The organism is Actinocorallia libanotica (assembly GCF_039525175.1).
In the GTDB taxonomy this organism is placed as follows: Bacteria; Actinomycetota; Actinomycetes; order Streptosporangiales; family Streptosporangiaceae; genus Actinocorallia; species Actinocorallia libanotica.
In genome coordinates this window covers 1-82,362 of sequence record NZ_BAAAHH010000035.1, presented here as the reverse complement: position 1 = coordinate 82,362, position 82,362 = coordinate 1, and the positions used below count along the sequence as shown (strand labels likewise).

Below are 82,362 nucleotides of genomic sequence, written 5' to 3'. Positions count from 1 at the left end.
CGCCCCGGGCCGGCCGGGCGCTGGCGGGGGCGCTGGAGGCCGCCGACTGCGGCTCCGGCGTGGTCGCCGTGGTGCCCGCCGCCGGTCCCGAGCGGCTGGACCTGCTGCGCGAGACCGCCGCCGCGGTGCTGGCGGGCAAGGAGGTGACGCGCTGCGTGATCGTCCAGGAGGGTCCGGGGTCCGCCGGGTTCGGCAAGACCCTGCACCTGGAGGCCCCCTGGGTCGCCACGGCCGTCATCACGGCCGACCCGGCGCAGGACGGGCAGATCGCGCGGATCGTCGCCGAGGCCGTGGCGACCGACGGGTTCCGCGAGGCCGCCTACGCCGCCGACGGCACCCGCACCGAGCCCGTCCTCCAGCAGGTCGCGCTCGCCGGAACGGACCTGCCGGTCGGCTCCGAGGACGTCATGCTGGTGGCGGGCGGCGGCAAGGGCATCACCGCCGAGTGCGCGCTGGAGCTGGCCCGCGAGAGCGGCACCGCCCTCGCTCTGCTCGGCCGCTCCGACCCCGCCTCCGACGACGAGCTCGCCGCCAACCTGGCCCGCATGACGGCCGCCGGGGTGACCGCGCGCTACTTCCGCGTCGACGTCACCGACCGCGCCGCCGTCGCCGCGACCGTCCAGGAGATCGGCGAGTCCCTCGGCAAGGTCACCGCCGTGCTGTACGGGGCGGGCGGCAACGTGCCGAAGCTGCTGGAGGAGCTCACCGACGACGACTACCGGCGGACCATCGATCCGAAGGTCACCGGCCTGGAAGCCGTCCTGAACTCCGTCGACCACGACGCGCTCAAGCTGCTCGTCACCTTCGGCAGCATCACCGGCCGCGCCGGTCTGCGCGGCGAGGCGCACTACGCCGTCGCCAACGAGTGGCAGAGCGACCTCGTCCAGGAGCTGGCGGCCCGCCTGCCGCACACCCGCTGCCGCGCCGTGGAGTGGTCGCTGTGGTCGGGCGTCGGCATGGGCGAGCGGCTCGGCTCGGTGGAGAACCTCTCGCGCGTCGGCGTCCACACCATCACCCCCGACCAGGGCGTACGCATGCTGCGCGGCCTGGTCGCCGACCCGGACGCGCCGGTCGTCTCCGTCGTCACCGGCCGGTTCGGGCAGATGCCGACCGTGCGGTTCGGCTCCGACGAGCTGCCGCTGCTGCGCTTCCTGGAGCAGCCGCGGGTGTTCTACCCCGGCATCGAGCTGGTCGCCGACTCCGAGCTCAGCTGGGCCAACGACCCCTACCTCGCCGAGCACGTCTTCAGCGGCGGCACCAACGCGGTGCTTCCGGGCACCGTGGGCATCGAGGCGATGACGCAGGCCGCGGTCGGCGTCCTGGGCACCGACGCCGTCCCGGTCCTGGAGGACGTCGAGTTCCTGCGCGCCGTGGTCCTCGGCGAGGACGAGAAGGTCACGCTGCGGGTCGCCGCCCTGGTCACCGCGCCCGGCCGCGTCACCACGGTCGTGCGCTCCAGCGCCACCCGCTTCCAGCTCGACCACTACCGGGCCGTGTGCGACTTCAACGGCACCGGGCTGCGGCCGCTCGGGTTCGCCGACCCGGCCGACGCCGACCTCCCGGCGATGGCGTTCGAACCGGCCACCGACCTGTACGGGCCGATGCTCTTCCACGGGCCGCGGTTCAAGCTGGTGCAGAGCGTGCACCGCACCGGCGCGCAGCTCGCGACGAGCCGGCTGCTGCCCGGCACCGGCGCCCCGTGGTTCGGCCGCTACCTGCCGTCCACGCTGCTGCTGGGCGACCCGGCGGCGCGCGACGCCTACATGCAGCCGATCCAGACGTGCGGCCCGACCGTCCTGGCGATCCCCGCGGGGATCAGGCGGCTGGTGCCCGGCCCGGCGACCGGCTCCGCCCCGGCCACCGTCCACGTGCGGCACCGGTTCGACGACGAGGAATGGGACGTGGAGGTCACCGGCCGCGACGGCCGGGTCATCGAGACCTGGGAGGGCTTCACCACCCAGCTCGTCAGCAAGTACGAGGTCCCCGCGGTGTGGGTGCCGATGCTGCTCGGCTCCTACCTGGAGCAGGCGCTCATCGACCAGGGCCTGGCCGGCCGGATCATGCTCGACCGCGACCCCGAGGGGATCGAGCGGCGCGCGGCCAGCGAGCTGATGCTCAAGCGGCTGCTGGGCGCGGGCACCGGCGTCTCCTGGCGGCCCGACGGCAGGCCCGAGGTGGACTCCGGCCGGACGGTCTCGGTGTCGCACCGGGCCGGGATCACCGTCGCGGCGGCCGTCCCGGGCGTCGACCTGGAGCTCGTCGAGAGCCGGGACTGGGCGAGCCTGCTCGGCCCCGACCGGCTCGCCCTCGCCGAGACGATCGCCGAGGAGGCCGACGAGAGCCTCGACACCGCCGCCACCCGCGTGTGGTCGGCCGGGGAGTGCGTGGTCAAGGCCGGGCTGCCGGTGGAGACCCCGGTCGTCTTCGACTCGGTGCACGAGGGCGGCTGGGCCGGGCTGCGCTGCGGCGAGCAGCGCGTCCTCACCTTCGCCACCCGGCTGCGGGACGTCGCCGAGCCCGTCGTGCTGGCCGTCCTCACCTCCGAGGGCCCGGCCGAAGGGCAGACCCGCTGATGGGCGACGCCTACGAGTACCGGCACATCGTCACCATCGAGGACACCGACCTCCTCGGCAACGTCAACTACGTCAACTACATCCGGTGGCAGGGCCGCGCCCGCGAGCTGTTCCTGCGGGACTACACGCCCGACGTGGTCGCCGGGTTCGCCGGCGGGGTGCGGCTGCTGACCGTCAGCTGCCACTGCGACTACCTGCGCGAGCTGCGGGTGTTCGACGAGGTCGTGGTGCGGATGCGCCAGGGCGAGCTGGGCCAGACCCAGTCGGTGATGACCTTCGAGTACTGGCGGCAGCTCCCCGGCGGCGGCGAGGAGCTCGTCGCCACCGGGGAGCAGCGGATCGCCTGCGTCACCACCGACGCCAACGGCCATCTCGTCCCCGCCCGCTTCCCCGAGTCGATGCGGCGCGTCCTTTCCCAGGTCCAGAGCCGTTAGGAGAGACCATGACGGAACGCAAGGAAGAGGCGGTCGCGGCCACCGCCCGCTGGACGGCGGCCGTGCGGGCGCACGAGTCCGGGCTGCCGGACGCGCTGTTCACCGACCCGTACGCCGCCGACCTGGCCGGTGAGGATGGCTTCCGGCTCCTGGAGCGCTACGGCAACCCGGGTGTCAAGGAGTTCATCGCGATCCGCACCCGCTACCTCGACGAGGCGGTGGCCGGGGCGTCCGGCCAGGTCGTCCTGCTGGCGGCCGGACTCGACACCCGCACGGCGCGGATGCCGTGGCGGCCCGGCACGGCCGTCTACGAGGTGGACCGGCCCGCGCTGCTGGAGGCCAAGGAGAAGGAGCTGGCCGGGCTCGGCGCCCGGCACGGCTGCGAGCGCGCGTCCGTCCCGGCGGACCTGACCGGCGACTGGCCGTCCGCGCTGCGGGCGGCCGGGTGGAACCCCGGCGCGTCCACGCTGTGGATCGCCGAGGGGCTGCTGTTCTACCTGCCGGAGGCCGAAGCCCGCGCCCTGGTGGGCAGGGTGGCCGAGCTCGCCGCGCCGGGCGACGTCCTGGCCGGGGACCTGCTGAGCCACCAGTCGATGGTCAGCGAGTTCTCCCGCGAGGGGCTGCGCAAACTCACCGAGGACGGCTGCCCCTGGCTGTTCGGCACCGACCGGCCGGAGGACTTCCTGGCCGAGTGCGGCTGGACTCCCGTCGAGGTGAAGTGCCCCGGCGAGCCCGGCGCGTCCTTCGGGCGCTGGCCGTGGGAGCCCCTCCCCCGCGAGGTGGAGGGGTTCCCGCGCAACTTCCTGTTCACCGCACGGCGGTGAAGACGCCCATCTGGGTGGGCGGGCCGACCTCCGGGTCGTCCTCGCCCACCGGCTCGTAGCGGACCTGGTAGCCGTACCGGGCGCAGACCTCCTCGGCCCACTCGCGGAACTGCGCCCGGGTCCACTCGAAGCGGTGGTCGGCGTGCCGCATCCCCGTCAGGCCCTCGTAGCGCACGTTGTGCTCCACGTTGGGCGTGGTCACCACGACCGTGCGGGGCCTGGCGTGGCCGAAGACCACGCGGGCCAGCGCGGGCAGGCGGGGGAGGTCGACGTGCTCGATGACCTCCATCAGCACGGCGGCGTCGTAGCCGCGGAACCTGTCGTCCAGGTAGGTCAGCGCGCCCTGGAACAGCTCCAGGCGCGCGGCCTGCGCGGACGGCATGCGGTCGACCTTCAGCCTGCGCCGGGCGATGGTGACGGCCGTGTGCGAGACGTCCACACCGGCGACGCGGGCGAAGGACGGGTCGCGCAGCAGGCGGGCGAGCAGCTTGCCCTGGCCGCAGCCCAGGTCCAGGACCGAGCGCGCCTCCTCCTTCTTCAGCACCGCGGTGACGGCCTCCAGCCGCCGCTCGTTCAGCGGGACCCTGCGCTCGTGCTCCTCTTCCGTCCGGTTCACCTCGGGCAGTTCGAGCGCGTCCTCGGGCAGTCCCTCGGCGTCGGCCAGCCGGCCGAGGGCGGCGCGCACCAGCCCGTGCCGGTTGCCCAGGTAGCGGCGGGTGATCCCGGCCCGCTCGGGGTGGTCGGCCAGCCAGCCGGAACCCGCGCGGATCAGCTTGTCGACCTCGTCGGGGGCGAGCCAGTAGTGCTTGGCCTGGTCGAGCACCGGCAGCAGCACGTACACCTGGTTGAGCGCGTCGGCGAGCCGCGCCGTCCCGCGCAGGGTCAGCGTGACGTACCGGGAGTCGCCCCACTGGGGGAAGCGCTCGTCCAGCGGCACGGCCTCGGCGGCGACCTCCCAGCCGAGCGGCTCGAACAGCCGCCTGGCGTAGGCGGCACCGCCCCGGCAGGGCAGCGCGGGCAGCGACAGCTCCAGCGGGACGCCCCCGTCGGCGAGGTCCTGGCGGGAGGGGCAGCGCCCGCGCATCGCGGTGCGGAACACCGCGTTCATCGCCGACGCCAGCAGTGAGGACGCCGCGTACGGGCGGTCGTTGACGTACTGGCTCAGGGAGAAGTCCGGGCTGTTCCTGCCGCGGCTGCGCTGGAGGCCGATCGGATCGACCTCCAGCAGCAGCGCGGCGGTGCAGCGCGCCGGAGACGCCTCGGGATAGAACACGTGCGCGGTGCCGAAGGACTGCTCGAACACCTGCACCCGGTCGGGATGCTTGTGCAGCAGGAAGCCCAGGTCCGTCGCGGGAACGCTCTCGTCCGAAGTCATCGTGATCGTCAGCAGCACTCCGCCAGTCTCCCCCGAATCAGAGAAATGCACGATTCGTTATTCATCTCGGGGTTCCTGGCGAGTAACAACACACACGAGAATGCCGCCTGTGATCTCCAGAAGCACAGCCGCCGCCCTCGTCGCCGTCCTGGGCCTGCCCCTGCTCAGCGTGGCGGGGTCCTCGGCCGCCGCTCCCGGCCCCTGCGGGAGCGTGTCGACGCGCCCGTGGTGCGACCGCGACCTGCCGCCGGACCGGCGCGCCGGGCTGCTGGTGAAGGCGCTGACCCTGGACGAGAAGCTCGACCTGATGGCCGGGGACGACGCCCTGGGGCCGCTGTCGACGGAGAAGAACCCCGACTCCCACGAGGGCACCGTCCGGGGCGTCCCCCGGCTCGGCGTCCCGACCGTGCTCATGGCCGGAGGCGGGCCCGCCGGGATCCGGCAGGGCCCGGGCACCGCGATGCCCGCCCCGATCGCGCTCGGCGCGGGCTTCTCCGCCGCCGACGCCGCACGGTACGGCCGGCTCGTCGGCGACGAGGGCAAACGCCGGGGCAATGACATCGTCCTCGGCCCCGCCCTGGACATCCTGCGCCTCCCCACCGCCGGACGGGGGTACGAGTCCTACGGCGAGGACCCGTACCTGACCGGAAGCCTCGGCGCCTCCTGGATCAGGGCGGCGCAGAAGCAGGGCGTCATGTCGATGGTCAAGCACTACCCGGCCAACAACCAGGAGACCGACCGCTACCAGGTGAACGCGGTCATCGACTCCCGGACGATGCGCGAGATCTACCTGCCGCCGTTCGAGGCGGCGGTCCGCGGCGGCCGCGCCGCCGCCGTCATGTGCGGCTACAACCGGGTGAACGGCAAGCCGTCCTGCTCCAGCGGCACGTTCCTGGGCGGCGTCCTGCGTGGCTCGTGGGGCTTCCAGGGGTTCGTCGCCTCCGACTGGCTGGTCGGCGCGAAGAACACCGCGGGTTCCGTGCACGCCGGAATGGACGTGGAGATGCCCGTCGGCCTCGTCTACGGCAAGAACCGGCTCAACGAGGCGCTGCGCGAGAAGAAGATCACCCGGAAGCAGATCGACAAGCGGGTGCGCGCCTACCTGCGCACCCTCTTCGCCCACGGCGCGTTCGACCGCGCCCGGTACCGCGACCGGCCGCAGACCATCGACGTCGCGGCCAACAACCGGACCGCGCAGGCCGTCGCCGAGAACGGCATCACCCTGCTGCGCAACAACGGCGTCCTGCCGCTCAAGGGCGGGGCGAGCGTCGCCGTCATCGGATCGTCGGCCGACGACTACATCAGCGGCGAGGGCTCTTCCAAGGTCACCCCGCGCAACCCCATCACCGCGCTGGAGGGCATCCGCGCCCGCGCGGGCGGCTCCGTCACCTACACCGACGGCTCCAGCCTCGCCGCGGCCTCCACCGCCGCCCGCCGCGCCGACGTGGCGGTCGTGGTGGTCTCGGACGCGCGGGAGGAGGCCGAGGACCTCAAGTGCCTCTCCCTCAAGTGCGGCGCGCCCGACCGCGAGGACCAGGACGCCCTGATCCGCAGGGTCGCCGCCGCCAACCGCAACACCGTCGTCGTCATGCAGACCGGCGGACCCGTCCTCACCCCGTGGCGGAACAGGACCGCGGGCCTGGTGCAGGCCTGGTACCCCGGCGAGCGCGGCGGCACGGCCATCGCGCGCGTCCTGTACGGCGACGCCGAGCCCGGCGGGCGCCTGCCCGTCACCTTCCCCCTCACCGGCGTGAAGACGGCCAAGGGCGGCACCGTCCGCTACACCGAGCGCCTCCAGGTCGGCTACCGCCGCTACAACGCCCGCAAGCTCCCGGTCGCCTACCCGTTCGGGCACGGGCTCTCCTACACGAAGTTCAAGTACAGCGGGCTGAAGGTGTCGGGCAACCGCGTTCAGGTGACCGTGACGAACACCGGGGGCCGCGTCGGTTCGGCCGTTCCGCAGCTGTACCTCACCTTCCCGCGCGGCGCCGGTGAGCCTCCGCGCCAGCTGAAGGGCTTCAAGAAGGTGAAGCTGCAGCCCGGCCGCTCCAAGCGGGTCACCTTCGTGCTCGACAAGCGCTCCTTCTCCGTCTGGAAGAACGGCTGGAAGACCGTCCGCGGCTGCCACACCGTCGAGGTCGGCGCCTCCAGCAGGCAGTTGCCCCTGTCCGCCAAGGCGTGCCGCTGATACGTCCGGTGCGGAACGCACAGCCCACCCGTGCATCACCCATCGCGAAAGGTGACGACTCACAACTAGGAGTATCCACAGATTTCCTGAATTCTCGTTCCCAGCGGGCGAGCGAGAGGGAAACGTGGACGGCTACGAGTTCTACTGCCAGATGGACCCGGTCTTCTACGACCGGCTCACCTCTGCGGCGCTCCGGGGCTCGGACTACGCCAGGACGACCGGCCCCGCGCCGGACGGCTGGCTGCGCCACACCACCGACACCTGGGTCTACTACGCGCCCGCCGCCGCCGACCTCCCGCCGGCCCAGGGCTGGAAGATCCACGTCTCGGCGCGGCAGGAGGACGCGGTCCGCGCGCTGGACCTCGTCTGGGACCACTGCGTCGCACGGCGGATCGCCTTCAAGCACCTGCGCGGCGCCCCCGCCCTGCTCGCGCAGAACTCCAAGACCGCCGACCGCGCCTCCAGCGGGAAGTTCATCACCGTCTACCCGCGGGACGAGGCCGAGCTCGAAGTCGCCCTGAAGGAGCTCGACGAGCTGCTCGACGGGATCGAGGGGCCCTACGTCCTCAGCGACCTGCGCTACGGGACGGGCCCGCTCCACGTCAGGTACGGGGCCTTCGCCGAGCGCCGCTGCCTGGACGAGCGCGGCGAACGCGTCCTGGCCCTGGAGAACGGCGAAGGGGAACTCGTCCCCGACGTGCGGGGCGTGGCCTTCTCCGTCCCGCCGTGGATCCGCCTGCCCGCGTTCCTCGAACCCCACCTGGAAGCCCGCAACGCCGTCACCGTCACCGGCCTCCCCTACGAGATCGAGAACGTCGTCCAGTTCTCCAACGGCGGCGGCGTCTACTTCGGCCACGACCGCGACGGGCGGCGCGTCATCCTCAAGGAGGCACGCCCCCACGCCGGTCTCGACGCCATGGGCAGGGACGCGGTCGCCCGCTCCCGGCACGAGCGCGACGTCCTGCGCCGCCTCGCCGGACTGGAGGCGGTCCCGGAGCTGGTCGACCACTTCGTCCTCGGCGGGCACGAGTTCCTCGTCACCGAGTTCATCGACGGCGAGCCGCTCCAGCGCATGCTGGTGAACCGCTACCCGCTGTCCACCGCCCGCCCCGAGCCCGCGGCCCTGGCCGAGTACACCGCCTGGGCGTGCGAGATCCTGCCGAAGGTCGAACAGGCGGTGGCCGCCCTGCACGCACGCGGCGTGGTCTTCGGCGACCTGCACCCGGAGAACGTCCTGGTGACCGCCGAGGGCCGGCCGGTCCTGATCGACTTCGAGGTCGCCTCCCTCGCCGCCGACGACGCCCGCCCCGCGCTGGCCCACCCCGCCTTCCTCGCCCCGGCCGACCGGAGCGGCGTCGAGGCCGACCGCTACGCCCTGGCCTGCCTGGTCCTGGGGCTGTTCGCCCCGCAGGTGACGATCTCCCTCCCGCTGGACCCGGGCAAGGCCGCGCGGCTGGCCGCGCTGATCATCGAGACCTTCCCCGTCCCGCCCCGCCTCATCGAGGACGCCCTGGAGGTCCTGACCGCAACGTCCGGTCGCGACGCCCTCCGCGCGGCGGCGCCCACCGCCCTGGACCGGGTGGCGCGGGAGGGCGCCGCGGCGTGGCCGGAGCTGCGCGGCGAACTGCACCGCGCGATCCTGGCCTCGGCCACCCCCGAACGCGACGACCGGCTGTTCCCCGGCGACGTCGCCCAGTTCCGGGGCGGCGGCGCGGTGAACATCGCCACCGGCGCGGCGGGCGTCCTGCTGGCCCTGTACGAGACCGGCGCGGGCCGGTTCCCCCGGTACGAGGACTGGCTGCTGGAGCGCGCGCTGCGGCCCGGCATCGGGCCGGGCCTGTACGACGGGGTGATCGGCGTCGCCCACGTGCTGGACCGCCTCGGCCGCCGGGACGACGCGCTGGAGCTGGCCGCCCGCTGCCTGGAAGGGGACTGCCGGGACCTGGGCCTGAGCCTGTACTCGGGCCTGTCCGGGCTGGCGCTGGGCCTGCTCGGGCTCGGGCTCACCGACCCGGCCCGCGAACTCGTCCGCGCCTGCGCCGAGCGGATCGGCGGACCCGCCGACGTCCCCGAAATCAGCGGCGGCGAACACCCCAGGGCCGGGCTGATGCACGGCTCCTCCGGAGTGGCGCTGCTGTTCCTGCACGCCTACGAACTCGACGGCGACACCGCGCTGCTGGACCTGGCCCGCGACGCCCTCGCCCAGGACCTGCGGCGCTGCAGGCGCGGCCCGGACGGGTCGCTGCAGGTCGACCAGGGCTGGCGCCGCCTGCCCTACCTGGAGGAGGGGTCGGCGGGCATCGTCCCCGTCCTGTCCCGCTACCTGGCGCACCGCGACGATCCGGAACTCGCCGAGTCCCTCGCCGGGCTGCGCGCCGTCGCCGGGGCGCGGTTCTTCGTCCAGCCCGGCCTGTTCAACGGCCGCGCCGGCCTCATCGCCGCGCTGCCCCCCGGCGACCCCGACCTGCCGGACCTCGTCGCCGGACTGCGCTGGCACGCGCTGGTCCACGACGGCGCGACCGCCTTCCCCGGCGACCGGCTCCTGCGGTTGTCGATGGACTTCGCGACCGGCACGGCCGGGGTCCTGTTCGCCCTGGGCCACGCGCTCGGCGCGGCACCCTGCTTCCTCCCCCTGACGCAGCCGCCCGGTACCGCGGACCGGAAGCACCCAGCGGCTCCCCCCTTCGACCCCCCGACAGGAGGCGCGGCATGACCCTCGAACGCGGCTGAACGGCCGAGACCCCCCATCCCGATGCAGAGAACACAGAAAAGGAAAAGACACATGACGCTGCTCGACCTGCAGACCCTGGAGACCCCCGGCGGCGGCGGCCACGGCGGTGGCGGCAGCACGCTCACCGTCCTGGGCTGCGCCTCGGCCAAGCCCAGCAACCTGAGCCTGCTGCTCTGCCACTGACCGACCGAGGCCGGACACGTGCCCCCCTGATGTCCGGCCGCTGAACCGGCGGTACAGGTGAGACGGCTCCGGGCGATGCCTTCGGGCACCGCCCGGAGCCCCTCTGTGCGCGCCGGAACCGAACACGAGAACCGGAGGTCGCGATGCGGTGGCGGCTCGCGTTCTTCGCGGTGGCCGGAGCCTCGCTGCAGCTCGCCCTGCCGGCCGTCCTGGGCGCGGCCTTCGACCGGACGCTCGCCGGGGATCCCGGGCTCCTGCCGGTCTGCGCGCTGCTCGTCGCCGCGGCGGTGGCCTGCGACGGCCTGGAGACCTGGGCGGCGGGCGCCACCGGCGCGATGACCTCGGCCCGGCTGCGCGAGCGGGTCGTACGGCGGGTCCTGGCGGCGGGGCCCGCGCTGCTGTGGCGGTTCCCCGCCGGAGAGCTGGCCACGCGGGCCGGGCTCAACGCCGAGGACGCCGGCCAGGCGCCCCAGGCCCGGATCGCCGTGCTCGCCTCGCTCGTCCCGACCGCGGGCGGGCTGGCGGCGCTGGTCCTCATCGACCCCCGGCTCGCGCTCGTCCTCGTCGCGGCGCTGGTCCTCATCGGCCTGGTGCTGCGCGCCTTCTACCGCGACTCCGGCGTCCTCGCCGAGCGCTACCAGCGCACCCAGGGCGAGCTCGCCTCCCGGCTGATCGACGCCCTGGCCGGGGCCCGGACGATCGCCGCGGCCGCCGCGGCGGACACCGAGACCGCCCGGGTCCTGGCGCCCCTGCCCCTCCTGCGCGCCCACGGCATGCGGCTGTGGCGCGCCAACGCCCGCGCCGGGGTCCAGGCCGGGCTGGTCGTCCCGCTCCTGGAGGTGGCGGTGCTGGCCGCGGGCGGGCTGCGCCTGGCCGCCGGGGAGCTGAGCGTCGGCGACCTGTACGCCGCGGTCCGCTACGCGGTCCTGGGCGCCGGCCTGAGCTCGGCGCTCGGCCAGATCGGCGCCCTCGCCCGGTCCCGCGCCGCCCGCGCCCGGATCCAGGAGGTGCTGGACCAGGCGCCGCCCCCGCACGGCGACCGGGAGCTCCCCGACGGGCCCGGCGCCCTGGAGCTGGACGGCCTGGCCCTGCCCGGCGGCGCCCTGGTCGCGGTCGTCGGCCGGTCCGGTTCGGGCAAGTCGCGGCTCGCCGCCTCGGTCGCCGGGCTCGCGCCCCCCGCCTTCCCCGTGCTCCTGGACGGCGTCCCGGTGCCGGACCTGTCCCGCGCCGCGCTGCGCCGCGCCGTCTCGGTGGCCTTCGACCGGCCCGTCCTGGTCGGCGCGACCCTGGGCGAGGCGATCACCCTGGGCGGGCCGCGCGCCGACCCGGTGCCCGCCGCGATGGCGGCCGAGGCCGACGTCTTCCTGCGCGCCCTCCCCCGGGGGTACGCCACCCCGCCCGAGCGCGCCCCGCTGTCCGGCGGCGAGCGCCAGCGGGTGGGGCTGGCCCGCGCGCTGGCCCGCCCCTGCCGGGTCCTGGTCCTGGACGACGCGGCCTCCTCGCTCGACCCGCTCACCCGCAACCGGGTCATGGCCGCCGTGGCCGCCCTGCCCGCGACCCGGCTGGTCGTCACCCACCGGGCCGCCACCGCCGCCTCGGCCGACCTCGTCCTGTGGCTGGAGGACGGCCGGATCCGCGGCCGCGGCGCGCACGCCGACCTGTGGCGGGACCCCGGCTACCGAAAGGTCTTCCAGTGAGGCGACGGCCCCTGCCCGTGATCGTCTGGCTGGCGCTGCGGCGGGAGCCCGGACGGCTGAGGCGCATCCTCGCCTGGTCGGTGCTGGAGAGCGCCCCCGCCCTCCTCCTGGGTTACGCCGTCGCCCAGGCCGTCGACCGGTTCGCCGGGGGGCGGCCCGCCGAGGGCCTCGTCTGGCTGGCGCTGCTCGGAGCGGTCTGGGCGGCGGCGGCGGTCGCGGCGGGACGGGTCGTGCTGGCGGTGGCCGAGGTCGTCGAGCCGTTCCGGGACCGGCTGCTGGCCCAGGTCGTCCGGCACGGGCTGACCGGGCGGCGGGCCGCCGACGCGTCGGCCTCCCGCGCCAACCAGCAGGTCGAGCTGGCCCGCGACTCCCTGGCCTCGGTCATCACGGTCCTGCGCTCCTTCGTCTTCACCGTGCTGAGCGTGGTCCTGGGACTGCTGGCCCTGATGCCGCAGATCGCGCTGCTGGTGCTGCCGCCGTTCCTGCTCGGCCTGTGCTGCTTCCTGTGCTCGCTGCCCGCCCTGGCCCGCCGCCAGCGAGCCTTCCTGCGCGCCGACGAGCGGGCCACCGGCGCGGTCGCCGAGCTGGCCGGCGGGTTGCGCGACATCACCGCCTGCGGGGCCGAGGAGCAGCTGGCCGCGCACGTCTGCGGGATCGTGGACGAGCAGGCCCGCGCGGGCCGCGCCCTGGCCCGGGTGACCGCGCTGCGGACCGTCGCCCTGGCGCTCGGCGGGCTGCTGCCCGCCCTGATCCTGCTGGCGGGCACACCCTGGCTGCTCGACCGCGGCGCGAGCGCGGGCGCGGTCGTCGGGGCGCTGGCCTACGTCACCCAGTCGCTGGCCCCGGCGCTCGGCGGGCTGGTCGAGGGCCTGGGAATGAGCGGGGTCAGGCTCGCGGCGACCCTGGACCTGCTGCTCCCGCCTCCCCCTCGGCCGCGGAAGCGGCTGCCTCCGCGCCCCCGGTCCCCTCAGGTCGAGCTGCGCCGTGTCTCCTTCGCCTACGGCCCGCACGCCGCGCCCGTGCTGCGCGGGCTGTCGCTGACCCTCGACGGCGACGACCACCTGGCGGTCGTCGGGCCGAGCGGCATCGGCAAGTCGACGCTGGCGGGGCTGATCTGCGGGCTGCTCACCCCCAGCACGGGCGAGGTCCTGGTCCGGGGCGTCCCCGCGCCGCTGCTCGACCCCGCCGCACGCACGCTGCTCCCGCAGGAGGCCTACGTCTTCCGCGGCACGCTCCGGGAGAACCTGTCCTTCCACTCCCCCTCCGCCTCCGACACCGAGCTCTGGCGGGCCGCCGGCGCGGTGGGGCTCACCGGGCTCGCCGAACGGCTCGGCGGGCTGTCCGCCGAGGTCGACCCCGCCCTCCTGTCGGCGGGCGAACGCCAGCTCGTCGCGCTCACCCGCGCCTACCTGGCCCCGCCCGGACCGACCGTGCTGGACGAGGCGACCTGCCACCTGGACCCCGCGGCCGAGGCCCGCGCGGAGCGGGCCTTCATGGCGCGCGGCGGCGTCCTCCTCGTCGTCGCCCACCGCGCCTCCTCGGCCAGGCGTGCCGGGAGGGTGCTGTTCATGGACGGGCGCACGGCCGTGCTCGGCCGGCACACCGAACTCCTGCGCTCGCTCCCGCACTACGCCGAGCTCTTCGGTTCCGAACCGCCGGTGGATCCGGCGGGACTGGTGAAAGGAAAGGCATGACGCGTGTGACCGCCTACCCGCGCGCGGAGCGCACCGACCTGGTGGAGGTCCTGCACGGGCGTCCCGTGGCCGACCCCTACCGCTGGCTGGAGGACGCCGCCGGAGAGGCGACCGTCCGGTGGTCCGCCGAGCAGGACGCGCTGTGGCGCGCCCACGCCGCGGGGCTCCCCGGCCGGGAGTCCCTGCGGCGGCGCGCCCTGGCCCTGGCCGACGCCGGGACGGTCACCGCCCCGGTCCGGCGGGCCGGGCGGGAGTTCGTGCTGCGCCGCCCGCCCGGACAGGCCCATCCCGTCCTCCACGCCGACGGGAGGGCCCTGGTCGACCCCGCCCTGCTGGATCCGGACGGGACGACCGTCCTGGACTCCTGGGACCCCTCCCCCGGCGGGACCCGCGTCGCCGTCCAGCTGTCCCGGGGCGGGACCGAGGTCGGCGCCCTCCACGTGCTGGACGTCGAGACCGGCGGCGCGCTCGGCGCGCCCGTGCCGGGATGCCGCCACGCGCCCGTCGCCTGGATCTCCGACGACGCCTTCTACTACGTGCGCGACCGCTGGATGCGGCTGCGCCGGGTCGGCGGCGAGGACGTCGCGGTCCTGGAGGTGCGCGGCGTCCCCGGCCTCGGGATCAGCCACGACGGGAACTGGCTGGTGATCTCCTCGGCCGGACCCGAGGGCACGGGGCTGCGGCTGGCCGACCTGCGGCACGGCTCCCCCGCCGCGCCGTCCCCCCGGCCCGTCCCCGGAGCCCTGGCCGCCGCCGTCGGCCGCGACGGACGCCTCTACCTGGCCGTCCCGGAGCCCGGCGGGCTCGCCCTCGCCGTCGCCGACCCGCGCAGGCCCCTGGACCGCCGGACGCTGCTGCCGCCCGACCCGGAGGCGCCGCTCGCCGACTTCACCGTCCTCGCCGAGACGCTGCTGGCCACCCGCCTCCGCGACGGGGCCTGCGAGCTCCTGCGGCACGACCGGGAGACCGGCGGGTACCTGGGCGCCGTCGCGCTGCCCGGCCGCGGCACCCTGGGGAGGCTCTCCGCCGAAGGCGACTCCGCCTGGTTCACCTACACCGACACCCTCACGCCCGCGCAGGTCTGGCGCTACGACGGCGGCGGGGAGGCCGCGGTCCTGTGGGAGGACGCGCCCGCCCGGGTCGGGCTCCCCGAGGTCCGCACCCACGTCCTCACCGCGACGTCCCCGGACGGGACTCCGGTGCGCGTCACCGTCCTGGCCCCGCCCGGCGCCGGGCCCCGTCCCCTGATCCTGCACGGCTACGGCGGGTTCGGCCTGCCGATGACGCCCTCCCACGCCCCCGACTCCCTGGCCTGGATCGAGGCGGGCGGGGCGCTGGCGATCGCCCACGTGCGCGGCGACGCGGGCAGGCACGCCCAGGGCGTGGGGGCGCACCGGCTGCGGGCGCTGGAGGACTTCCTGGCCGCCGCCCGGCTCCTCGTCGACGGCGGCTGGACCTCGCCCGACCGGCTCGGCCTGTGGGGTGAGTCCAACGGCGGCCTGCTGGCGGCCGCCGCCCTGACCCGCTGCCCCGAGCTCTTCGCCGCCGCGGTGTGCGTCGCCCCCCTGCTCGACATGGTCCGCTACGAACGCTTCGGCCTCGGCTCCTCCTGGACCGCCGAGTACGGCTCGGCCGCCGATCCCGCCGCCTTCCGCCACCTGCTGGCCTACTCCCCCTACCACCGGGTCCGCTCCGGGACGCGCTACCCCGCCGTCCTCCTCGCCTCCTTCGGCGGCGACACCCGGGTGGACCCCCTGCACGCGCGCAAGATGTGCGCCGCCCTCCAGGAGGCCACCTCCGGGGACGGCCCCGTCCTGCTGCGCCACGAGCCGGGGGTGGGCCACGGCGAACGGGCCGCGGACCGCGCCGCCGGGCTCGCCGCCGACCTGCTGGCCTTCCTCGCCGCCGGGACCGGCCTCAGCCCTTGAACCGCATCACGGGGCCGTGCCACAACCAGCCGCGCTCCCGGGCGATGGCGATCGCCTCCACCCGGGTGCGCGCTCCCGTCTTGCCGACGATCCTGGCCAGGTGGTTGCGCACCGTCCCCGGTGACAGGTGGAGCCGGCCGGCGATCTCGCCGACCGTCGCGCCCTCCGCCGCGACGTCGAGGACGTCCAGCTCCCTGGGGGTGAGCGGCGGGGGCGAGATGGCCAGCTCGGCGTACGCCAGGTCGGTGTCCACGACCCGCTCGCCGCGCGCGACGCGGCGGACGGCGTCGGCCAGCTGGACCGGTGAGCTGTCCTTGAGCACGAAGCCGAGGACTCCGGCGGCCACCGCGCGGCGCAGGTCCCCCGGCCTGCTCCGCGCGGCCAGCACGAGCACCGCGCACTCCGGCGCCGTCGCCCGCATCTCCCCGATCACGGTGAAGAGATCGAGGCCGGGCAGCTCGGAGTCGACCAGCGCGACGTCCGCCGCGCACTCCAGCGCCATCGGGGCGATCTTCCCGGCGTCGTCCGCCTCGCCGCCCAGGACGATGCCCGGCTCGCCGCCCAGCAGCGCGGCCAGCCCGCTGCGGAACAACCGCACCCGGTCGGCGATCAGCACCCGAATCACAGCCGCTCCCCCTGGCCCAGGCCGGAAATCGTTTCCCGCAACCGCGACTCAGCGTGAAGGAAAAACCACACCCGATCAAATAGGGCATTCGGCGCTTTTTATAACTAAATCCTCCAAAATCCCAAGCCGACCCTTCCTGACAAACCTAGAAGTAACCAGTCAGCTAGCAAGATTCCCTCGCGACGGCACGGGCACCGGCCGCCCCTCCCGCCCCCCGCCACCCGGGCTTCATAAGACATCAAGTACAAAACCCCAGTAGTCTGCTGAACCCTGCCAGTCTGGGGGCGACCCCCAGGCACCCGAGACGGGAGACGAACTGCTGATGCGCAAGTCACTGATCGGCGCCCTCGCCCTCGGCGTCGCCCTGCCGCTGGTCGCCGCGGCGCCCGCCCAGGCCGCCCCCGCCGTGCGCTTCTCCTTCGTGCAGTACGACGCCAAGGGCAAGGACACCCGCAAGAACGTCAACGGGGAGTACCTGGTCATCACCAACCGAGGGCGCAAGGCGGTGAGCCTGGCCGGCTGGACCGTCGGCCACACCCGGCAGCTCAAGGACTCCAAGTACATCTTCTACTTCCCGGCGCGCAACTTCACGGTCAGGCCCGGAGGCAAGGTCGTCATGCGCATGGGCGAGGGCAGGAAGACCAGGACCACCGTCTACCAGGGCATGCGCCGCCACCTGTGGCCCAACGTGAAGGGCGCGGCGTACCTGTTCGACAAGGCGAACAAGCGGATCGACTCCTGCGCCTGGAACGGCCGCAAGGGCTTCACCAAGTGCTGAGCCGCTGAACCGGAAAAAAAGGGGGGCGGGGCCGACCGGCCCCGCCCCCCTTTTCCCGTGTCCGTCAGCCCCTGACCAGGGAGGCCACGCACTCCACGTGGCTGGTGTTGGGGAACAGGTCGAACGCCCGGAGCGTCTCCAGCACCCAGCCGCGCGCCGAGAAGTACTTCAGGTCGCGGGCCAGCGTCGCCGGGTCGCAGGACACGTACGCGATCTTCCGGTTGGTGCGGCGGGCCACCTCGTCGACGACCTTCTCGCCCGCGCCCGTCCGGGGCGGGTCCAGCACCGTGATGTCGGCGCCGCGCACCCGGGAGCCGCCCCGGTGCCCGGCCGCCCCGCCGCGCTTGGCCTGCGTCCTGGCGGTGCTGCGCCCCTGGCTCTGGCCGAACTCCAGCGCCGCCAGCACCTCCTCGACCTTGCCCTGCTCGATGCTGACCTGGGGCAGGTCGCGGAGGTTGAACTTGGCGTCGCGCACCGCCTGGCCGCCGGTCTCGACACCGACCACCAGGCCGCCGCGGCCCACCCGCTCGCCCAGCACCCCGGCGAACAGGCCGACCCCGCAGTACAGGTCCAGGGCGATCTCCCCCTGCCGGGGCTGCAGCGCCTCCAGCACGGCCGCCACCAGCGTGTCGGCCGCCCCCGGGTGCACCTGCCAGAAGCCGCTGCCGGTGACCTGCCACAGGCGCCCTGCGGCCTCCTCGCGCACGAACGGCACGACCGGACGGCGCCCGCCCTCGCGCTGCGGCTGCGGCGGTCCCTTGCGCTCGGGCTTGACCAGCCGCACCGGCACGTCCAGCTGCGGGATCTGCACCGGCCTGCCGCGCCGCCCCTTGGGCTCGGAGACCACCACCAGGCGGTCGCCCGTGGCGGCGGAGGTGATGCCCTCCACCGAGGACGCGCCGGGCCAGCGGTGGCGCTCGATCCCGATCATCTCCACGCCGGGGTGGGCGATCAGGCACTCGTCCACGTACTCCAGGTCGTGCGAGCGGTGCTTGCGCAGCCCCACCGAGCCCTGGGGGTCGACGGCGAACTGCACGCGGGTGCGCCAGCCGAAGCCCGGCCCGGAGCTCAGCGGCTCGCCGTCCTCGGTGTAGACGGGCGGGACGGGCACCTCCTCCACGTGCACCGGGTGGTCGATCCCCGCCAGCCGCTTCAGCTGCTCGGCGATCACGTCGGCCTTCAGCGCCCGCTGCGCCGACGGCTTCGCGTGCTGCCAGTCGCAGCCCCCGCACCGGCCGGGACCGGCGAACGGGCAGGGCGCCTTCACCCGGTCGGGCGAGGCCTTGAGGATCTCCACCGCGTCCGCTCGCAGGTAGGTGCGGGTCTCCTCGGTCACCCGGGCCCGGACGAGCTCTCCCGGGAGGGCATGGCGCACGAACACGACCTGCCCCTCGTGCCGGGCCACGCAGAAGCCGCCGTGCCCGACGGGGCCGACTTCGAGTTCAAGGAGATCCGCATCAGTCACGTTCGGCGAGTTTAGTCTGCTCCGGCGGGTCGCCTCGCCGGACCGGGCCGGAGGCGAGGCGTTCGACGCGCGCCTTGCGGCGTGCGGAGGAGGCCAGCTGCCAGGGGACGCTGGTGACCATGACGCCGGGCTGGAAGAGCAGGCGGCCCTTCAGGCGCAGCGCGCTCTGGTTGTGCAGGACGTGCTCCCACCAGCGGCCCACCACGTACTCGGGGATGTAGACGGTCACCACGTCGCGCGGGGACTTGCGCCGGACGTTGCGCACGTAGTCCAGGACCGGGCGGGTGATCTCCCGGTAGGGCGAGTCGAGCACCTTGAGCGGGACCGGCAGGTCCAGCGCGTCCCACTCGTCCTGGAGCCGCGCCGCCTCCTGGGAGTCCACCGCGACCGTGACCGCCTCCAGGATGGAGGGGCGGGTGGCCCTGGCGTAGGCGACCGCCCGCAGCGTCGGCTTGTGGATCTTGGAGACCAGCACGATGGCGTGGTTGCGCGCGGGCAGCGCGTACTCCTCCTCGTCCGGCTCCAGCTCCACCGCGACCCGGTCGTAGTGCGTGCGGATCCCCCGCATCAGCAGGAACAGGACGGGCATCGCGATGCACACGATCCAGGCGCCGTGCGTGAACTTGGTGACCAGCACGATCACCAGCACGGTCCCGGTGATGATCAGGCCGATCGTGTTGATCAGCCGGGAGGTGCGCATCTGGCGGCGCTTCGCGGGGTCGTTCTCGGTGCGCAGCAGCCGGTTCCAGTGCCGGACCATGCCCGTCTGGCTCACCGTGAAGGACACGAAGACGCCGAGGATGTAGAGCTGGATCAGCTTGGTCACGTCCGCCTGGAAGACGTAGATCAGCAAGATCGCGGCGCCGGCCAGCATGAGGATGCCGTTGCTGAAGGCCAGCCGGTCGCCGCGGGTGTGCAGCTGCCGCGGCAGGTAGCGGTTCTGCGCCAGCACCGAGGCCAGGACGGGGAAGCCGTTGTAGGCGGTGTTGGCCGCCAGGATGAGGATCAGCGCCGTCATGACCGTCAGGAACGCGTACATCGGCGTGAAGTTGCTGAACACCGTCTCGGCGACCTGGGTGATCACCGTGTTCTGGCTCTTGGAGACGTCCTGGCCGGTCGCCGGGTCGATCAGGCGGCTGCCGTGCATGGGGTCGGCGGCCTTGGCGTGGGTGAGGTACGCCAGCGCGGTGACGCCGCCGAACATGGTGACCGCCACCAGGCCCAGCATCGCCAGCGTCTTGGCGGCGTTCTGCCCCTTGGGCTTCTTGAACGCCGGGACGCCGTTGCTGATCGCCTCGACGCCCGTGAGCGCCGCGCACCCGGAGGCGAAGGCCCGCAGCAGCAGGAACACCCCCGCCGCCCCGGCCACCCCGGTCGCGGTGCCCTGGACCTCCAGGCCGGCGGTCTCGGCGCGCAGCTCCGCGCCGGCGGCGAGCCGGGCGAAGCCCCAGATCATCATGGTGAAGACCGCGAACATGAACAGGTAGGTCGGGATCGCGAAGGCGATGCCCGACTCCTTGAGGCCGCGCAGGTTCAGCATGGTCAGCACGGCCACGATGAGGATCGCGAAGCCGACCTTGTGCTCGTGGATGAGGTGGGAGAAGGAGCCCAGGTTCTCCACCGCCGACGAGATCGACACCGCCACGGTGAGCACGTAGTCGACCAGCAGCGCGCTGGCCACCACCAGGCCCCAGTTGCCGCCCAGGTTGGTGGTGGCGACCTCGAAGTCGCCGCCGCCGCTCTGGTAGGCGCGGACGTTCTGCCGGTAGGAGGCGACCACCACCAGGAGGATCAGGATGACCGCGGCGCCCACCCAGGGGGTGAAGGCGTAGCCCGCCAGCCCGGCGATGCCAAGCGTGATCAGGATCTCCTGCGGCGCGTACGCCACCGAGGACAGCGCGTCACTGGCGAACACGGGGAGTGCGATGCGCTTGGGCAGGAGCTGCTCGTGGGCCTGGCCGCTGCGCAGCGCCCGTCCCAGCAGCAGGCGCTTGGCGACGTCGGGAACCTTCGACACGTAGAGAGACTCTAACCGGCGGCCGCATACGGTTTTCCGACGGACTCCCCCGGGACCCTCCGAAGCGGGCCCGCGGGCCGGTATCCGTGTCCGCGGCAGACCGGTCCTTGACCCGTTCAGGGGGATACTGTCGCGTACAGCCACCGACATCTTCACGATCGAGAACGGGACGGTTCGTGCATATCGTCATCATGGGATGCGGCAGGGTCGGCTCGACCCTCGCCCATATCCTGGAGGACAAGGGCCATTCGGTCGCCATCATCGACCAGAGCCCCGAGGCGTTCCGCCGGCTGCGCGGGACCTTCAAGGGCCGCCGGGTGATCGGGATGGGCTTCGACAGGGACGTCCTGATCGAGGCGCAGATCGAGAGGGCCTCGGCCTTCGTCGCGGTCAGCAGCGGCGACAACTCCAACATCATCTCCGCGCGGGTGGCGCGGGAGACCTTCGGTGTGGAGAACGTCGTCGCGCGCATCTACGACTCCCGCCGCGCCGAGGTCTACCAGCGGCTGGGCATCCCGACCGTGGCGACCGTGCGCTGGACCGCCGAGCAGATGCTGCGCCGGCTCCTGCCCGACGGGGCGATGCCGCTGTGGCGCGACCCCACCGGCGAGGTCAAGCTCGCCGAGGTGCAGACCGACGCCGCCTGGATCGGCGCCCGGGTGGCGGAGCTGGAGAGCGCCGCGCGCACCCGTGTGGCGTTCCTCAACCGGCTCGGCGAGGCCGTCGTCCCCACCGGGGACACCGTCATCCAGGACGGCGACGTGGTGCACGTGATGGCGCGCACCTCCGACATCGACCGGATCACCGACGCGCTGGCCGAGCGCGTCCAGGAGGGCGAGTGACATGCGGATAGCGATCGCCGGGGCCGGCGCGGTCGGCCGGTCCATCGCCCAGGAGCTGCTGGAGAACGGGCACGAGGTCCTGCTCATCGACAAGGACCCCAAGGCCATCAAGGTGGAGATGGTGCCGCGCGCCGAGTGGCTGCTGGCCGACGCCTGCGAGATCTCCTCGCTGGACGACGCGGCGCTGGAGCGCTGCCAGGTGGTGGTGGCCTCCAGCGGCGACGACAAGGTCAACCTCGTGGTCTCGCTGCTGGCCAAGACCGAGTACGGGGTGCCGCGGGTGGTGGCCCGGATCAACCACCCGAAGAACGAGTGGCTGTTCAACGAGTCCTGGGGCGTCGACGTCGCGGTCTCCACCCCCCGCCTGCTCAGCGCGCTGGTGGAGGAGGCGGTCAGCGTCGGCGACCTGGTGCGGCTGATGACGTTCCGCCAGGGCGACGCCAACCTGGTGGAGCTGACCCTGCCCGACGACGCCCCGCTCAACGGCCAGCGCGTCGGCACCGTCCAGTGGCCGCGCGACACCGCGCTGGTGGCGATCCTGCGCGAGGGCCGGGTGCTGGTGCCCTCCAAGGACGACACCCTGGAGGCCGGCGACGAGCTGATGTTCGTGGCCAGCCAGGACGTCGAGGACGAGCTGGGCGACCTGCTCAGCTCCCGCTGAACCGCCCGCCGAACGCCGAGAAGCCCCCGGTCCGCTCGGATCCGGGGGCTTCTCGCGTCACGCGGTCATTCCTCCAGGCCGCCGGACTGGTAGTAGGCGGCCTCCAGGGCCTCCACGTACCGCAGGACGGCCAGCTGCGCCACCGCGGAGTGCGCGCCCAGCGGACGGGCGGGCTCGGCGCCCGCGTCCGCGGCGGCCTTGGCCAGTTCGGTCTCGTCGGCGTCCAGCACGCACGGCGACAGCGCGGGCCGGTGGGATCCCATGCCGCGCAGCGACTCGGTGGCGGCGGCCAGGGCCGCCGGGTCGCCCAGCGGCGCGGCCACCACGGGGACGGCCAGCCGCGAGGCCAGCAGCACCGAGGTCACCTCGGCGCTCTCGTCGACCGCGCGGCAGGCCAGCACGACGCCGTCCGCCGCGGTCACCATGCTCATCATGCGGATGCGGTCGGCGCGGGCCAGTCCCGACTCGGCCAGCCGCATGTGCAGCGCCTCGGCCAGCAGCGGGTGCGGGCCGAGCACCTCGGAGACCAGGACGGGCAGCTCGGCCAGTCCCTGGCGCAGCGCGGTCTCGACCGCGGGGTCGGGGGTGAGCAGCAGCGGTACGACCACGGCGGCGGGGTCTCCGGCCGGCAGGCTCAGACCGGCGTCGGCTCCGGCGTGCACGGGGATTCCGGGGTGCATGGCGGTGATGATCCGCGCCATCTCGGCCATGACCTCGGGCGGCCCGCCGGCGAGCACCACGGCGGGTGAGTCGGGCGGGAGCGTGAAGGAGCCGCCGCGGTGTCGGCCGCCGCGACGACCGGCACGGCGCCGGGTCGGCAGCGCGTCGGGAGTCACATCGGGGAGTTCGGTCACGGGGTAAGGGTAGTCCCGTAACGTACTTACTTTGTGCGATATGCCCGGGGAAGCGCAGGAGATCACCCCCGTAGTAGGCTCCCGCACATCCCGCCGTTTCACCGCGCCCATTCGACGGAACCCCCACGGAGGCCTGCCGGGCATGCGACGTTCGCGCAGCCAGCCGATCAGATCCGCGATCATCTCGCTGCTGGCAGTCCCGCTCACCGCGCTCATCGTGCTCTGGGTGTTCACCGCGTCCGGCGCCCTGTCCCAGGGGGTCGACCTGGCCAGGGCCGGCACGCTGAAGGACGACCTGGTGCGGCCGGTGCAGCGGCTGGCCGTCGCGCTCCAGCACGAACGCAGGCTGTCGATGCTCGCGATGAGCGCCCCGGCGCAGGCGCGCGCGGACGAGCTGCGGACCTACCGCGAGGCCACCGACTCGGCGCGCTCGGTCTTCGACCGCAACACCTCCGGCCGCAACCTGCGCGGCTCCGTCAGCGCGGACATCCGCGACCCCATGGACCGGTTCGGCCGCGAACTGGACGAGCTCTCCCTGGCGCGCGCCCTGGTCGACGGGGGCGGCGCCCGCAACCGCGCCGAGGTCCACGCGCACTTCCAGGTCATGATCGACGGCGCCTTCGGCGTCCAGCGGGCCGTCGACCCCGTGCAGCGGGACCTGGCCCGCGACAACGCCCTGCTCGTCTCGCTGAGCCTGGCCCGGGAGCAGATCTCCCGCGCCGACGCCGTCGCCGCCGGCCGGCTGCCCGGGGCGCCGGGCGCCTGGGACCGCAAGGAGCTCGCCTCGGCCGCCGGCGCCCGCGACTTCATCTACGAGGACACCGTCCCCCTGCTGCCGGCCGCCGGACGCGACCGCTACAACGCCTTCTTCGCCACCGTCGGCTACCAGCGGCTCGTGCAGCTGGAGGACCAGATCTCCCGCGGCACCGCGACGGTCTCCCAGCAGGAGTGGGACGCCGCCGCGGGCAAGGTGCTCGGCGACCTGCAGAACCTCGAGGACGGCCTGCGCGCCGACCTCGACGAGCGGGAGCGGTCGGCCTCCCTGGGCATGCTGCTGCGCATCTGCCTGCTCGGCGGCATCGGCCTGCTGGCCGTGGTCTGCTCGCTGGTCATCGCCTGGCGGGTGGCGCGCAGGCTGATCCAGGAGAGCCGGGCGCTGGCCGAGACCGTCGGCGAGTTCACCCGCGACCAGCTCCCCCTGCTCGCCGAGATGGTGCGCCGGGGCGACAAGATCACCGATCCGGGCAACCCCTCCGGCGTCCGGTTCAGCGTCACCGAGATCGAGCGCATCTTCCGCTCGTTCGCCGCCGCGCGCGCCGCCGTCCTGGAGGCGGCCCGGCACGAGGCCGCCACCATGGGCACCGTCCGCGACGTGTTCGTCAACCTCGCCTCCCGCAACCAGGCGCTGCTGCACCGGCAGCTGTCGCTGCTGGACCAGATGGAGCGCGAGGCCGACGACCCCGACGAGCTGGCCCGGCTGTTCCAGCTCGACCACCTGGCCACCCGGATGCGGCGGCACGCCGAGGGCCTGGTCATCCTGGCGGGCAAGGCGCCCGGCCGCGGCTGGCGCTCGCCCGTCCCGCTCATGGACGTGGTGCGCGGCGCGGCCTCGGAGGTGGAGGACTACACCCGGGTCCGGGTGCTGCCCATGCCGGGGATCGCGGTGCTGGGCCCGGCCGTGGCCGACGTCATCCACCTGCTGGCCGACCTCGTCGAGAACGCCGTCCAGTACTCGCCTCCGGACGCCCCGATCGAGGTGTGCGGGCAGGGCGTCGCCGCCGGATACGTGCTGGAGGTCGAGGACCGCGGCCTGGGCCTGCCCCCCGACGTGCTGGAGGAGCTCAACGAGCGGCTGGCCGCGCCGCCGGACCTCGCCCTCACCGACAGCGCGCGGCTCGGCCTGTTCGTGGTCGCCCGGCTGGCCCGGCGGCACGACATCAAGGTCTCCCTGCGCTCCTCCCCCTACGGCGGCACCACCGCGGTGGTCCTCCTCCCCGACCGGATCCTCAGCACGGACATGCCGGAGCCGGCGCCCGCCGAGCGCGCCGAGAGCGACGCCGCGGTCCCCGCCCGCGCCGTGCTGGAGCCGGCGCCGGACCCCGGGCCGGCGCGGCCCGCGCCCGTCCGCCCCGTCCTGGTGGAGGAACCCCCCGCGGAGCCGGAGTTCCACCAGGGCCTGCCCCGGCGGCGGCGCAAGTCCCCGGCCTCCGCTCCCGCCGAGGCGGCTCCCGCGGCGCCCGCGCCGCCGGAGCCCGCCGCTCCCGACCCCGCCGGACCCCGGCTGCCGGCCGCCGGAGCCGAGCGCTCCCCCGACGACCTGCGGCTGCGCATGTCGGCGATGCAGCGCGGCTGGGAGCGCGGCCGTTCCGAATCGGCGTCCCTCGCCGACGACCCGTCCCTTCCCCCTGAGGAGCACCCATGACCGAACCCGGTGATCTCAACTGGCTGCTCGACAACCTGGTCACCCGGGTGGCCCAGGTCAGGCAGGCGATCGTCCTGTCCAGCGACGGCCTGGTCGTCGGCCAGTCCCGGGGGCTGGCCCGGGACGACGCCGAGCACCTGGCCGCGCTGGCCTCCGGCTTCCAGAGCCTGGCCCGCAGCACCGGCGAGCAGTTCCAGGGCGGCGCCGTCCGCCAGACGATCGTGGAGATGGACGAGGCGTTCCTCTTCGTCACCTCCGCGGGGCAGGGCGCCAACCTGGCGGTCCTGGCCGACGCCAAGGCCGACGTGGGCGTCATCGCCTACGAGATGGCCATGCTGGTCACCCGGGTGGGGCGGCACCTGTCCGCGCGGCCCCGGACGGCGAGCCAGGCATGATCGGTCACGAGTGGCTCGACGAGGAGGCGGGGCCGATCGTCCGCCCCTTCACCCTCACCGGGGGACGCACCTCCTCGGGGCATCCATCCGATCTCGATCTGATGACACTCGTGGTATGCGTTTCCGAACCGGTGTACGGTTCGCTGCTCCTGTCTCCGGAGCACGAGGCGATCCTGCGCCTCGCCCAGGGTCCGCTGGCGGTCGTCGACATCGCCGCCGAGCTCGACCTCGCGGTGGGCGTGGTGAAGGTGCTGCTCGGCGATCTGCTCGCGGACCGGCGCATCACGGTGCGCCGTCCCGCTCCGGTGGCACAGTTCCCCCATCCCAGAATCATCGAAGAGGTAATTCATGGACTCCAGGCCCTCTGAGGCCGAGCTCGCCGTCAAGATCCTGGTGGCGGGCGGGTTCGGCGCGGGGAAGACCACGCTGGTCGGCTCGGTCAGCGAGATGCGCCCCCTGCGCACCGAAGAACAGCTGACCGAACGCAGCGTCGGGGTGGACGACGTCGCCGGTGTGGAGCAGAAGCGCACCACCACGGTGGCCATGGACTTCGGCCGCATCACCCTGCGGACCGGGCTGGTGCTCTACCTGTTCGGCACCCCCGGCCAGGACCGCTTCTGGTTCATGTGGGACGAGCTGTCCGAGGGCGCGCTGGGCGCGGTCGTGCTGGTCGACACCCGGCGGCTGGCCGACTGCTTCGCCTCGATCGACTACTTCGAGCGGCGCGGCCTCCCGTTCATCATCGCGGTCAACACCTTCGAGGGCGGCAAGAACCACACGCCCGACGACATCCGCGTCGCCCTCGACCTCGACCCCGACATTCCCGTCATCAACTGCGACGCGCGCAGCCGCGAGTCCACCCGCCAGGTCCTCATCACCCTGATGGGCCACGTCATGACCGCGATGGCCCGCCGCTAGCCTTTGCCGGACCTTGACCGGCGTGCCTCGGGGGCACGTTAGGAGAGTCGGCACTCTTCGGATTACAACGGTTACTCTCAACCACCACGGGAGACCGTCGATGATCCACAGCTTCAGGCGCAGTACCGGCGCCGTCACGCTCGTCTCGGCCCTGGCGGTCGCGGGGCTCGCTCCAGGGCTCTGCGCATCCGCCCGCGCCGCCGACGGGCAGCCGGTGCCGGTCCAGCCCCGGTGGCAGCAGCCGAAGGACCGGCCCAAGTCACTGGTACGGCCGGCCCGTCCGGCCACGCCCGCCAAGGTGCGGAAGAAGAAGCGCAGAGCCGTCCGCCCCGTCGAGGCGCGGCGGCCGGAGATCCGGTTGGACATGGGCGGCCCCGAGGGGCCGCTCGTGCCCGGCCGCACCTACGAGTGGCCCTACTCCCTGACCAACCTGGGCACGAAGAAGGCCGAGGAGGTCGTCTTCGTCGCCCCGGTCCCCTACGACCTGGAGTTCGTCTCCGGGCAGGGGAACTGCTCGATGCAGGGCCCGAAGGTGCTCTGCTCCGTCGGCTCCCTGGGCGAGGGCAGGACCTACTCCGGCGTGATCACCACCAAGGTGGTGGAGAGCGCCAAGCCCGCCTCCACCGTCCAGGGCAAGGTCACGGTCGAGTGGAGCGGCGGCAGCACCAGCGGCGCCTTCCCCGCCCACTCCGTCTCCCCCGCCTCGGACCTGGTGGTGACGGCCAACGGCCCGGCGCAGCTGCAGGCCGGCCAGCAGATCACCTACACGTTCACCGTGGAGAACCGCGGCCCGTCCCCGGCCACCGGGGTCACCGTGAGCACCCCGGCCGCCTCGACCACGCAGACCACGGTGCAGATCGTGGGCGGCCAGGGCTGCACCGCGCAGGGCGACCAGGGCGTCACCTGCCAGCTGGGCACCCTGGAGGCGCAGCAGAGCAAGACCTTCCAGGTCGTGTTCAAGGCGACGCCCAAGGCCTCGGCCGGGCTGATCTACGTCAAGCGCTTCGAGGTCGTCTCCGGCGTGCCCGACCTCAACCCCGACGACAACCACACCGTCGTCCGCCCCACCGTCATCAGGTACCTCCCGACCCGGGACCGGGAGGAGTTCCCCCGCCCCGTGCGGCCCCGGCCGATGCCGCACCTGCCCGAGGGCGAGGCCCCGCGCCCCCGGCCCGTCGCCGAGGCGCCCGAGGGTCCGGCCGCGCCGGTCACCGCGCCCGTCCCGGCGCCGCGCACGGCGGTGGAGCTGCCCGACTCCGGCGGCGACGTCCGGTCGCGGGTGGACCTGGCACTGGCCCTCCTGGGCACGGGCCTCATCCTGGTGGGGATCGGCGCCCGCCGCAGGCGCGCCGGCTCCCGTTAGGGCGGCGGAGTCAATCGCCGGGCGCCGGACGGGCGCCCGGTTCTCCGTCCGCGGGGGCTGCGGGCTGCTCCAGCGGGGTCCTGCCCCGGGCCAGCAGCCAGATCATCGCGCCGAAGGAGGCGACCTGCAGCGGCCAGCCCAGCGCGATCTTGGCGGTGCCCAGCCAGCCCACCATCCCGGCCAGGTACAGCGGGTACTGCACCACCACCCGCAGGAGGCACGGCAGCACCAGCAGCCAGGTCAGCCGGGAGCACAGGCGCACCACCGCCGGATTGCTCCGCCAGGCGGTCGGATCGCCGGTGACCGAGCCGATGATGAACCCCACCACCGGCCAGCGCACCACGATCGAGAAGATCATCGCCGCCGCGTAGCCGGCGTTGTACAGGATGCCCGGCAGGAAGGCGTCCTCGGCCTTGCCGGTGCGCAGCGCGAAGAACGCCGCGATGCCGATGCCGAAGAGGCTGTTGAGCACGAACTGCACGGTGGAGCGCTGGGCCAGCCGGACCACCAGCAGCAGCACCGCCGAGCCGACGCCCAGCCCCACCGACAGCCGCAGGTCGTGCGTGATCAGCCAGGAGAGGGTGAAGGCGATCGTGGGGACCGCGCTCTCCACCGTCCCGCGCACCCCGCCGAGCGCCTTGCTCAGCTGGGTGCGGACCGCCGCTTCGACGGTCTGCCTGGCCTGCTCGTCGGTGGACTTTGCGAAGGCGTCGGCCTCTGTCACGTGGTTCCCCGAAGCTCGTAGCGCGGATTGAAGATGACCTTGCGCCCGTCCTGGAGGCTCACCAGCCCCTCGGCGCGCAGCCGGCGGCCCGGTTCGATCCCGGCGATGCGGCGGCGGCCCAGCCAGACGAGGTTGACCACGTCCGAGCCGTCGTAGAGCTCGGCCTCCAGGGCCGGAGCCCCGCCCCGGGGGCGCAGGGTCACGGTACGTAGCGTACCGGCCACCTGCGCGCGGCGGCGCTCCCCGCACTGGGCGATCGGCGTCGCGCCCTCAGCGCCCGTGTCCTTCTGGAGCTCCTCCGCTTCGAGCTCGGCGTTGCTGGAGGCGAGGCGGCGCAGGAACCTCCGCAGGCCGCCCCTCTCAGGCGCTTCGTCCATGCAGCAGAGGCTACGGCATCCCGTCCCCTTCCCGGCAGTCCGCGTTCGCCCCGCGATCATCGGCGCCCGTCGGCTCCGTCACACGGCCTCGGCTCCCGGACGCGCCCGCAGCCAGGACCCGCCCAGCGCGCACAGGGCGACGGCCGCCAGCCCGCCGAGCGCGGCGCCGGAGAACGCGGCGCGGTTGCCCGAGGCCTCCTGGAGCCAGCCGGCCAGCGCGGAGCCCGCCGAGGTGCCCACCGTCATGAACGCCACGATCCAGGCGAACGCCTCGGTGACGGTGCCGGCCGGCGCCAGCCCCTCGACGAGCCCGAAGACGCAGGCCAGGACGGGGGCCAGGCAGACGCCCGCCAGGTAGGACAGCAGCGCCATGACGGGCGGGGAGGGGGTGAGCGCCAGCAGGGCGTATCCGGCGGCGAGCCCGGCCAGCAGCGGCAGGACGCGCCGCTCCGGCGCGCCCGCCCAGACCCGCGCGCCGTAGACCAGGCCGCCGGTGAGCGCGCCCAGCGCGTTGACCGCCAGCAGCCAGCCCGCCGCCTTCGGCTGCCCCGCGCCCTCGGCGTAGGCGGGCATCGCCACCATGATCACGCCGAGGCTCAGCCCGACGAAGCCCAGGCAGGAGGCGAGCAGCAGCAGGCCGCGGGAGCGCAGCGCGCCGGCCCAGTGCGCGGTGTGGGGCTCGCCCCGCCACTCGCGCGACGGGCGCGAGGTGATCACCACGAGCGTCCCGGCCAGGCCCAGGAGCGCCGCGGTGTACAGGGGCGCGGTGCCCGAGGCCAGTCCGGCCAGGACGACCAGCAGCGGGCCGAAAGTGAAGAGCAGCTCCTGCGCCGCGGCGTCCATGGCGTAGGCGGCCTGCACCTGGTCGGGCCGGTGCAGCACGCGGGGCCACAGGGCGCGCAGCCCCGGCTCCAGGGGCGGGGTGAAGAAACCCGCCAGAGCCACGGTGAAGACCGCCAGCGGGAGGGAGGAGATCCCGGTCAGGGCGAAGAGCACGAACCCCAGACCGGCCAGCAGGGCGCTGGGGAGCAGGATCCTGGGCTGCCCCAGCCGGTCCATCATGCGGCCCAGGACGGGCTGCCCGGCTCCCGTCGCCAGCCCGTGGACCGCCGACAGTGCGCCCGCCAGGGCCCAGCTCCCGCCCTCGGCGCGGGTGAACAGCGTGATGGCCAGGACGCCCATGCCGTTGGGCAGCCGCCCCAGCAGGGTGCCGCCGAGCAGCCGCGCCGCCCACGGGGCGCGCAGGAGGTCCAGATAGACGCTCATTTTTCTCCTCGCTTGGGGGGATCTGCGGGGATGTGCGAAGGTAATACGTATGACGTGGCGGCCCCAGGGGCATGGGCGATGTTTCCGCCGTGCGTCCGATACGTAATACTTCGTTTTCCACCAGCCCTCACCCTAATCTCAAGGTGCCCGATGCCTGCAGACACTCCGCCCACGAGCAAGGACGTGGCAGCGGCGGCGGGAGTCTCCCAGTCCACCGTCTCGATGGTGCTCAGCGGCAAGTGGCCCGGCAGGGTCTCCGAGCGCACCGCGCAGAAGGTCCGCGCCGCCGCCGAGCGCCTCGGCTACCGCCCCAACCCCGCCGCCCGCAACCTGCGCCTGGGCCGGACCCGCACGATCATGCTCGTCATCCCGACGATCACCGCGCCGTTCTTCGCCTCCGTCCACCTCGGCGCCGCCCGGGTCGCCGCCGAGCACGGGTTCAGCCTCGTCGTCTTCACCTGGCCGCTGGAGCCGGGCGGGCCCTTCGACGGGCCGCAGGAGGCCATCGACGGCATGCTCGCCTCCTCCATGGCCGAGGCGACGCTGGCCGGCATGCGGCGGCCCGTCCCGCTGGTCATGCTCGACAGCGACCCGGCGGGCACCGCCCCCACCGTCAACTTCGACATCGACGGGGCCATGCGGGACCTGACCGGGCACCTGGCGGACCTGGGCCACCACCGGATCGGGCACGTGGCGGCCGACATCGACGTGTGGACGTTCCAGTGCCGGGCGGCGGCGCTGGCGGCCCGGGTGCCCGACGTGGTCACCGAACGGGCGGCGATCAGCTTCACCACCGGCTTCGAGGCCGCGACGCGGCTGCTGACGCGGCACGACCGGCCCACCGCGCTGGTGTGCGACGACGACACCCTGGCCGTCGGCGCCTACAAGGCGGCGCGGGCGCTCGGCCTCGACGTGCCGGGCGACGTGGCCATCACCGGCTTCGACGACATGCTCCTGGCCGAGGCGCTGGAGCTCACCACGGTCCGCCTGCCGGCCGAGCAGCTCGGCGCCCGGGCCATGCTGGGCCTGCTGGACCTGCTGAACGGGCGCACCCCGCCCCGGCCCGTACTCCCCGCCGAGCTGGTCATCCGGCGCTCGACGTCGCCCTCCGCCCCGCTCACCACCGACGGCCACACCGAGCCCGCGGCCCGTACCGCCTCCTGAGCGCCGCCCCGCGACGGCGAGGGGCGGAGACGGCGGTGCCGTCCGGGGCCCTCCTCCCGTCGGGACGGGCACGTCATGCGGGCGCGCTCAGCGCACCTCGCTGATCTCGGGGCCGCGCTGGAACGGGTCGAACCCGTCGTCCTCGGACTCCTCCTCCTGCTGGGCGAAGGCCTGCTGCGCCTCGGCGGGCAGGGTGAGCTCCAGCAGCTCGCGCGGCGGCATCGGGTGGTCGCCGCGGACCACGACCACCTGGCGGAACACGTCCTCCAGGAACTGCCACTGCTCCTCGTCCTGCACCGCGGCGCCGGTGACGACGGCGCGCAGGAACCAGCGGGAGCCGTCCACGCCGATGAAGCGCAGCGGCTGCCAGGCGTAGCCCTGGTCGATGATCTCCTGCGGGATCTGCTCGCGCATCTCGGCGGGCATCTGCTCCAGGACCTCGGGGGTCAGCGGCGCCGGGATCATCGCGTGCAGCTCGGGGCCGAACGGGCCGTCGGCGTCCTGCACCTGGCCCTGGGCGTTCTCGGTGACCTCCTCGGCGAGCTCCTTGCGCAGCTCGTCCCAGATGCCCGAGCGCTTGGGGGCGGCCAGCGCCTGCAGCTGCATGCTGCTCTCCCCGGCGACCACGGTGATCGCCACGATCCGGCCGTTGACCGGGTTGCCCTCGGCGTCGAACTCGTTGGGCTCGAGGTTGACCTGCACCTCGATGCCGGGCCCGATCGGCACCTGCAGCGCGCCGAAGTCCAGCCGCTCCATCTCGGGCACGGTGTCCACGGCGGCGTCCCAGGGACCGCCGGCGGCCTCACCCGTCTCGGGCGCCTCGGCCTCGGTCCCGGCGGGCTCCGCCGCCGGCTTCTCTTCCTGACGACGACGTCCGAAAGCCACTTTGTCCACTCCTTCGTTATGGGTGCGCCCGCTGAGCGTATCCCCCGGTGGAGCCGAAACCGCCGCTTCCACGGGCCGATCCCGGCAATTCAGCCACCTCGTGGAAGGCGGCCCGCTCCACCTTCTGGATCACCAGCTGGGCGATGCGGTCCCCGCGGGACAGCCGCACGGTCTCGCGGAGGTCCGTGTTGATCAGGGTGACCATGATCTCACCCCGGTACCCCGCGTCCACGGTGCCCGGCGCATTGACGAGTGTCACCCCCAATTTAGCCGCCAAACCCGAACGCGGATGGACAAAAGCGGCAAAGCCATCGGGCAGGGCGATCGCCAGCCCCGTGGGCACGACCTCCCGCTCCCCCGGCTCCAGCACCACGTCCCGCGCCGCGTGCAGATCGGCTCCGGCGTCCCCGGGATGCGCATAGGCCGGCACCGGCAGCTCCGGATCCAGCCGCTTGAAGAGCACCTCGACACTGCTGCGCACGTCTCTCCCCGATGTCCCCGGCCTCGAACCGCCCTCCCGGACGGCCACCAGGGGAACCCTACCGCTCCGAAACCCGTTTCCAGGTGCGTGGAGCGCGCCTCAGATCTGTTCGAAGGGCACCGCGTAGGGGACGCCGACGGCGGCTCCGGTCTCCGCGACGATCGAGCGGATCATGCCCTCGGTGTCGAGGTCGCCGTCGAGGTTGGCGAAGTAGGCCTCGTGGGCGCGCAGGGCGTGCAGCCCCGTCTCCACGTGGCCGGTGACGTCCGTGTAGTGCCCGGCCTGCGGGGAGTTGGCGAAGAGCGCGAACCGCACGCCCTGCCAGGCGGGCTCGGCCAGGTCGCGGAAGACCCACGGGTTGGCGGCGTCGCGGATCCCGTCCACGACGGCCGGGCCCAGGACCCGGTGGTCGGCCATGTTGAAGTTGCCGCCGCCGAACGTCTCGCGGAAGTTCAGGGAGATCACGACCTCCGGGCGGTGCCGCCGGATCGCCCGGGCCAGCGCGCGGCGCAGCGGCAGGCCGTACTCGAGCACCCCGTCGGGGAAGCCGAGGAACTCCACGGTGTCCACGCCCACCCGGCGCGCCGCCTCGATCTGCTCGGCCTCGCGCAGCGGCCCCACCCGCTCGGGCTCCATCGACTGGATGCCCGCCTCGCCGCTGGTCGCCAGGACCTCGACGATCTCCTTGCCCTGCGCCGTCCAGCGGGCGATCGCCATGGCCGCCCCGTACTCCAGGTCGTCGGGGTGCGCCACGATCGCCAGAGCGCGCTGCCAGTCCTCTGCCACCGGTTCCATGAACCCACACTAATCTGTCCGGGATGAGCGTACGGATCGCAAGGCGCGTCCCCCCGGCGGCCCTTTCGGCGGTGCTCCTGGCGGGAGCCGCGGCCTGCAGCGGGGGCGGCGACACGACCGCCGTGCCGGTGACCCTGCCGCAGACGGCGCACTCGTCCGCGCCTTCCCCGGGACCCGCCCGGCTCGTGCCCACGGGCCCCGCCGAGCGGGCGCCCGCGGCGGCGCCGAAGGTGGCGCCGGGCGTCTCGGCGCGGTGGGTCGTCTACGACCGGACCACCAAGAAGATCACCAGTCGGCGGTCGGCGCACAGGACCGTCCGGTCGGCCTCGGTGGTGAAGATCCTCATCGCGCTCGACTACCTGCAGCGGCGCGGCGGGAAGGTCGCCTCCGCCGACGCGGCGCGGTTCCGGGCGATGCTGCGCTCCAGCGACGACAAGGCGGCCACCCACTTCTGGAACCTGGGCGGCAAGGGCGCGCTCGTCAAGCGGATGAGCAGGAGGATCGGCCTGACCGACACCGCGCCGCCGCCCGCCGCCCAGCCGGGCTACTGGGGCTACACCGCGATCAGCGCCATGGACGTCGCCAAGACCTACCGGTACCTGCTGGAGAAGGCGTCCCCGCGCGTCCGTTCGACGATCATGGGGCATCTGCGCAGGGCCACCAGGTGCGGCACGGACGGGTTCGACCAGTCCTTCGGGCTCCCCGGCGCCACCAAGCGGGCCGGCGCGGTCAAGCAGGGCTGGTCCGGCTTCGGCCTGACCCCGCCCTATCCGTGCACGAACGGCGCGCGGTCCGCCGGCGGCGCGCGGTTCGTCCCGGCGGCCGCCCCCGACCTGGGCCTGGGCCGCCCGGTGCTGCACACCACGGGGACCGTCGGCGGGCAGGACCGCTGGATCGTCGTCGTCCTCACGCTCAACCCGGCGGGCGCGTCCTACCGCTCGTCCGTCAACCGCATCACGGCGCTCACCAGATCGTTGACCAAGGGGCTTTAGCGGGCGCTCCGGCCCCGGAACACCCGGCCCGGCGACCTGCGAGGAGCAGTACCGGGCCCCGCGAGAGGTCGGCGGACCCGTCTCGCCGTGGGCGGCGCGTCGCGGGGAACTCCGATCGAGGGCGTGGAGGAGGTTCCGGTCGGGGTAGGTGTTGATCTGCCGGGCAGCCGACCGGCGGGGCCGGAGGACGATGAGGGGGTGCGTCGTGCAGGATGCGGACGGCCCGGGCGGCCGGGGATGAGATGGGAGAGGAGAACGCAGGGGTCCCGCAGGGCGGGCTGAGCTCGGCGGAGGCCGCCGCCCGCCGCGCCTCCGGGCTCTCCAACGACGCACGGCGGCGCACCAGCCGCAGCGTCGGGGAGATCCTGCGCGCCAACGTCCTCACCCGCTTCAACGCGCTGATCGGCTCCCTGTTCGTCCTGGTGATGGTCTTCGGCCAGTGGCAGGACGGGCTGTTCGGCGTGATCGCCCTGGCCAACACCGTGATCGGCGTCTCCCAGGAGCTGCGCGCCAAACGCACCCTCGACCGCCTGGCGGTGGTCGGCGAGCAGCGGGTCCCGGTGGTGCGGGACGGGCGGCGGGTGGAGGTGCCGCAGGACGGAGTGGTGCTCGGCGACCTGATCCTGGTGGAGGCCGGGGACCGCATCGTGGTGGACGGCCCGGTGGCGGTGTCGCGCTCACTGGAGCTCGACGAGTCGCTGCTCACGGGAGAGGCGGATCCCGTCCCCAAGGAGCCGGGCGACGAGGTGCGCTCGGGCGGTTTCGTGGTGGCGGGCGGCGGCGCCTACACGGCGGCGGCGGTCGGCCGCGACGCCTACGCGGCGCGGTTGTCCGAGGAGGCGAGCCGGTTCACGCGGACGCGCTCGGAGCTGCTGGAGGGCATCGACCGGTTCCTGCGCGGCGTCACCTGGCTGCTGGTGCCGGTGGGAGTGCTGCTGGCGGTCAACCAGTTCCTTTCCGCCGACGACCTGTCCGAGGCGGTGGTCGGCGCCGTCGCGGGAGTGGTCACCATGGTGCCCGAGGGGCTGGTGCTGATGACCGGTATCGCCTTCGCGGTGGGGGTGGTGCGGCTGGGCCGGCGGCGCTGCCTGGTGCAGGAGCTCCCCGCGATCGAGGTCCTGGCCCGGGTCGACGTGCTGTGCGTCGACAAGACCGGCACGCTCACCGAGCCGGGCATGGACCTGGAGCGGATCATCCGGCTCGGGCGCGACCTGCCGGTGGACGCCGCGCTGCGCGCGCTCGTGGCCGCCGACCCCTCTCCCAACCGCACGATGCGCGCCGTCGCGGACGGGCTGGGCGGCGGGCCGGGCGGCTGGTCCGCCATGTGCGCCGTCCCCTTCTCCAGCGCCCGCAAATGGAGCGGCGCGTCCTTCGGCGAGCACGGCGACTGGCTCCTCGGCGCGCCCGACGTCCTGCTGCCCCGCGGGGAGGCGCGCGAGGAGGCCGAGCGGCTCGGCGCCACGGGGCTGCGCATGCTGGCCCTGGCCAAGGCCCCCGGCGGCGGCCTGGCGGAGCTGGAGGGCGGCGCCGAGACCGCCCTGGAGCCCGCCGCGCTGATCGTGCTGGCCCAGCGTCCGCGGCCGGAGGCGCGCGACGCCCTGCGGTACTTCGCCGAGCAGGGGGTGGCGGTGAAGGTCCTGTCCGGCGACGAACCGGCGAGCGTCGGGGCGATCGCGTCGGTGCTGGGCCTGCACGGCGCGGACCGCCCGTACGACGCGCGCGGCCTGACCGCGGCGGATCTCGGCGATGTCCTGGAGGAGCGCTCGGTGTTCGGCCGCGTCACACCGCGTCAGAAGCAGGAGATGGTGCGGGCCCTCCAGTCGCGGGGGCACACCGTGGCGATGACGGGTGACGGCGTCAACGACGTCCTGGCGCTGAAGGAAGCCGATCTGGGCGTGGCGATGGGCTCGGGCAGCGGGGCGACACGGGCGGTGGCCCAGCTCGTGCTGCTGGACGACGACTTCACCGCCATGCCGCGGGTGGTCCTGGAGGGGAGGCGGGTGCTCGGCAACATCGAACGGGTCGCCAATCTGTTCCTCACCAAAACGGTGTACGCGATCCTGTTGTCGGTGCTGGTGGGGCTGGCCGGCGTGCCGTTCCCCTTCCTTCCCCGCCACCTGACGCTGATCAGCGCGCTGACCATCGGGATACCCGCGTTCTTCCTGGCGCTGGCGCCGAACCGCGAGCGGGTCAGGCCGGGCTTCGTGCCCCGGGTGCTGAGTTTCGCGGTGCCCGCGGGACTGGCCTGCGGGGTGGCGACCTTCGCCGGTTACCGCCTGGCCGTGGACCGGCCGTACACGGTCTTCGCCGAGAACAGGACCACCGCCACACTCGCGCTGTTCCTGCTGGCCCTGTGGGTGCTGGTGCTGATCGCCCGCCCCCTCACCCGGTGGAAGGCCCTCCTGATCGCCGTGATGGGGCTGTGCTTCGCGGCGGTGGTGGCCGACCCCCCGCTGCGCCGCTTCTTCGCCCTCCACCTCGGCGATCCCCGCAACGACGCGGTGGCCGCGCTGATCGCGGTGGGGACGGGCGCCGTCCTCTGGCTGGCGCTGCGGCAGGACTGGTACGGCCGTGCCGCCGACCTGCTGGGAAGGATCCGCCGACCGTTATGCCCTGATCACTGTGGGTACGGATGGCCATATGGAAAGGGATGAGGGGTCGCCGCCCGGCTGGCGGGACCGGGTCGATCCGTCGCGTTCCCCGCGCCGCGAGCCCGGGCCGATCAACGTGCAGCGCTACCGGCAGGTCCCCGCCTACGCCGGAATCGCGACCTTCCTGGGCCTGCCCCTGTGCCTCACCCCCGAGGACCTGCGGGCGGGCGGGGTCGAGGTCGCCGTGGTGGGGGCGCCGGTCGACATGGGGACCGGGCACAGGGGGGCGGCGTTCGGACCCCGGGCGATCCGCTCCAGCGAGTGGATCATGGCGCACACGCCGTCGGCCCTGATGGAGTCCGACACCAGGATCAACCCGTTCAACGAGCTCACCGTCGTGGACTACGGCGACGCGGCCGTCGACGCGATGAGCGTGGACGCCTCCATGGAGTCCGTCCGCGGCGTCGTGCGGGAGATCGCCGAGACCGGCGCCGTTCCCGTGGTGCTGGGCGGCGACCACTCCATCCTGTAGCCGGACGCCGCGGCGCTGGCCGACGTCCACGGAGCCGGCAAGGTGGGCGTCGTGCACTTCGACGCGCACGCCGACTGCGCCGAGCACTCCTACGGCCACCTGGCCTCCCACGCCACGCCGATCCGGCGGCTGATCGAGGACGAGCACGTCCCGGGCCGCAACTTCGTCCAGGTGGGGCTGCGGTCGGTGCTCATGCCCGACGACGAGCTCCTGGCGTGGATGCGCGGGCACGGCATGCGGTCGCACTTCATGGCCGAGATCGACCGGATCGGGTTCCCGGCGGTCCTGGACAAGGCCATCTCCCAGGCCTTGGACGGTCCCGAGTACCTGCACCTGTCCATTGACATCGACGTCCTCGACCCGGCCTACGCCCCGGGTACGGGAACGCCCGAACCGCCCGGCCTGACCACGCGCGAACTGCTGCCCGCGCTGCGCCGCATCTGCCATGAGACGCCGGTGGTCGGCATCGAGGTGGTCGAGGTGGCGCCCCACCTCGACCCCGGCGACACCACCGCGATGAACGCGCGCAAGGCGATCTTCGAGTGCCTCACCGGCCTGGCCCTGCGCAAGAAGGGCGTCCCGGGTCCGTCCTACCTCGATCCGATCGCCGCCGGCCTCGACGAGCCGCCCGAAGCCCGGGATCCCCGAAGCGGGTCTTGACCGGGCGGGGCCACAGGGGGTTGCATGAAACCGAACGTGGTTCTAACGGAGGCGGCGATGACGGTGCGAACGGCTGGACTGGCGGGGCTCGGACTGTCGGACCCGATGTTCTGGACCCGGCCCCTGGCCGAGCGGGACGCGGCGTTCGCCCACCTGCGCTCGCTGCCCGCCCCGGTGCGCTTCCCGGAGATCGACGTGCCCTTCATCAAGGGCGGCGACGGCTACTGGGCGCTGGTGCGGCACGCGGACGTGGTGGAGGCCAGCCGCCGCCCGGAGGTCTTCAGCAGTGAGCCCACCACCAACAGCATCGCCGACATGCCCGGCTACCTGGCGCGGTTCTTCGGGTCGATGATCAACATGGACGACCCGCGGCACGCCAAGATCCGGCGCATCGTCTCGCGCGCCTTCACCCCGCGCATGCTCGCGCGGCTGGACGACCGGATCGACGAGACCGCGCGCGGCATCGTCGACGGGGTGCTGCGCGGCGAGGGCACCGGCGACTTCGTCACGGACGTGGCGGCCCGGCTCCCCCTGAAGATCATCTGCGACATGATGGGCATCCCCGAGGCCGACCGGGAGATGGTGCTCGAACGCTCCAACGTCATCCTGGGCATCGGCGACCCCGAGTACGGGGTCGGCTCGCAGATCAGCCCGGTCAGCGTCGGCCTGGCCCTCACCCGGCTGCTCGACGCCGGGATGGAGCTGCAGCTGCTCATCCGCCGGCTGGGGCGCGAGCGCCGCCGCCGGCCCGGCGACGACCTCGTCACCGCGCTCGTGCACGGCAACGTCGACGGCGAGCGCCTCACCGACCAGGAGCTCGGCTCGTTCTTCATCCTGCTCGTCGTCGCCGGCAACGAGACCACCCGCAACGCCATCAGCCACGCGCTGAAGCTGCTGACCGTCCACGAGGACCAGCGCGCCCTCCTGCTGGCCGACCCGGCGGCCCGGATGCCCGGCGCGATCGAGGAGGTCGTCCGGTACGCCACGCCCGTCATCCAGTTCCGCCGCACCCTCGCCCGCGACACCGTCCTGAACGGCCACCCGCTGCGCGAGGGCGAGAAGGTGCTGCTGTTCTACAACTCCGCCAACCGCGACGAGGCGGTCTTCGCCGACCCCGACCGCTTCGACATCACCCGCTCCCCCAACCCGCACGTCGGGTTCGGCGGGCCGGGTCCGCACTTCTGCCTGGGCGCGAACCTGGCCCGCCGGGAGATCGGCGTGATGCTGCGCGAGCTCTACACCCGCGTCCCCTCCGTGCGCTCCACCGCCCCGCCGGACCGCCTCCTGTCCGGCTTCATCAACGGCGTCAAGCACCTGCCCTACGAGGTCTGAGAGGGGATCTCCGCCAGGGTCACCTCGACCTCGAACGGCTCGTCGCCCGGCTCGACGACCAGGTCGGTGATGACGCCCGCCGCGCGCAGGTCGGCCTCGGCGCGGGCGGCGAAGGGCGCCTCCGTGCCGCGCAGCGCCACGCGTGCCGCCTCAGCGCGCATGGACGTGCGGGCGGCGGACTTGGCCTTGCGGATCTGGCGCAGGGCGTCGGCGGTGGCGGCCAGGACCCGGGGGTCGCCGGTGAAGGGCAGCTCCTCGGGGGCCGGCCACGGCGCCCGGTGGACCGAGCCCTCGCGCCACCAGGACCAGACCTCCTCGGTGACGTAGGGCAGGAACGGGGCGAAGAGGCGGAGCATGACGTCCAGGGCGGCGCGCAGCGCGGCGCGGGCCGCCTCGGAGCCGGGGCCCTGGCCGTAGGCGCGCTGCTTCACCAGTTCCAGGTAGTCGTCGCAGAACTGCCAGAAGAACCGCTCGACGCGTTCCAGGGCCCGCGTGTAGTCGTAGGAGTCGAAGGCGGCGGTGGCCTCGGCGGCGACGCCCCGCAGCTCGGTGAGCATCGCCCGGTCCAGCGGCTCCAGGGCGTCGTCGGCGGCCGGCCCCTCCAGGCCCAGCACGAACTTCGAGGCGTTGAGGATCTTGAGGGCGAGCCGGCGGCCGACCTTGATCTGGCCGGTGTCGAAGGCGGTGTCGGTGCCCGGACGGCCGTTGGCGGCCCAGTAGCGCACGGCGTCGGAGCCGTACTCGCGCAGCAGGCCCATCGGGGTGACGACGTTGCCGACGGACTTGGACATCTTCTTGCGGTCGGGGTCGAGGATCCAGCCCGACAGCGCGGCGTTCGTCCACGGGAGCGAACCGGACTCCAGTTCGGCGCGGACGACCGTGGAGAACAGCCAGGTGCGGATGATGTCGTGCGCCTGGGGCCGCAGGTCGTAGGGGAAGACGCGGGAGAACAGGTCGGTGTCGTGCTCCCAGCCCCCGGCGATCTGCGGGGTGAGCGAGGACGTCGCCCAGGTGTCGAGGATGTCGGGGTCGCCGGTGAACCCGCCCGGCCTCCCGCGCTGCTCCTCGGTGTACCCGGCGGGCGCGTCGGAGGACGGGTCGACCGGCAGCTCCCCCTCGTCCGGCACGATCGGGTGGTCGTACCGGGGCTCGCCCGCCTCGTCCAGCGGGTACCAGACGGGGATGGGGACGCCGAAGAACCGCTGCCGGGAGATCAGCCAGTCGCCGTTCAGGCCCTCGACCCAGTTCTCGTAGCGCGAGCGCATGTACGCCGGGTGCCAGGCGATCTGGCGGCCCCGCTCCAGGAACCGCTCGCGCAGCGCCTCGTCGCGGCCGCCGTTGCGCAGGTACCACTGCCGCGTCGTGACGATCTCCAGCGGCTTGCTGCCCTTCTCGTAGAAGGAGACCGGGCGGACGACCGGGCGCGGGTCGCCCTCCAGCTCCCCCGACTCGCGCAGCATCGCCGTGATCCGCTCCCGCGCGGTGTGGAGGGTCTTGCCCGCCAGCTCGGCGTACGGCCCGGCGGGGACGTCCGCGGGCGGCTCGGCGGCCAGCCGCCCGTCGCGTCCGACGACGGCGCGGATCGGCAGGTTCAGCTCCCGCCACCACACGACGTCGGTGGTGTCGCCGAACGTGCAGACCATGACCGCGCCCGAGCCCTTCTCCGGATCGGCCAGGCGGTGCGCCAGGACGGGGACCTCGACGCCGAACAGCGGCGTGCGGACCGTCCTGCCGAACAGGCCGCGGTACCGCTCGTCGTCCGGGTGGGCGACGAGCGCGACGCACGCGGGCAGCAGCTCCGGCCGGGTCGTCTCGACGTGGACCGGCCCGTCGGGGCCCTGGAAGGCCAGCCGGTGGAAGGCGCCCGGGTGGTCGCGGTTCTCCAGCTCGGCCTGGGCGACGGCGGTGCGGAAGGTGACGTCCCACAGGGTGGGCGCCTCCGACAGGTAGGCCTCGCCCCGCGCCAGGTTGCGCAGGAACGCGCGCTGGGAGGCGGTGCGGGCGCGGGCTCCGATGGTGGAGTACAGGTGGTTCCAGTCGACCGAGAGGCCGACCCGGCGCCACATCTCCTCGAACGCCTTCTCGTCGATCTCGGTGAGCCGCTCGCACAGCTCGATGAAGGTGCGGCGGCTGACCGGGATCTGGTTCTTGCCGGGCTTCTCCGGCGGCTGGAAGTGCGGGTCGTAGGGCAGGGACGGGTCGCAGCGGACCCCGTAGAAGTTCTGGACGCGCCGCTCGGTGGGCAGCCCGTTGTCGTCCCAGCCCATCGGGTAGAAGACGGCCTTGCCGCGCATGCGCTGGTAGCGGGCGACCGTGTCGGTGTGGGTGTAGGAGAAGACGTGCCCGACGTGGAGCGATCCGCTGACCGTCGGCGGGGGCGTGTCGACGGAGTAGACCTCCGCGCGCTCCCGCGTCCGGTCGAAGGCGTAAGTGCCCCGCTCCGCCCACAGCACCACCCACTTGTCCTCCAGACCGTCGAGGGAGACCTTCTCGGGGACGGCTGGGATGCGTGGCGTCTGTGTCATGCGCCAAGGATAGAGAGAGGTCACAGCCCCGTCGCGCTTATTTCCCGGGGGCCACGGGGATGAAGGCGAGATCGCGATACCGTCGACGCGGTCGGAAAGTGACCGGACGCTTGAGGAGGAACGACGAGCATGCGGATGCGCCAGAAGCCGGATGTCGGCTGGAAGGTCTTCGTGGGGGTCGCCGGGCTGGCGGGCGGCTTCCTGGCCCGCAAGGGCCTGGAGTACGCCTGGACGAAGGGCACCGGCAAGAAGCCGCCGGTCAGCCCCGAGTCGCCGGACGTCACGCTGGGCGAGGCGCTCGGCTGGTCGGTGCTGATCGGCGTGGGCATGGAGGTCACCCGGGTGCTGATCAGCCGCGCCGCGGTCAAGCGCTGGGAGTCCGCCACGGGCGCGCTGCCGCTGCACCTGATGACGGACAAGATCACCGATGCGAAGGACAAGCTCACCGACTAGCGGCGGGCCGATCAGTCGGCCGGAGGGGGTCCGGGCGGCGGCAGTTCCGCAGGCCGGTGTTCCGGCGGCCTGCGGGCGTCGCGGTCCAGCCCCTTCGCCCCGCCGAACCGGGCGAGGTCGTCGCGCACCTTCTCCGCGAGCTTCTTGGTGGCGGCCCGGTTGAGCGTCCCGCCCGCCACGGCGCCGGTGAGGAACGGACCCAGCGTCGTCATGTGGCGGCCCATCGTGCGCAGCAGCCTTTTGCGCAGCGCCGTCTTGGCGGCGCTGCCCAGACCGGCGCTGAGCGATCCGGTCTCCAGCGGGTTGACGCCCCGCTGCTTGGCCCAGGCGGTGACGTGCACCATCGCCCGCTGGGCCGTACCGCCCTGCACCTGCACGCCGTGCACCTCGTGCAGCTCGGCGATCAGCTTGGTCTCGATCGCCGCCACCACCAGCGTCTCGGCGACGATCTGCGCGGGCGCGGTGAGCAGCAGCGGCGGGGCGGTGAACTGCACCGCCGCCAGTGCTCCACCGGCCGCGCCCACCGCCGTGGTGGCGTTCACGGCGGTCCGCGTCAGTTCGTCGGCGAGGGCCTGGGTGGACAGGCCCGGGTGGTGCCGGCGGAGCGTCTCCAGATCCCGGATGGGGATCCGGGGGGCGATGTCGGCGAACACCTCACCGAGCCAGCGGCCGCCGCGCAGGCCACCGGTACCGGCCCGCCGCGCGTTGTCGCTCAGCAGCCGGGCCAGTCTGGCCAGCATCTTGCCGCGGGTCGCGTTGTCCAGGTCCTCCGTACCGGACAGACGACCGATCAGCTCGCCCATCTCCTCGCGCTCGGTCTGCGGAGCGGGAAGGTGTTCGCCCTCTTCCGGCATGGTCAGGCCGCGCACTCGGTGCAGATCGGCTCGCCGTTCTTCTCCTTGGCGAGCTGGCTGCGGTGGTGCACCAGGAAGCACCTGGTGCAGGTGAACTCGTCCGCCTGCTTGGGAACGACCTTGAAGGACAGTTCCTCGTTGGACAGGTCCGCGCCCGGCAGCTCGGCGACCTCGCCGGCGTCCAGGTCCTCGTCGATGATCCCGGCCGACTTGTCGGTGCGACGGGCCTGCAACTCCTGCAGGCTGTCCTCACCGAGGTCGTCGTCGGTCTTGCGTGGGCTGTCGTAGTCGGTGGCCATCTCTCTCCATCCCCCTCACACCCTCGGGGCGCCGCCCTGAGGCTCCGTTCCTCTATATGCACCCCGTCGCGCGGATGTAACGCCCGAGAGGTCTAACTTGTGCCCGATCTTGGGCGGGAAATCCTGTCACGAAGTGTGACACTCAACACACATGTCGCAGTCATGTTCTCCAGTCGCGGAAACACCCTCGGACGTCCACGGCCGGCCTTCCTGCCCGGGAAGGCGGGTCGCGCACCGTGGAAGGACCCATATGGAGCGCTACCGCGGCGGGGATCATACCCCTTGGGGACGGCGGGAGGAGTCATGACATGACCACGTGCGACAAAAAACCGCAAGACATCGCCACTCTTGTGGCGAACAACACTGCTTCGTCCCACTGTCCCCACCGGGGAGGACCGAGCCGTCCGGGACACAGGTCCCTGGGGTAGGGGCGCGGCAAAGCTCTAGAAAAGGGCAGAACCTTGTACAGCACTCGCACGTCTGAACTAACGCGATATCGTCGCCGCTTGACATTCCGCTGACCTGGGAGGGGTCGCATGCCGAAGTACGCTCCGCTGGAGCAGGGTGACCCGACCTCACTCGGCGCATACGAGGTCGTCGGCCGCCTCGGCGTCGGCGGACAGGGCGCCGTCTACCTGGGCAGGACGGCCGGGGGCGAGCATGTGGCCATCAAGCTCCTGCACGCCCAGATGAACGCCGACCCCCAGGCCCGCGCCCGCTTCGTCCGCGAGGTCGCCGCCGCCCAGAAGGTGGAGCCCTTCTGCACCGCCCGCGTCATCGAGGCGCAGGTCGACGGCGAGCAGCCCTACGTGGTCAGCGAGTACATCGACGGGCCCTCCCTGCACGAGCTCGTCGCCACGCAGGGACCGCGCCCCGCGCAGGAGCTCAACCTGCTGGCCATCGGCATGCTGACCGCGCTCGCGGCCATCCACGAGGTCGGCATCGTGCACCGCGACTTCAAGCCCAACAACGTGCTCATCGCCGCCGACGGCCCCCGCGTCGTCGACTTCGGCATCGCCCGGACCGTCAACTCCCAGGAGAGCGCGGTCACCGCGACCGGCATGGTGGTGGGCACCCCCGGCTACCTCGCCCCCGAGCAGCTCACCGGCGCCCCGCTGCAGCCGAGCGTCGACATCTTCGCCTTCGGCGCCACCATGATCTTCGCCGCGACCGGCCAGTCGCCCTTCGAGGCCGAGACCCTCCCCGTCATCATCAACCGCATCCTCAACGACGACCCCGACCTGTCGGGGCTGCCGCCGGAACTGCGTCCGCTGATCTCCGGCTGCCTGGCCAAGGACCCCGCCCGGCGCCCCTCGGCGCTGGAGGCGCTGCTGCAGCTGGTGCCCCCGGCCGGCGGCGGCGCGGCCACACCCGGCCAGCGCGAGGAACTGCTCAACGAGGGCACCCGGATCGCCGCGCAGCTGCCGGTCCCGCCTCCGCCCCGCACCCCCGCCCCGGCGCCGTTCGCCCCGCCCGGCCAGCCGCCGGCGCAGCCCTACGCGGCGGCGCCCGGCACGGTCAGCCCCCAGCCGTTCCAGCAGCCCGGCCAGCCGGGCACCCCTCCGCCGTTCCAGCAGTCCGGGTTCCAGCCCGGCATCCAGCACGGCCAGCCGGGCTTCCAGCCCGCCCCGTCGTTCCAGCCCCCCACGCCGCCGCCGTTCCAGCCGGGCGGGCCGGGCGGTCCGGGGCAGGGCTTCCCGCCCGGACCCGGCACCCACGGCGCGTTCGCCCCGCCGCCGCCCGGCCCGCCGGCCCGCCGTTCCAACGGCCCGGCGATCGCCGCGATCGGCTGCTCGGTGCTGCTCATCCTGGTCCTGCTGATAGCGATCGTGGCGGTCGTCTCCGACAAGGACGACGATCCGCTCGTCTCCCCCACCAACGGCACCACCACCGAGCCGTCGCAGCAGCGGCCGCCGCAGCAGAACGACTCCGCCGCGTGCGACCCGCAGCCGTCCGACACCACCTTCTGCTCCGACTACGCCGGCACCTGGACGGGTGTCATCACCCAGGTCAAGCCGTCCAGCGGCCGCTACCAGGTCACCATCGTCATCCAGGAGGGCTCCTCCACCGGACAGGTGACCTACGCCAACGCCCCCGGCGCCGACACGACCTGGTCGTGCACGGGCACGCTGACCTTCCTGCACCACACCCCGGACGCCACCTACAAGACGGTCGTCCGCGAGAACATCACCCAGAAGAACAACGCCAAGTGCGACAGCGTCTCCTATGACGAGCTGTTCCCCAAGTCCTCCAACAAGAACGAGATGTTCTTCACCAACTTCTTCACTCAGGAAGAAGCCGACGAAGGCGGCGACGACTACAGCGCGATCGGCACTCTGACGAGGCAGTGAGCGCCCCCGGTCCGTCCGCCGTCGGCCCCCTTTCCCCTTCCCCCGCCACCTGCACGCCAGCACAACGCAGATGGGATCCCCCGTGTACCAACCCCCTGGCAACCCCCCTCCGTACGGCGGGACCCCGCCGCCCTTCGGCACGCCGCAGCCCTTCACCCCGGGCCCGCCTCCGCGCAGGTCCAAACTGCCGGCGCTGCTCCTGGTCCTGCTCGGCGTCGTGGTGGTCTTCGTCGTCCTCTTCGCGGTCCTGATCACCGTCCTGGACGACGAGGACGACCCCGCCGTCACCATCCCGCAGCAGCAGCCCCAGCAGCAGAGCAGCGCGCCGGCCGACACCCCGGTCTCCGGCGGGTTCGACTCCACCTACGCGGGGACCTGGCGGGGCGAGGTCAACCAGATCAAGCCCACCGTCAGCACGTACGTCGTCACCGTCGTCATCCAGCAGAACTCCACCACCGGGCAGATCACCTACGAGAACGCGCCGGGCGCCGCCTCGAACTGGTCCTGCTCGGGCACCGTGGAGTTCCTGCACCACACGCCCGGCGCGGACTACAAGTCCGTCGTCCGCGAGAACATCACCAGCAAGAACAACGCCAAGTGCGACACCTACTCCTACAACGTCCTGTTCCCCAAGCCGGACAACACCGGCGCGCTCACGGACGGCATGTTCATCAAGAACTACTTCGATGAAAGCGTCGCGGACGCCGACGACGACCACAACGCGATCGGCGAGCTGATCCGGCAGAGCTGAGCGCGGCACGCCGCCCCACGCGAAGGGGCCCGGGAGGACGTCCTCCCGGGCCCCTTCTCCGTGTTCCTACTGGTGCAGCGGAAGGCTGGCGGTGATGATGAGGCCGCCGTCCTGCCGCGGGACGGCCACGACGGTCCCGCGGTGCGCGGTGACCACCGAGCGGACGATGGACAGCCCCAGGCCCGCGCCCTTGGCCGACTCGATGCGGTCGCTGTTGAGCCGCCGGAACGGCTCGAAGAGGCGCTCCACCTCGTAGGCGGGGATCGTCGGGCCGGTGTTCTCCACCTGGCAGGTGGCGAACCCGTTCAGCTCCCCGGTGCGGACGTAGACCTCGCCGTCCTCGACGTTGTGCTTGAAGGCGTTCTCCACCAGGTTGGCCACCAGGTGCTCCAGCAGGACGGGGTCGCCGGTGGTCGCCGCGGAGGTCAGCTCGGTGTGCAGGGTGAGCTCCAGGGGGTTGCCGTCGGCGCGCTTGCCCATCGACTTCAGGACGGTCTCGGTGACCTCCTTGAGGTCGACGACCGCGTGCGTGGTCAGCTCCCGCTCGCTGCGCGCCAGCAGCAGCAGGCCCTCGATCAGCCGCTCGTGCCGGGCGTTGTTGGCCAGCAGCGTCCTACCGATGGTCAGCAGGTCCGGCGAGACGTCCGGGTCGGTGAGCGCGACCTCCAGCAGCGTGCGGTTGATCGCCAGCGGGGTGCGCAGCTCGTGCGAGGCGTTGCCGACGAACCGGCGCTGGGAGTCGAAGGCGTCGCCGAGCCGCTCCAGCATCGCGTCGAACGTGTCGGCCAGCTCCTTGATCTCGTCCTCGGGGCCCTCCAGCGCGATGCGCTCGTGCAGGGTGCTCTCGGACAGGCGGCGGGCCGCGGAGGTGATGTTCTGCAGCGGCGCCAGAGCCCGGTCGGCGACGACGTAGCCCAGGAACAGGGCGAGCACGCAGACCCCGCCCAGGGCGAAGAACATGCGCTTGATCAGCTGGGCCAGCATGTCCTGGCGGAGGTCGTCGACCGGCAACTCGTAGGTGGTGCCGTAGCCGTTGTAGAAGCCGAGCTTCCCGCCCGGCGGGAGCACCGCGCTGAAGGACTGGCCGACGAAGACGTAGGTGACCAGCATCAGCAGCACGCCGGCGAAGAAGAAGAGCGACCCGTACAGCAGGGTCAGCCGCATGCGGACGCTGACCCTGCGCGGCAGCTGCCGCAGGTCCGCCAGAAGGGTGCCCGGGGTCGTCACAGCCGATACCCCACCCCGGGGATCGTCTCGATGACGGGCGGGTCGCCGAGCTTCTTGCGCAGGGTCATCATCGTCACCCGCACCACGTTGGTGAAGGGGTCGATGTGTTCGTCCCACGCCTTCTCCAGCAGCTGCTCGGAGCTGACGACCACGCCCTCGGCGGCCAGCAGCACCTGCAGGACCGCGAACTCCTTGCGGGTCAGCTCCACCGGCCTGCCGTCCCGGGTGACGGTGAACCTGTTGGGGTCGAGCTCGATGCCCGACCGCGCGAGCACGGGCGGCAGCGGCGTGGCGGCGCGGCGGCCCAGCGCCCGCACCCTGGCGATCAGCTCCTTGAAGGCGAACGGCTTGGCCAGGTAGTCGTCGGCGCCCAGGTTGAGTCCGGCGACCCGGTCGTCCAGCTCCCCGGCGGCGGTCAGCATGAGGATGCGCGCGCCGTAGCGCTCGGCGACGAGCCGGCGGCACACCTCGTCCCCGTGCACCCTGGGCAGGTCGCGGTCGAGCACGACCACGTCGTAGGCGTTCACGGAGGCGCGCTCCAGCGCGCCCGCGCCCTCGTAGGCGACGTCGACGGCCATCGCCTCCCGCCGCAGTCCGGTGGCGATCGCGTCCGCCATCACCCGCTCGTCCTCGACGACCAGAACTCGCACTTGGTCTCCCCCTGTTCTCGCAACAGCATCCGTTATGTCACACACCGGGTAAGTGACCGGTAAGAAGCCCATGCGAGAATCTCACCCCCTCCAGGATATTTTTGGTTTAGACCACTGGACCAAGGGTAAGGAGGGCCTGACCCGGAAGGACCGCCCCCATGAGCGAACTGAACGAGACCATCCAGCAGCGGCTGGCCGAGGCGTACGAGTCGCTGCAGACGGCCCAGCGCGAAGGAGACATCTACCTGGCCGACCTGCGCCAGTCCGAGATCGACGAACTGCGCAGGATCGCGGCCAACCACGACCTTCCCCCGCACGCCGGCCTGCCGGCCTAGTCCCGCAGGGGATCCAGCGGGGCCAGCAGGTCGTGCAGCGGGCCGAAGAGGTCGGCGGCCGCGGCGATCGTGAGCTCGGGTCCCGGGGCCGCCCCCCGCAGCCCGCCGATCCTGCCGCCCGCCTCGGTCACGATCAACCGGCCCGCGGCGATGTCCCAGTGCTGCACGCCCCGCTCGTAGTAGCCGTTCACCAGGCCCGAGGCCACCATGCACAGGTCGATGGCGCAGGCGCCGTTCCTGCGGATGTCGCGGACGTGCGGCAGCACCCCCGCCAGCACCTCCGCCTGCGTGGCGCGGCGCTGAGACGCGTACCCGAACCCCGTCGCGATCAGCGCCTGCGCCAGCGGCACCCCGGCGCCGCAGCGCACCTGCTCGCCGTTGCGGAACGCGCCGCCGCCCTTGACCGCGGTGAACGTCCAGCCCCGGCGCGGCACCTCGATCACCGCCGCGACGGTCTCGCCGTCCCGCTCGGCGGCGATGCTCACCGCCCAGTCCGGCAGGTCGTACAGGTAGTTGACGGTGCCGTCGATCGGGTCGATCACCCAGCGGATCCCCGAGGAGCCCGCGCTGGCCCCGCCCTCCTCGCCGAGGAAGGCGTCCCGCGGCCGCGCGGCGCCGATGCGGTCGCGGATCAGCCGCTCGGCCGCCTCGTCCATCTGGGTGACGACGTCGGTGGCGCTGGACTTGACCGCCACCACCTCGGGGCCGGTCGGAGGCCGCTTGTCGATGAGCATGCGGCCGGTCTCCCGGGCGGTCTCCACCGCCAGATCCAGCAGGGAGTGCAGTTCGGCGCGGTCGTCGGCGGTCATGCCCGGGCCCTCTCGAACAGGTCGCGGGCCAGGGGGGCCAGCGCGGCGCCGGGCGTCGAGGCGCGGACCAGGGTCATGCCCAGCTCCTCGGCGGTCTGCCGGGCCTCGACGTCGAGGTCGAACTTGACCTCCATGTGGTCGGACACGAAGCCGATCGGCACCAGCGCCACCCGCTCGACGCCCTCGGCGTGCAGGTGCCGCAGATGGTCGAGCACGTCCGGCTCCAGCCAGGGCTGGGACGGCGGTCCGCTGCGGCTCTGGTAGACGAGGTCGTAGGGCTGGTCGGACCCGCTGGCCGCGTGCACCCGGCGGGCCGCCTCCTCCAGTTCCCGCACGTAGTCCTCGCGACCCGGCTGCGCCAGCGGCACGCTGTGCGCGGTGAAGACGAGCCGCGCCCCCGGCGCCTGGGCGAGCGCCTCGCGGGTGCGGGCGGCGAACGGCTCCAGGAACCCCGGCTCCAGGCAGTAGACCGGCAGCTTGGTGATCTCGGGCGCCCCGGGGACGGCGGCGCGGGCGCGGGCGATGTCCTCCAGGTACTGGCCGCTGGAGGAGTACCCGCTGTAGGCCGAGGTGACGAACGCCGCCGCCGAGCGGACGCCGTCCTCCTTCATCTGGGCGACCGTGTCCTCCAGGTAGGGAGGCCAGTTGCGGTTGCCCCAGTAGACCGGCACGTCGACCAGCTTGCCGATGGCGTCCTTCAGCTCACGGCACAGCTCGTTGATGGGGCTGACGCCCCCGAAGAGGTGGTAGTGCTCGGCCACCTCTTCCAGTCTCTCCCGCGGCACGTTCCTGCCTCTGGTGACGTTCTCCAGGAAGGGCATGACGTCCTCGGGGCCCTCCGGCCCCCCGAACGAGATCAGCAGCAGAGCGTCCATGGGCTCAGCCTATGAGAACCGCCGGGCGTAGGCGTCGGCGAGGGACAGGACCTTGCGCACGTACCAGTCGGCGTGGTTGTAGGCGTAGACGGCCTTGTAGAGGTCGCGCTGGGCGCCCGCGGCGCACAGGTAGCGGGCGGCCGAGGGGATGGCGTCGTAGGGGTTCATGATGTCGGCCTTGCCGTCCCGGTCGCCGTCCACGCCGTAGGACTTCCAGGTGGCGGGCATGAACTGCATGGGGCCGAGGGCGCCGGCGCTGGAGGGGCCGACGTTGGTGCCGTGGTCGCTCTCGACCTGCCCGATCGCGGCCAGGACCGTCCAGGAGAGGCCGGGGCAGGTGACGGCCGCCTTCTTGTAGAGGTCGAGGTAGCTGGAACCGGTCTGCGAGCCCGCGGCGGACAGGTCCACCACGGCCGCCTTCCTCCCCAGGACGGAGCGGACCTTCTTCGCGATGTCCGCGGAGGACGCGCCGGGGGCGTTGACCATCAGGGCCACCGAGGAGACCAGGCCCAGCGCCGCCCCGGTGCGCTCGCCCACCAGCAGGTCCACCTGGGGGATGCCCAGCGGCGCGGTGCCGCCCAGGACGACGTCCGGGGCCGAGCGGGCGACGATCTGGTAGGGGCGGCCGAGCTCCAGCCTCAGCTCCCGTGCCGTGCGGCCGGCGGCCACGAACCTGTCGGCGGCCAGCGCGGCCCACAGGTCCTGGTTCCTGGCGGTCTCCGGGGAGGTCCAGGACCGGAACCGCGAGGGGTCGACGGCGAAGACGTTGACACGCCTGCCCTCCAGGGTGACCGCGCCGCCGTCCACCACGATCACGTCCCGCACCCGGCGGATGCGGCGGACGCGTTCGACCTGCGCGTCGTCCACTCCGGTGGCGACGACCGCGAGGACGTGCGGGGGCACGACGCGCTCCAGCGGCGCGACCTGCTCGGCCACCACCATGTCCGCGGTGATCCGCGATCCCGGCGCCTGCGCCTCCGTCCGGCCGTCCTCCTCCCCCAGCCGCGCGGCCAGCCAGCCCGCGCCGACCGTCAACGCCAGCACGAGGACCACGGACAGGACGGTGAGCAGCCGGTTTCTTCTCACCTCGGCAGGCTATCGGGCCGCCTCGGACCACTGCGGGGCCGCCGGTACGGTGAGGGCGGGAAGAGCAGCGCGCCGCCACCTTTTGTCACAATTACATAACGTTCCAAAATGTGAATTTTCCTCACAAATGGTGGAGCACTACTCTCCTCCCATGCCTCCTGAAACCTCCCCCGGCGTCTGGCGCAACTGGGCGGGAAACCAGCAGTCGACCCCGGTCCGGACGGTCTTCCCCCGGTCCGCCGAAGAGGTCGCCGAGCAGGTCCGCCGCGCCGCCGAGGACGGCCTGACCGTCCGCATGCCCGGTACCGGCCATTCCTTCACCGGGGCGGCGCTCACCGACGGGGTCCAGCTCAGCCCGCGGGAGCTGACCGCCGTCCGCTCCATCGACACCGCCACCGGCCTGGTCACCGCCGAGGCGGGGCTGCCGCTGTGGCGGCTCAACCGGCTGCTGGAGGAGCACGGCCTCGCCCTGGCCAACATGGGCGACATCCAGGAGCAGACGATCGCCGGCGCCTCCCAGACCGGCACCCACGGCACCGGGCGCGACCACGCCGGGCTCGCCTCCCAGGTCGTCGGCCTGGAGATGGTGCTGGCCGACGGGCAGAAGGTCACCTGCTCGCGCACCGAGCGCCCCGACCTCTTCGCCGCCGCCGTGGTCGGCATGGGCGCGCTGGGCGTCGTCACCGCCATCACCTGGCAGACCGTCCCCGCCTTCCTGCTGCGCGCGCAGGAGGAGCCGATGGCCTGGGACGAGGTGCTCTCCCGGCTGGACGAGCTGGAGGCCGACAACGAGCACTTCGAGTTCTACTGGTTCCCGCACAGCGAGGGCTGCCTGACCAAGCGCAACAACCGCGTGGACGGCCCGCGCGAGCCGCTGCCGGGCTTCAGGGCGTGGCTCGACGACGAGTTCCTGTCCAACCAGGTGTTCGGCGTCGCCCAGCGGGTGACCCGGCGCCTCCCCGGCAGCATCGGGCCCATCAACGGGATCTCGGCCAAGCTGCTCGGCGCGCGCGCCTACACCGACACCTCCTACAAGGTGTTCACCACCTCCCGCACCGTGCGCTTCAAGGAGCAGGAGTACGCGATCCCGCGCGAGCACCTGGTGCCCGCGCTGCGCGAGATCCGCGCCGCGTTCGACCGGCACGGGTGGCGGATCAGCTTCCCCATCGAGGTGCGGGTGCTCCCGGCCGAGGACGCCTGGCTGTCCATGGCCCACGGCCGCCGGACGGCGTTCATCGCGATCCACGTCTACCACCGCAACGAGCACGCCGCCTACTTCGAGGGCGTCGAGCAGATCCTCACCGCGCTCGGCGGGCGCCCCCACTGGGGCAAGATGCACACCCGCGACGCGTCCTACCTGGAGACCGCCTACCCGCGTTTCGCCGACTTCACCGCGCTCCGCGACGAACTCGACCCCGACCGCCGGTTCGCCAACCCCTACCTCCGCCAGGTCCTCGGGGACTGACCCCGGGCGCCCGCCGGAGAAGCCGCGCAAAAAAAAATTCCGGCGCGTCACTCAAAGAGTGGTGTTTCGGCTCAACCATAATGAGGTAGATAAACCTCAACCAACCACATGTTTTCCCTGCTCCAGCCACGCCGTACCGGCACCGCCCGGGAAAAGGATGCATAAGAAAAGGGCAGCCTGACCCCCTCACGGGCCTCCAGCACGGCAAGCTGAGCCAGGGAGAAGAACAGCTTTGTTCCTTAACACCGGGTGACCGCACTCACATCGCACTAGCACACCGAACGAATCCAAGCGACGATGTTCGGACATGCCGGGTACGGTGCTGGCAGTGGGTGCGTCCTTGGCGAGAGACTCCAGGGGCCCTGGATCGCTTCACCGCGATCCGGGGAATCGGGGGAAGGGACGCATGCGCCCGCTGTCGCAAGGACGGTGCTTGGATGAGGGCCGGGGACAAGGCTGGGAAGGACACGCATGCAGGAGCTGCGCCTCGTGGCGGTGAGCGAGGACGGTTCGTACCTCGTGCTGGCCTCCGCCGGCCGGGGCACCCGGTTCACCCTGCCCGTGGACGACCGGCTGCGCGCCGCGATCCGCGGGCACTTCTCCCGTCTCGGTCAGTTCGAGATCGAAGTGGAGAGTCCGTTGCGCCCCAAGGAGATCCAGGCCCGCATCCGAGCCGGGGAGACCGCCGAGGAGATCGCCGAGTCGGCCGGCATCCCGGTTGAACGCGTCCGCTGGTTCGAGGGCCCGGTCCTCCAGGAACGCGAGTACATGGCCCAGCAGGCGCAGCGCTGCGTCGTGCGCGTCCCCGGGGAGTCCACGCCCGGCCCGCCGCTGGGCGAGCTGGTCGAGGAGCGCCTCGGCCACCGCGGCGCCGACCTCGAGGAGGTCACCTGGGACGCCTGGAAGTGCGAGGACAACAGCTGGCAGGTCCGGCTGTCCTTCTACGACGGCGGCCGCCCGCACGCGGCCGAGTGGAAGTTCGACCCGCGCCGCCGCGTCGTGCGCGCGCTGGACGACGAGGCCTCCCGGCTCAGCTCGCTGACCGAGGAGGAGCCGCCCGCCCCCGACACCGTCACCCCGCTGCGCCGCCCCGCCATGAAGATCGTCTCCGACCAGCGGCGCGACTACCCCGCCGGCCGCCCCTTCGCGCCGGCCCCGCCCGCCGCCACCCCGCTCAACCCCGAGCCCTTCACGCCCGAGCGCTTCCAGCGCGAGGCCCGCGCCGCCGACTTCCCCGACCTCGAGGCGCTCAGCGCCCTGCTGGAGGGCGGCGAGCCCACCACCCTTCCCCCGCCGCCGAGCCGCGAGCCCGAGGCCGCCGGACGCTCCACCGCCATCACCTTCAACCCGTCCGACCGGCGCGAGACCGCCGGGCCGCCCGCCGCGGACCCCTCCTTCGCCGAGCCCGCCGCCGAGGCCCCCGCCACCGAGCCCGCCGAGGCCGCCGAGCCGGCGTCCTCCGCCGACCCCGCTCCGGTTCCGCACGCTCCCGCCGCGTCCCAGGCGTCCGCGCCTCCGTCCGCCGAGGTCGTGCAGGACCAGGCGCAGGACCACGGCACCCCGCAGGCGCCCGCCGCGTCCGAGCCCGCCGACGCCGTCTCCCCCGCCGAGGCCGACCAGGCCGACGCCGAGACGCCCGCCGCCGCCTCCACCGGTGGCTCCGCCCCGGAGCCCGGCGTCACCGTCCCGCCCGCACGCCTCTCCCCCGAGCAGCGGGCCGACGAGCAGAACGCCCGCCCGGCCGCCGACCACCCCACGGCCTCCACCGTCGAGCGCCCCACCGCCGGGGAGGACCTTCCCGCCGCACCGGAGCCGCCCGCGCCGCACCGGCACGCCCCCGTGGAGCCCCCCGCGGCCCAGGAGGCGCCGCCCGCCGCTCCCGAGCCCCCCGCGGCCCAGCAGTCCGCGCCCGCCCCCGAACCGCGCCGCGAGCCGTCCAAGCCCAAGCCCAAACCGGCGCCCAAGCCCGCCCCGGTCCCCGCCGCGGCCGCTCCCGCCAAGGCCGAGCCCCGGCCCCGCAAGCGCCCGGCCCGCAGCCGCCGCGCCAGCGTCCCCTCCTGGGACGAGATCATGTTCGGCGCCCGCCGCCCCGACTGACCTCACCCGACCGCCACGAGAGCCCCGGCCCCGCCGGGGCTCTCCCCTTTCCCGCCCCCGGCGGCCCCGCGCATGGGTCCGTCTTGGCCTCCCGGTCGGGTAGGGATGGCCGGGGACGTGGAAGGAACCGGGGAGGCGGCATCCGGGCCGACGGGCGCGGAGTGAGCGTTATGGGGCTCTGTGGGGGGTGGGCGGAGCGGTGATGGCCGGTCGGGGGAACGGCGGCGGTCCGGCATTCCGGAGGACCGGGCCGCCGGGCGCATAGGGTGATCGGTGTGAACTCGCGGTTGAGGCCTCCCGCGCATCGGGTGTCGGCCCGCGCGATGGCCAAGTGGGCGTTGGAACTGCTGCTCGGCGGCGCGGTGCTGACCGGTTGCGCCTTCGCGCTGAGCGGCTGGGCCGCCGGCGCCGGCTGGGCGTGGCGACCGCCGTGGCTGCCGTGGCTGCCCTGGCTGGTGGTCGCGGTGACGGCGCTGTCCGTCCTGACCGTTCCGTACTGGCGGTACCGGGTGCACCGCTGGGAGATCAGCTCCGACGTGGTCTACCTGCGGATCGGCGCGCTGCAGCGGCAGTGGCTGCTGGTGCCGGTCAGCCGCATCCAGACGGTCGACGCCCAGCAGAACTGGCTGGAGCGGCTGCTCCGACTGGCCACCCTCCGGATCAACACCGCCTCGCACGAAGGGTCATCCGAGCTCGTCGGCCTGCCGCTGCCGACCGCCACCGACCTCGCCTCCGAACTGGCGCGCCGCGCCCACGCGCTGCGCGACGACGCCACATGAGCGGCGAAGGCCGTCGGCGCCCGCCTCCGGACGCGCCGCGCAGGCTCAGCCCCCTCACCTGGATCGTCGGAGCGGTCCGCGAGACGCTCGCGCTGCTCGCGGTGGCCGTGACCGCCCTGCTCGTCAGCGAGGGCGGGACGGGGCTCTACTTCGCGGCGGCGGCCCTGGGATTCGGGCTCGTCCACCAGGTCGTCCGCTGGTGGACGTTCACCTACACCGTGACCGACGACCGGGTCGTGCTGCGCCACCAGCTCATCGGCAGGTCGGTCAAGACGATCCCCCTCGAACGCGTCCGGGGCGTCGACATCACCGCCGGCTTCCTGCACCGGCTGCTCGGCCTGGCGGTCCTGCGCATCGACGCGGCGTCCGACGGCGACGAGGGCGTCCTGAACGCGGTGACCCGGCAGGAGGCGCAGCGGCTGAGGGAACTGCTGCTGGGCCGCCGGGAGGAGCCGTCGCAGGAGCACGTCCTCGCCCGCGCCGTCCCCTCCTGGTACCGGTACGCCCCGCTCAGCGGCGCCTACCTGCTGACGCCGTTCGCGCTGATCGGCAGCCTCCTGGGCACCCTCTACAACCTCAACAACGAGTTCGGCCTGGTCTCCGAGGGCACGCTCTCCCACCTGGGCGACACGGTCGTGGGCCTTCCCCCGATGCTGGGGATCCTGGCGCTCCTGCTGCTGGCGTTGATGATGCCCGTCGCGTCCGTCCTGGTCTTCACCTGGTTCAACTGGGACTTCACGCTGCGCGCCGTGCCCGGGGAGGACGAGAAGGGCGCGCTGGCCGCCGAACGCGGCCTGGTGTCGCGGCGCAGCGTGACCCTCGAACGGCGCCGTATCCGCGGTGTCGAGCTCCGCGACAACCCCCTGGAGCGCCGCAAGGACGTGGCGCGCCTGACGGCGCTCGTCACCGGCCTCGGCGACGCCGAGCACCGCGGGCGCCTGCTGCCCACGGCGCCGCGGACGACCGTCCTGCACGTGGCGGAGGAGGTCGTCGGCAGGTTCAGGGAGCCGCTGAAGGGCCACCCGAAGGCGGCGCTGACCCGCAGGCTCACCCGCGCGGTCCTGCCTCCGCTGGCCGTCTCCGTCCTGGCGGTCGCCAGCGGGCCGCTGTGGCTGGCGATCGTGGCGGCCGTCGCCACCGTGGCCGCCGTCCCGCTCGCCCTGGACCGCTACGCCCAGCTCGGCCACGCCTCGGACGGCGACCTGCTGTCCGTGCGCTCGGGCTCCCTCGTGCGCAACCAGCAGATCATCGAACACCGCGCGGTCGTGGGCTGGCGCTTCCGCCAGTCCCTCTTCCAGCGCCGCCGCGACCTGGTCACCCTGACCATCGCCGTCGGCGCCGGCGAAGGCTCCTACGACGCCCTCGACCTCTCCGAGGCGGACGCCCTGCGCCTGGCCTCCAGCGTCGCCCCCGCCTGGATCGCCCCCTTCCTCACGGACTCTCCGGCGGAGGCACCCGAGCCCCTGGCGGACGCGGTCGGGTGACCGTCCAGCGCACCAGAACGCGCGGCGGATGCTTCCGGACCCCTGTCGCGGCGACGGCCAGGGGCTGTCCGGTGCGGTACCGGACGGCCCCTGGCCGTGCTCTTCTTCGTCGCGGAGCCCCCTCCGCCCCGGCGGACCTCCCCGGGTCCCCCGGCGGGGCGGCCCGGTCAGGCGGGGAAGGCGGTCGTTCCGTGCGGGGCGCCGCCCTTGCGCGGGGCGCGCTCCTCCGACGGCTCGACCGAGTCGGGCACGGTGAGGAACCTGCCCTGCTCGGGGTCGAGGATGTGGACCTGGGCGGTCTCCAGGTCCAGGTACATGCCGACCAGTTCCAGCTCGCCCGTCTCCACCCGGTGCTTCAGCCAGGGGTAGGTGAGCAGGTTGTCCAGCTGCTGCATGACGTTGACCTGGCAGAGCCGGTCCAGCGGCGTCCGGGCGTCCTCGGGGTCCGGCTCGTGCAGGAACCTGTCGAGGCTGTGGTTGGCGTGCTTGAGCCAGTTCGACAGCTGGGGCAGGTGCTCGATCTCGGTGCCGCCGCCCAGCACACCGGCCATCGCGCCGCACATGGAGTGGCCGCAGACCGTGATCGTCTTGATGTTCAGCACGGACGTCGCGTATTCCACGGACGCCATCACCGAGTCGTCCGACACCCGCGCGCCATTGCGGGGAACAAGATTGCCGACATTGCGCGTGATGAAAAGATCACCGGGGCCGCTGGCCGTAATGAGATTGGGCACCACTCGTGAATCAACACAGGTGATGAACAAATGGTCGGGAGTCTGCGCCATGGAGAGCTCCGCCATGATCGGCCGTACCAGCCGGGCGGTGCTTCCGTGGTACTCGCGTACGCCTGCCAGCAGGATCTCTCGGGGACTCGCCTGCTCGAGCGCCTCGGGCCGGCGCCGGCCACGGTTCGCCCAGGGCGCCCACCAGCGGGAAGAACCCGCCGTCTTACGCGGAGGCGGGGAGCTTTCTCCGGTCATCGCACTCTCATACCAGGATTCGTGGATTTCATCGATATCGACTCTACCTCCCAGCCGTTCGTGGGAAACGCGCCAGGTATGGATGGCGTCGAACGCCGCATTGTCCATGAAGTCAACATCAAGGTCGAGATCCACCGGAGCACCCGCCGGGATCCCGGCGAGCACGGCCGCGAGGCGGGGCACGACCAGGAAGGTCAGCGAGCCCTCGACCACCACGTGCCACCGGCCGTCCCGCTGCTCGGTGCGCACCGACACCCGGGTGAGCCGCCGCAGCGCCAGGCACGCGACCAGCCCCATGCCGAGCAGGACGCCCTCGCCCACGCCCAGGACGACCACACCGCCCAGCGTCACCCAGTAGATCAGGCTCTCCCGGTGCGGGCGCAGGCCGCGCAGGTGCGACCGGTCGATCAGGCGAAGGCCCAGCGTCACCACCAGGGCCGCCAGCGCGGCCAGCGGGATCTGCTCCAGCACCGCCCCGCAGGACATGGCCAGCACCAGCACCCAGATCCCGTGCAGCACCGTCGAGCCGCGGGTCAGCGCGCCCGCCCGCACATTGGTGGTGCTGCGGACGATCACTCCGGCGACCGGCAGGCCGCCCAGCAGGCCGGAGACGAAGTTGCCCGCGCCCTGGCCGGCCAGCTCCCGGTCCAGGTCGCTGCGCGCCACGCCCACCGGGCGCATCCGGTCGATCGCGACGCTGCACAGCAGGGACTCCACCCCGGCGACCAGCGCCACCGCCACGACCGCGCCGACCACGTCCGGCAGCGCCCCGTCCGGGAGCGAAGGCGGCCCCCAGTGCACGAGCAGGCTGCTCGGCAGGTCCACGCGCGGCACGTCGAACCCGCCGAACCAGGCGACCGCGGTCGCCGCGGCGACCGCCACCAGCGGGGCGGGCACCCGCCGCCACGGGGTTCGCTCCCAGACGAGCAGCACCACGATGGTCAGCACCCCGAGGCCGGTCGCCAGGGAGTGCTGGGCGAGGACCTGCCGCGGCAGGTCCACCAGGTTGTCCAGGGCGGAGTCCTGCGGGCTGCCGCCCAGGACGATGTGCAGCTGGGACAGCGCCAGCACCACGCCGACGCCCGCCAGCATCCCGTGCACCACCGCCGGGGACACCGCCAGCGCGGTGCGGGCCACCCTGCTGGCGCCCAGCACGATCTGCAGGATGCCGGCGCACATGGTGATCGCGCAGGTCGCCCGCCAGCCGTAGGTCTCGATCAGGGAGAACATGATCACGGTGAGGCTGGCGGTCGGGCCGCTGACCTGCAGCGGTGAGCCGCCGAGCAGCCCCGCGACGACGCCTCCGACGATCGCGGCGATCAGACCCGCCTCGACCGGCGCGCCCGAGGCGACCGCGACGCCGAGCGAAAGCGGCATCGCGACCAAGAAGACCACGAACGAGGCGGGCACGTCCCGACCGGGCGCGAGAAAACGTTTCACTGCGGACTGCGATTCGACCGTCACACCACGTATCGAATCACATCCGGAGGGTGATCTAAGGCCTCTTTAGTGACGGTAATCGCGATAACTGTCCCACTCCTCAGTAGAGCGTTGGCCAGGCTGGTCTCCCTGCTGGCCTCCGTAGGACTGCTGATCGCCCGTGGGGGCGCCGTAGGGGGTGTTCTGGTCGCCCGGGAAGCTGGTTCCGCTGAAATCGCCGTAGCGGCCCGCTTCACCCGTTCCCTGCCCCTGCTGGGGCGAGCCGCCGTAGGAGGAGGAGCCCTGCTGGCCGTATCCGCCGCCCAGCGGGTCGTCGTAGCGGGGGGTGCTCTCGCCGCCGTAGGCGGGGGCGGACGGGTAGCCCTGCTCCGTGCTGCCGTAGGACGACGATCCGTACGTCGGGTCGTCGTAGCGGGGCGGCGAGGAGGGCTGCCAGCCGGAGCCGTAGTCACCGTCCGTCGAGTTCAACGGGTCGTTGAGCGGGTCGTTCAGCGGGGTCGAGCCGCCGTAGGCGGGGCCGTCGTCCTTGCGCCGGTCGGCCTGGATGCGCTGGAGCAGCTCGTCGACGGTCGGCAGGCGGGTGTCGCCGGTGTCGCCGGGCGCCTGCTGCGGCTCGGGCTGGCCGCCGTAGGACGGGGCACCGCCCAGCGGCGGGGTCAGCGGCGCCGACGGGCCGGTGGACGAGGGGCTCGCCGGGGGCGGGCTCAGCGGGCCGCCGCCGAGCGGACCCGTCCCCAGGGGGTTCTGCGGGCCGGTGCCCAGCGGTCCCGTGCTCTGCGGTCCCGTGCTCAGGGGGTTGGCGCCCAGGCTCTGGGGGCCGGTGCCCAGCGGACCGGAGCCCAGGGGCGCGCCGCCGAGCGGACCGCCCAGTCCCGCGCCGCCGACCTGGTAGACCTGCGTGGCCTCCGGGTCGCGGGCGGCGGGCCGGGCGAACGGGTCGGGCAGGCCCAGCGGGTCGGGCTGGGGCGGGGTCTGCGGGCGCGGCGGGTCGTAGGCCGGCTGCTCATAGGCAGGCTGCTCGTAGGCGGCGGGCTGGTCGTAGACGGCCGGCTGGTCGAACGCGGGCTGGTCGTAGGCGGCGGGCTGGTCATAGGCCGCAGGCTGGTCGAACGCGGGCTGGTCGTAGGGCGGGTCGAAGTCGCGGACGGCCGGCTGGTCGAACCGCGTCAGCGGCTCGTCGGACCGCCAGTCGCGCGCCGCGGGCTCCTGCTCGTAGCCGCCGGGAGCCTGCTGGTCGCCCTGGGCGGCGTAGGGGCCGTCGGCGTACTGCCCGCGGCCGTACTGGTCCTCGGCGTACTGGTCGTCGCCGTACTGGTCGTCGGCGTACTGGCCCCGGGCGTACTGGTCGTCGCCGTACTGGTCGTGGGCGTACTGCTCACCGGCGTACTGCTCGTTGTAGCCCTGGTCGCCGTAGCCGTCGGCCTGGTACTGGTCGTACCCGTCCTGGTCGGCGGCGGCCGGCTCGGGCTCGGCGGCGTTCAGGGGGTCGGGCTCCGGGCCCTGCTCGGCGCCCTGGGCGCCCTCCTGCTGCCAGGGGAACTTGGGCTTGTCGAAGGTGATCGTCGCCCAGTAGTCGTCGTCGCCCATCCGGTCGGACTTGCCCTTGCCCTTGGCCTTGGCGCGGCCCGGCTCGGCGGCGGGCGCGGACAGCGGGCCTCCGGCGACCCTGCGGTCGGCGGCGCCGTCCTCGTCCTGCTCGCCCGGGCGCCGGCCCTTCGCCGGCGGCTCGTCGCTCATCCAGTCCTCGTCGTCCTGATGGCGCCCTTCGCGCATGCCCATCACGACGAAGACCACGATGAGGCCGACCAGCAGCACCAGACCGCCGACAACGACAAAGATCATTGCTCCACCCCATGCCATGGCCGGGCGGGGAGGTCCGGCCTCACTCCGAAAAGCTCTGTCCCGATGATCGTCCGGGGCGCACCGGGCGCCCCGCTCCCCATCCCTGTGCTCGACGAGACCCCCGGGCGGACGGACTGACCGTTATGGCCTCCGCCATGCCCTTCGTGAGCATCTACCATCACACGATCTCCGCTGTCTCTGCCACAGATACGCCGACTCTCATGAGTCGGCGCTCTGCCCCAGATAGCCGGTGATCCGCCCCCAGGCGACCGTCCGGTCGGCGATGGCGGGCAGGGAGTGCTTCAGCTCGGCCACCTGGTCGGCGGGCACGGGCTCCTTGAGCGCGTAGACCGTGTACCGGTACCGGTGCCGCTCCCCCGCGGGAGGACAGGGCGCCGCGTAGGACGCCTGGCCCGCCGAGTTGCGGCCCTGGACCGCGTGGTCGGGCAGCGAGGCCTCCACGAGGTCCGCGGTCGTTCCGTCCAGATTCGCGAGCACCCAGTGAATATAAGTGCCCCCGCGAGCGTCCGGGTCGTCCACGACGATCGCGAAGGACTTCGCCTCGGGGACGCCCGACCAGTGGAGCGGCAGCGTCCTGCCCTGCCCGCCCTGCGCCTCGCAGGCGTAGCGCGCCGGAATGTCCTTGAGGTCGCTGAAGGCGGGACTGCTGACGGTGAACTCCGCCACCTCTCCGCCGCCGGATCCGCTGCCGACGACGCCGCAGCCCGACATCAGGGGCGACAGCAGGGCCGCACCGAGGACGGCGGCCCGTCCCGAAGTCATTTTCATCCGATCAGCACTCCCGGCCGACGATCGTACGCGAGGGGGGCGCGTGGCGCGGTCCCGCCGGACCACCCTACGGCCTCGGGCCCGGCGGCGGTCCGGCTTCCACAGGCTCGGACGATCTCCGGCCGGCGGTGTGAGCTTCGTCATGCGGAGGGAACGAGAACTTCGCTCCGGGGAAACTTGTGGCGTAGTTCACGTGCCTAGATCGCTCCAAATTTACACCTTGGGGAATTTTCATGAATCTTCCCCTGTTTTGACGTGGTGTAGACCAGAACGCGTCCGCTACATTGTGAATGTCTTCACAAGGTGATCCACGAGGAGCTCTGAAATGGCCAGAAGGCCTGCCGCGAACCCTGACGCCCCGCACGTCCTCATCGTCGGTGGGGGCTACGTGGGCCTCTACACCGCGCTCAGCCTTCAGAAGAAGCTGAAGAGCGAGCTGAAGCGCGGCGACGTCAGGGTCACGATCGTCGACCCGCAGTCGTACATGACCTACCAGCCCTTCCTCCCGGAGGCCGCCGCGGGCAACCTCTCGCCCCGGCACGTCGTGGTGCCGCTGCGCCGGGTCCTGCCGAAGATCGACATCGTGACCGCGCGGGTCACCGAGCTCTCCCACGCCGAGCGCTGGGCGATCATCCAGCCGGTCGAGGGCCCCCCGCAGCGCATCTCCTACGACTACCTCGTGATGGCCGCGGGCTCGGTCTCGCGCACCCTGCCGATCCCCGGCCTGGCCGAGAACGGCATCGGCTTCAAGACCATCGGCGAGGCCATCCACCTGCGCAACCACGTCCTGGCCCAGCTGGACATCGCCGCCTCCACCGACGACCTCGAGGTGCGCAAGCGGGCGCTGACCTTCGTCGTGGTCGGCGGCGGCTTCGCCGGCGTCGAGGCCCTGGCCGAGATGGAGGACATGGCCCGCGACGCGATCCGCATGTACCCCAACCTCCGCTCGGACGACATGCGCTGGGTGATGGTGGAGGCCTCCGACCGGATCCTGCCCGAGGTCGGCCCCGAGCTGGGCCGCTGGACCGCCGAGCAGCTGCGCGGCCGCGGCATCGAGGTCAAGCTGAAGACGTTCCTCACCTCCGCGGTCGACAAGCAGATCGAGCTGTCGGACGGCGAGAACTTCCCGACCAACACCCTGGTCTGGACGGCCGGCGCCAAGGCCAACCCGCTCGCCAAGTCCACCGACCTGCCGATCGACGAGCGCGGCCGCGTCAAGGGCAACGAGTACCTGCAGATCGAGGGCACCGTCCGCGCCTTCACCGCCGGTGACAACGCGGCCATCCCCGACCTGACCAAGGAGGGCGAGTTCTGCGCCCCCAACGCCCAGCACGCGGTGCGCCAGGCCAAGGTCCTGGCCGAGAACCTCGTCGCTGCGCTGCGCGGCAAGGCCCTCAAGCCCTACCGCCACGCCTACGTCGGCTCGGTGGCGGGCCTCGGCCTCCACAAGGGCGTCGCCCACGTCTACGGCATCAAGCAGCGCGGCATCGCCGCCTGGTTCATGCACCGCACCTACCACCTGTCCCGCGTCCCCACCTTCAACCGCAAGGTCCGCGTGGTGGCCGACTGGACCCTCGCCCTGTTCTTCAAGCGCGAGACCATCTCCCTCGGCAGCATCGAGCAGCCCCGCGAGGAGTTCGTCCTCGCCGCCGCCTCGGACCGCCCCGCCGAGACGACCGCCGCGAAGTAGCCGAGCCCTTCGCGAGAAAGGCGCACGCCCCCGCCGGGGGCGTGCGCCTTCCCCTTTCCCCCTCGCCTTACCGCCCACCGGAACCGGCTAGACTCGACCCCACGGCGGACGAGCCGGCCGGGCGGCCGCGTCGGGGGATCTCCCCCGCCGAGGAAAGTCCGGGCTCCACAGAGCAGGGTGGTCGGTAACACCGACCCGGGGCGACCCGCGGGACAGTGCCACAGAGAACAGACCGCCTCCCGCTCACGCGGGCGGTAAGGGTGAAACGGTGAGGTAAGAGCTCACCAGCGCACGGGGCGACCCGCGCGGCTAGGTAAACCCCACCCGGAGCAAGACCAGACAGCGGACGCCCGAGGGCTGCTCGCCCGAGTCCGCGGGTAGGTCGCTGGAGGACGTCGGCAACGACGCCCCGAGATGGATGGCCGCCACTCCCCTTCACGGGGAGCCACAGAACCCGGCTTACAGGCCGACTCGTCCGCCGCCTTCATGACAAGCCCCAGGTCGACGACCCGGGGCTTCTTCGTCGATCAAGGCCGATCAGGCCGGAATGCCCAGAGGGCGACCTCGAAAGCGATCGCACCAGAACCGGTCATGCTGAACGACGAGCCCGACCAGCGCACGGACAAGCGACGAAGAACCCATGAGGGCATCCTCCCCGGTGCCAGTGACAGCGGGAGCGCCTGCCGCGAAGCACTCGAAGCCGTGCCCGATCGAGGGGTGACCAAGCAGGAGGATTCCTAGTCGGCTGCCGAGGATGCGGAACGCAGGCGCTCGGCCTCTGCTCCAGCGGCCCTCCCCGTCTCCGCCACCTCGTGGAGCAGCGCCCGGAGCACGGCGACGGGAATCGGCTCATCCGAGTAGAGCGACGCTTCGCAAGGACGCTCAAGATCTTCATCCGGCACCACCACGAGAGCCACCTCAGAAATACCTTGATCGGTCTCCTTCGTCAGCTCCACGCTCCATGCCTCTTCCGAAAGGCCGTAGACGCTCTGAAGAGCGTAGACACCGTCACCGAACTCGAACAGCGCTCTGGGCATCCCTGCATCCTGGCACCGCCGAAGTGGAAGGCATGGAACCGCGGACGCGGCCGGCCTGGATGAGGAGTGGAGCGCGGTTACTCCTCCATGTGTTCCGCGTCGTCAGGGACCCACGGAAAGGGGACTTCGGGCCAGCGGGCAGCGGCCCACGCATCAAGGTCAACGGCGAGAACGGCATCGATGAAAGCTTGCGGCGGCCGGTACCCGTGCGCGGTGATGTAGTGGGCGACCAGGACCGGGGCGGCGTAAGCCACCCCAGGCGGCCCAGGGATCCGGACTTCGCCGTTCCCTTCCGGGGCCTCTTCCGGTGGGCAGAGGTCGCACTCATGCGTTCCGAGGCACTGGTTCATCCACTGGATCTCCCGGATGGCCTCCAGCCTCTCGACGGCTGCGGCGGGGACCGGGCCCGTGAAATATGGCCTGCCAGCCTCCAGCCAACCGACGTTCAAACGCTTGTACGCAGGGCGGTACCACAGCTCATGGAGCTCCGGCCCCCTGCCCGAGAACGCGTCCAAGACCTGGTAGTCGTACTCGGTGAGATCCTCATAGAACATCCGCACATCCTCGCTGTGCGGTTCCATCCGGAGAGGGATGGGGTGGAGCGGTGGGTCAGGGGTTTGTCGCGGTGGCGTCGGGGAGTTGTGGGGGGCAGGGGCCGCCGGGGCGGGTGGCCAGTTCGAAGTGCCACATCTCGTTGGTGTAGATCTGGCAGAGGCCGAAGGCGGGGCCTTGGCGGCCCAGCCAGTCGGCGGCGTCGGTCGGGCCGATGTCCACGGCCTTTCCCTCGACGTGGGCCGACTTCTCGGGGGGAAGGACGTAGCGTTCGGCTGCTTTTCGACCGCCGTACCGGGTGATGGCCTGGGAGAACAGGCGGCGCTGGTAGTCGGCGCTGCGCCAGCCGGAGGTGATGAACAGGTCCACGCCGTCGGCCTTCGCCTTCGTCGCCGCCTCGCGGACGGCTCGCAGCAGCCTTGCGTCCAGTTCGGTGATGGCCGCGTGGTCGTTGGCGAAGGGGTCCAGGCCAGGGGTGGCGGTGATGCGCCCGTCGCCCCGGGGCGAGCGGGTCGGGGCCGCGGAGTCGGACGGGGGGTCCTGCGCGGCTGGCCGGCCGCAGCCGCTCAGAGCCAGGACCAGGGTGCTCGCGGCGAACAGGGGCGGAAGAAGACGAGATCGCATACGGCACACCGCATCTCAGCCCGTGTTGCCAGGCCGTATGGCTTTTCACATACCTTTTCGATAGATGCTCCTGCTTAGGGTGACCTGGCTGGTGGTGGTCGAGGTCGAATCGGGGTTTCCATGCGTGTGCTCGTCGTCGAGGACGAGATCTACCTCGCCGAGGCGATCCAGAGCGGCCTGCGGCTGGAGGCGATCGCGGCCGATCTCGCTCCGGACGGGGAGGCGGCGCTGGAGCGGCTCGGCGTCCACGACTACGACGTCGTGGTGCTCGACCGCGACCTCCCCGGCGTGCACGGGGACGAGGTGTGCCGGATCATGGTCGAGCGGGGGCTGGGGTGCCGGGTGCTCATGCTCACCGCGGCCGCCGGCCTCACCGACAAGCTCGACGGCTTCCGGCTGGGCGCCGACGACTATCTGACCAAGCCGTTCGACCTGCCCGAACTCGTGGTGAGGCTGCGCGCGCTGGCCCGCCGCCCGGCGCGGGGGACGCCGCCGGTCGTGGAGCACGCCGGGATCAGGCTCGACCCGTTCCGCCGCGAGGTCCACCGGGCGGGACGCCATGTGGCCCTGTCCCGCAAGCAGTTCGCCGTCCTGGAGATCCTGATGACCGCGCGCGGCGGCGTCGTCAGCGCGGAGGAGCTGCTGGAGCGGGCCTGGGACGAGAACGCCGACCCGTTCACCAACGCCATCCGCATCACGATCTCCGCCCTCCGGTCCCGGCTGGGCGGGCCCTCCGTCATCGTGACGGTGCCGGGCGTCGGCTACCGGATGGACGAGGGGACGCCTCGGCCGTGACCGCGAGACTGCGCCTCACCCTGGGTTACGCGTGCTTCCTCGTGGGCGCGGGAGCCGTCACCATGGCGATCATCTATGTGGGGATCCGGTATGTGCCCAACTACCCCCTCACCGCGGCGAACCCCCGGGACACCAGAACGGCGCCTTCGCGCGAGGAGATCCTCGACACCCTGCTGAAGGCGTCGGGTGCCGCGCTGGTGGTGCTGGCGGTGATCGGCCTGGTCGGCGGCTGGCTGCTGGCCGGATGGGTCCTGCGGCCGCTCCAGCACATCAACCGGGCGGCCGTGCGCGCCGCGAACGGCTCCCTCGACCACCGCGTCCGGCTGACCGGCCGCAAGGACGAGTTCACCGCCCTCGCCGACACCTTCGACACCATGCTCGACCGCCTGCAGCGCTCGTTCGAGGAGCAGCGCCGCTTCGCCGCCAACGCCTCCCACGAGCTGCGCACCCCGCTGGCCATCACCCGGACCATGCTCCAGGTCGCCCTCACCGACCCCGACGGCCCGGACGACCGCCTCCTGACCAGGCTCTACGAGACCAACCAACGCGGCATAGAGATCATCGACGCGCTCCTCCAGCTGTCCTCTCTCGACAGGACCCCCCTGGCCACCGCCCCGGTCGACCTCGCCACCGCCGCGGCGCAGGCGCTGGAGGCCACCGAGACCGAAGCCGTCCAGCGCGGCGTCACCATCTCCACCGATCTACGACCCGTCGTCGTCCAGGCCAACGACGCCCTCCTGCGGCGGGCCATCGGCAACCTCCTCGAAAACGCCGTCCGCCACAACCTCCCCACCGGCGGCTCCCTCACCCTCACCACCGGCCCCGACCCCTCCGACGACGAACGCGCCCTCCTCACGGTCACCAACACCGGCCCCCACATCCCCGCCGACGCCGTAAAGACCTACCTGGAACCCTTCCTCCGAGGCCGTGGCCGCACCGCCGACCCCGACCCCACCCGCCGCGGCCACGGCCTGGGCCTCACCCTCACCTCCCGCATCACCACCGCCCACCACGGCGCACTCCACCTCGCCCCCGCTCCCCAGGGCGGCCTCACCGTCCGCCTCTCCCTCCCCCTCGCCCCGCCCGACCACCAGGCCGCACCCGCGACCCGGACCTAGCCACCGACGACCCCGATCCACCGGGGTCCGGGAGGTCGAGCCGGTAGAGGCGGTCGCCTCGGCGGGAGTGGAGCCACAGGCTGTCGTCGGTGAAGGAGAAGCGGTCGGCCCAGACCTCTCCGATGCCGTCGATGATCTGGAAGGCCGAGCCGTCCAGGCGCCAGAAGGCGAGTCGGCGGCCCATGATCTCTTGGCCGACGGCGATGCCTCGGTCAAGGTCGACCGCCATGCTTTCGACGCTGCTGATGAACCTCGTGAGGTCTTCGTCGGGCCGGCCGGAGAACAGTGGTCTGTCAGGTTCTCGCAGGGAGCGCAGGCTCCATGTGCCGTTCTCCTCGTGGAGGCCGATGCCTTGGGCGGCTATGACCTTGGTGAAGCCCGCCAGGTGGGTGACCGGGGCGTCGTCGCGTAGGAGGTGCCAGGCCGGAGTGCTTCCATCGCAGCTCGCCAGGACGGCCATGTCGCCTGTGTCCGGGTGGAGTTCCATTTCCTCCACGCCGAAGGTTCTTCCCCGGCAGACCAGGTCGGGGGAGGACTCGCTCCGGCCGGTGCGCGGGTCGTATCGGATGATCCGGCCGTTTCCGTCGCCGGAAAGCTGGTGGGCGAGGACGAGGCCGCCCGAGTACGCCGAGCCTCGGAGGCCCGCGGAATCCATGCCGGTGTCCCAGATCTCGGTGAGGGTGAGCCTGTCGTAGCCGACGATGCCGCGGTCGTGCACGACGGCGAGGGTGTCCTTGTCCGCGACCGTCCGCAAGGCTCTGCGGCCGCCGAGGTCGAGTCGGCGCGTCTCGCCCGAGTCGAGGTCGACGACCGTCGCCGAGGTGCGCTCCAGGGACGAGCCGAACCACGCCCCGTCGCAGAACTCCCCCTCGCCGAGGCGGTCATGGCGGCCGGGGCCGGACTTGCCGCCGACCTGGATCACGCGGTCGAGCAGGGCCGGCTGGCGGACCGTGCCGTCGGCGTGCTCGATCCGGCGGGTCGGGCCGTCCACGACGGTCACGCCGCCGTCCGCACCGCCCACGGCCGCGTACCGCAGGCCGGGGGCGACGGCGACGGCCGAAGTCCCGCCGTCATGGATCGACGTGCGCGCCCACCCGGCGGACCTCTCCTCCTGGCCGGCGTCCTCGAGTTCGGCGTAGAGCACGTTCTCCTCGATCGCCAGGTCCCAGACCAGGACGCCGATGCCGTGCTGCCTGGACGCGACATACCGTCCGTCCGGGCATGAGGCGACCGGTGTGCACAAAGTGCTCGGCTGTCGCTGCAAGGTCCAGGGCTGCCTCAGCTTCCGCCCCGAGCCGCCGAATCTGGCGAGCTTCTCCACGCCGTGGTTGAGGGTGGCGAACCGGTAGACGTTGTCGGTGACCGGGGAGAACCGCGCGTACATCTCCGTGACGCTCTCGGCCTCCCACTGCGCGACGTCGACACGGCCGACCTGCCTGCCCGTCTCCAGGTTCACCACGACGCCCCTGGGAGGAAGCCGCTCGCGCCGGGGCGGGGTGCGAACGGCGACGGCGTGCGCGCCTTTCCGGTCGATGTCGAGGTCGTGGTGACCCTCCTCCGGCAGCGGCGTGCTCCGCGCCGTCCGCCAGGCGTCGCCCGCACGCTCCAGGGTGTGCACGGCGGGCCCGGCGACGGCGAAGACCTTCCCTGCCCGTGTGCACAGCGCCCCGATAGGCTCGCCGAGCGCGGGGCCTTCGCGAAGCGAGCCGTCCGCACCGAACCTGACGAGCCGATCGCCCGCAGCGCCCAGAACCTCCCCGTGCCCCCATGTGAGCGCGCCGACCGGAACCTCGCTCCGCCAGACCGTGCAGAGCCCGTCGAGCAGCGGCCCCGGCCCTTCGCCCACCCGCAGCGCCTCGACGGTCCCGTCCTCGCGGGCCACCACGAGCGTCCCGGTGAGCGCGAGCAGCGCCGTCACCGGCGAAGCGGAGGGCTTTCCGACCTCCCCTGTCACCGGCCACCGATACTCCTCGGAGTCCGCCCCTACCCGCTTCTTCCTCGAACCCCGCGTGGTCTCCGTCATCCGCGTCACGCTAATGACTCCCTTGACACAGGGCCCTCGGATCTCCCCCGGCCAGGACAACAACGGGACACCCGTCCCGGCCCTGCCGTGACCCGTGATGGAATCCTCACGTGTCCGCCGTCCCGATCCTGCCCGAGGCCCACCGGTCCGCCGTGGAGACCTTGTGGGACTACCACCGCCTGGACCATCCGCTTCGTCCGGTGGATGTCGGTATCGGCTTGGGCAGCCATGATCTGGGAGTGGCCGTCCACACCGCAGAGCTCTTCCACCGGGGCGTCTTCCCCCGCATCGTCTTCACCGGTGCCAACGCCCCCACCACGCTCGCCCGTTTTCCCCGCGGTGAAGCAGTCCACTACCGGGAGCACGCCATCGCCTCAGGCGTCCCCTCAGAAGTGATCCTCACCGAGACCGAGGCCACCAACACCGGCCAGAACATCGCCCTCACACGTGAACTTCTGGCCGCCCGGGGCATCGAGGTACGCTCGGCCTCCCTGATCTCGCGTCCCTACCAGCAGCGCCGCGCCTACGCCACCGCCAAGAAGCTCTGGCCCGGACTCGACATCATCTGCGCCTCCAGCCCCCTGCCCCTGGACGAGTACATCCACGGCATCGGAGACGTCACCCGCGTCATCAACATGCTCGTAGGAGACACCCAGCGCATCATCGAATACCCGAAACGCGGCTACGCCGTCCCCCAGCACATGCCGGCCCACGTCCAGGCCGCCTTCCGGCACCTGGTCGCCGCCGGCTACACCGACCGGCTCCTTTGATCTCCCGCAGCAGGTCTGTGCGGCCAGGTGGAACTTCCTCGTGGGGAGCGGAGGACTTCGACGAACTTGATCTGGTCGCATTCACATCGGGCGAAGAAGGTCATGAAGACCTCAGGAAGCGGCTTGCAGGAACAGGAGGCCCAGCCAGATCCAGCCGCAGATGATCGTCACGCGCTGGATGAGGCCCGTGTACGCGGCGTCGGTCTCCCAGGCGTGGCCGAAGGCCAGGAAACCGGCGGTGAACGCGGTGGCGGTGAGGCCCGAGTACCACTTCCAGACGGGGTCCTCCAGGACGAAGGCCGCGATGAACGCCGCCGCGGGCAGGGATGTGAAGACGGCCATTCCGGCCTGATCGTGGAGATGGTGCCGGGAGGACAGGTCTTCGGGGGTGCCGTCGGGGGTGCCGGGCGGGTAGCCGCGCATCGGGTCCATCGGGAACACGCCCGACGCCACGAGCGCGAGGCCGAACACGCCGGTCGCGATGGCGAGGAGAGGGCTGCCGGTCGCGTCGCCGAGGGGCGCCGCGGCCGCTGCGACCGCCAGGCCGCACACGATGAAGTTCGCGGTCTGGAGCCGGCCGCGCGGGCCGAGGGCCAGGGCGCTGACCGGGTGCCGGATCTGCCGGTAACCGGGACGGGTGGAGCCGTCCAGCAGGAAGACCACGGGGAACAGCCACGCTCCGGCCGCGCCGGTCCAGAGCAGCGTCGTCATACCGGGAGCCTCTCGTCGCGGGGGGCGCATGGCCTCCTGTGGCGGATCTTCGACGGTCGAACGAATGAAATGGACACATGATTCGCGCTTTCGGCGGCTTTTTTCAGAGTGATCAAGCCGCAGGACGGGATCCGCGTAGCGTCGGAGCATGCTGATATGGATCAACGGGCCTTTCGGCGGCGGGAAGACGCAGGCGGCGTACGCGCTGCAGCGGCGGCTTCCGGGAAGTGTCGTCTGCGACCCCGAGGAGGCCGGTCTCGGACTGCACCGGATGACGCCCGCACGGCTGCGAGGTGATTTCCAGGACCTCCCGGCCTGGCGGCAAGGCGTGTACGAGGTGCTGGACCTGGTGCTCTCCCGGCATGGGGGCCCGGTGATCGTGCCGATGACGGTGGTGGAGGCGGACTACTTCCAGGAGACCGTCGGGCGGCTGCGGGAGCGGGGGCACGACGTGCGGCACTGCGCTCTGCTCGCCGAGCGGAGGACCGTGCTGCGGCGCCTGGAGAGGCGGGGGCTCGGGAGGGTCGTGCGGGTCGTGGCGGGCGGGGAGGCCGCCCTGCGCCGGGTGGACTTCGCGGTGCGGAAGCTCGACCGGTGCCTGGAGCGGTTGGACCGTCCGGAGTTCGCCGTCCACGTCCGAACCGACCGCCTCACGGTCCCCCAGGTGGTGGAGCGCGTCGCCGAGGCGGCCGGGGTGCGGCTCGGCCCGGACGCCGACGGCGCGCTGAAGGGCCGTCTGCACCGGGCGTGGACCGAGATCAGGGAGATACGGCTCTGATCCCCGGCCGAGGGGGTGCCTCCGTCCCGCGGCACCCCCTGGAAGGCGCTCAGGGCAGGTAGTGGGTCTCGTTGAAGGAGCGGACGACCCCGGGCCCGTCGGCGTACCAGTCGACGGTGCTCAGCGAGGCGGTGTCCAGGTGGAGCCGGTACAGGGCCGTGGTGGAGGCCTCCAGCGCCTGCTGGACCATGAGCTTGATGGGCGTCACGTGGGAGACGACCAGGACCGTCTTCTCGCGGTGGCGGACCAGGAGCTTGTCGCGGGCCGTGGCGACGCGCCGGGCCACGGCGGTGAAGCTCTCGCCGCCGGGCGGGGCGCAGGACGGGTCGGCGAGCCAGGCGGAGAGCTCGTCGGGCCAGCCCGCCTTGGCCTCGGCGAACGTCAGGCCCTCCCAGGCGCCGAAGTCGGTCTCGCGGAAGCCCTCCTCCACCCGGACCGGGACGCCGATGACGTCCGCGACGGCCTGGGCGGTGTCCCGGGCGCGGCTCAGCGGGGAGGTGACGATCACATCGACGCCCCGGCCCGCCAGCGCCTTGGCGGCGGCCTCGGCCTGGAGGCGGCCGTGCTCGGTCAGCGGGGTGTCGCCGGCGCCGGCGAAGCGCTTCTCGACCGACAGGGGCGTCTGGCCGTGGCGCAGCAGCAGGGTGCGGGTGGGGACGGTGGACGGCGGCACCCAGGCCCTGTCCTTGGCGGCCTCCGGGGAGGCGGCCTGGGTCTTGGGCGACAGCTCCGCGACGTCCCCCGAGGGCGCCCACTCCTGGCCGCGGGCGGCGGCGTCCATGGCCTCGTTGGCCAGCCGGTCGGCGTGGGAGTTGCGGGCGCGCGGGATCCAGCCGTAGGAGACCGACGTGAAGTCCGAGGCGATGCGGCGGGCCTCCAGAGCCAGCGGCTTCATGTCGGGGTGCTTGATCTGCCAGCGGCCCGACATCTGCTCCACCACCAGCTTGGAGTCCATGCGGACCTCCACGCGGGCCGCCGGGTCGAGCTCGCGGGCGGCGCTCAGCCCGGCGATCAGGCCGCGGTACTCGGCGACGTTGTTGGTGGCGCGGCCGATCGCCTCGGCGACCTCGGCCAGCACCTCGCCGGTGAGGGCGTCGCGGACGACGGCGCCGTAGCCGGCGGGGCCCGGGTTGCCCCGGGAGCCCCCGTCGGCCTCGATCGCCAGCCTGCGGCTCACAGCCCCGACTCGGGGGTGCGGACGAGGATCCGGCGGCACTCCTCGCAGCGGACGACGTCGTCGGGGGCCGCGGCGCGGATCCGGTTGAGGTCGGAGGTGTTCAGCGCCAGCATGCAGCCCTGGCACTGGCCGCGGGTCAGGGCGGCGGTGCCCACCCCGCCGAACTGCTCGCGCAGCTTCTCGTGCAGCGCCAGGAGGTCGGCGGGGACGTCCGCGGCGACCCCGGCGCGGGCGGAGCGCGTCAGCTCGGCCTGGCCGTCGATCTCCTGCTCGGCCTTGGCCTTGCGGGTGCCCACCTCGGCCAGGGCGGCCTCGAGCTCGGCCTGCTCGGCGCGCAGGGCGGTGACCTGGGCCTCGGCCTCCTCGCGGCGCTCCATGATCTCCAGGACGACCTCCTCGAGGTCGCCCTGCCGGCGCTGCAGCGAGGCCAGCTCCGACTGCAGGCTCGCCAGGTCCTTGGCGGAGGTGACCATGCCGGAGTCCAGGCGCTTGGAGTCGCGGTCGGCGCGGACGCGGACCTGGTCGACGTCCTGCTCGGCCTTGGTCTGCTCCCGGTCGAGGTCGCTGACGTCGGTCTCGGCGGTGACGAGGCGGTCGCGCAGCTCGCCCGCCCGCTCCTGCAGGGCGGCCAGCTCGGCGATCTCCGGCAGGGTGCGTCTGCGGTGGGCCAGGCGGTCCAGGCTCGAGTCCAGCTCCTGGAGGTCGAGCAGGCGCTGCTGGTCTCGGGGTGCGGCTTTCACTGAGCTCCTTCAACGGCATGGGACCACGCGTCGGTGACCAGCGTGGAGATACGGGTCTGCACATACGGGCCGAGCACGGCGGCCAGGTCGGCCAGCCAGGGCCACTCGGTCGCCCAGTGCGCGGCGTCGACCAGCGCCATCGGGCTCCGTTCCAGCGACTCGGAGGCCGGGTGGTGGCGCAGGTCGGCGGTGAGGTAGACGTCGGCGCCCGCGGCGCGGGCCGTCTCGATCAGGGAGTCGCCCGCTCCCCCGCACACCGCGACGGTCCGCACCGGGCGGTCGGGGTCGCCGGCGGCGCGCACGCCCCAGGCGGTGCGGGGCAGCCCGGCGGCGGCCCGCGCGGTGAACTCCCGCAGCGGGATCTCCTCGGGCAGCTCGCCGATCCGGCCCAGCCCCCGGCGGGGGTCGGCGTCGGACGGGCTGAGCGGGCGCAGCGGCCCGGTCAGGCCGACGGCGCGGGCCAGCGCGTCCGACACGCCCGGATCGGCGACGTCGGCGTTGGTGTGGGCGGTGTACAGGGCGCAGCCCCCGGTGATCAGCCGGTGGACCGTCCGCCCCTTGGGGGTGGTCATCGCCACCGCGTTGACCGGCCGCAGCAGCAGCGGATGGTGGGTGACCAGGAGCTGCGCGCCCTCGGCCAGCGCCTCGTCGACCACCGCGGCCGTCGGGTCGACGGCGAGCAGCGCCGAGGTCACCTCGGCGTCCGGGTCGCCGCAGACCAGGCCTACCGCATCCCAAGACTCCGCCCAGGAAGGGTCGAATCGGGCCTCGATCACCTGGATGAGTTCGGAGAGACGCACGTCCCGCAGGTTATCGTGGTTTGGCACCGGTCTTCCTGGATCCGGCTCCGGCGGCTCCGGCCCGTGGCTATCGTGCACGGACCGGGGCCGGATCCGGCCGGGCCGGCGGGATCAAACCCGGGCGTCGAATCGTTGGAGAGTTCGTGAAGTCACCGTTCCGCCGCCGTCGCAAGCGGTCGAAGAAGGCCGACGAGCTGGCCCAGAAGGCCAAGCTGGAGGCCAAGATGGCCGTGCCCGAATGGGCTCAGGAGGGCACCGGAGGCGGTGGCCTGATGAGCGCGCTGCGCGGCGACGGCGAGGCCGGTGCCGGGTTCGGCGCGGGCATCTTCGAGGATCTCCACTCCGCGTTCAGCGGCGCGAAGAAGATCCAGCTCCAGGAGCAGGAGGCCGAGAAGCTGCGCCGGGTCGACGACCAGCAGCAGGCCGGCACGGGCGGGAACGACCGCCCCGACCTGGATTCGGGCCGGATCCGGATCCGGCCCGCCAAGCGCCCCGATGCGCCCGCCGCCCCCGAGGGGGACGACGGGACCCCGTCCGGAAGCTGATCCGCTAGGAGCGGGAGGCCAGCCTCTCCCGCTGCCCGCGGGGCGCGCGCAGCCCGTGCCGCACGGATCCCTCGGCCAGCCAGGCGTCCAGCCGGGCCCAGGTGGTGCCGCGGGCTCCGCGGCCGCTCAGCACGCCCAGGTGCCCGCCCGGCGCGGTGACGAACCGTACGTCGGGCGAGCGGGGCAGCAGCCGGGTGAGCGGGTGCACCGTCCGCCAGGGCGCCGTCCGGTCGTCGCGTCCGGCGATCACCAGCACCGGCACCCGCACGTCCGCCAGGGCGACGCGGCGGCCCGCGATCTCCACGTCGGCCAGGGCGAGGGCGTTCCCGGGAAAGAAGCGCTCGTACAGCCGGTCGGCGGATCGGTCCGACATGTGCGCGGTGAACGCGTCGACGGCCTCGATCTGCGCCAGGAAGTCGGTGTCGTCGAGACGGGTCAGCATAGTTATCGGACGTGTCAGAGATATGCCGATTTCCCGAATCCGATTCCGGTCTCCGGCCACCGTCCGTGAAATTCCCTCGAAAATCAGGTGCGCCACTCCGGCGGACGCGGCGGGGCGCGCGGCGTCCGCGTCGACCCGCGCGGCGACCGAGGTGATCGAGGCGACGGGCAGCGCGGGGCGGGCCGCCGCCGCCAGCACGCACAGGACGCCGCCGAGGCACCAGCCGACCAGCTGCACCGGCTGGCCGTCCACGTCCCGGCTGACCCGGGCGACGGCCCGCGGCAGCACCTCGTCCACCCAGGTCTCCAGGCGCGGCTCGCGCGGGGAGCGCAGGCCCGGCGCGTGGTCGAGCAGGTAGACGCGGTGGCCGGTGGCGACCAGGTGCTCGGCCAGGCTGCAGCCGCGCCGCAGGTCGAAGGCCGCGGCCGCGGCGGGCGCCGGAGGCGGCACGAGCAGCACCGGTGGACCCGTCGGTATCACCTTCCCCGAGGGCCGGTAGCGGTAGAGCGCGTGGCGCGGCCCCTGGTCGACCAGGTCCGACGGCGTGGGCCGCAGATCGGCCAGGCTGCCGCTCAGCAATTTTCGAGTCACATTCGAGGCGGCGTCTCGGACGCTCCGGGGAGAGGGCGGCATCATCATTTCATTCACGACCCATCACGAGACGATTGCAAGGACCGGACCCGGCCATCCTTACATCTGTGATGAACCACACTTGCACCGGATCCCGTGTGGCAAATCACGGGATCATGTACAAAGCGTTAAATCAGCCTCCCACCACGGAGCGTGAGCATCGGGGTCATGGCGCCGCCCGGCAGTCGTCCGGCCCGTACACGTCCCACAGCTCGCCGAGGAAGAAGCGCCCGAAGCGGTGCAGGGCGGACGCCCCGTCGGGGCCCTCGGTACGGAACGTGGTGAGCTGCTCCAGGAAGTCGGCCAGCCGGATGTGCAGGGTGCCGGCGCCCAGCGCACGACCCTCCGGCTCGCCCTCGCCCGTGTGCCCGGCGTGGACGCGGTAGTACAGCGTCGTCGTGTCCGGCCAGACGCGGGTGGGCGGCCCGTCGCAGAGGTTCTTCCAGCCCGCGAGGGTGCGCGGCTCGCCCCGCACGTCGGTGAAGTGCAGCCGGTAGCGCATCTCCTTGTGCCCGCCGCCGCCGTCGTCCGGCACGAACAGGTGGAACCGGCCCCGCTCGACCCTGCGGCGCCCGCCTCCGCCGGGCCAGTCGATCCAGCCCTCGGCGCGCGCCTGCCGCTGCGGGTCGGTCAGGAAGCGCTCCACGTCGTCGAGGGTGATGGTGAGCCGGAACGCCAGCCGCTCGCCCCGCTCGCCGGTGCACGGCTCGGCGGCCCCCGCGACGTACCGGCCCTTCATCTCCTCGGTGAACGACAGCGACGTGCGCCCCTCCGCACGCCCGCCGCCGTCCACCTCCCCTCCCGGCGGGGCGGAGCCTTTGGCCGCCCCGGCCCCCGGACCCAGATCCCCGTGGATCATCTGCCTGCACATGCGCTCGGACAGCGCCGCGATGGTCAGCGCCGGGTTGGCGCCGACCGGGCCGGGCAGCGCCGCGCCGTCGGCGACGTACAGGCCGGGCAGGCCGAAGACCTCGCCGAACCGGTCGCAGACGCCCTCGCCCGGGTGCCGCCCCAGGGGCGCGCCGCCCAGCGGGTGCACGCTGATGACGCGTTTGCGCAGCCACAGCGGGTTGTCCTCGTAGTCCGCGCCCAGGACGTCGCCGATGCGCTGCATGGTGGTGCGCAGCCGGTCGAAGTACTCGCGGCTGGTCTTCACCGACCAGTCGGCGGTGAGCCTGCCCGCGCGGTCCAGGGAGAGCACCCCGTCGGGGACGTCGCGGCCCATGCCCAGCATCGGCAGCGTGCCGACCGTGCGGGTGCCTCCGGCCAGCTCGGCGAGCTCGGCCGACAGGTTGGTGTCGGGCTCGCCGGAGAGGAACTGCAGGAACCGCTCCCACAGGAACTCCGCCGCCCGGGTGATCTGCCCCGGCACGTCCAGGCCCTGGCGCACCCAGTCGACGAACGCCGGGTACCCGCCGTCCTCGATGTAGGCGCCGCGGCCCTGCCCGCCGTCGAGCTCGTCGGGGAGGCGGATCGCGCTGGTGATGACGGGCGCCCCGCCCGGGTCGAGCGGCTTCCTGTCCCGGCCCGTGGCGTTGAACAGGAACGTCAGCAGGTCGCCGTTGCCGGAGAAGCGGGTGCCGAGCGCGCGGCTCATACCCGGCAGCCGCGAGCCCAGCAGGAGGCGGGTCGTCCCGTACGTCCCGGCCGCCAGGACCAGCCGGGCGCAGCCGAGGGTCCCCGCGGCGCGGCCGCCGGTCTCCGGGTCGTGCCGGACGTAGTCGACGAGGTAGCCGCCGCCCTCCCGGAGGCGGATGCCCTTGACCTCCGTCAGCGTCCGCAGGTCCGCTCCCAGGTGGGCCGCGGCCGACAGGTACGTGTGGTCCAGGCTGTTCTTGGACCCGTCGTTGCAGCCGATGTCGCACTCGCCGCACAGCCTGCACGTGGTGCGCAGCGCGCCGTGCAGGTTGGGGTACGGCTGCTCGGCGAGCGGCACGCGCGGTCTCGGCACGGCTTCAGGATGCTCGGCGAAGCTGATGGCCAGCGGCGGGCGGAACCATTCGAGCCCGAGCTGGGCGGCCGCGTCCTGCATCGCCTGCGTCTTGCCCGTCTCGGAGTACGGCGCGTGCTCCACGGGGTAGCGCTGGACGCCGATCATCTTCTCGACGGCGTCGTAGTGCGGTTCGAGGTCGGCTCTGGTCACCGGCCAGTGCTCGTACCCGCCTCCGGGGAGCGCCTGCTCGTGGACGAACCACTTCTCGTCCTTGCGCAGCAGGACGTTGGCGTAGATGAGCGAGCCGCCGCCGAGCCCGGACGACACGACGGCGTCGCAGCCCTGGAAGCGCCAGACGTCGAACATGCCGTACAGGCGCTCGGACGGGTCCCAGAACGCCTTGCCCATCTCGGCGGGCGACCGGGGGAAGTCGCCGGGCGCGTACGGGCGCCCCCGCTCCAGCACGACCGTCGCGAGCCCCGCCTCGGCGAGCCGGTAGGCGGCCACCGCGCCGCCGAATCCGGACCCGACGACCACCGCGTCCACGTGCTCCATGCTCTTCAAGGCCCTCAGACCGCTTTCTCATGCAGAAAATCGACAATATGCGGGAAAACCTCAAGGTGCGCGTTCCGCCCGATGAACGGATCGGCGTGCCCGTAACCGGGCAGGACCCGCAGCGCGTGCCGACCGGGAGCCGCCCGCTCCAGCTCCCGGTAGGTGACGATGTTGGAGTCGGTGAACACCCTGTTCTCCGATCCGGCGAGGAGGAGGACGGGCGTGCGGACGTCCTCGAGCCCGGTGAGGGCGTCCGGCAGCCGCGCGTCCTGCTCGTCCCACTTCACGATCCGCTCCGCGGTCGCCATCCGGCGGATGTGCCGGCCGTAGCCGCCGCCACCCGTGCGCACGGCCCGCGTCGCGTGCGGGGCAGGCCCGGCCATGCCCATGATCTGCGGGGCGAGCGCGGGGCTGAACCGCAGCCGGGCGCGGGCCCGGCGGGACAGCCGAGGGTGCAGCGAGACGCTGTTGGACACCACGCTCGCCACCCCGTCCGCCAGCCCGGCGAAGAGCGAGGTGAGGAAGGTGACCGAGCCGAGGCAGTGGGCGACCACGTGCACCCGCCGGTCCCCCACCGCCTCGCGCAGGCACTCCAGCGCCGCCGGATGGTCGTAGGCCGCCACGTCGTCGAGGGTGAAGCAGTGGTCCTCGGCGGCGTAGGGCAGCCGGCTGCTCATCCGGTGGTCCAGCGTCCACACGTCGGTGAACCCCGCCTCCAGCAGGGCGGAGACCAGGTTGGGGCGGCCGGTGCGGGTGAACATCTCCCGGGAGCCGGCGAGCCCGTGGACGAGCAGCACCACGTCGCCGCAGTCCGCCCGGTGGAAGCGGGTCAGGCTGAGGCCCAGGCCGTCCGCGGTGGCGAAGAGCCGCTCGGAGACCACCACGTCGGTCACCCCCTCGAAGGCGGGGCGCCGCGTTTCCGTCGCCATCCACGACCTCCTCTCCACGTCACCAGCACCCTCCCGCATCCACCGGATCGGAGCATCGTGGTCAACCCTGATTCCGACCCGTAGACGCCGCCGGGGACACCTAGGAGGCGCTCAGCGCGCGTTCCTGCGCAGGTGCCGCAGGATGTGCGGGAACACGTCGACGTGGACGTCCTTGCCGATGAACGGGTCGACGTGCCCGTACCCGGGCAGGATCACCAGCTCGTGCAGGCCGGGGCTGACCTTGTCCAGCTCGCGGTGGCAGACGATGTTGGAGTCCTCGAACACCCGGTTGTGGTCGCCGGTGAGGAACAGCATCGGCGTGGTGATCTTGGCGCCCGCCTCCAGGTAGTCCGCGGGCAGCTCGGGGTGCTCGTCGTCGTAGGTGACGGCGTGCCCGGCCTCGACCATCTTGCGCATGTGCCGGTAGTAGTGCAGGCCGTTGGCGCCGAAGAGGTCGGCGACCCGGTGGTGGGTGACGGGGTCGAGGTTCTCGTGCCGCCACAGGCCCGGCCTGCCCGCCCCCCACATGAAGCTGATCATGTGGCAGGCGCGCACGTCGCACTCGGGGTGGAAGAGCGAGACCAGCCGGGAGAAGGCGCCGCCCCGGCTCAGCGGCGAGGCCTCGCCGTACCGGGAGTCCAGGATCGACAGGCCCCAGACGTACTCGGTGAGCGGGACGCCGAACCGCAGCTTGAACCGGGACCAGGCGGGCACCCGCGTCACCAGGGAGACGCTGTTGGAGGTGAAGCTGGCGATGTCGCCGGTGAGCCCGGCCGCCATGCTCATCGAGAACGACACCGCGCCCAGGCACTGCGCCACCACGTGGACGCGCCTGCCCTCCCCGATCCTGCGGCGCAGCTCGGCGAGCCCGGCGGGGTGGTCGTACCGGGCGATGTCGTCGAGGGTGTGCCGGTTGGTCTCGGTGTCGTACGGCAGGCGGTTGCTCATCCGGAAGTCCAGCGACCACACGTCGGTGAACCCGTTGTCCAGCAGGTAGGACACCAGGTTGGTGTGCTCGGGCATGATGAACATGTCGGTGGACGCCGGCAGCCCGTGCAGCAGCAGCACCACGTCGTCGCAGTCGGCCCGGTGGAACCGGGAGAGTTTCAGGCCGAGGCCGTCCCCGGTGGTCACCGGGTACTCGCTGATCTCGGCGCCGGACACGCCCTCGGTGGTGAACCTTGCGATATGTCCGCTCATGCGGATGCCCCTTCTCGTAGCCTCTCGGTCGCGCGCGCTCCGAGTGTCGGGCAGGCGCGGCGGACCGGGCATCGGGGGGAACCCCGATCTTCACTCCTAAGAGTCCGCAGGTGGCCGCGGGGTCGGCCGCGCGCCGTCGCCGTCGCCGGCGAGCTCGTGGATCGCGGCCACGACGCCCACCCGGGAGGCGACGCCGAGCTTGGCGAAGATGTTGGACAGGTGCGTCTCCACGGTGCGGACGCTGATGACGAGCCGGTCGGCGATCTGCTGGTTGCTCAGGTCCTCGGCGACCAACTGGGCCACCTCCAGCTCCCGGCGGGACAGCCGGGACGGGCCGCCGCCCCTGCCGCCGGGCGCGGGCACCCGCTCCCCGGCCCGGCGCTGCTCCCGCACGGTCAGCGCGAGCAGGCCGTGCGCGCCCGCCGCGGCGAGGATCTCGGCGGGCGCCGCGCGCTG

The 82,362-nt window shown here is 72.8% G+C and carries 70 protein-coding genes, 1 other RNA gene and 1 pseudogene; 37 read left to right on the top strand and 35 right to left on the bottom strand.

Features of this window, described 5'->3' with window-relative positions; translation table 11 throughout:
- From ABD140_RS31740 to ABD140_RS31730, 3 genes are all read left to right on the top strand, one after another.
- A partial coding sequence (locus tag ABD140_RS31740) for an SDR family NAD(P)-dependent oxidoreductase (protein ID WP_344245096.1) occupies nt 1–2,573 on the top strand: 2,573 nt, incomplete at its 5' end.
- Entirely contained in the window at nt 2,573–3,007 is a 435-nt protein-coding gene (locus ABD140_RS31735; RefSeq protein ID WP_344245094.1) for an acyl-CoA thioesterase, read from the top strand. The genes ABD140_RS31740 and ABD140_RS31735, both read left to right, overlap by 1 nt.
- A gap of 8 nt (nt 3,008–3,015) precedes the next feature.
- Nucleotides 3,016–3,831: an SAM-dependent methyltransferase gene (locus tag ABD140_RS31730; protein ID WP_344245092.1), complete on the top strand. Its 816-nt coding sequence runs from the start codon at nt 3,016–3,018 to the stop codon at nt 3,829–3,831.
- Here ABD140_RS31730 and ABD140_RS31725 read toward each other — a convergent pair.
- Complete coding sequence (locus tag ABD140_RS31725; protein ID WP_344245090.1) at nt 3,815–5,224, bottom strand: 3' terminal RNA ribose 2'-O-methyltransferase Hen1; 1,410 nt, start codon at nt 5,222–5,224, stop codon at nt 3,815–3,817. The two genes, ABD140_RS31730 and ABD140_RS31725, sit on opposite strands and share 17 nt — an antisense overlap.
- Before the next feature lie 91 nt (nt 5,225–5,315).
- Here ABD140_RS31725 and ABD140_RS31720 point away from each other — a divergent pair, with 91 nt between their 5' ends.
- The 6 genes from ABD140_RS31720 (at nt 5,316) to ABD140_RS31695 (ending at nt 15,627) form a co-directional block, all read left to right on the top strand.
- Entirely contained in the window at nt 5,316–7,394 is a 2,079-nt protein-coding gene (locus tag ABD140_RS31720; protein WP_344245088.1) for a beta-glucosidase family protein, read from the top strand.
- A 124-nt stretch (nt 7,395–7,518) separates the two neighbouring features.
- Nucleotides 7,519–10,107: a class III lanthionine synthetase LanKC gene (gene lanKC / locus ABD140_RS31715; protein ID WP_344245086.1), complete on the top strand. Its 2,589-nt coding sequence runs from the start codon at nt 7,519–7,521 to the stop codon at nt 10,105–10,107.
- Between the two features lie 69 nt (nt 10,108–10,176).
- A complete protein-coding gene (locus ABD140_RS31710; protein WP_344245084.1) occupies nt 10,177–10,308 on the top strand; it encodes a SapB/AmfS family lanthipeptide in 132 nt (43 codons plus the stop codon).
- 143 nt (nt 10,309–10,451) lie between these two features.
- Nucleotides 10,452–12,005 carry an ABC transporter transmembrane domain-containing protein gene (locus ABD140_RS31705; protein WP_344245083.1) on the top strand — a complete coding sequence of 518 codons (1,554 nt, stop codon included), beginning with the start codon at nt 10,452–10,454 and terminating at the stop codon, nt 12,003–12,005.
- Nucleotides 12,002–13,699, top strand: coding sequence for an ATP-binding cassette domain-containing protein (locus ABD140_RS31700; RefSeq protein ID WP_344245082.1), 1,698 nt, complete (start codon nt 12,002–12,004; stop codon nt 13,697–13,699). The genes ABD140_RS31705 and ABD140_RS31700 overlap by 4 nt, the downstream gene beginning before the upstream one ends.
- Nucleotides 13,696–15,627, top strand: a complete 1,932-nt coding sequence (locus ABD140_RS31695) for a prolyl oligopeptidase family serine peptidase (protein WP_344245081.1) — start codon at nt 13,696–13,698, stop codon at nt 15,625–15,627. The genes ABD140_RS31700 and ABD140_RS31695 overlap by 4 nt, the downstream gene beginning before the upstream one ends.
- Here ABD140_RS31695 and ABD140_RS31690 read toward each other — a convergent pair.
- Nucleotides 15,617–16,252 carry a response regulator transcription factor gene (locus ABD140_RS31690; protein ID WP_344245079.1) on the bottom strand — a complete coding sequence of 212 codons (636 nt, stop codon included), beginning with the start codon at nt 16,250–16,252 and terminating at the stop codon, nt 15,617–15,619. The genes ABD140_RS31695 and ABD140_RS31690 overlap by 11 nt on opposite strands.
- Before the next feature lie 322 nt (nt 16,253–16,574).
- Between ABD140_RS31690 and ABD140_RS31685 the strand changes: the two genes are divergently transcribed.
- Nucleotides 16,575–17,030, top strand: a complete 456-nt coding sequence (locus ABD140_RS31685; RefSeq protein ID WP_344245077.1) for a lamin tail domain-containing protein — start codon at nt 16,575–16,577, stop codon at nt 17,028–17,030.
- Nucleotides 17,031–17,094: 64 nt separating this feature from the next.
- On the opposite strand, the gene ABD140_RS31680 is transcribed toward ABD140_RS31685, so the two are convergent.
- Entirely contained in the window at nt 17,095–18,495 is a 1,401-nt protein-coding gene (locus ABD140_RS31680; RefSeq protein WP_344245075.1) for a class I SAM-dependent RNA methyltransferase, read from the bottom strand.
- Entirely contained in the window at nt 18,488–20,512 is a 2,025-nt protein-coding gene (locus ABD140_RS31675; RefSeq protein ID WP_344245073.1) for an APC family permease, read from the bottom strand. The genes ABD140_RS31680 and ABD140_RS31675 overlap by 8 nt, the downstream gene beginning before the upstream one ends.
- A 176-nt stretch (nt 20,513–20,688) precedes the next feature.
- On the opposite strand from ABD140_RS31675, the gene ABD140_RS31670 reads away from it, so the two are divergent.
- Together ABD140_RS31670 and ABD140_RS31665 are read left to right on the top strand one after the other, a co-directional pair.
- On the top strand, nt 20,689–21,354 hold the full coding sequence (locus tag ABD140_RS31670; protein ID WP_344245071.1) for a potassium channel family protein: 666 nt from the start codon (nt 20,689–20,691) through the stop codon (nt 21,352–21,354).
- Nucleotide 21,355: 1 nt separating this feature from the next.
- Nucleotides 21,356–22,015 carry a potassium channel family protein gene (locus ABD140_RS31665; protein ID WP_344245069.1) on the top strand — a complete coding sequence of 220 codons (660 nt, stop codon included), beginning with the start codon at nt 21,356–21,358 and terminating at the stop codon, nt 22,013–22,015.
- A gap of 65 nt (nt 22,016–22,080) precedes the next feature.
- On the opposite strand, the gene ABD140_RS31660 is transcribed toward ABD140_RS31665, so the two are convergent.
- Nucleotides 22,081–22,869, bottom strand: a complete 789-nt coding sequence (locus ABD140_RS31660) for a sirohydrochlorin chelatase (protein WP_344245067.1) — start codon at nt 22,867–22,869, stop codon at nt 22,081–22,083.
- Between the two features lie 142 nt (nt 22,870–23,011).
- Here ABD140_RS31660 and ABD140_RS31655 point away from each other — a divergent pair, with 142 nt between their 5' ends.
- The 5 genes from ABD140_RS31655 to ABD140_RS31635 all read left to right on the top strand — a co-directional run bounded on the left by ABD140_RS31655 (nt 23,012) and on the right by ABD140_RS31635 (nt 27,967).
- Nucleotides 23,012–25,291, top strand: coding sequence for a sensor histidine kinase (locus ABD140_RS31655; RefSeq protein ID WP_344245065.1), 2,280 nt, complete (start codon nt 23,012–23,014; stop codon nt 25,289–25,291).
- Entirely contained in the window at nt 25,288–25,686 is a 399-nt protein-coding gene (locus ABD140_RS31650) for a roadblock/LC7 domain-containing protein (RefSeq protein WP_344245063.1), read from the top strand. Before ABD140_RS31655 ends, ABD140_RS31650 begins: the two co-directional genes overlap by 4 nt.
- On the top strand, nt 25,683–26,054 hold the full coding sequence (locus tag ABD140_RS31645) for a DUF742 domain-containing protein (RefSeq protein WP_344245061.1): 372 nt from the start codon (nt 25,683–25,685) through the stop codon (nt 26,052–26,054). The genes ABD140_RS31650 and ABD140_RS31645 overlap by 4 nt, the downstream gene beginning before the upstream one ends.
- Nucleotides 26,035–26,604 (top strand): GTP-binding protein, encoded by a 570-nt coding sequence (locus ABD140_RS31640; RefSeq protein ID WP_344245059.1) that lies wholly within the window; start codon nt 26,035–26,037, stop codon nt 26,602–26,604. The genes ABD140_RS31645 and ABD140_RS31640 overlap by 20 nt, the downstream gene beginning before the upstream one ends.
- 100 nt (nt 26,605–26,704) lie before the next feature.
- Entirely contained in the window at nt 26,705–27,967 is a 1,263-nt protein-coding gene (locus tag ABD140_RS31635) for a CARDB domain-containing protein (RefSeq protein WP_344245057.1), read from the top strand.
- Between the two features lie 10 nt (nt 27,968–27,977).
- Here ABD140_RS31635 and ABD140_RS31630 read toward each other — a convergent pair whose 3' ends face one another.
- The 3 genes from ABD140_RS31630 to ABD140_RS31620 all read right to left on the bottom strand — a co-directional run bounded on the left by ABD140_RS31630 (nt 27,978) and on the right by ABD140_RS31620 (nt 30,334).
- The gene (locus ABD140_RS31630; protein ID WP_344245055.1) at nt 27,978–28,691 is read right to left on the bottom strand and encodes a DUF3159 domain-containing protein; all 714 of its coding nucleotides are present in this window, start codon (nt 28,689–28,691) and stop codon (nt 27,978–27,980) included.
- The gene (locus ABD140_RS31625) at nt 28,688–29,068 is read right to left on the bottom strand and encodes an OB-fold nucleic acid binding domain-containing protein (RefSeq protein ID WP_344245053.1); all 381 of its coding nucleotides are present in this window, start codon (nt 29,066–29,068) and stop codon (nt 28,688–28,690) included. The genes ABD140_RS31630 and ABD140_RS31625 overlap by 4 nt, the downstream gene beginning before the upstream one ends.
- A 78-nt stretch (nt 29,069–29,146) precedes the next feature.
- Nucleotides 29,147–30,334: an MFS transporter gene (locus ABD140_RS31620; protein ID WP_344245051.1), complete on the bottom strand. Its 1,188-nt coding sequence runs from the start codon at nt 30,332–30,334 to the stop codon at nt 29,147–29,149.
- 150 nt (nt 30,335–30,484) lie between these two features.
- Here ABD140_RS31620 and ABD140_RS31615 point away from each other — a divergent pair, with 150 nt between their 5' ends.
- Entirely contained in the window at nt 30,485–31,498 is a 1,014-nt protein-coding gene (locus tag ABD140_RS31615; RefSeq protein ID WP_344245049.1) for a LacI family DNA-binding transcriptional regulator, read from the top strand.
- An 87-nt stretch (nt 31,499–31,585) separates the two neighbouring features.
- Here the strand turns inward: ABD140_RS31615 and ABD140_RS31610 are convergent, their stop codons facing one another.
- The 3 genes from ABD140_RS31610 to ABD140_RS31600 form a co-directional block, all read right to left on the bottom strand.
- Nucleotides 31,586–32,383, bottom strand: a complete 798-nt coding sequence (locus ABD140_RS31610) for a DUF3710 domain-containing protein (RefSeq protein ID WP_344245047.1) — start codon at nt 32,381–32,383, stop codon at nt 31,586–31,588.
- A 16-nt stretch (nt 32,384–32,399) separates the two neighbouring features.
- Nucleotides 32,400–32,864 carry a dUTP diphosphatase gene (gene dut / locus ABD140_RS31605; RefSeq protein ID WP_344245045.1) on the bottom strand — a complete coding sequence of 155 codons (465 nt, stop codon included), beginning with the start codon at nt 32,862–32,864 and terminating at the stop codon, nt 32,400–32,402.
- Nucleotides 32,865–32,963: 99 nt separating this feature from the next.
- Nucleotides 32,964–33,659, bottom strand: a complete 696-nt coding sequence (locus tag ABD140_RS31600; protein WP_344245043.1) for a PIG-L deacetylase family protein — start codon at nt 33,657–33,659, stop codon at nt 32,964–32,966.
- A gap of 23 nt (nt 33,660–33,682) precedes the next feature.
- Here ABD140_RS31600 and ABD140_RS31595 point away from each other — a divergent pair, with 23 nt between their 5' ends.
- The 4 genes and pseudogenes from ABD140_RS31595 to ABD140_RS31580 all read left to right on the top strand — a co-directional run bounded on the left by ABD140_RS31595 (nt 33,683) and on the right by ABD140_RS31580 (nt 39,766).
- A complete protein-coding gene (locus ABD140_RS31595; protein WP_344245041.1) occupies nt 33,683–34,651 on the top strand; it encodes a hypothetical protein in 969 nt (322 codons plus the stop codon).
- Between the two features lie 242 nt (nt 34,652–34,893).
- A complete protein-coding gene (locus ABD140_RS31590; RefSeq protein ID WP_344245039.1) occupies nt 34,894–37,305 on the top strand; it encodes an HAD-IC family P-type ATPase in 2,412 nt (803 codons plus the stop codon).
- Nucleotides 37,292–38,434: pseudogene (locus ABD140_RS31585) on the top strand (agmatinase family protein). The gene ABD140_RS31590 and the pseudogene ABD140_RS31585 overlap by 14 nt, the downstream one beginning before the upstream one ends.
- 57 nt (nt 38,435–38,491) lie before the next feature.
- Nucleotides 38,492–39,766, top strand: coding sequence for a cytochrome P450 (locus ABD140_RS31580; protein WP_344245037.1), 1,275 nt, complete (start codon nt 38,492–38,494; stop codon nt 39,764–39,766).
- Here ABD140_RS31580 and valS read toward each other — a convergent pair.
- Nucleotides 39,754–42,291 carry a valine--tRNA ligase gene (gene valS / locus ABD140_RS31575; protein ID WP_344245035.1) on the bottom strand — a complete coding sequence of 846 codons (2,538 nt, stop codon included), beginning with the start codon at nt 42,289–42,291 and terminating at the stop codon, nt 39,754–39,756. The two genes, ABD140_RS31580 and valS, sit on opposite strands and share 13 nt — an antisense overlap.
- A 129-nt stretch (nt 42,292–42,420) precedes the next feature.
- Here valS and ABD140_RS31570 point away from each other — a divergent pair, with 129 nt between their 5' ends.
- On the top strand, nt 42,421–42,744 hold the full coding sequence (locus tag ABD140_RS31570) for a DUF4235 domain-containing protein (RefSeq protein ID WP_344245033.1): 324 nt from the start codon (nt 42,421–42,423) through the stop codon (nt 42,742–42,744).
- Nucleotides 42,745–42,755: 11 nt separating this feature from the next.
- On the opposite strand, the gene ABD140_RS31565 is transcribed toward ABD140_RS31570, so the two are convergent.
- Both ABD140_RS31565 and ABD140_RS31560 read right to left on the bottom strand, forming a co-directional pair.
- Nucleotides 42,756–43,613, bottom strand: a complete 858-nt coding sequence (locus ABD140_RS31565) for a hypothetical protein (RefSeq protein WP_425544169.1) — start codon at nt 43,611–43,613, stop codon at nt 42,756–42,758.
- Nucleotides 43,601–43,897: a DUF4193 domain-containing protein gene (locus tag ABD140_RS31560; protein ID WP_344245031.1), complete on the bottom strand. Its 297-nt coding sequence runs from the start codon at nt 43,895–43,897 to the stop codon at nt 43,601–43,603. Before ABD140_RS31560 ends, ABD140_RS31565 begins: the two co-directional genes overlap by 13 nt.
- Nucleotides 43,898–44,433: 536 nt before the next feature.
- Here ABD140_RS31560 and ABD140_RS31555 point away from each other — a divergent pair.
- Complete coding sequence (locus ABD140_RS31555) at nt 44,434–46,248, top strand: serine/threonine protein kinase (protein ID WP_344245029.1); 1,815 nt, start codon at nt 44,434–44,436, stop codon at nt 46,246–46,248.
- Between the two features lie 82 nt (nt 46,249–46,330).
- A complete protein-coding gene (locus tag ABD140_RS31550; RefSeq protein WP_344245027.1) occupies nt 46,331–46,999 on the top strand; it encodes a hypothetical protein in 669 nt (222 codons plus the stop codon).
- A gap of 66 nt (nt 47,000–47,065) precedes the next feature.
- Here the strand turns inward: ABD140_RS31550 and ABD140_RS31545 are convergent, their stop codons facing one another.
- Both ABD140_RS31545 and ABD140_RS31540 read right to left on the bottom strand, forming a co-directional pair.
- Nucleotides 47,066–48,226, bottom strand: coding sequence for a sensor histidine kinase (locus ABD140_RS31545; RefSeq protein WP_344245025.1), 1,161 nt, complete (start codon nt 48,224–48,226; stop codon nt 47,066–47,068).
- The gene (locus ABD140_RS31540) at nt 48,223–48,876 is read right to left on the bottom strand and encodes a response regulator transcription factor (protein ID WP_344245023.1); all 654 of its coding nucleotides are present in this window, start codon (nt 48,874–48,876) and stop codon (nt 48,223–48,225) included. Before ABD140_RS31540 ends, ABD140_RS31545 begins: the two co-directional genes overlap by 4 nt.
- Nucleotides 48,877–49,034: 158 nt before the next feature.
- Here ABD140_RS31540 and ABD140_RS31535 point away from each other — a divergent pair, with 158 nt between their 5' ends.
- Complete coding sequence (locus ABD140_RS31535) at nt 49,035–49,211, top strand: hypothetical protein (protein ID WP_344245021.1); 177 nt, start codon at nt 49,035–49,037, stop codon at nt 49,209–49,211.
- On the opposite strand, the gene ABD140_RS31530 is transcribed toward ABD140_RS31535, so the two are convergent.
- The 3 genes from ABD140_RS31530 to ABD140_RS31520 are packed head-to-tail and all read right to left on the bottom strand — an operon-like array spanning nt 49,208 to nt 51,981.
- Complete coding sequence (locus ABD140_RS31530; RefSeq protein ID WP_344245019.1) at nt 49,208–50,020, bottom strand: inositol monophosphatase family protein; 813 nt, start codon at nt 50,018–50,020, stop codon at nt 49,208–49,210. The genes ABD140_RS31535 and ABD140_RS31530 overlap by 4 nt on opposite strands.
- Nucleotides 50,017–50,895: a ferrochelatase gene (gene hemH, locus ABD140_RS31525; protein WP_344245017.1), complete on the bottom strand. Its 879-nt coding sequence runs from the start codon at nt 50,893–50,895 to the stop codon at nt 50,017–50,019. The genes ABD140_RS31530 and hemH overlap by 4 nt, the downstream gene beginning before the upstream one ends.
- Before the next feature lie 9 nt (nt 50,896–50,904).
- Complete coding sequence (locus tag ABD140_RS31520) at nt 50,905–51,981, bottom strand: lytic transglycosylase domain-containing protein (RefSeq protein ID WP_344245015.1); 1,077 nt, start codon at nt 51,979–51,981, stop codon at nt 50,905–50,907.
- A 151-nt stretch (nt 51,982–52,132) separates the two neighbouring features.
- Between ABD140_RS31520 and ABD140_RS31515 the strand changes: the two genes are divergently transcribed.
- The 4 genes from ABD140_RS31515 (at nt 52,133) to ABD140_RS31500 (ending at nt 57,806) form a co-directional block, all read left to right on the top strand.
- A complete protein-coding gene (locus tag ABD140_RS31515; RefSeq protein ID WP_344245013.1) occupies nt 52,133–53,446 on the top strand; it encodes a D-arabinono-1,4-lactone oxidase in 1,314 nt (437 codons plus the stop codon).
- Nucleotides 53,447–53,917: 471 nt separating this feature from the next.
- The gene (gene sepH, locus ABD140_RS31510; RefSeq protein WP_344245010.1) at nt 53,918–55,543 is read left to right on the top strand and encodes a septation protein SepH; all 1,626 of its coding nucleotides are present in this window, start codon (nt 53,918–53,920) and stop codon (nt 55,541–55,543) included.
- 275 nt (nt 55,544–55,818) lie between these two features.
- Complete coding sequence (locus tag ABD140_RS31505; protein WP_344245008.1) at nt 55,819–56,322, top strand: PH domain-containing protein; 504 nt, start codon at nt 55,819–55,821, stop codon at nt 56,320–56,322.
- Entirely contained in the window at nt 56,319–57,806 is a 1,488-nt protein-coding gene (locus ABD140_RS31500; RefSeq protein WP_344245006.1) for a PH domain-containing protein, read from the top strand. Before ABD140_RS31505 ends, ABD140_RS31500 begins: the two co-directional genes overlap by 4 nt.
- Before the next feature lie 167 nt (nt 57,807–57,973).
- Here ABD140_RS31500 and ABD140_RS31495 read toward each other — a convergent pair whose 3' ends face one another.
- The 3 genes from ABD140_RS31495 to ABD140_RS31485 form a co-directional block, all read right to left on the bottom strand.
- Complete coding sequence (locus ABD140_RS31495) at nt 57,974–60,196, bottom strand: SulP family inorganic anion transporter (protein ID WP_344245098.1); 2,223 nt, start codon at nt 60,194–60,196, stop codon at nt 57,974–57,976.
- A gap of 96 nt (nt 60,197–60,292) precedes the next feature.
- Nucleotides 60,293–62,068 carry a hypothetical protein gene (locus ABD140_RS31490; protein WP_344245004.1) on the bottom strand — a complete coding sequence of 592 codons (1,776 nt, stop codon included), beginning with the start codon at nt 62,066–62,068 and terminating at the stop codon, nt 60,293–60,295.
- 219 nt (nt 62,069–62,287) lie between these two features.
- On the bottom strand, nt 62,288–62,851 hold the full coding sequence (locus ABD140_RS31485) for a YbhB/YbcL family Raf kinase inhibitor-like protein (protein ID WP_344245002.1): 564 nt from the start codon (nt 62,849–62,851) through the stop codon (nt 62,288–62,290).
- Between the two features lie 331 nt (nt 62,852–63,182).
- On the opposite strand from ABD140_RS31485, the gene ABD140_RS31480 reads away from it, so the two are divergent.
- Nucleotides 63,183–64,547 carry an NAD(P)/FAD-dependent oxidoreductase gene (locus tag ABD140_RS31480; RefSeq protein ID WP_344245000.1) on the top strand — a complete coding sequence of 455 codons (1,365 nt, stop codon included), beginning with the start codon at nt 63,183–63,185 and terminating at the stop codon, nt 64,545–64,547.
- Between the two features lie 109 nt (nt 64,548–64,656).
- Nucleotides 64,657–65,025, top strand: an RNA gene (gene rnpB / locus ABD140_RS31475) — RNase P RNA component class A.
- Between the two features lie 259 nt (nt 65,026–65,284).
- On the opposite strand, the gene ABD140_RS31470 is transcribed toward rnpB, so the two are convergent.
- From ABD140_RS31470 to ABD140_RS31460, 3 genes are all read right to left on the bottom strand, one after another.
- Nucleotides 65,285–65,584, bottom strand: coding sequence for a hypothetical protein (locus ABD140_RS31470; protein ID WP_344244998.1), 300 nt, complete (start codon nt 65,582–65,584; stop codon nt 65,285–65,287).
- Between the two features lie 77 nt (nt 65,585–65,661).
- On the bottom strand, nt 65,662–66,138 hold the full coding sequence (locus tag ABD140_RS31465; protein WP_344244996.1) for a DUF7919 family protein: 477 nt from the start codon (nt 66,136–66,138) through the stop codon (nt 65,662–65,664).
- 55 nt (nt 66,139–66,193) lie between these two features.
- Nucleotides 66,194–66,760 (bottom strand): M15 family metallopeptidase, encoded by a 567-nt coding sequence (locus tag ABD140_RS31460; protein ID WP_344244994.1) that lies wholly within the window; start codon nt 66,758–66,760, stop codon nt 66,194–66,196.
- Nucleotides 66,761–66,880: 120 nt separating this feature from the next.
- Between ABD140_RS31460 and ABD140_RS31455 the strand changes: the two genes are divergently transcribed.
- Nucleotides 66,881–67,555 carry a response regulator transcription factor gene (locus ABD140_RS31455; RefSeq protein ID WP_344244992.1) on the top strand — a complete coding sequence of 225 codons (675 nt, stop codon included), beginning with the start codon at nt 66,881–66,883 and terminating at the stop codon, nt 67,553–67,555.
- Complete coding sequence (locus tag ABD140_RS31450; protein ID WP_344244990.1) at nt 67,552–68,673, top strand: sensor histidine kinase; 1,122 nt, start codon at nt 67,552–67,554, stop codon at nt 68,671–68,673. Before ABD140_RS31455 ends, ABD140_RS31450 begins: the two co-directional genes overlap by 4 nt.
- Here ABD140_RS31450 and ABD140_RS31445 read toward each other — a convergent pair.
- A complete protein-coding gene (locus ABD140_RS31445) occupies nt 68,606–70,591 on the bottom strand; it encodes a WD40 repeat domain-containing protein (protein WP_344244988.1) in 1,986 nt (661 codons plus the stop codon). The two genes, ABD140_RS31450 and ABD140_RS31445, sit on opposite strands and share 68 nt — an antisense overlap.
- Before the next feature lie 215 nt (nt 70,592–70,806).
- On the opposite strand from ABD140_RS31445, the gene ABD140_RS31440 reads away from it, so the two are divergent.
- Nucleotides 70,807–71,466: a YdcF family protein gene (locus ABD140_RS31440; RefSeq protein ID WP_344244986.1), complete on the top strand. Its 660-nt coding sequence runs from the start codon at nt 70,807–70,809 to the stop codon at nt 71,464–71,466.
- A gap of 111 nt (nt 71,467–71,577) precedes the next feature.
- Here the strand turns inward: ABD140_RS31440 and ABD140_RS31435 are convergent, their stop codons facing one another.
- On the bottom strand, nt 71,578–72,177 hold the full coding sequence (locus tag ABD140_RS31435; protein WP_344244984.1) for a DUF998 domain-containing protein: 600 nt from the start codon (nt 72,175–72,177) through the stop codon (nt 71,578–71,580).
- A 148-nt stretch (nt 72,178–72,325) separates the two neighbouring features.
- Here ABD140_RS31435 and ABD140_RS31430 point away from each other — a divergent pair, with 148 nt between their 5' ends.
- Entirely contained in the window at nt 72,326–72,955 is a 630-nt protein-coding gene (locus ABD140_RS31430; RefSeq protein WP_344244982.1) for an AAA family ATPase, read from the top strand.
- A 49-nt stretch (nt 72,956–73,004) separates the two neighbouring features.
- Here the strand turns inward: ABD140_RS31430 and ABD140_RS31425 are convergent, their stop codons facing one another.
- From ABD140_RS31425 to ABD140_RS31415, 3 genes are read right to left on the bottom strand one after another with little or no spacing between them, the layout of a single operon-like run.
- Nucleotides 73,005–74,132 carry a bifunctional RNase H/acid phosphatase gene (locus tag ABD140_RS31425; protein ID WP_344244980.1) on the bottom strand — a complete coding sequence of 376 codons (1,128 nt, stop codon included), beginning with the start codon at nt 74,130–74,132 and terminating at the stop codon, nt 73,005–73,007.
- Complete coding sequence (locus tag ABD140_RS31420; RefSeq protein WP_344244978.1) at nt 74,129–74,872, bottom strand: zinc ribbon domain-containing protein; 744 nt, start codon at nt 74,870–74,872, stop codon at nt 74,129–74,131. The genes ABD140_RS31425 and ABD140_RS31420 overlap by 4 nt, the downstream gene beginning before the upstream one ends.
- On the bottom strand, nt 74,869–75,672 hold the full coding sequence (locus ABD140_RS31415) for a Nif3-like dinuclear metal center hexameric protein (protein ID WP_344244976.1): 804 nt from the start codon (nt 75,670–75,672) through the stop codon (nt 74,869–74,871). The genes ABD140_RS31420 and ABD140_RS31415 overlap by 4 nt, the downstream gene beginning before the upstream one ends.
- Before the next feature lie 143 nt (nt 75,673–75,815).
- Between ABD140_RS31415 and ABD140_RS31410 the strand changes: the two genes are divergently transcribed.
- Nucleotides 75,816–76,217 carry a DUF6191 domain-containing protein gene (locus tag ABD140_RS31410; RefSeq protein ID WP_344244974.1) on the top strand — a complete coding sequence of 134 codons (402 nt, stop codon included), beginning with the start codon at nt 75,816–75,818 and terminating at the stop codon, nt 76,215–76,217.
- A 4-nt stretch (nt 76,218–76,221) separates the two neighbouring features.
- Here the strand turns inward: ABD140_RS31410 and ABD140_RS31405 are convergent, their stop codons facing one another.
- The 5 genes from ABD140_RS31405 to ABD140_RS31385 all read right to left on the bottom strand — a co-directional run.
- A complete protein-coding gene (locus ABD140_RS31405) occupies nt 76,222–77,238 on the bottom strand; it encodes an alpha/beta fold hydrolase (RefSeq protein ID WP_344244972.1) in 1,017 nt (338 codons plus the stop codon).
- A gap of 217 nt (nt 77,239–77,455) precedes the next feature.
- Nucleotides 77,456–79,777: a GMC oxidoreductase gene (locus ABD140_RS31400; protein ID WP_344244970.1), complete on the bottom strand. Its 2,322-nt coding sequence runs from the start codon at nt 79,775–79,777 to the stop codon at nt 77,456–77,458.
- 14 nt (nt 79,778–79,791) lie between these two features.
- Nucleotides 79,792–80,706: an alpha/beta hydrolase gene (locus ABD140_RS31395; RefSeq protein WP_344244968.1), complete on the bottom strand. Its 915-nt coding sequence runs from the start codon at nt 80,704–80,706 to the stop codon at nt 79,792–79,794.
- A 111-nt stretch (nt 80,707–80,817) separates the two neighbouring features.
- Entirely contained in the window at nt 80,818–81,906 is a 1,089-nt protein-coding gene (locus ABD140_RS31390; protein ID WP_344244966.1) for an alpha/beta hydrolase, read from the bottom strand.
- Between the two features lie 96 nt (nt 81,907–82,002).
- Nucleotides 82,003–82,362: response regulator transcription factor (locus ABD140_RS31385; RefSeq protein ID WP_344244964.1), on the bottom strand; the 360-nt coding region annotated here is incomplete at its 5' end.

Bases quoted from the DNA above. Each gene is read 5' to 3' on its own strand.
- ABD140_RS31595 (WP_344245041.1), top strand. From the start codon at position 33,683: ATGAGCGTACGGATCGCAAGGCGCGTCCCCCCGGCGGCCCTTTCGGCG.
- ABD140_RS31685 (WP_344245077.1), top strand. From the start codon at position 16,575: ATGCGCAAGTCACTGATCGGCGCCCTCGCCCTCGGCGTCGCCCTGCCG.
- ABD140_RS31625 (WP_344245053.1), bottom strand. From the start codon at position 29,068: ATGGACGAAGCGCCTGAGAGGGGCGGCCTGCGGAGGTTCCTGCGCCGC.
- ABD140_RS31500 (WP_344245006.1), top strand. From the start codon at position 56,319: ATGAGCGGCGAAGGCCGTCGGCGCCCGCCTCCGGACGCGCCGCGCAGG.
- ABD140_RS31480 (WP_344245000.1), top strand. From the start codon at position 63,183: ATGGCCAGAAGGCCTGCCGCGAACCCTGACGCCCCGCACGTCCTCATC.
- ABD140_RS31465 (WP_344244996.1), bottom strand. From the start codon at position 66,138: ATGTTCTATGAGGATCTCACCGAGTACGACTACCAGGTCTTGGACGCG.
- ABD140_RS31635 (WP_344245057.1), top strand. From the start codon at position 26,705: ATGATCCACAGCTTCAGGCGCAGTACCGGCGCCGTCACGCTCGTCTCG.
- ABD140_RS31620 (WP_344245051.1), bottom strand. From the start codon at position 30,334: ATGAGCGTCTATCTGGACCTCCTGCGCGCCCCGTGGGCGGCGCGGCTG.
- ABD140_RS31435 (WP_344244984.1), bottom strand. From the start codon at position 72,177: ATGACGACGCTGCTCTGGACCGGCGCGGCCGGAGCGTGGCTGTTCCCC.
- sepH (WP_344245010.1), top strand. From the start codon at position 53,918: ATGCAGGAGCTGCGCCTCGTGGCGGTGAGCGAGGACGGTTCGTACCTC.
- ABD140_RS31490 (WP_344245004.1), bottom strand. From the start codon at position 62,068: ATGATCTTTGTCGTTGTCGGCGGTCTGGTGCTGCTGGTCGGCCTCATC.
- ABD140_RS31560 (WP_344245031.1), bottom strand. From the start codon at position 43,897: ATGGCCACCGACTACGACAGCCCACGCAAGACCGACGACGACCTCGGT.
- ABD140_RS31710 (WP_344245084.1), top strand. From the start codon at position 10,177: ATGACGCTGCTCGACCTGCAGACCCTGGAGACCCCCGGCGGCGGCGGC.
- ABD140_RS31730 (WP_344245092.1), top strand. From the start codon at position 3,016: ATGACGGAACGCAAGGAAGAGGCGGTCGCGGCCACCGCCCGCTGGACG.
- ABD140_RS31530 (WP_344245019.1), bottom strand. From the start codon at position 50,020: ATGACCGCCGACGACCGCGCCGAACTGCACTCCCTGCTGGATCTGGCG.
- ABD140_RS31590 (WP_344245039.1), top strand. From the start codon at position 34,894: ATGGGAGAGGAGAACGCAGGGGTCCCGCAGGGCGGGCTGAGCTCGGCG.
- ABD140_RS31400 (WP_344244970.1), bottom strand. From the start codon at position 79,777: ATGGAGCACGTGGACGCGGTGGTCGTCGGGTCCGGATTCGGCGGCGCG.
- ABD140_RS31600 (WP_344245043.1), bottom strand. From the start codon at position 33,659: ATGGAACCGGTGGCAGAGGACTGGCAGCGCGCTCTGGCGATCGTGGCG.
- hemH (WP_344245017.1), bottom strand. From the start codon at position 50,895: ATGGACGCTCTGCTGCTGATCTCGTTCGGGGGGCCGGAGGGCCCCGAG.
- ABD140_RS31705 (WP_344245083.1), top strand. From the start codon at position 10,452: ATGCGGTGGCGGCTCGCGTTCTTCGCGGTGGCCGGAGCCTCGCTGCAG.
- valS (WP_344245035.1), bottom strand. From the start codon at position 42,291: ATGACACAGACGCCACGCATCCCAGCCGTCCCCGAGAAGGTCTCCCTC.
- ABD140_RS31640 (WP_344245059.1), top strand. From the start codon at position 26,035: ATGGACTCCAGGCCCTCTGAGGCCGAGCTCGCCGTCAAGATCCTGGTG.
- ABD140_RS31535 (WP_344245021.1), top strand. From the start codon at position 49,035: ATGAGCGAACTGAACGAGACCATCCAGCAGCGGCTGGCCGAGGCGTAC.
- ABD140_RS31485 (WP_344245002.1), bottom strand. From the start codon at position 62,851: ATGACTTCGGGACGGGCCGCCGTCCTCGGTGCGGCCCTGCTGTCGCCC.
- ABD140_RS31645 (WP_344245061.1), top strand. From the start codon at position 25,683: ATGATCGGTCACGAGTGGCTCGACGAGGAGGCGGGGCCGATCGTCCGC.
- ABD140_RS31655 (WP_344245065.1), top strand. From the start codon at position 23,012: ATGCGACGTTCGCGCAGCCAGCCGATCAGATCCGCGATCATCTCGCTG.
- ABD140_RS31580 (WP_344245037.1), top strand. From the start codon at position 38,492: ATGACGGTGCGAACGGCTGGACTGGCGGGGCTCGGACTGTCGGACCCG.
- ABD140_RS31555 (WP_344245029.1), top strand. From the start codon at position 44,434: ATGCCGAAGTACGCTCCGCTGGAGCAGGGTGACCCGACCTCACTCGGC.
- ABD140_RS31650 (WP_344245063.1), top strand. From the start codon at position 25,288: ATGACCGAACCCGGTGATCTCAACTGGCTGCTCGACAACCTGGTCACC.
- ABD140_RS31455 (WP_344244992.1), top strand. From the start codon at position 66,881: ATGCGTGTGCTCGTCGTCGAGGACGAGATCTACCTCGCCGAGGCGATC.
- ABD140_RS31395 (WP_344244968.1), bottom strand. From the start codon at position 80,706: ATGGCGACGGAAACGCGGCGCCCCGCCTTCGAGGGGGTGACCGACGTG.
- ABD140_RS31570 (WP_344245033.1), top strand. From the start codon at position 42,421: ATGCGGATGCGCCAGAAGCCGGATGTCGGCTGGAAGGTCTTCGTGGGG.
- ABD140_RS31735 (WP_344245094.1), top strand. From the start codon at position 2,573: ATGGGCGACGCCTACGAGTACCGGCACATCGTCACCATCGAGGACACC.
- ABD140_RS31615 (WP_344245049.1), top strand. From the start codon at position 30,485: ATGCCTGCAGACACTCCGCCCACGAGCAAGGACGTGGCAGCGGCGGCG.
- ABD140_RS31695 (WP_344245081.1), top strand. From the start codon at position 13,696: ATGACGCGTGTGACCGCCTACCCGCGCGCGGAGCGCACCGACCTGGTG.
- ABD140_RS31390 (WP_344244966.1), bottom strand. From the start codon at position 81,906: ATGAGCGGACATATCGCAAGGTTCACCACCGAGGGCGTGTCCGGCGCC.
- ABD140_RS31470 (WP_344244998.1), bottom strand. From the start codon at position 65,584: ATGCCCAGAGCGCTGTTCGAGTTCGGTGACGGTGTCTACGCTCTTCAG.
- ABD140_RS31430 (WP_344244982.1), top strand. From the start codon at position 72,326: ATGCTGATATGGATCAACGGGCCTTTCGGCGGCGGGAAGACGCAGGCG.
- ABD140_RS31665 (WP_344245069.1), top strand. From the start codon at position 21,356: ATGCGGATAGCGATCGCCGGGGCCGGCGCGGTCGGCCGGTCCATCGCC.
- ABD140_RS31460 (WP_344244994.1), bottom strand. From the start codon at position 66,760: ATGCGATCTCGTCTTCTTCCGCCCCTGTTCGCCGCGAGCACCCTGGTC.
- ABD140_RS31515 (WP_344245013.1), top strand. From the start codon at position 52,133: ATGCCTCCTGAAACCTCCCCCGGCGTCTGGCGCAACTGGGCGGGAAAC.